Genomic DNA, 114315 nt, shown 5'->3' with positions numbered 1-114315 from the left:
CGCCGGATCGCGTCGGCGTCCTCGGCGGGCAGGTACACCGGCGCGGCCAGATAGTCGGCCAGGAACGCCTCGGGGGTCAGCGGCGGCCACAACTCGTCGACGGCGGCGTGGACTTCCTTGCTCGCCGCGATGGCCCGGCCGAGCAGCGCGATGTCGTCGGGCCCGAGGAAGTTGGGCCCGCCGTACGGGTCGGCGCCGATCCGCTCGGCGAGCTGCGCGGTCAGTGCGTCGATCACGCGGAAGACGAAGTGCGGGCGGCCGAGGTTGTGCGGCAGCAGGGTGTCGCGGGCCGCCTGCCGGGCCTCGTACGCGATCTCCCAGTCGAGGATGAGGTCGCCGTCGTCGTGCCGGATGATCAACGGGGCGCCGGGCTCGGGCAGTTGCTGCCGGTCGCGGACGGCCGTCGCCAGCGCCTCGGCCATCTCCTCGCCGCCCTTGACGGCGGCGGCGCGCGGCGTGTCGGTGCCGGTGGCGTGGACGCCGGGGAAGAGTTCGGCCTGGGTGGCGAGCAGGACGCCGGTCTCGCCGAGCGCGGGCAGCACCTCTTCGATGTAGCGCAGGAACGCCGGGTTGGGGCCGACGATCAACACCGCGCGCTTGGAGAGCAGTTCGCGCTGCTCGTACAGCAGGAACGCGGCCCGGTGCAGGGCGACGGCGGTCTTGCCGGTGCCGGGGCCGCCCTCCACGACCAGGACGCCCCGGTGCGGGGCGCGGATGATGGTGTCCTGCTCGGCCTGGATGGTCCGCACGATGTCGCCCATCCGGCCGGTGCGCGCGGAGTTGAGCGCCGCGAGCAGCACGCTGTCGCCGTTGGGGTCCTCGAAGCCGGTGCGTTCGCCGTCGGCCAGGTCCAGGATCTCGTCGTGCAGCTCGGTGACGGTGCGGCCCTCGCTGGCGATGTGGCGGCGGCGCCGCAGGCCCATCGGGGTGTGCCCGGTGGCGAGGTAGAAGGGGCGGGCGACGGGCGCGCGCCAGTCGATGAGCAGCGGCGTACGGTCGGCGTCGTCCTCGCGGATGCCGATCCGGCCGATGTGGTGCGTGGCACCGTCGGAGCGGTCGACGCGGCCGAAGCACAGCGAACCGTCGACCGCGTTCAGCGCCGCGAGCAGGCCGGAGCGCTCCGCGACCCGGATGTCGCGTTCGAGCCGCGCCTGGAGGCCGGTGCCGACCGGCGTCAGCGCGTCCTCGACGCCCTGCGCCGCGACACCGCGCAGCGCGTCGACCCGCGCGTGGACGCGGTCGATGAATTCCTGCTCTTCCCGCAATTCGACGCTTTCCCGATTTGACAAAACGGCTCCCCGTCGGATATGGTTGTTCTTGTTGGCCCCGTGATCGGGGCCTTTCTCATGTGCGCTGAATGCGCGCAGAAGAAACCAATATACGCGTGGCGATCCCCGGTCGGCAATTGCCCACCGGGGATTTCTCGTGCCCCGCGGCCCGTACCCGGTCGTCCTCTGCTCGCCCGGCGCGGGCGATCCGCGCTCGATGGGCACCACGCTCTACGACGACCTCGCCTCGCCCGGCTACGACCGCCCCTCGCACCGCTGCCCGGAGGCGCGCTTCTGCTCCGGGTGAGCCCGGCCCGCATCGGCAAGGCGCATTCACCAGGCCGCGACACCCCCTGGGCCGCGACGCCGATGGCCCGTCGGCAACGCCCGAATTTCCGGTGGGCGCCTTTCCGCGGATACGGCGGCGGCCGACGAATTGCGCGGCGCGGAAGCGAACGGATCTTCTTCTCCTCCGCATTGCCGCGGGCCTTTGCGGAGCCGACTGGGCGTCGGGAAAAGCACACCGGGAGCGGGCGTACCGTGGGAGAGAGCCCTCGATCGTGAGGGTGCCTCGATCTCCACGGGTTCGGACCCACGGGAAGGCGGCGCAGCCATGAGCAGCCGGTACGGCGAGTTTCCGGGCGCGCGCCCGCGACGTCTGCGGACGACCCCGGCGATGCGCCGCATGGTCGCCGAGACCCGGCTGTCCCCGGCGGAGCTGATCCTGCCGATGTTCGTCCGCGAGGGCATCAGCGCGCCGCAGGAGATCTCCTCCATGCCCGGCGTCGTCCAGCACACCCGCGACTCGCTGCGCAAGGCGGCGGCGGAAGCGGCGGCGGCCGGGGTCGGCGGCATCATGCTCTTCGGCGTGCCCGAGGTGAAGGACGCGGTCGGCAGCCAGGGCACCGAGCCCGACGGCATACTCCAACTCGGCATCCGCGACGTCGTGTCCGAGGTCGGCGACGCGCTCGTGGTGATGTCCGACCTGTGTCTGGACGAGTACACCGACCACGGTCACTGCGGCGTGCTCGACGCCGAGGGCCGCGTCGACAACGACGCCACGCTGGAGCGCTACGCCGAGATGGCCCAGGTCCAGGCCGACGCGGGCGTCCACGTGGTCGGCCCCTCCGGCATGATGGACGGTCAGGTCGGCGTCGTACGCGACGCGTTGGACGAGATCGGCAAGCAGGACGTGGCGATCCTCGCGTACACCGCGAAGTACGCCTCCGCCTTCTACGGCCCCTTCCGCGAGGCCGTCAACTCCTCGCTCAAGGGCGACCGCAAGACGTATCAGCAGGACCCGGCCAACCTCCGTGAGGCGATGCGCGAGCTGGCGCTGGACCTGGAGGAGGGCGCCGACATGGTCATGGTCAAGCCCGCCCTGCCCTACCTGGACGTGCTGCGCCGCGTCGCCGACGAGGTGAACGTGCCCGTCGCCGCGTACCAGATCTCCGGTGAGTACGCGATGGTCGAGGCCGCCGCCGCGAACGGCTGGATCGACCGCGACCGCGCGATCATGGAGACGCTGACGTCCATCCGCCGGGCGGGCGCGAACATGATCCTCACGTACTGGGCGACCGAGGCCGCCCAGCGGCTCTAGGGCCGGACAGGCCCTAGCCCGCCCCTGCCTCCGAGAAGTCCTCGAACTCGCAGTCGGACAGCGCCGCCAGGGCGTCGGCGTACCCCAACTCCTCGGCCCGCAGCAGCCGTTTGCGGTCGGTCTCCGTCCGGCTGGTCAGGACGTCCGGGTCGGACGGGGTGACGCGGTGGATCGGGACGGACCCGAACGAGCCCTGGACCATGATCTGTTCGGAGACCCGCGCCAGCGGGTTGTAGGCGAGCATCAGGCCGCGCACCGGGGCGGATATGCCGGGCGCGGTACGGATGACCAGCGCCTCCTTGCCGCTGAGGTGGTGGCCGAGCGAGCCCGCGCCGACCGTGGAGACGGCGATGACGGCGCTCGGATTGCGCGCCAGCGCGCGCAGCAGCGGCAGCGGGTCGGAGATGCCGCCGTCCACGTACGTCTGGGACCGCAGCCGGACCCGCCGGTGGTAGAGCACCGGGATGGCCATGGTGGCCCGCAGCACCTCGAAGAGTTCGGCGTCCGAGGTGCACCGGCCGAGGTCGAAGTACTCGGCGATGGACGTGACCGCGTTGGTGACGGCGACCTCGAAGGTCAGCGCGTGCTCGGTCAGGCTGGCCACCGAGAGCCCGGTCTGCTCGCGGATGACGGAGACGAGCAGGTCGACGTCGACCATCTTCGTCACGCGCCTGCTGTCGATGAAGTTCCGGCCGCTGAGGTCGTCCAGGAACGTCTTCACCAGCCCGGTGAGGTCCGGCGCGTCGTCGGCCCGCGCCTGCCCGGCGAGCACCGCCCCGGCCACGCACCCGGCGCTGGAGGAGTGCACGGAACCCACCTTGCTGTGGATGCCGAGGTCGACCATGCCGCGGACGACCCCCAGCGCGTAGATGGACCGCATCGCGCCACCTTGAACAGCGACCGAAAGCATCGGGGCTCCTTGACTACGGTGAGTACGGTGATCGCGGGGATGGCGACCACGGCCAGCGGCTACGGCTACGGCTACGGCTTGATGAGCTTGATGACCTGGACGGCGATGGCGACCGTCGGCGCGAGGACGGACAACGCGCCCGCGAACAGCAGGCCGTTTCGGATCGGCATGGACGGCAACTTCTGTACGTCGCGCAGGCGTTGCAGCGCCACCAGGTAGCGCACCCCGGCGGACGGATCGGTCGAGTCGGGGTCCGGCATGGCGGCGATGATCTGGTCGATCTGCTCCTTGCGGTCGACCCGCACCTGCCGCCTGATGTGCGTCATCGAGCCGATGAACACATAGAGCACCATGCCCACGAAAGCCGCCAGGCACAACAGCGTCGGATAGGTGCCGATGGCCGGCTGGAGGAAGAAGAACATGGCGAAGGACGTCGCGAAGGTGCAGGTGAGCCCGCCCTGGAGGTTGGACACCGCCTGCCGCAGCTTCGCCCAGCCGTAGAAGTTGTCGGGGTTGAGCGGGTTGGTGCCGAATTTGTACTCGTTCTTCAACTGCTTGAGGAATTTGACGTAGTGGATGCCGACGACGCCCTCCGCGTACGCCATGTACATCCCGACCGTGCCCATGAAGATCCACACCACACCGCCGAAGGTGACCGGCGCGGCCCGCCCCCACCACTGGTCGTACAGCGCGTCGGAGCCCAGGAAGTGGAAGAGGTGGCCCTGGAGGCGGAGGTTGATGCCGGTGACGACGGCGACGATGCCGAGCAGCACCAGCCAGGAGTATTTGCCGTGCTTGGCGTATTTGGCGTTGAGGTCGTCCACGGCCGACTTCAGGTGGGCGCGCGCCTGGTCGTCGCAGCGGATGCAGCCGGACTTGTCCAGGCTCTCGTGGAGGGTCTGGAGGCTGCGGAAGATGCCGTAGACCAGCGGGACGGACCAGGCGATCGAGAAGGTCAGGATGCAGGAGGGGTAGTCGCGCAGGAACGGTACGGCGTTCGCGTCCGGGTCCGCGCTCTCGCGCCGCGACAGGAACGACCACACGTCCGAGAGCACGCTGAGGTCCCAGTGCGGCCGGTAGAACGAGTTCATGATCAGCGCCGACCAGGACACGAGCAGGCAGGCGAGGAGCACCGCCCAGATCGCGACGACGTACGGCGACCGCTCGTCCTCGGGGCTGCCGGCGGGGCCCGGCGTCACGGACCGCTTCTTCAGCAGCCGCGAGACGAGGATCGGCTCGACGAGGAAGGGCTTGATGTTCAGCGCTTCGGAGGTGATCGGGACGGGCGTGGGAGGCGGGCCAGGGGGCGGGACCGGGGTCGGCCCCCCCGCGCCTCCGGCGCCCCCGGCGGTCGGCACGGGAATCGGTCCGGTGGTCGGTGCGGTCACAGTTTCCCCCCGTGTCCAGCGGTGTCCTGCGGTGCCGGGTTCTTTCCCGCGCAGTTCTGTCCCGCGCAGTTCTGTCCCGTGCAGTTCTGTCCCGTGCCGCTCTCCGGCACGGAAAGCGCCCGGATGAGCCGGCCGTGCGATTTCACGGCCGCCCACATCGACGGATGCGTCCGTACCGCCATTTCGGTTCCGGCGAGCAGGGCGACGAGCCGTTCCGTCGCCGCCGGGAGTTCGGGAAAGGTCAGCGTGGGCGCGAGGTGATGGACGCAGTGATACGTCGTGCCGCCGCTGAGCCAGTACCAGAATCCCCGGCCGCCGCCCACGTCGGTGGACCGGGAGAGCTGAGCGGAAAGCGATTCCGTTCCGTCGACGGAAGGACCGTATTCGGCCAGATCCGTATTGTGCTGGACCTGGGTGATCAGCGAGACGAAGGTCCCGGATATCAAGTGGAACAGCAGATACGTCAGCAGCGCCCGGCGCGTCGGCAGCACCAGGAAGACCGGAATCCAGACAACGGCGTGCGGCAGGTACTTGTCGGCCAGCAGAAACCACGGCCAGCCGCGCCCCCGGGGCCCGACCACCCGCCGGACGACCGCCTGCCGTGTCGTCCACAGCTCGCTCGGCTTGAGCATGTTCAGCGTGGAGAACGGCAGCAGCAGCCACATGTAGAGGTGCTGCGCGCGGTGCAGGGCGTGCCACGGCTGCTCGGCGGTCACCCGCCCGAACCAGCCGAACTGGATGTCCGGGTCGAACGCGGGATTTCCCACGTACCGGTGGTGCAACCGCACGTGCTTGTGAAACCACCAGCGCGGCCCGAGGCCGATCGCCGCCGACCCCGCACGCAGTACGGCTTCCGACCTCCACCGGCCGCCGCGCACATTTCCGTGCACCGCGTCGTGGAACCAGGACCCGACCATGGAAACGGACGCCAGTGCGAAAAGCGTGATTCCGCCGAACCACGCGATACCGCCGGGCGAGACGAACGGCGACCGTGCGAAGGCGAGTACCAGAACGTATCCGGCGGACATGAGCGCGACCCGTACCGCGAAGTCCACGGCATAACGCGAAGCGGGCGGTCTGGCCCTTCGGGATAACTCCGACTGCCGAAATCCGCGCAGAAGATGATCGGACGCAGGCGGGCCCGATTCGAGCGGGGGAGTGGAGGCTAATGGACCTGAGGAGATACGGCTCTGCATTGGTGCTCTCCGGTGCCTGTACGCCCCGAAAGCGGCGGACGATTGGCAGACCGTAGCACCGCCGGTAACCGGCGGTGCACGGTTTCGTCCAAGGCGATACGCGGAGATACGCCCGAGTCCGGTGGGTTTTCTGGTGCTACCCGGCGGGCGGTTTCGAGTCGGCCCCGGTTGTCGGCGCGGGGACCGGCTTGGCCGGCTTGGCCGGCTTCTTGGGCAGCAGCCAGTTCTTCAGCGCCTTGGCCAGGGGCGTCTCCACGTATGTGTGGACGAGCCAGGCCGCCAGCAGCATCACGGCGACCAGCGCCGGAACCAGGATGCGGGCCGGGAGCACCCCGTGCGTGTGCCGGATGATCTCCCACCCGATGTCTTCGTGCAGCAGATACAACGGATACGTCATGGCACCGGCGACCGTCAGCCAGCGCCAGTTGAAGAAGTTCAGCTTCCCGAGCGCGGCGCCCAGGACGAGACCGTAGAAGATGCTCACGACGGCCAGCGACCACCACCACGACAGATTGGTGTGCGTGGACGCCTCGGCGCTGGCCACCAGATCCGTGAGCTGGTTCTGTGCCATCAGCCAGGACGCCCCCAGCAGCAGCCACAGTATGGGCGTGGGCCCCACCCGGTGCATCAGGTAGATCACGATGCCGCTGACGAAGAAGGCCGCGTACTGGGGAACGATCATCAACTGCAGCAGATCGATCCCCGACTGCGGCGCGATTCCGGCCAGCAGCAGCCAGGCGATGCAGAAGGTGACCACTCGCCTGTAGGTCAGCCCCATCATCGCCACGACCATGAACAGCAGGTAGAACCGCAGCTCCACCCAGAGCGACCAGTACACGCCGTCCACGTCCTGCGCGCCCAGCAGCTCCTGGAACATCGTGACATTCGTCAGCACGTCGCTCGCGGCAAGGGTCGTTCCCCCCGGCCGCGTCACCAGCACCGTCGTGGTCACCGCGATGGCGAACCAGTACGCCGGATAGAGCCGGACGAACCGCGACACGGCGAACTGCTTCGGCGTCCGCCCCCAGCACGACATGCAGATGACGAACCCGCTGATCAGGAAGAACAGCTCGACGCCCAGCCATCCGTACCCGGCCACCTCGTGGACGCCGGGGAAGACCGCGCGCGAGGATTTCCCCCACGGGGACTCGAACCAGTCGTCGAAGCCCATGTAGTGGTAGGCGACCACCATGAGCGCGGCTATCAGCCGCAGACCGTCCAGCACGTACAGCCGCTTCTTCGGCTGCGGTGCCCCGCTCCCGGCCTTGCCTCCGGCGGCGGGCTCAGGGACCGGTGCGAGGTCGGGCAGCGGCGCGGAGCCGGTGGGGGCGGCATCTCCGCGAACAACGGTGCTCATAGGTGGGGTGTCCTAGAGGTGAACTGAGGCGAATTGGGGATTCCGCCCACCTTACCCCCGGGTAATTTTTAGGAATGTCCTAAAGAAGTGGCGTTTTATCGGTCATATCAGAACCCGGCGCCGCCGTGGCGGTGGCGGTCGCGGCGAAGGTGGCGAAGGCCGCCCATGCGGCCGGGGTGAACGTGAGGCTCGGACCCTGGGGGTCCTTGGAGTCCCGCACGTGCACGGCGGCCGGGTGAGCCGCGACCTCGATGCAGTTGCCGCCGTCGCTTCCGCTGTAACTGGACTTGCGCCAGTCGTAGGCGATCTCGACGCAGTCGCCGCCCTGGCTGCCGCTGTAGCTGGACTTGAACCACTTCAGGGGGTCGTTCATCACTCTCCTAGCAACCGGTCCAACAGACCCTTCGTGTCCTCGGGATCGAGGGCCTGAGCGCGCAGCATCGCATACTTGCGCGCAAGGATGCTCACCCCGTCGGGGTCGTGAATGAACAGGCTGCCGCGCTGAGTTTCAGCGTAGGCGAGGTGATCGTGTTCCGGTGTCTCCAAGAGAACGAAGGGGCCATCAAGGCCCGCGTGTGTGGTCCGGCCCAACTGGATGATCTGGATGCTGATGCCCGGCACATCGGCACACTCGCGGAGGTGTTGCACCTGGTTCAGCCACACGTCGTCACCGCCGATCCGGTCCATGAGCGCGGCCTCGGAGATGATGAAACTCGCGGCCGGCGGGATCTTCCCCTGCAAGATCTCCTGTCGCTTCAGGCGAGCCGTGACGCGGAACTCGATTTCCTCCTCGGTGAGAGCGGGGATGTCGTTACGGAACACCGCCCGCATGTACTCCTCCGTCTGGAGAAGGCCGGGCAGCACCTGGTTCTGGTACGAGTTGTACGTGAGTGCCTCGCGCTCAAGCTCGACGAACTCCGCCGCGAAGGTCGGGATGGCGTCGTCGACCTCCGGCAGGTGACGTACCGCCACCTCCAGTGCTCCCTTGGTGTCCAGCAAGCGGTCCAGCTCCTGTGCCAGGGAAAGAGTCAAGGGGCGACGTCCCTGTTCAATCGACTCCAACTTGGCCAGGCTCACGATAACGATTGGCGCTAACTGGGCCTGCGTGTACCCCGCCGCAGCACGGAACAGAGCCACTTGCGCGCCGAGCGAGTGGAAGGGAGACAGGTTCTTCTTTTCCTTGTTCGGCGGACGCCGTTTGCGAGGTGCCATACGACCGTAACTACCCCACTGCCACTCGACGTGTATCGGTCCTAACCCGTACACGCGGCGCGTACGAGTAACAGGTCTAGTACACCCCGAACACGCTGCGCGACGCTGAGCTTCATGAACGAAGACGTCCAGCACCTGGACCGCCGGGAGCGGTTCTACCGTCGGGAACGGCGCTCGGTCCCCGCCGCGCGGGAGTTCGCGCGGGAAGCCCTCACCGCGTGGGGGTTCGAGAGCCGGGAGGACGAAGTCCTCCTGTGTGTGAGCGAGTTGGCGACCAACGCGCTGCTGCACGGCGTGCCCCCGGGGCGCGGCTTCCTCTTACTGCTGCGCCGCGACCTCGGCACCACCTTGCGGGTCGAGGTGCACGACAGCGGCGGCGGCCGTCCGCACCTGGCCGACCGGCCGGGGCGTGAGCGCGATCAGGAGGAGTCCGGGCGCGGGCTCGTCCTGGTCGACGCGCTGGCCGACAAGTGGGACGTGGGGGAGCGGAACCCCGGCAAGATCGTGTGGTGCGAGTTCGCCGCCCGCTGACCGGGCGTCAGTCCCACCAGAAGGACCACGTGTGGACGTCGAGGACGGCCTTCTCCGCGTACTCGCGCAGCGTCTCGTAGGTGCCCTGGTCGATGTTGTCCGGGCAGAAGGCGTAGTGCTCGGCGGCGACGGCCTCGGCTTCCTCCCGGGTGCTCGGGGGCGCGGCGACGGAGACGGTGAGGCGGTCGAAGGCGAGGGCGATGACGCGTATGCCGAACCGGTCCTCCCACGAGCGGAGCACGGCGCACAGGCGGGCGGGGTCGCTCTCGTAGTTGAGCGGGCCGCTCCAGCCGATCGCTGCGGGTATGTCGGCGCTGCGGCGGGCGTGGACGAGGGCCGCGCGCGGATTCTCCAGCCAGCCGGAGCCGACCATGTCGGCGGTGACCTCGGCGGCCAGGTCGTCGGGGTCGTCCACGGCCTTCGCGGCGGGGGCCAGGCCCGGCCACGCCGCGCCGTACGGCGCGAGGACGTCGTCCTCCTCGACGTCCTCGGCGTCCTCCTCAATCAGGCCCGCCCAGAACTCGGCGAGCACTTCCTCGGCGTCGTGGTCCCCGGCGTACGACGCGTGGTCGGGCATCAACTGCCAGTCCACCGGGCCCTTCGAGTACGGCGCGCTCGCCTCTATCAGCAGCGGTTGCAGGCCCGCCGCCCGCGCGGGCAGCAGACTCGCCCACGCGCCGTCCGCCGCGGGGCCGTCCGCCATCCACAGCAGCGGCTCGTGCCAGCGGCCCTCGAACGTCGTGTCGACCAATGTGCCCGCGGGCAGCCGCAGGTCCAACTCCGCGAGTCGCGGCAGGGGGTTAGGAAGCATCGCCATGCGCCCGACTCTAGGGGCGACCACTGACAGCCGGACAGCCGTGCGTCCCGGACCGTGGGGACGGGATCCGGGACGTACGGTGCGGCCCTGCGGGCCGGGCTTTCCCGGCGGTCAGGCGCCGGGCCCCGGCCCGGCTCCGCGGGGCCTCGTCAGAGGACCGGGCCCGTGCTGTGGCGGTCGGGATACCAGTCCCAGCCGTCCGCGCAGTACCAGACGCCGTGGTGCCGGTAGCACTCGTCGGCCATCGCCGAGGGCCGCCCCTGTCGTGCGGGTCCGGCGGCCGAGGCCGGGCCTGACACAGAGGCGAGCAAAAGTATTGCCAGCGCCGTGATCGCAGCCGTCCGACCGAGCAACTTCCGCATGCTCAAACTCCTGTTGACCTGGGGGACAGGGACGCCTGATCCCTACCACCCCGGCCTCCTCCCCTACGCGCATATGCCACCTTTCCCCCAAGTAGCTCATCCCCTCCGGGGTGCGGCGCCGGTGCGGTTCTTCTGCCGGAACGCCGGCCACGTGCTTTTAGGGGGCGCGCCCCCAGACGGCTTTCTCACCAGTGCGGCTGGCCGATCCTTTTAGGGGCGCGGGGAACTGCGCGCTCAGCCCGCGCGGTGGTGCGCCTTTGAGAACCGGCCCCAGCGGGGCAGACGCTGTTGTTTTCGGGCTGACAGCCCGGTGGGGGCTGGTCGCGCAGTTCCCCGCGCCCCTGAAAAGATCGGCCAGCCGTCCTGGCGGAAAGAACTGCACAGAGGCGCGCGCCTCAAAAGATCGGCCGGCCGTCCGGGCAGGGGAACCGCGCGGGGGCGGGCCCCTGAAAAGATCGGCTAGCCGCCCCGGCAGGGGGACCGGTGAGGGGGTCAGCAGGAGAGGTTGCCGCCGCCGACGTCGGTGCCGAGGAGGCGGGTGAACTTCTTGTAGAGGTTGATGCGGTCGTTGCGCTCGTCCGGATTCTTGCCGTTGCATTCGAGGTCGCCGTTGATGCTGCGGATGGTCTCACCGAAGCCCTTGCCGTTGACCATCGCGTTGTGCGGGGTCATCCTTCCGGCGCCGCTCTGGGTGTTCCAGAACCACAGCCCGGTCTTCCAGGACACGGCGGCGTCGCGCTGCACCAGGGACGGGTTGTGCAGCAGGTCGATGCCGAGGGCGTCACCGGCGGCCTTGTAGTTGAAGTTCCAGCTCAACTGGAGAGGGCCGCGCCCGTAGTAGGCGGCGGTGCCGGCCGGGCAGCCGTAGGGCTGGCCGCGGTCGCAGTAGTGGGAGTAGTTGGCGGTGTTCTGCTCGACCACGTACCGCAGGCCGCCGGTCTCGTGGCTCACGTTGGCCAGGAAGGCCGCCGCCTCGCGCTTGCGCGCCGAGCCGTCGCCGGAGCGGGCGAAGCCGGGGTAGGCGTCCAGCGCGCGGACCAGGCCCTGGTAGGTGTAGAAGGAGTTCCGCGCCGGGAACATCTGGCCGAACTGGGCCTCGCTGACGACGAACGAACCGGCCGCCGCGGCGGGCGCCGCCGGAACGGCGACCGCGAGCCCGCTCGCGACGGCGGCGGCGCTGAGCACCGCCAGAAGGCGGGACCGGGTGCGGGACACGGCACGGGACAGGGACATCTGCGCTCCTTGGGTGAGGCGGGCACGCGTCGCTCGCCGCCCGGACGGGACGGTCCGGGCGGGGGGAGACGGAGAGCGACGCAACGGCCGCCAGAATTACAGCCGTTCGCCCGAAATGCGCATATGACGCGCCGATATGCCGTCAAGAGTGTGGATCACAAGGCCGCGGCCGGCCGGGGTCAGCGCTCGTACACCCCGGTCAGCCGGCCGCGGGCGAGGACGGGGGAGGCGACGGCGGGCAGGACGGTACGGGGGCGCGCGCGGGTCAGGTCCTTCGTGGTCGGGGCGCCGTCGGTCACGGGGGCGGCGAGGGCGAAGAGCTGGAAGACGTAGCGGTGCGGGCCGTGGCCCTTGATCGGCGCGGGACCGTGGTAGCCGCGGCCGATGGTCGACCGCAGCACCCGTACGCCCGGGGCGGGTTGACGCGCGGACAGGGCGCCGGTGTCCAGGCGGCCGGCCGTCGCCGGGTCGATCAGGGCGAGGCAGTGCACGGCGGGCTTGGACATGGGGACGTCGATGTCCTCGACGGACAGCAGGAGTTGGGCGGTGCCGTCCGGCAGCGGGGTCCACGCCAGGCGCGGGGAGAGGTCGGCGCCGCCGACGTTCTTCGCGCACTGCTCCAGCGGCAGGGGGCCGCCGTCCGTGAAGTCCTCGCTGGTGAGGGTCAGCAGGTCGGGGCCCTGGAGGTTGGGCAGGTGCCACGCCGCGTGGGCGTCGCCCGACTTGCGGTTGCTGAGGAGTCGGCCGAGCAGGGGCATGTGTCTCTCCTGGGGTGAGGGGCCGTCGGCGGCGTCAGGGAGCCGTGGACGGCTGGTGCTCGCGCTTCCGGCGCTCGCGGCCGGGAGCGGCGGGGTTGGCGCCGCGCAGCATCGAGGCGACGGCGGCGAGGAAGGCGAGGACGGCGCCGAAGGCGAACACGATGACCAGGCCGGAGTGGAAGGGCCCCGAGATCAGGTCGGGGAAGAACTCGTGTCCGGTCAGCGTCTGCCGCTGCGCCGCCGTCAGACGTGCCAGGGTGCCGGTGGGTTCGAGCAGGTGCTGCACCGGGTTGACGCCGAGCTGCGCGGCGAACAGGGACGAGACCGGGGGCAGGCCGCCGACCTGGGCCGCGACGTGCGCCGGTACGCCCTGCTGCCGCAGGCCGCTGGTGAGGGTGTGCGGGAGGCTGCTGGCCAGTCCGGCGATCATCAGGGAGAAGAAGACGCCGATGGACACGGCGGTGCCCGAATTCTGGAAGGTCGCCCGCATGCCGGACGCGACCCCGCGCAGCTCGTCCGGCACGCTGCCCATGATCGAGGAGGAGTTGGGGGAGGCGAACATGCCGCTCGCGATCCCGTTGAGCGCGATCAGCAGCGCGAAGATCCAGTAGCTGAAGTCGATCGGCAGGAGCATCAGGCCGAGGAAGCTGGCGCCGAACAGCAGCGCGCCGCCGGTGGCCAGGCCGCGGGAGCCGATCCGGTCCGACAGATAGCCGGAGACCGGGCCCGCGGCGAGGAAACCGGCGGTCAGCGGCAGCATGAAGATGCCCGCCCACAGGGGGGTGTCGCTGTAGTCGTAGCCGTGCAGCGGCAGCCAGATGCCCTGGAGCCAGATGATCAGCACGAACTGCATGCCGCCGCGGCCGATCGAGATGGCCAGGCCCGCCAGATTGCCGAAGGTGAAGGCCCGCAGCCGGAACAGCCCCAGTTGGATCATCGGTGAGGTGGCGCGTCTCTCGATGACGACGAACGCCGCCAGCAGGGCGAGGCCGCCGACGACCAGGGCGACGACCAGCGGATTCGTCCAGCCCATGGTGTGGCCGCCGTAGGGCTGGAGGCCGAAGGTGACCGCGATCAGTACCGCGCTCAGGCCCACCGCGAAGGTGATGTTGCCCCACCAGTCGACACGGCCGCCGCCGCGCTTTCCGGTGTCGCGCAGGGTGCGGTACGCCCACAGGGTGAAGAAGACGCCGACCGGCACGTTCACCCAGAACACCGCGCGCCAGTCCCACGCGGCGAGGAGGCCGCCCGCGACCAGGCCGATGAACATCCCGGCCAGGGCCGCGACCTGGTTGATCCCGAGCGCGAAGCCGCGCTGCTCCTTGGGGAAGGCGTCGACCAGGATCGCGGCGGAGTTGGCCGTCAGCATCGAGCCGCCCACGGCTTGCAGCACCCGCCAGCCGATCAGCCACATCGCGCCGTGGCCGCCGTCGTACGGGTCGAAGGAGAGCAGGATCGAGGCGAAGGTGAAGACGGCGAAACCGGAGTTGTAGATACGGACCCGGCCGTACATGTCGCCGAGGCGGCCGACGGTGACGACGAGGACGGCCTGGACCAGCCGGTACCCCATGATCATCCACAGCAGGTACGCGATGTTGCCCGGCGCGAGCGGGTCCAGGTGGATGCCGCGGAAGATGGCGGGGAGCGCGATCAGGACGATCGAGCCGTCGAGCGCGGACATGAAGACGGCGGCGGTGGTGTTGGTCAGCGCCGTCCACTTGTACCGGTCGCCCAGCGCCTGGGAGGGATGGGACATCGGCTCGCTTCCTGTCGCGTCCGGGGGCTTCCCGACGGGTCCTCGGGCGGGGTCCGTCGCGTCAGACGGCCTGGGCCAGCCGGTCGAGCAGGGGGGCCGCCGCCGCGAGCTGTGCCAGTTCGGCCGGGGTGAACGCGCCGCTGGTCAGGGCCCGGGTGATCTGCTCGGTGCGCGCGTTGCGCTTGTCCTCCAGCGCCCGCCGGCCCGCCTCGGTCACCGTCAGCACCACGCGCCTGCCGTCGTCCGGGTCCTGGCCGCGGTCGACCAGGCCGCGGTCCCGCAGCCCGGCGAGGGTGGTGCCCATGGCCTGGGCGGTGATCTGCACCTGCCGGGCCAGGGCGGAGGAGGTCGTGGGGCCCGAGCGGTTCAGGAGCGACAACGCCGTCCGCTCGGGCATGGTGAGGCCCCCGCCGGTGGGCACCTGCCGGGCGCGGCGCACCAGTGCGCCGACGCCGGTCAGGAGGGAGGCGGCGACGGCTGCGGGGTCCAGATCCTCGTTCATATGCTAAGGCTACCTTATCAACCTGCCTTATCTGTTTTTCGTCTCACGGAAGTGAGGGCGGGGGCGGGGTGGCGTGCGGGCGGGCGCGTCAACGGCGTCCGCGGCGCGTCAGTGGTGTTCGCCGCCGCGGCCCAGGGTCTGCTCGGCGGTCACGCCGGGACGCGTCCACTGCGGTACGGGCCGGCTGGTCGGGCCCCAGGTCGCGTTCCCGTCCACGTCCGCGCGCCAGTACCAGCACGGACCGTTCCCCTCGGGCCAGCCCTCCGGCGTGTCCTGCCACGCCTCGCGCCGCCCGTACGGCGTCATGTCCAGCAGCGCGAAGCTCCCGCTGGCCGCCTCGGTGCCGCGGCCCGTCGTGTCGTACGTGAGGAACGTACGGTCGCCGTCGCGCAGGTAGGAGGTGAGGTGGCCCATCGCCCCGCCGACCGGCGCGGCCACGTCGCGCACCGAGTACCAGGGCTCGGTGTAGCCCATGAACTCCACGAACGGCGGGACCTCCTCCCAGCGTCCCGTCGTCAGCACGGCCCACGAGATGCCGCGCGCGTTCAGATACGCGGCGTCCTTCATGTGCCACGCCGTGACCGTGCACCCCTCGCACTGGCCCTGGTGCGGCGCCCCGTCGTGCCACATGTGCTTGTAGACCAGCAGCTCGTTGCGCCCCTGGAACAGGTCCCTGAACGGCACCGGGCCCTGCGCGCCCGTCACCTCCACCGACCCGTCGAACTCCACCATCGGCAACCGGCGCCGCGCCGCCGCGATGGCGTCCCCCTCGCGCGTATGGGCCTTCTCCCTGACCAGCAGCTCGTCCCGCGCCGCCTGCCACGTCTCCATGTCCACCACCGGCGGCCGTCCGCCGCCCGCTTCGCCCTGGGTGCTCGTCACGATGTCCTCCGCGCTCTGTCGTGAGTGTTCTCGGCCGTGTCCGGCGCCGGATTTCCGGCGGCGGTCACTACAGGAGACTCGGGGCGGGCCCGGAACTCATCGCGGAGGTGAGGCGGGTCAGGAGGGCGGTGAGGTGGGCGAGGTCTTTCCGGGAGAGGGCGGAGAGGGCCGGCGGGGGGCGGTGGAGGATCGCGTCGGCGGTGGCGATGGCGTCGTGGCCCGCCGGGGTGAGGGTGACGAGCTTGCGGCGGCGGTCGGCGGGGTGGGGGAGGCGTTCGACCAGGCCGTGGGATTCGAGTTTGTCGACGATCAGGGTGGTGTAGGGGGCGTCGGCGCCGATGGACGCGGCGAGTTGGGTGAGGGTCAGGGGCGCGTCGCGCAGGAGGAAGAGGGCCTTGCCGCGTCCGGCGCCGAGCCGGAAGCCGAGGGCTTCGGCCAGCTCGCCGTGGCGGTTGTGGGCCTCGACGAAGCCGTGCATGAGGGCCCAGACCGTCTCGGCGGAGGCGGAGGGGGCGGGGGGTTCCGCGTGCGGGTCCGTGGCCGGCGTCGGGGCCGGGTCCGGGGGCGGGGTCACCATGCGACGGTGTTGCCGAGGTAGTCGACGTAGTGCAGGCCGGGGCTGTCCCGGAGGGAATCGAGCGTCCTGACGACGTTCGGAATGCTCTCCTCGACGGTCAGCCGCCCGCCGGGTCCGCCGACGCCGATGCGTACCCAGCCGGGCGCCATCAGCACCAGCGGCCGGGACTCGCCCTCGTGCCGCGCCGCGTAGCTGCGCATGAAGGTGTTCAGCGCGGCCTTGCTGCCCCGGTACACCTCGTGCCCGCCGCGCTCGTTGTTGGCCACGCTGCCCTGGCCCGAGGACATGACCCCGATGGTGCCGGTCCCGGTCACGAGGTCCGAGAGCGTTTCGACGACCCGCAGCGGGCTCAGCGCGTTGGTCACCATGACCCGCACGAATTCCTCGGTCGACGTCTCCGCCACCGTCCCCTCGGGCTCGTTCGTGACGCCCGCGTTCACGAAGAGGAGGTCGAAGACGCGCCCCTCCAGCCGCTCGCGCACCGCCGTGACCTGCTCGGGAACCGTGACGTCCACCCTCTCGATCTCGACGCTGTCCGGGTGCGCCTCGGCGAGGTCGTGCAGTTCCGTCCGCCGGGTGCCGCGCACGGTCGCGACGACGTGCCACCCCTCGCGCCGCCACTCCCGCGCGAGGGCGAGGCCGAGGCCGCGGGAGGCGCCGATGAGCAGGACGCGCTTGCCGGATGCCGAATTGATTGTAGTCATAACAATGATTGTGGGTCGTATAACTACCCGCGTCAAACGGAGCCGGGGCTCCCCGAGCCGGGGGTTTCGCGGGGCGCGCGGCCCCGACGACGTACACCGTCAACGTGGCGTGCGCCCGTAACCTCCGGAAAACGGGGTGATCGCGCACGCAGGGGATAAGGTCGGCGGGCGCACGGCGTCCGTCGTCCGTACAACACCCGGCTGAGGGGACGCCATGCGGGTGGCCGCTCGGACAGATCAGCCGCAGGACAAAGGGTGTTGGGCGCTGAGCCGTGATCAGTGACGCGATGGCGGAAGCACTGGTGTCGCTGCGCCGGGGCGAGTGGCCGCAGCGGGCGCGTCTCGCGGCCGTGGCGCTCGGGGTGGACGGCGTGTCGACGGCTCTGGCGGGGGACACCTCGCCGGGGAAGACCCCGGGGAGCCGGGAGGCGGCCGAAGTGCTCTGGTGCTCCGGCCCGTTGAGCCGTGCCTTCGAGGACTTGCAGTACACGGTCGGCGAGGGCCCGGCCGCCGACGCCGTACGTACCGGCCACGCCGTCCTGGCACCCGACCTGCGCCGCGTGCGCGCCGACCGCTGGCCCGCGCTGGTGCCGGAGGCCGAACGGCTGCCGGTCCGCGCGGTGTTCTGCTTCCCGATCGCGCTCGGCGCCATCCGGATCGGCGTGCTCACCGCCGTACGCGCCACGGCCGGGGCGCTCGGCACCGAACAGACCGGCGACGCCCTCGTCCTCGCCGACGCGCTGGCCGCCCGCTACCTGGGGGACGAGGGCGGCGCCGAACTGCCCGGCACGCTGTACAGCGCCGTCGTCCACCAGGCGGCGGGCATGGCGAGCGTGCAACTCGGCCTCCCGCTCGCGGACGCGCTCCTGCGCCTGCGGGCGCACGCCTTCCGGAGCGGGCGGCCCATCCGCGTCGTGGCGCATGATGTGGTGGCCAGACGGCTGCGCCTCGATGTCAACGGCGACGGCACCCTCCCCTCCACCGCAGCAGACAAGGACTGATCCCCATGACGCGTGTGCAACGCCTCACCGAAGTCTTCGTGGAGGTCGCCGACTCGCTCACCGACGACTTCGACATCATCGACTTCCTCCAGCGGCTCGCCCAGCGCTGCGCGGAACTGCTGGACATCGCGACGGTCGGCATCCTGCTCGTGGACGAGCACGGCACGCTGCACCCGCTGGCCGCGTCCGACGAGAGCACCCGGCTGCTGGAACTCTTCGCGTCCCAGCACGACCAGGGCCCGTGCGTGGAGTGCTTCCGCACCGGCGACGCCCGCATCGACGTGGACCTGACCGCGCCGATCACCCGGACCCGCTGGCCGCACTTCACCACGCGGGCCACCGAGGCCGGATTCGTCCGCACCCACGCCTTCCCGATGCGGCTGCGGCAGCGGGTGGTGGGCGCGCTCAGCCTCTTCCAGCGCGAGTCGACGCCGATCAGCGAGGAGGACCGGCTGCTGGCGCAGGCGCTCGCGGACATCGCCACGATCGCGATCCTCCAGCAGCGGACCCTGGAGCGCAGCCAGGTCGAGCGCGTGCAGCTCCAGACCGCGCTGACCAACCGGATCGTGATCGAGCAGGCCAAGGGCGTGCTCGCCGAGCGCTGGGGTCTGTCGGTGGACGACGCCTTCGGCGCCTTCCGCCGCTACGCCCGCGCGCACCACCTGCGGCTCGCGGCGCTCGCCTACGACGTCGTCCAGGGGGACTTCGACACAGCGGCGATCTTCCGCGAGCCGGAGGGGCCCGAGGGGTCCTAGCTCCTAGAGGCGCTCGGGGGTACGGATACCGAGCAGCGTCAGACCCTGCCGCAGGGTGCGAGCGGTGACGTCGCAGAGGAAGAGCCGGTTCTCCACCACGGCGGGGCTGTCCGCCTTGAGGACCGGGCACTGCTCGTAGAACGTCGCGAACGCCGAGGCCACCGAGAAGAGATACGCGGCGAGCTTGTGCGGCTCGTACGTCTCCGCCGTCGAGGCCAGCGCCTCGCCGAACTCGTCGAGCAGCAGCCCCAGCGCGCGCTCGGCGGGTGCCAGCGGCAGCTCGGGGTGGGCCGCGGGCCGCGCGTCGCCCGAGCGCCGGATGATCGACTGGATCCGGGCGTACGCGTACTGGATGTACACGCTCGTGTCGCCGTTGAGCGACACCATCCGGTCCAGGTCGAAGACGTAGTCCCGGCCCAGGGACGTGGACAGGTCCGCGTACTTCACCGCGCCGATGCCGACCTCGGCGCCGCGCTCGGCGACCTCCGCGTCCGACAGCTCGCCCTTGGTGTCCTTCTCCTTGACGACGGCCGTCGCCCGCTCCACCGCCTCGTCCAGCAGGTCCTCCAGCTTGACGCTCTCGCCCGCCCGGGTCTTGAACGGCTTGCCGTCCTTGCCGAGCACCGTGCCGAACGGGATGTGCTTGACGGTGACCTCGTCGGTCAGCCAGCCCGCCCGCCGGGCGGTCTCGAAGACCATCCGGAAGTGCAGCGCCTGCCGGGCGTCCACCACGTACAGCAAGGTGGTGGCGTGCAGATTCTGCGTCCGGTCCCGCACCGCCGACAGGTCGGTGGCCGGGTAGCCGAAGCCGCCGTCGGACTTGCGGACGATGAGCGGGACCGGCTCGCCGTCCTTGCCCTTGATGTCGTCGAAGAACACGCACAGCGCGCCGTCGGACCGGACCGCGACACCGGACTTCTCCAGCAGGTCGCTGGTCTCCACCAGCATGTCGTTGTACCCGGACTCGCCGACGATGTCCTCGTCCTGGATCGCGATGTCGAGCTTGTCGTAGACGGAGTGGAAGTAGATCAGCGACTCGTCGACCAGCCACTGCCAGATCTTCAGCGTCTCCGCGTCGCCCGACTGGAGCTCGACCAGCCGCTTGCGGGACCGGTCCTTGAACGCCTCGTCGGAGTCGAAGAGCGTCCGCGACGACTTGTAGAGCCGGTCGAGCCGGGACATCGACGCCTCACCGGCCACCGCGGAGTCCGCGGTGGTCTGCGTGCTCTCCAGCTCGTCCGGGTGCTCCATCAGGTACTGGACGAGCATGCCGAACTGGGTGCCCCAGTCGCCGATGTGGTGCCGCGGGATCACCGTCTCGCCGCTGAACCGCAGAATCCGCACGATCGCGTCGCCGATGACGGAGGACCGCAGGTGCCCGACGTGCATCTCCTTGGCGACATTCGGCTGCGCGTAGTCGATGACGGTGGTGCCGGGGTGCTCGGCCAGGGGTACGCCGAGCCGGTCGTCCGCTGCCCGCAGCGCGAGGTTGGCGGTGATCGCGGTGTCCGTGACCGAGATGTTGAGGAAGCCGGGTCCTGACACCTCGATCTCGCCGATCAGCCCGTCGGGGCCGTCCGCGGGCAGCCCGGCCAGCACGGCGGCGGCCAGCTCCCGGGGATTGGCCTTCGCCTTCTTGGCGAGGCCCAGCACGCCGTTGGCCTGGAAGTCGGCCCGGTCGCTTCGGCGCAGCAGCGGGTCGGCGCCGTCGGCCGACGGCACGGCGGCCGCGAGGGCGGCCGAGACACGCTGCTGGAGTGAAGCGGACAGGGAGGTGACCGAGGCCATGGGTGTGCCGTTCCGTGTGTCGTGGATAGCGGACTTCGCCTCGCGGTGAGGCGAGGTCCCAGTGTCCCACGCGAGCCCCGATGGGCCGAGCCGGTTATCCACAGGTGGGGACGGAGCCGGCGAGTTATCCACAGGCCGGGTTATCCGCTGGCGATCGGGGGCCGGATGTCTGGGAGAATCGGAGCCGTCGGAACACCCCCATCGAACCCTCAGGAAGAAGAGGACCGTGGCTGAGAGCAACGAGGCCGACTGGGTCTCCCGTTTCGCGGACGACGTCATCGCCGAGTCGGAGCGCCGCGCACCCGGGAAACCCGTTGTCGTCGCGTCCGGGCTCAGCCCCTCGGGCCCGATCCACCTCGGGAATCTGCGCGAGGTCATGACCCCGCACCTGGTCGCCGACGAGGTGCGCAGGCGCGGGCACGAGGTCAGGCACCTGATCTCCTGGGACGACTACGACCGGTACCGCAAGGTCCCGGTCGGCATCCCCGGGGTCGACGAGTCGTGGGCCGAGCACATCGGCAAGCCGCTGACCTCGGTGCCCGCGCCCGCCGGGTCCTCGTATCCGAACTGGGCGGAGCACTTCAAGGCGCAGATGGCCGCGTCGCTGGCCGAGCTGGGCGTGGAGTACGACGGCATCAGCCAGACCGCCCAGTATCAGGCGGGCGCCTACCGCGCGCAGATCCTGCACGCGGTGCGGCACCGCGCCGACATCGACGCGATCCTCGACCAGTACCGGACGAAGAAGGCCCCGGCCAAGCAGCAGTCGCAGAAGCCGGTGGACGCGGCCGAGCTGGAGGCCGCCGAGGGCTCGGGCGCGGCGGGCGAGGACGACGGCAGCGGCTCCGGCGTGGGCTACTTCCCGTACAAGCCGTACTGCGCGGTCTGCGGCAAGGACCTCACCACGGTCACCGCGTACGACGACGAGACGACCGAGCTGACGTACACCTGCGCCTGCGGGCACGGGGAGACGGTCCGGCTGGAGGAGTTCGACCGCGGCAAGCTGGTGTGGAAGGTCGACTGGCCGATGCGCTGGGCGTACGAGGGCGTGATCTTCGAGCCGTCGGGCGTCGACCACTCCTCGCCGGGCTCCTCGTTCCAGGTCGGCGGGCAGATCGTCGGCCCGATCTTCGGCGGGAAGCAGCCGATCGGCCCGATGTACGCCTTCGTCGGCATCTCCGGCATGGCCAAGATGTCGTCGTCCAAGGGCGGTGTGCCCGTCCCCGCCGACGCGCTGCGGATCATGGAGCCGCAGATCCTGCGCTGGCTCTACGCCCGCCGCCGCCCCAACCAGTCCTTCAAGATCGCCTTCGACCAGGAGATCCAGCGGCTCTACGACGAGTGGGACGCGCTGGAGCGGAAGGTCGCCGAGGGCACCGCGCTCCCGGCCGACGTCGCCGCGCACAGCAGGGCCGCCCGCACCGCCGCCGGTGAGCTGCCGCGTACCGCGCGGCCGTTGCCGTACCGCACGCTGGCGTCCGTCGCCGACATCACCGCGGGCGCCGAGGCCCAGACGCTGCGCATCCTGACCGAGCTGGACCCGGACCGGCCGATCGGCTCGCTGGACGAGGTGCGGCCCCGGCTCGACCGCGCCGAGTCCTGGATCACCACCCAGGTGCCGGCCGAGCAGCGCACCGTGGTGCGCGCCGAGCCCGACACCGCCCGCCTCGCCGCCCTCGGCGACAGCGAGCGCGCCGGGCTCAAGCTCCTGGTGGACGGCCTCGACTCGCACTGGTCGCTGGACGGTCTGACGACCCTCGTCTACGCCGTGCCCAAGGTGCTGGCCGGTCTTGAGCCGGACGCCAAGCCGACTCCTGAGCTGAAGGTCGCCCAGCGGTCGTTCTTCGCCCTGCTCTACGAGCTGCTGGTCGGCCGCGACACCGGTCCGCGCCTTCCGACGCTGCTTCTCGCGGTGGGCGCCGACCGCGTCCGCACGCTGCTGGGCGCGGGCGAGGGCGCGTAAGGGCTCGTACGGCATCGGGGGCGGGACCGCGACCGCGGTTCCGCCCCCGTCGTATGCGTGGCCCCCGGCCTGCGGCCTGTGGTTCACGGCCCCCGGTCTACGGGATGTGCTCGGTGTCCGACTCGGACTGGAAGCGGTAGCGCAGGTCGCGCAGGGACGGGACCAGCTCGCGCTCCTCCGGCGGCGTACCGGTGTACATGTCGGAGAGGTAGCGGGCGAACTGCCGGGCGTTGGGGAAGGTGCCGAATTCGCGGACGTAGCGGCGGTAGGCGCCGAAGAACGCCTCGTCCTGCGAGATGCCGTCGGGGAATTCGAGGCCCGAGACGAATTCCGGCGCCGGAGGCTGCTCCGGCTCGGGTGCGGGCACCGCTTCCGGCTCCGGAGCGGCGTACTGCGGCTCGGGGCCCTGCTGGAAGCGCTGCTGCGCGGCGGCGGCGCTGCCGTTCAGTCCGGAACCGCCCAGCGGGCGCGACCGGTTGGGGCCGGCCGGGACCATGATCTGCGGCTGCTCCGGCTCCGGCTGCTGCTGGATCTGTTGGCCCTGCTGCCCCTGCTGTTGGCCTTGCTGCCCCTGCTGCTGGGCCTGTTGCATCTGCTGCGCCATGAACGCCTGCTGCTCGCGCTGGGCCTGGAGCTGGGCGGCGGCGAACCACGGACTGTCGTGCGCGCCCGGCGTGTCCTGCTGGGGCCACTCCTGCGGGTACGGCTGCTGGTTGTACTGCTGATACTGCTGGAACTGTTCGAACTGCCGCTGCTCGTACGCCTGTTGGTGCTCGAACTCCGACTGCGGCTGGAACTGGCGCCCGTCCTGCTGCCCCGCCTGCTGTCCGCCCGGTTGTCCGCCCGCGAGTCCGTTCTGCTGGGCGCTTTGCTGCTGCCGGGCCGCCTCCGCGAGGGCCGCGGCCGCCTCGGCCGCGAGGTCGGGAACGCCGTTCGGGAGGGCGTGGCCGTTCACATGGCCGTTCACCGCCCCGTTCGCCGCTCCGTTGACCGTCCCGTTCGCGGCGGCCTTCGACGGCGCCGCCGTCACCGGCTCCGCGGCCTCCGCCGCGGTCGGCGCGGCCGACTCGGGCCCGGCCGTCAACTCCTTGGCGGGGCGCGTGATCTCGATGCCCGCCGCTTCGAGTCCGGCGTCGGCCGTCTCCGCCAGCGGCACCCCGTACTTCGCCAGCCGCAGCGGCATGATCGCCTCGACCGGGGCCTTGCGACGCCACGCGACGCCGTACCGCGCCCGCAGCCGCGCCCGGTAGACCAGGCGGTCCTGCTCGCGCCGGATCGTTTCCTCGTACGACCGCAGTTCCCACAGCTTCATCCGGCGCCACAGCCGGAAGGTGGGGAGGGGGGCGAGGATCCAGCGCGTGATGCGCACCGACTCCATGTGCTTGTCGGCGGTGATGTCGGCGATCCGCCCGATCGCGTGCCGGGCGGCCTCCACCGAGACCACGAACAGCACCGGGATGATCGCGTGCATGCCGACGCCGAGCGGGTCGGGCCAGGCGGCGGCGCCGTTGAAGGCGATCGTCGCGGCCGTCAGCAGCCACGCGGTCTGCCGCAGCAGCGGGAACGGGATGCGCAGCCAGGTCAGCAGCAGGTCGAGCGCGAGCAGGACGACGATGCCCGCGTCCACGCCGATCGGAAAGACGTTCGCGAACCAGCCGAAGCCCTTGTCCAGGGCGAGCGAGCGCACCGCGGCGTACGAACCGGCGAAGCCGATCCCCGCGATCACCACCGCTCCGGTGACGACCACGCCGATCAATATGCGGTGCGTCCGGGTCAAACGTATCGCGGCCACCCGCGACCCCTCCTACCCCTTGGCTCCAGCCTCACTGGCGGACCGGAGCCGTACCGGCTCCGGCGGGCCCCAGACTGCCATACGGGTGAGAAGGAGAGGCGCGGCGTTGACGAACGAACGCCGTACAAACGCGCGAATACCGGGGCGAGGGGAGCGGGAGTTGTTACGCGTTCGCCGCCGCGACCGCCGCGACGGCCTCCTTCGCCGCCCGTTGCGCACCGCTCTGTACGTCGCCGGCCGACGGGTTCTTCTTGCCTTCGAGGCCCGCGCCGTTGAACTCCACCAGGACCACGACATTGCCGCTGCGGACGACCACCGAGTCGTTCTGCGAGGTGACCTTCGCGACGGTGGCCTTGCTGACCACCGAGGCCGCCTGGTCGCCGAGGCCGGTGAGGGGGGCGGAGGCCGCGCCGGGGACCTGGTTCAACGTGCCGACCTGCTCGGTGTACCGCTTCTTCGCCTGGTCCTCGGCCGTGCCGAGCGCGGTGGAGGACGTGAAGCGCTGAAGGGTGACCGACAGCCAGCGGTACTGGTAGCCGTCCTTGCCGTTGCCCGTCCAGGAGCAGCCGGCGCGCGAGGTGATGTCGTCGGACTTCACCGGGGTGCCGCCGGGCGTCTTGGCCTTCGGCACCAGCGCGTTCACGGTGGCCTGCGTGATCGCCTTGCAGGACGCCGGGAGCGCGGCGAACTTCGCGGGCGCGAGGGTCGGGGTGGCCGAGCCGCCGGACGGGCCGGAACCCGTGGAGGAGGAGGCCGAGGACTTCGCGTCGGATGATCCCGAACCAGACGAGCATCCCGCGAGAGCCATCGCGGGGACGGCCGCACAGGCGAGCAGCAGAGCGAGGCGGGAGGCGGTGTGTCGACGTTCCATGGGGGTCACCCTAAAGGGCCGCGCTGTCGGCCCCCGGTCAGTCCTTGACTTTCCTCAGGAGCTGCTCCGCGACCTGCTGGGCGCCTTTTTGCAGGTCAGCGCTTTCCGGTGGCGTACTGCCACGGGGCGACGACTCCGCGTAAGTGACGGTCACCAGGACGTTGGCAGTGCGGAAAACCAGTGTCACGTCGCGGCGGGGAGGCTGTGCGTGGGGCTTGAGGACGTCATTGATAAATGCGGCGTTTCCCACATCGGTGAGGCGGCGGGGGAGGAGGTCGGTGCCGCCGCCACCGGCCGTGCCGGAATTCGTCGCGGACCCCGTGCTCGTACCGTTGCCGCCGTTCGTACCGCTGCCGGTGGTGGAATTGTTGCCGTTCGTCGTACCGCCGGTCGGCGTGGCGGTCGTCTGCTGGCCGCTCGGGGTGGCGGAGGACGACAGCGGCGGGATCGAGGCGTCGGCCGCCTCGTTGGAGAAGTCGAGGTCGGCCTGGACCTCGTCGCTGACGGCCGGGTCGTACGACACGACGCGTTCGAGGTCGATCTTCAGGGTGTTCGACGTGCCGTCGGCCCGGGTGCCGCGCCAGGAGCAGCCGACCCGGCGGTCCGTGTCGTACGTGAGCGACTCCGAGCCCGCGACGTCGGGGACGGCGGGGACCAGGGACTTGAGCAGCTCCTGGCCGACGGCCGTGCAGGGGGCGGGCAGCGTCTGGTACTTGCCGGGCGGCGCGGGCGAGACCGTGCTCGCGCTGCCGCCGCCCGCGAGCTGCGCCTTCTGGTCCGAGGCGGAACCCGCCGAGTCCCCGCCGCCGGTGCACGCGCCGAGCGTGGCCAGGGCCAGCGCCACCGCGGTCACGGCCGTGCCGACGGCGGCCGGGAGGCCGCGTCCCGCCGGAGCACGTCGCGTCGCCTGGGCACCTCGCGCCGCCGGGACACTTCGCGTGGACCGCACTGGGCGGGCCCCCTTCCCCTCAGGTTCTGCCGCTCCCGCGCGCTAAACCTTTGGCGTGAGCGGGTGCGCCGTGGACACAATGTCTACCGCAAGCTTCACCCAAACCACCTCTTGGGGCGGTTTTATCGCGTGAGGCATCCTTGATTTTGCCGTTTACGGGGGATTGTCATGTCTTATACCGAGGTGCCGGGTGTCCGGGTGCCGATCCGGATGTGGACGGACCCGACCACGGTCGAGGACGTCGCGATGCAGCAGCTCCGCAATGTCTCCTCGCTGCCGTGGATCAAGGGCCTGGCCGTCATGCCGGACGTCCACTACGGCAAGGGCGCCACGGTCGGTTCCGTCATCGCGATGCACGGCGCGGTCTGCCCCGCGGCGGTCGGCGTCGACATCGGGTGCGGTATGAGCGCGGTCAAGACCTCCCTGACGGCGAACGACCTGCCCGGCGACCTCTCCCGGCTGCGCTCCCAGGTGGAGCAGGCGATTCCGGTCGGACGCGGCATGCATGACGACCCGGTCGCGCCCGGCCGCTTCCACGGCATGGCGACCTCCGGCTGGGACTCCTTCTGGGACCGTTTCGACGGGCTCGCGGAGGCCGTGAGGTTCCGCGCCGACCGCGCGACCAAGCAGATGGGCACGCTCGGCGGCGGCAACCACTTCGTGGAGGTCTGCCTCGACGAGTCCGGCGCCGTATGGCTGATGCTGCACTCCGGCTCCCGCAACATCGGCAAGGAGCTGGCCGAGTTCCACATCGGCCAGGCGCAGAAGCTCCCGCACAACCAGGGCCTGGTCGACCGCGACCTCGCGGTCTTCGTCTCGGACACCCCGCAGATGGCCGCGTACCGCAACGACCTGTTCTGGGCGCAGGAGTACGCCAAGAAGAACCGCGCCATCATGATGGCGCTCCTCCAGGACGTCATCCGCAAGGAGTTCAAGAAGGCCCGGCCGACCTTCGACGAGGTCATCTCCTGCCACCACAACTACGTCTCGGAGGAGCGCTACGACGGCATGGACCTCCTGGTCACCCGCAAGGGCGCCATCCGCGCGGGCTCCGGCGACCACGGCATCATCCCCGGCTCCATGGGGACCGGTTCCTACATCGTCCGCGGCCTCGGCAACTCCGCCGCGTTCAACTCCGCCTCCCACGGCGCCGGCCGCCGCATGAGCCGGAACGCGGCCAAGCGCCGCTTCACCACCCGCGATCTGGAGGACCAGACCCGCGGCGTCGAGTGCCGCAAGGACTCCGGCGTCGTCGATGAGATCCCGGCCGCCTACAAGCCCATCGACCAGGTCATCGACCAGCAGCGCGACCTGGTCGAGGTGGTGGCCAAGCTGAAGCAGGTCGTCTGCGTCAAGGGCTGACGCGTCGGGCGCACGGCTCCTGGAGCCGTGCGCCCGTGGCGGGTTCCTTCCTACGGCTGCGGCTACGGGTACGGCTATGGCTTCGGCTACGGCTATGGCTTCGTGTGCGGGGGCGCGGCTCAGGCCCTGCGGACGTGCAGGACGGTGCCGTCCAGGGGGAGGGGCGAGCGGCCGACAAGGGTGAGGCCCGCGTCGGCGAACAGCCGGGCGTAGTGGTCGGCGCGGCGTTCGCGACCGCCGACGTTGCACATCATGTGCAGGTCCCAGGCGGTGGCCAGGGAGGCCGAGCCGTCGTCGGGCAAGACGCGTTCCACGACGAGCAGTTCGGCGGCCGGGGACATCGCGCGGGCGCAGTGCCGCAGGATCTCGCGGCAGCGGTCGTCGTCCCAGTCGTGCAGGACGCGGGACAGAATGTAGACGTCGCCGCCCGCGGGCACGTCGGCGAAGGAGCCCGGGAGGAAGGCGCACCGCCCGGTGTGACCGGCCGCGCCGAGCAGGCGGCGGGCGGTCTCGACGGTGTGCGGGCGCTCCAGCAGGACACCGCGCAGGCGGGGGTGTGCGGAAAGGATTCGGCCGAGCAGTTCGCCGTTGCCGCCCGCGATGTCGACCACGGTGGCTCCTTCGGCTCCCTCGGCCGCCGCTCCTTCGGCCGCCGCTTCGACCGCCCTTACGGCCGCCGCTTCGGCCGCCCGTCCGGCCGCCCCTCCGGCCGCCGCGACGAGGACCGGGTGGTCGGGCAGCGGGTCGAACATCCGGGCGCCGGCGGCCATCGACTGGTCGAACAGCCCGGCGAGTTCGGGATCGCGGGCGAAGTGCTCGAAGTGGTTCTCGCCGAAGTGCCGTTCGAAGGCGACCTGTCCGGTGCGCACGGTGTGGTCGAGCCCGGCGAAGGACGCGTAGAACGGCCCCCCGTACATCAGCGCCAGCGACCGCATCGACCCCTCGGCGTCCGCCCGCAGCAGCCCGCCGGTGTCCGTGAGCCGGAAGCCGTCGCGGTCCTCGCTCACCACGCCGAGCATGGTGAGGTACCGCAGCAAGGTGGCCAGGTTGGGTGCCAACGCGCCAACCGCGTGGGCCAGTTCGGGCAGGCCGACGCCCCGCTCCCCGTCCATCGCGTCCGCCGCCTCCAGCCGCGCGAACGCGGCCAGCGCCTGCGTCGTCCACGCCCCGGTCAGCAGCCGCAGCAAGATCTCGGCGGGCTGCCGCGCCCGGTGCGCCTCCATGTGCGCGTCGAGCAGGTCGCGGTGGTCGCCCGGCACGTACAACTCCACCCGCCCGTAACCGGCCTTGGCCTCGGCGGGCGCGGCGAAGTAGAACACCGTGCCGTTCTCGTGCGGGTTGTAGCCGCCGCCGTCGGGCGTCGCGCCGTACTGCCCGAAGGCCGCGCACAGACCGCGCAGCACCAGCGGGTCCGGTGCCTCGACCTCGAAGGCGACATGCGTCTCGTGCTGCCGCGCCCGCTCGTACGCCGCGACCTCGCCGAGGCCGGAGCCCGGTGGCACGGTCAGCGCGAACACCTCGACCGTCCGCCGTACCCCGTCCCGGCACTCCACCGCGGGCCGCAGAATCGCGACGTCCAGCTCCGCCGCGCGCCGCTTGTGCCGTACGGCCAGCCGCTCGCGTACGACGACGCTCGGCGTCGGCGGCGCGTCCGCGACCAGCCCGCAGTCGGCGAGCGTGGCCTCCAACTCCGCCCGGCCGGACGGGAAGACGAGCAGCGCCGCGTGCGAGAAGGCGCAGCGCTCCGCCAGCGCCCGCAACTCCGGGCCGTCGAGCCCGGGAAGCAGGAGCCGGAGCAGCGTGGCGGTGTCCTGCTCCTTGACGAAGTCGACCGTCGCGCGCAGGCGGGACGCGTCGGACGTCTTGCCCGACAGTGCCGTGATCATGTGCGGGGGGACCCTCATTCGTTCCGGGGTTCGGTCGTCCGCGTACGGGTGTACGCGAGACGGGTGCGGGGATGCGGCGGTACGGGATGCGGCGGTGCGGGATACGGCCGCACGTACGGGCATGCGTGAACGGCGGTGCGCGGGCGGGTGGTTGGGGCGGCGGGCCGGAACGGCTAGACGCCGACGTAATGCTCGGCGAACCAGTCCTGCTGGCTGCGCGACGTGCGCAGTGAGGCGAGGCGGGCGCGGCGCAGGGAGTTGTGGAACAGCGACTCGCCGTCCGCGCCGGTCGGGCCGTGCAGCAGCCCGATCATCCAGTGCGAGAACTCCTGCGCCCGCCAGATGTGCGTCAGGCAGCGCGCCGAGTAGGCGTCGAGGCCGCGCGGGTCCCCGGCCGTGAGAGCGGCGGCCAGGGCGTCGGCCAGGACCGCCGCTTCGAGTACGGCCAGATTGGCGCCCTTCGCGGCGGACGGGCTGATCAGACCGGCGGCGTCGCCGACGAGGAACAGCGCGCCGTGGCGCAGGGGTTCGAGTACGTCGGACTCCAGGTCGACGACGGACCGCTGGACGAACCGGCCGCGCCGCAGCGGCCCGAACTCCCGCGCCCGCATGCGCAGTTCCAGCTCGTCCCAGATCCGCTCCGCCGCCCACGCGTCGGCCGGGGCGCCGCGCTCGTACTGGAGGTAGTAGCGGGTGACCTCGCTGGTCCTGGCCATGTGCCCGGCGAACCCGCGCTCGTGCACCGCGTATCCGACCGCGTCCAGGCTGGGCGGCGCCTCGGCGAGCAGACCGAGCCAGGTCACGCCGTGATCGCGGTGGTGGCGGACGGCGCCGGGCGGCAGCGAACGCCGGGCGGCGCCGTGCCGCCCGTCGCAACCGGCCACGTACCGCGCCCGCCACAGGCCCGGCCGTCCGTCGGCCTCGCGCACGACGACCTCGGGCCGCTCGCCGTCGACGTCGCGTACGGCCACGGCCTCGGTGCCGAAACGAATCTGCCCGCCCCGTTCCTGGAACCGGGTCAACAGGTCGCTCACCAGGTCCTGTTGGGGGTAGACGGTGTGCGGTTCGCGCTGTCCGAGCGCGCCGTAGTCCAGCCGGAACCGGCCGTCCTCGGTACGGAACTCGCAGGTGCCGTGGGGCTGCCCGCGCCGCCGCAACCCCTCGGCGAGGCCGTGCCGTTCGAGAATCCGTACGGTGTTGGCCGCCAGGAATCCGGCGCGCGCACGGGTCCGCACCCGCGCGGCCCCGGCCCGTTCCAGGACGACGCAGTCGATCCCCCGGTCCACAAGGATGTTGCCGAGCACGAGCCCGGCGGGACCGGCCCCGAGGACGACCACGTCGGTCGCGCTGCCGCCCGTCCCGCTGGTGTGGTCGGCCGGTCGCCGCCGGCTCTTCCCGTCTGTCACGGAACCAGATACTAGGTGGCTGAAAATCGCCCTTCGTACCGGAATCACCTGAATGCGCGGCTCGATACGGCAAAGAGATCGTCGGGCCCGTTGTCAGTGGCGGGGGTTACGGTGGGCGGAGACCGGCACGGAGCGTGACGCCGGACGGGGCGCAGGACGTGACGCTGGACGTGACGCAGGACGTGACGCTCTGTGCGACGCAGGGCGTGAGCAGAACGGCGCGTGAGCAAGGGGGAAAGACCATGACCACTCTCAAGAACCGGCCGCACACCGCACTCCTCGTGGTGGACTCGCAGGTGGGCGTGCTCGACGGCTGCCATGAACGGGACGCGGTGGTCGCCAACATCGCCGCGCTGGTCGCGCGGGCGCGGGAGAGACAGGCCCCGGTGGTCTGGGTCCAGGACTCCGGCGAGGACCGGACGAAAGGCAGCGAGCCGTGGCGGATCGCGCCGGAACTGGGCGCGGACGACGCCGAGCCGCACATCGACAAGGTGTACGGCGACTCCTTCGAGGACACCGACCTGGAGGAGGTCCTGGCCGGTCTCGGCGTCGGGCGCCTGATCGTCGTCGGCGGCCAGACCGACGCGTGCGTCCGCTCCACGCTGCACGGCGCGTTCGTGCGGGGATACGACACGACGCTGGTCGGGGACGCCCACACGACGGAGGATCTGACCGAGTGGGGCGCGCCGCCCCCGGCCCAGGTGATCGCCCACACCAATCTCTACTGGAGCTTCCAGGCGGCCCCCGGCCGCACGGCGGGGACGGTCGCGACGAAGGACGTCGAATTCTGAGGCCGCCGCGGCCGAGACGTGCGTACGCGAAGGCCCCCTGCCCGGTGGGGGGTTGAGCGGGCGGGGGGCCTTCGGCCGGGTCGGGGCGGGCGTCAGTCGTTGGCGTTGAGCACCGGCAGGTAGCCGCTGGAGTGGCCGGTCGCGGTCGGGTGGTACGACTCCCAGCTCGGCGAGATGACCAGCGAGTGGAGGTAGGCGTCGCCCGAGCACAGCTCGTGGCCCTTGAACGTCGAGCGGACGTCGCCGAAGGAGAAGCCGTGCGCGGCGGCGCGGGCCGCGGTGGTGGTGTCGAGCACGTCGGCGGCCTCGTCGATCTTGGCGTGCTTGGTGGCGCTGAGGCCGACGCAGAAGGTGTTGAGGGTGTACATGTCGGGGTAGCCCAGGACGACGACGTGCGCCGAGGGGGCCTTGGCGTGGATCGCGTTGTAGACCGCGTCGAGGCGGGCGGGCAGCGTGTTCCTGACGAAGTTCTCCGCCGTGTTCACCCGGTTGACGCAGTCGCTGTCGGAGCCGGTCACGCAGGCGGTCATGACGTCGGAGAAGCCCGCGTCATTGCCGCCGATGGTGATGGTGACCAGGCCGGTGGAGGAGTTGAGCGGGCCGAGCTGGTTGTTCAGCACGTCCGAGGTCACCGCGCCGGAACAGGCGGTGTCGGCGAAGGAGGACGGAGCGTGCGCGTTCTTCCACAGGTACGGGTAGGCGCTGAAGCTGCGGTGACAGTCGCCGCTGGCGCTGTCGTAGTTTCCCGCGCCGTTTCCGGCCGAGTACGAGTCGCCCAGGGCGACATAGGCGGGGCCTGCGGCGTGGGCCGGGCTGACGCCCACGAGGGCCAGGGCGGCGCCCATGACCAACGTGGCCAGCATGGAGAGGGACTTGGTGCGGTTCACGGAACCTCCATCGGCGGGACGATCGCTTCAGCGATCACTTCAGCAACGAGTTGCGCCGGGGTGCGCTGAGGTGGACATGTCAAGATGGCTCTGAGCGGTAGACCGCGATGGCGGTGACGGTGGGGGGTGAGGGTGGGGGGTGTGGGGGTGAGTGGGGGGACGGGGTAACGCTCTGATCTCTGGCTGCACAGGGTGTGGCATCAAGCGGCTCCAGCGTCAACGGCCCTGCTGTCGTAAGGATCTACGCGCGAAGAACGCCGCGGGAATCATCCCCAATGAATTGGCTCCGCCAAACATGCTCACGTCAACCCACACCACATCAGCACCATCCCGCCATCCGGCGACGGTTCCGTGTCCACCCTGTGCAACCCGGCCCCGGCCGGGGGTGTTCGCCGAAGGCGGCGGGTTGCCGAGGGGCCGGCGGTGCTCGTCGGGCGCGGGGCCCGTGCCCGCCCTGTGCAACCCCGCCCCGGCCGGGGGTGCCCGCCGAAAGCGGGGGCTGCCGAGGTGCTGGCGGTGGCTCGTCGGGCGGGGGCCCGTGCCCGCGCTGTGCGATCCCGCCCCGGCCGGGGGTGCCCGCCGGAGGCGGGTGGGGGGTAGAAGGGGGGGTGTTGGGTTGGTGCGGGTGGATGAGGGAGTGGTGGGTGTGGCGGGTCGTGGGCTGGTGGTCTGGGGGCAGCGGTGGGTGGTGAATCCGGTGGCGCGGCGGACGGCGGCGTTCACGCCGGGGGCTGCGGTGGTGGAGACGACCGGGCGGGTGAGCGGGAAGCCGCGGCGGACGCCGGTGGGGGGTGCGCTGGAGGGGACCACCTTCTGGTGGGTCAGCGAATTCGGCCGGCAGTCGCAGTACGTGCGGAACATCGAGGCGGACCCGCGCGTACGCGTACAGATCAAGGGCAAGTGGCACGCCGGTACGGCCACCCTCGTGGACGACGACGACCCGCGTGAGCGGCTGAAGCGGCTGCCGAAGTTCAACAGCGCGGCGGTCCGGGCGTTCGGGACCAACCTGCTCACGATGCGCGTCGACCTCGACCCGGAGGACTGAGTCCGCCACGGACCGGCCGGGTCACTCGCCGCGCGGTTCGACCCGGGCCAGCCACTTCGTCAGCAGGACTTCGAGCTGGGCGGCCTCGTCGCCGGTCAGGGCGCCCAGCAGGCGGCGCTCATTGGCCATGTGGGCCGTGAAGGCGCGGTCGATGACCTCGCGGCCGTGCGCGGTGAGCGCGACCACCCGGCCGCGGCCGTCGAGTTCGCTGGGGCGCCGGGTCGCCAGACCCGCGCGCTCCAGGCGGTCGATCCGTTTGGTCATCGCGCCGGTCGTGACCATCGTGTGCTCGGCCAGCTCCGAGGGCGCCCGCTCGAAGGGGGCGCCCGCGCGGCGCAGCGCGGCCAGGACGTCGAAGTCGCCCTCGCCGAGGCCGTGTTCGCGGTAGACGACGCACAGCTCGTCGGTGAGGCGGCCCGCGAGCCGGTGCAGCCGGCCGATGACGCCCTGCGGCCGTACGTCCACGTCCGGCCGTTCGCGGGCCCACTCCCGCTGGATCCGGGCGACGTGATCGAGCGGTTCGGACGAGTCCAGCGATCTGCGTGCGCTCATGCCCTCCACAATACCTTCCGAGGAAGCTACATTAGCTTCCATGGAAGCTAATGTGCGGTGGTCCCTCGTCACCGCCGTCGCCCCGGTCGCCTGGGGCACGACGTACTACGTCACCCGCGAGGCGCTGCCCGCCGACTACCCGCTGTACGGCGCGGTGCTGCGCGCCCTGCCCGCCGGGCTGCTCCTGCTGGCGGTCCGCAGGCGGGCGCCGCGCGGCGCGTGGTGGTGGAAGTCGCTGGTGCTCGGCACGCTCAACATGGGCGCGTTCTTCGCGCTCGTGTACGTCGCCGCGCAGCTCCTGCCGACCAGCGTCGCGTCCACCGTCATGGCCACCTCGCCCGTCGTGATGACGCTGCTCGCCTGGCCGCTGCTGTCCGAGCGCCCGCGCGCGCTGCCGCTGCTCGGCGCCTGCGTCGGCATCGCGGGTGTGTGCCTGATGGTGCTCGACGGCTCGGACGGCATCGACCCGCTCGGCCTGCTCGCGTCCGTCGCCGCCATGACCATGTCCTCGATCGGCTACATCCTGGCCAAGCGCTGGGGCGGCGCCGTGGACGTCCTGTCCTCCACGGCCTGGCAGCTCGTCGCGGGCGCGCTCGTCCTGCTGCCGGTCGCCGCCGCGGTTGAGGGCGCGCCGCCCGCCCTGGACGGCCGCGCGCTGCTGGGCTTCGGCTACGTCACCACGGTCGGTACGGCCGTCGCCTTCGCCGCCTGGTTCACCGGGCTGCGGCACCTCACGGCGGCCGGGGTCGGGCTGATCGGCCTGCTCAACCCGGTCACCGGCGTCCTGCTCGGGACGCTGGTCGCGGCCGAGACGCTGGGCGGGCAGCAGTGGGGCGGCCTGGCGCTCGTCCTGGCCGGTGTCCTGATCGGGCAGCCGGTGACGGCGCGGGCGGTACGGCTCGCGCGCCGCGTACGCCGTGCCCGCAGGCAACGTCATGAGGGCGACACGCGGCCCGCGGCTACTTCCGGAGCACGCCCATGATGTTCCGCGCCGTCTCGATCAGCGCGGGCTGGTACTGGACGAGGTCGGGGGAGAGCGGATAGCCGCCCCCGTCGAGGCCGTTGATGGTGTCCTCGGAGACGTTGACGTCGCTGTAGGCGTTGAGGGTGAGCGAGATGACCGCGCCGCCGTGCAGGATCTTCAGCTCCTGGCCCTCGTCGCTGCGCGTGAGGAAGTACGCCTGGTCGCCGAGTCCCGGCACCGACGAGACCTCGCTCGCGGCCTGGAGGCTGCCGGTCATCATCCGCACCTGGTCCTCGAACTCGACGCGGGGATCGGTCTCTTTGTGCAGGTCGACGGCGACGGCGACGATGTAGGACATCGTGGCGCCCCGCGCGTACGGCGCCTGGGTGGAGAAGTCGCAGGCGACCTGGTCGAGGGCGGGGCCGAGGTGCTGCATCGCGGGCGACGACGTCTCGGGCGTCTCCACCGAGAGCTTCCCCGGGCTGTTGGCCCGGACGGCGGCGGTCAGCGGCTGGAGGGTCGGGCCCTCGCAGGGGCTGTCGGCGATGTGGTAACCGTGCAGGTCCGGCAGGTCGCTGTGGCCCCGGTCGTACACGAACAGGCCGCCCGCCCACAGCGCGGAGGTGACGACGGCCGCGCCGAGCACCCACACCCACGGCGGTCGTACGCGGGAGGCGGCGGCCGGAGGCGGGGGCGGGCCGCCCTCGAAGTCCACGACGAGGTCGGCCGTGCGGCCCGAGGCGCCGGGACCGTCGGCCGTATCGGCGGCGTCGGGCGTGCCGAGCACCCCGTAGTCCGGCTCGCCGCGCTCGTGGGGTCCGCCGCCCGTCAGCTCCGGCTCGGATATCACTGCGGCTCCTCGCGGTGCACCTTGTAGTTGCTGGCCTGCGCGCGCGGGCGCAGCACCAGGAGGTCGACGTTCACGTGCGCGGGCCGGGTCACCGCCCAGGAGACGGTGTCGGCCACGTCGTCGGCGGTCAGCGGCTCGGCGACGCCCGCGTAGACGGCGGCGGCGCGGTCGGCGTCACCGCGGAAGCGGGTCAGGGCGAACTCGTCGGTACGCACCATGCCGGGCGCGATCTCGATGACGCGCACCGGCTTGCCGTTCAGTTCCAGGCGCAGCGTCTCGGCGATCACGTGCGCGCCGTGCTTGGCGGCCACGTAACCGCCGCCGCCCTCGTACGTGGCCAGGCCCGCGGTCGAGGACAGCACGACGACGGTGCCGTCGCCGGAGGCGGTCAGCGCGGGCAGCAGCGCCTGCGTCACGTTGAGCACGCCCAGCACGTTGACCTCGAACATCGCCCGCCAGTCGGCCGGGTCCGCGGTGGCCACCGGCTCGGTGCCGACGGCGCCGCCCGCGTTGTTCACCAGGACGTGCACCGGCGGGTACTGGTCCAGACCCGCCGCGAACGCGTCCACGGCCGCCCGGTCGGTGACGTCCAGCCCGTACACGGACGCCGAACTCCCCTGCTCCGTCAGCTCCTTGGCCAGCGCTTCCAGCCGGTCCGCGCGGCGCGCGGTGAGCACGACATGGAAGCCCGCCTCGGCGAGCTTGCGCGCGGTGGCGGCTCCGATGCCGCTGCTCGCGCCGGTGACCACTGCGGTACGGGGGCTCATGTGGTGCTGCCTTCCACGGACGGTGCCTGCTCGGTTCTGCTCCGGGGCCCCGGGCTCTGCTGTGGCCAGAGCCCTGCTGGGTGTTTTCCCTGGGTAGCAGCAGCATAAGCGGCCGGTTGTCCGGTACCGGGCGGCGCGGGTCGGCGGCGGTACGCGCCGGGCAGAGTCGGATCGCGGCGGATCGGACCGTGCCGGGGCGGCGGGTCGGATCGGATCGGGCCGGGGCGGCGGGTCGGATGGGGGTGGGTTGGGGCCGCCGGGGGTGCGGGGGGTCGGCGGGTGGCGCTGTGCGGTCGGGCGGGTACGTCACGTGTTTTCGGCCAGCGCCGCCGCGTTGTGGCTCATCTCACGTGGAGCGCCGCCAACTGCGGAATTCATGCTGCGCGGCGGTCGCGTCAGGCTGCTTTGAGCCATGTCGTCCTGGCCGCCTTGAATGCGCGGTGAGCGACCTCCTAAAGTTCAACCATCGACCTCACCCAGCGTTTCCGGAAATAATCCGCGCTGGCCGGTTCTCTCAATGTCGAGTGTTTCCGGCAGTTTGCCTGAGGTACCTCCTTCGTTACCCCTGTGCTACATCGCTACGGTGTCGGCGTCACGCCTTCGCCGGTCAACTGTGCTGCTCAGAGGCTTGCTTGCTGACACGGATTCCCTTGGTGAACCGGACAGTGCGACGAAAGGACCCGGCACAGTCATGTCCAATGCGCCGCGATTACGCGAGGCTTCGGAAAATCCCGCCGCCGACGAGAACGTCCGCAATATCGCGCACCTGCTGCTGCGCGCCGCGGAAAAGCACCAGGACTCGGGCATCCGCTACTGTCACGGAATGGCCGGTGAATCCACCCGGCTCCAGACCTACCCGCAATTAGTGGACGACGCGCGCCGGTCGCTCACCGGACTGCGCGCACACGGACTGCGCGCGGGCGACAAGGTCGCGCTGCTGGTGGAGCGCCCGCACGAATTCCTCACCGTCTTCTGGGCCTGCCTGCTGGGCGGCCTCGTGCCCTGCCCGCTGGTGCCGCTGCGCGGCGACCCGGAGCGCTGGGCGGCCCAACTGGCGCACGTCGACCAGTTGCTCGACAAGCCGCTGCTGATCGCCGACGAGGCGCTGGCCGCCGAACTCCCGCGCGTGCCGGGCCTGTCGGCCGTACCGCTGGAAGGGCTGCGCGGGCACGAGCCCGCCGTAGAGCTGTACGACGCGGAGCCCGGTGAGCTGGCGCTGCTGGTGCTGACCTCGGGCTCGACCGGCAACTCCAAGGCCGTGATGCTCACCCACGCCAACCTGCTGGCGTCGATGGCGGGCAAGAACGGCTTCCACCGCCTCACCCCCGCCGACACCTCGCTGAACTGGGTGTCCTTCGACCATGTCGCGGCGCTGCTGGAGTGCCACCTGCTGCCGCTGTACGCGGGGGCGCTCCAACTCCACGTCGAGCCGCAGGTGGTGCTCAAGGAGCCGCTGGACTTCCTGCGGCTGCTCTCCCGCCACCGGGTCACCATGACCTTCACGCCCAACTTCCTGCTGGGCCTGGTCAACGCGGCCGTGAGCGGGGCGTCCTCGGTCACCGAGGGCGCGAGCGGCGGCGAACCGCTCGACCTGTCCCGCCTGCGCCACATCATCAGCGGCGGCGAGGCCATCGTGTGCGCCACCGGCCGTACCTTCCTCGACGAACTGGCCCCGTACGGCCTGTCGTCCTTCGCGCTGTGGCCCGCCTTCGGGATGACCGAGACGTGCGCGGGCAGCGTCTACTCCACCGGCTTCCCCGAGCTGGACGCCGGGCAGGAGTTCGCCAACCTCGGGCTGCCCGTGGAGGGCCTGGCCATCCGGGTGGCGGACGAGGAGACCCACCGGCCGCTGGCGGAGGGGCAGGTCGGTGAACTCCAGCTCCGCGGGCCGATGATCACCGGCGGCTACTACAACAACGGCCAGGCCACCGCCGACGCGTTCACCGCCGACGGCTGGTTCCGCAGCGGCGACCTCGGCCGGATCGACGGCGGACGGCTCACCCTGGTGGGCCGCAGCAAGGACAGCGTCATCGTCAACGGCGTCAACTACTACAGCCACGACATCGAGACCGCCCTGGAGCAACTGGAGGGCGTCGCCCGCTCGTTCGTCGCCGCCTTCCCCACCCGCGTGCCCGGCGCCGACACCGAACAGCTCGTCGTCGCCTTCCACCCCGAGATCCCCGCGGCCGACGAAGCCGGACTCTTCCGGCTGCTCGCCGCCGTCCGCTCCACCGTCGTCATGCACTGGGGCTTCCGCCCCGCGCTGCTGCTGCCGCTGCCCGAGAGCGCCTTCCCCAAGACCAGCCTCGGCAAGATCCAGCGCTCCCTGCTGCGCAAGCGCCTGGAGAACGGCGACTTCGCCGCCGCCACCGCGGCCGTACAGGAACTGACCTCGCGTCAACTCGGCGGCTACACCGCACCCGAAGGCGAGACCGAGTGGCAACTGGCCGCGATCTACGCCGAGATGTTCGACACCACCGCCGACCGGATCAGCGCCACCGCCAGCTTCTTCGACCTCGGCGGCACCTCACTCGACATCCTGCGGCTGCGGCTCAGTGTCGCCCGGCGCCTCGGCGTCGCCGACCTCCAGATCATCACCGTGCTGACCGCCCCCACCGTCCGCGACCTGGCCGCCAGGATCACCGCCGACCTCGCCGCCGGGGACACCACGACCGGCGAGCGGCCGTACGACCCGATCGTCCCCATGCAGCTCAGCGGCGGCAAGACCCCGCTGTTCTGCGTGCACCCCGGCGTCGGCGAAGTCCTCGTCTTCGTCAACCTCGCCAAGTACTTCGTGGCCGACCGGCCCTTCTACGCACTGCGCGCCCGCGGCTTCAACCGCGGCGAGAAGCCCTTCGCCACCTTCGCGGAGATGGTCGCCGCCTACGTGGACGCGATCCGCGCCAAGCAGCCGCACGGGCCGTACGCGGTCGCGGGCTACTCCTACGGCGGCGCGGTCGCCTTCGAGATCGCCAAGGTCCTTGAGGCACAGGGCGAACGCGTCGACTTCGTCGGCAGCTTCAACCTCCCGCCGCACATCAAGTACCGCATGGAGGAACTGGACTTCGTCGAGACCGCCGCCAACCTCGCCTTCTTCCTGGCCCTGATCAACAAGAAGCAGTCGCTGGAGATCCCCGGCACCCTGCGCGGGCTGCCCCGCGAACGGCAGCTCCAGCATTTCATCGACATCGCCCCCGCCGACCGGCTCGCCGAACTCGACCTGACGGCGGAGAAGTTCGCCGCCTGGGCCGAACTCGCCGACGGCCTCACGGACCTGGGCCGCGGTTACCAGCCGAGCGGCACCGTCCGCTCGATGAAGGTCTTCTACGCCGTCCCGCTGCGCGGCACCAAGCAGGACTGGCTGGAGAACGAACTGCGCCGCTGGGACGACTACACCACCGGGCCCAACGACTACATCGACGTACCGGGCGAGCACTACACGCTGATGGGCCCGCAGCACGTCGCCGCCTTCCAGGCCATCCTGCGCAGGGAGTTGGACCGCGCCATGGGGGACGGTGGCGCAGGCGCAGGCGCAGGCGCAGGCGCAGGCGCAGGCGCGGAAACCGACACCGACACCGACACCGGGGACGTGACAGCGTGAAGGGCAAGAAGATCCTGGTCACCGGCGGCACGGGGCAGGTCGCCAGGCCCGTCGCCGAGGCGCTCGCCGCCGACAACGACGTCTGGTGTCTCGGCCGCTTCGGGACCCCCGGCGTCGCCGCCGAACTCACCGCGAGCGGCATCACCACCTTCCGCTGGGACATGGACGACCTCGGCCCCGACACCCTCAAGGGCCTCCCCGACGACTTCACCCACGTCGTCCACTCCGCCGTCCGGCGCGGCGAGGACGGCGACTTCAACGCGGCCGTCGCCGTCAACTCCATCGCCGCCGGGCGGCTGATGACCCACTGCCGCAGCGCCGACGCCTTCCTGTACGTGTCCACCGGCGCGCTCTACGCCCGCCAGACCCTCGACCACCGCTACACCGAGACCGACCCCGTGGACGGCAAGGCCGACTGGCTGCCCGCGTACCCGGTGGGGAAGATCGCCGCCGAGGGCACCGTCCGCGCCTTCGGCCAGGTGCTCGGCCTGCCGACCACCATCGCGCGGCTCAACATCGCCTACGGGCCCGGCGGTTACGGCGGCGTCCCGATGCTCTACTTCAAGCGGATGCTGGCCGGCGAGCCGATCCCCGTGCCCGTCGAGGGCCAGAACTGGTGCTCGCTCCTCTACACCGACGACCTCGTACGCCAGGTCCCGCGCCTGTGGGAGGCCGCCGCCGTCCCCACCACGCTCGTCAACTGGGGCGGCGACGAAGCGGTCGGCATCACCGACTGCGTGCGGTACCTGGAGGAGCTGACCGGGGTCACGGCCACGCTCGTACCGTCCGAAGTCACCCGCGAGACCTACCAGTTCGACCCGGCGCTGCGCCGCGAGCTGACCGGCCCCTGCGAGGTCGGCTGGCGCGACGGCATCCGCCGCACCCTGGCCGCGATGTACCCCGGGCACCTGCGCGAGTCCAGCGCCGGGGAGGTGGGCGCCGGTGTCCGGGCGTAGCAACTCCGAGGCGGTCCGGGCCGCTTACCGCGCCTTCGCGGAACGCGACGTCGAAGGGCTGCTGGCGACCCTGCACCCGGACGTCGACTGGGTGCACCCGGACGGGATGGACACCTACGGGCTCGGCGGTACGAAGAAGGGGCACGCGGGCGTGAAGGAGTTCCTCGCCCACGTCCCCACCGTGCTGGGCGGAATGCGCCTGGAGCCGCTGGAGTTCATCGAGTCCGGCGACCGGATCGTGGTCTTCGGCATCCGGCAGGTCACCTCGCTGACCGGGCACACCGAGACCCTTCAGTTCGTCCATTCCTGGACGATGCGCGACGGCCGGGCCACCGCCATGGAGGACATCTTCGACACCGTCCTCTTCCACCGCCTCATCGAGAGCTGAGGGAGCGGCCCTCATGAGGTACGCCTATCTGGGGCCCGAGGGCACCTTCACGGAGGCGGCGCTGCGCTCCGCGCTCGGCACGCGGGTGCCGGGACCGGTGCCGGTGCCGGTGCCGGTGTGCGAGCCGTATCCGACCGTCGCCGACGCCCTGGAGGCCGTACGGCGCGGCCACTGCGCCGCCGCGATGGTGCCGGTGGAGAACTCCCTGAAGGGCGTGGTCCCCGCCACCCTCGACGGCTTCGCCGCCACCGACGACCTGCACATCGTCGGCGAGACCGAACTGCGCGTCAGCTTCGCGCTGTTGGGCCTGCCCGGCGCCACTCTCGACGGCGTCGAGCGGGTCCGCAGCCACCCGCACGCGCTCGCCCAGTGCGGGCGCTGGCTCGGCCTGAGGCTCCCGAACGCCGTGACGGAGGCCGCCGGTTCGACGGCGGGCGCCGCCCGCGACCTGGCCCGGTCCGGCGACCCGCGCGACGCGGCCGTCGCGGCGCCCGCCGTCGCCGAGCGGTACGGGCTGCGCGTGCTCGCCACCGACATCGGCGAGCGCGAGAACGCCGTGACCCGCTTCGTGATGGTCCGCCGCGCCGGGGTGCCGCCCGCCCGCACCGGCCGGGACCGTACGTCCCTGCTGGTGTCGGCAGGCGACGGCACACCGGCCGCGCTGCCCGGAATCCTGTCCGTCTTCACGGCGGGACGCGTCAGCCTCGCGTGGGTCCAGGCGTGGCCGACCGGGCTGCGCCTGGGCGACTACCGCTTCTTCGTGGACGTCGAGGGCCACATCGACGACCAGCGGGTCCGCCACGCCGTCGCCGCGCTGTCCGACGTCGGGGCGCGGGCCAGCTTCCTCGGGAGCTATCCGCGCGCGGGGGCTCGCGCCACCGCCGTTACGGCTGCCACGGCCCTCAGGCGCCGGGTGCCGCTGCCGTCACCGCCCTTCCCCGCCGTCGTGCTGTGACCCCTGTGACCCCTGTGACCCACCCGCCCGCGCCCGTACCCCACCCCAGGAAGGACACGCCGTGAGCACTGCGCCCCGCCCGCCCGTCGGCAACCCCCAGGACCGACTGGTCCAACTCGGCCTCGGATTCTGGCAGTCCAAGGTGCTGCTGACCGCCGTGGAGCTGGAGGTGTACTCGGACCTCGCCGCCCACGGCCCGGCCGACGCGTCCGCGCTCGCCGCCCGCCTCGGTCTGCACCCGCGCGGCGCCCGCGACTTCTTCGACAGCCAGGTCGCGCTCGGCCTGCTGGAGCGGACGGACGGGGTGTACGCGAACACGCCCGACACGGCGGCCTTCCTCGACCGCGCCCAGGACACGTACATCGGGGGCCTGTTGGAGATGGCGCAGGAGCAGTGGTACCAGTCCTGGGGGCACTTGACCGAGGCGCTGCGGACCGGTGAGCCGCAGAACAACGTCGGGGGAGCGGACGGCAATCCCTTCGATGTCCTGTACGCCGACCCGGAGTTGACCAGCCGCTTCCAGAAGGCGATGACCGGCGGTTCGCTCGCCGCCTCGCAGGCGCTGGCCGCCGCCTTCGCCTGGGCGGACGTCACGACCGTCGTCGACATCGGCTGCTCCGAGGGCATCCTGCTCAACACCGTACTGACCGCGCACCCGCACCTGCGCGGCACCGGTTTCGACCTTCCGGCCGTCGCGCCCACCTTCCACGAGACGGTACGGCGCGCCGGGCTCGGGGACCGGCTCCGGTTCGAGCCCGGCAGCTTCCTCACCGACGCCCTGCCCACCGCCGACGTCGTCGTCTTCGGCCGCGTCCTGCACGACTGGGACCTCGACACCAAGCGGATGCTCCTGAAGAAGGCGTACGAGGCCCTGCCGGACGGCGGCTCCGTCGTCGTCTACGAGTCGATGATCGACGACGACCGCCGCGTCAACGCCTTCGGCCTCCTCACCAGCCTCCACATGCTCCTCGAAAGCCCCGGCGGCTTCGACTACACCGGCGCCGACTGCGTCCGCTGGCTGGAGGAAACCGGCTTCACCTCCTGCTCCGCCCAACCCCTCGACGGCCCGGTCGCCCTGGTAACCGGCCACAAATAGCCCTCCGGGCGGGCGTGCGCCGTCCGGCCCGCAGCCCAATCGGCCCCCGCGCCGCGCGCGCCGCGCGACCGGCCTCAGCGGGCCCCTGCGGGCCGCGCCGCCCGCGCGGGCGCGCTGAGGCGCCGGCCTCGATGCCTGTCCTGGCCTGTCCGGACTCGGGGCGGACGGCTGACCGGGCCGGGCACGTGCGGCCTGCGGGGGGGGGGCGTCGAGGTGCCGGGCGCGGTCTCGTCGGCCGGTGCGGCGGTCAGTGGGGGGTGGGGGCGGCGGGGGTCGGGGGGCGGGTGTTGACCAGGGACCTCACGGCAGTGAGCACGGCGGAGATCGAGGGGCAGGCGATCGTGCCGGTGCGGGCCACGAGGGTGACGTGGCGGGTGAGGGTGAGGGCGGCGGGGGTGACGCGGACGACGGGGAAGCCGGGGCGGTCGGGGACCAGGTCGGGGACGAGGGCGACGCCCCAGCCGTGGGAGACCAGGCCGAGGACGGCCTGCATGTCGTCGGTCTCGGCCACGGCGTCCGGGGCGAACCCGGCGCCGTGGCAGGCGTGCAGGGTCAGCCGGCCGAGCGCCGAGCCCTCGTCGTAGATCCAGGGGTCACGGGCGAAGTCGGCCAGCGGCAGAGGCTTCCCGGCCCCGCCCTGTTCCGCGAGCGGGTGGCCCGGCGGCACCGCGAGCCGGATGCGGTCGCCCGCGACCGGCTCCTCGGTCAGCCCCGGCACGTCCGGCTCGGGGATCTGGTCGTAGCGGGAGGCGACGACCAGGTCGAGCTGATTGAGCCGCACGGCCTGCCGGGCCTCGCTCCTGCGGACGTCGTGCAAGGTGATCCGGAGGTTGGGATGGTCGCGCCGCAGCCCGGCCAGCACCGGCACGAGCAGCGCCGGGCCCTCGTGGAAGGGCATCCCGACCCGCAGGTCGCCGTAGACCTGTCCGCTGAATTCCAGCAACTCCGATTCAGCGGTCTCCAGTTGGGACAGGATGTCCTCGCCGTGCCTGACCAGCAACCGGCCGACGGCGGTCAGCGTCGCCTTGCCGTTCGTCCGGTCGAGCAGCGGCACCCCGGTCTCCGCTTCGAGCGCCGACAGGTGCTGGGAGACCGCCGACCGCGTGTAGTTGAGCGCCTGCGCGGCCCCGGCGATCGAGCCCCGGGCCTCCACCTCGCGCAGCAGCAGCAGTTTCCGTACGTCCAGCACGCCGCAGTCCCCCCGCCCCGTGGCACCGTCAGTTTTCCTGACGCCCAGCGTCAATTACCGTCACGCCAACGGTACAGCGGGGGCCCGCGGCCGACGGCTTTAATGACAACGACTTCACGCCGAACCCCCGGAGAGACCACTCATGTCCGAGCCCGTGACCGCACCCGCCCCGACGACCGCCGAGCGCGTCCATCCGCTGGAATTCGGCATCGCGCTGAACCCGGAGGCCGCCCGGATCGACGAGCTGATCCGGCTCGCCGAACTCGCCGACCGCCGCGGCTTCGAATTACTCGGCCTCATGGACCACCCCTACATGGGCGCCGCCCTGGAGGCGTGGACGCTGCTGTCCGTGCTCGCCGCCCGCACCGAGCGCATCCGGCTCTTCCCCGACGTGGCGAATCTCCCGCTGCGCCCGCCGGCCATGCTCGCCAAGGCCGCCGCCTCGCTCGACCTGATCAGCGGCGGCCGGGTGGAACTCGGCCTCGGCGCCGGAGCCGCGGCCGACCACGGCGGAGGCGGCATGGGCGGCCCGCGCCGCTCGCCCAAGGTCGCCATCGACGCCCTGGAGGAGGCCGTCGCGGTCATCCGCCGGGTGTGGGCGGCCGGGGACGCCCCCGCCGCGTACGAGGGCGAGCACTACCGGCTGGAGGGCGTCGTCCCCGGACCCGCGCCCGCGCACCCGATCGGCATCTGGCTCGGCGCGTACCGGCCCCGGATGCTGGAGGTCACCGCGCGCCTCGGCGACGGCTGGCTGCCGAGCTTCCCCTACCTCGACCCGGCCGCGGTCATCGCGCTCAACCACCGCATGGACGAGGCCGCTTCGGCCGCGGGCCGCGCCCCGTCCGACGTCCGGCGGCTCTACAACATCATCGGCCGGATCGACGGAAACGGCGGCGCGCCCTTCAACGAGGGCAGCGCCGCGTGGACGGAACGGCTCACCGAACTGGTCCTCGACGGCGGCGTCAGCGCCTTCGTCCTGACCCCGATGGCCGACCACGCCCGGCAGATCGAGACCTTCCACGCCGAGGTCGTCCCTGCGGTCCGCGAAGCGGTGAGCAAGGAAGGCGCGAACCGATGAGCACGCCCCAGACCCCGGGTACGGGCGGCGGCGGTACGGCCACCACGCCCGCGGGCCGCGCCATGGTCAGTACGCTGCTCGGCGCGCACGCCGCCCTGCGCCGCGACCTGGACTCGCTCGGCCAGGCCCTGCGGCTGCTCGCCGCGAAGGACCCGGCCGCGCTCGGCGAAGTCCACGCCCGCATGGACGACTTGACGCTGCGTCAGGCCGCCTGGCAGCTCAAGTCGTTCTGCGACATGTACTGCCAGACGGTGCACGCGCACCACTCCATCGAGGACTTCCGGATCTTCCCCGCCGTGCTGCGCATCGCCCCCGAGCTGCGCCCGGTGGTCGACAGGCTCACCGCGGACCACCTGGCGCTCGGCTCGCTGCTCGACGCGATGATCACGTCGGTCGGCGCGCTGCCCGACGCCGACTGGGCCACGGCGCAGGACGCCGTGCAGGCGCTCGCCGACCACCTCGCGGCCCACCTGGACCTCGAGGAAGCGCACATCATCCCCCAGCTCGGCCGGCTGTCGAGCTGGATCTGACGGCCGTACGCGTCCCCGTAAGCCTTCCCCTCACCCCGGAGCCCCGATGTTCGCCGTCACCGTCGTGCTGTCCCTCGTCCTGGCGCTGGTCTTCGCCGCGCTCGGCACCTTCAAGGTGATCAACCACCCGAAGGCCGCCGAGACCGCGGAGCACCTGGGCCTGTCCCTGTCCCTCTCCCGCGCCATCGGCCTGCTCGAAATCGCCGCCTGCGGTGGCCTGTTGATCGGTCTGGCCTGGGCCCCGCTCGGCGTCGCCGCCGCGGCCGGCGCCGTCCTGCTGCTGATCGGCGCCACCGGCACCCACCTCAAGGTCCACGACCCGGCACAGGTCGCCGCCTTCCCCGCCTTCCTCGCGGTGCTGTCGGTGATCACCCTGATCCTCCGCCTCAAGACGGCGTGACCGAACACGGCGTGACCCGAGACAGCGGGACCGAACACGGCGTGATCCAAGACAGCGTGACCGAACACGGCGTGATCAAGACGCTGAAGACGGCCTGATTACGGTGCCGCCGCCCCCGCGGGGTACGGTCGCCGCGACGGTACGGCGTCCGCCTCCGCGGGCGCAGCCGTAGTGGCGCAGGAGGTGTCATATGGGTCTACGTCCGCGTACCGCGCATGAACTGAGCCTTGAGCCCCATCCCGGAGGCGGCTGGTACGGCCGGGTCTACACCTCACCGGTCGAGGTGCCCGTGCCGGGTCTCGACGGTGTCCGGCCGACCGCCGTACTGATCCACTACCTGCTCAGCCCGGGGGAGCGGTCGTCCTGGCACCGGGTGAGCTCGGACGAGCTGTGGCTGTGGCGGCGCGGCGGCCAGCTCCGGCTGCGCCAGGGCGGCACCGGCGGGGCCCCGGTGGAGAACGGCTCGGCGGAGGCTTCAACGACCTTGCTGGGACCGGGACATGACTATCCCGTCACCCATCTCCAGATGCTCGTCCCCGCGGGCACCTGGCAGTGCGCCGAGCCCGCGCAGAAGCACGAGGTTCTCGTGAGCTGTCTGGTGACGCCCGGCTCGGGCCTGGCCGACATCGAGCTGTACGAGGAGTCGGCGGCGCGCGCGGGAAATTGAGCGCTTGAGGGTGCGATATCCCGTATTGCGGGGGGTATTTGGCGCATGCAAGCCGTTGCGGTGATCCGCCAGTGACCAGTTGGCCGGAAACGCGCAATCCGGGCGGCCCGGAGAAGGCGCGCGGTGGCGCGGAGTCGGGCGCGAGTGTGCGGCGTAGGTCCGCGAAGGCGGGGAAGAACGAGGAAGACGCGAGAGGAAGGGGCGGCCGGTCAGGGCCAGACGAGACAGTAGAGCTGGTGACCGGACTCCTCGCAGCGGCGGGCGAAATCCTGCCATTCATGGAGCATCTGGTAGATCACGAACGCGTCTCTCGGACCGCGTCGGTCCGGCACGGTGGACCATATGAAGGCGGCGGCGCCCAGCGATTCCTCGTTGGCGGTGCGCAGCGGCTCGACGACCGAGTGCGGCAGCCGTACCACCGCGTAGTCCGGGTGCAGCACCACCAGTTCGAGCGGCGGGACCTTGGCGGGGGGTATGCCCTCGATGCCGGTGAGGACCATCGCGGCCATCGTCTCCGGCTTGACCTTGGTGTACATGCCGTGGCCGAGTTCGTCGCCGCCGAGTTCCTCGGGGCGCATGGAGATCGGGACGCGTGCGGCGGTGGCGCCGTCGGGCGCACCGAAATACTTGTAGGTCACCCCCACTCGGCCACCCCTGCTCCTGCCCTCGCTCGCGGTTGAACGGTTTTCCGGTACACGGTCGGCGGGGTTCGCGGGACGGCGTCGCCTGCCGGTGGGACGGGCGCGTTCGGGCTCGTGCTCGCCCGGTCCTTCACCCGGTCCGCCACCGCGCTGCTGCATTCCACTACCCGACCATCCGCAGACCCAACCACGCAACCCGATCATCGTCTCAGATGCAGGGTTGAGACGTTGCCGCGCAACGCCAGGCATTTGAGAGCATGTGCGTGTGAGCTATCCGTACGAAGCACCAGTGTCCCAGGAACTCTTCGACCGCGCGGCGGCCGTGACACCAGGCGGTGTGAACTCCCCGGTGCGGGCGTTCCGCGCCGTGGGCGGCACGCCCCGGTTCATGGTGTCCGGCACGGGCCCCTATCTCACCGACGCCGACGGCCGCGAGTACGTCGACCTCGTCTGCTCGTGGGGACCGATGATTCTCGGCCACGCGCACCCCGAGGTGATCGCCGCCGTCCAGGCCGCGGTCACGCGCGGTACGTCCTTCGGCACACCCGGTGAGGGCGAGGTCGCGCTCGGCGAGGAGATGGTCGCGCGGGTCGAACCGCTGGAGCAGGTACGGCTGGTGTCGTCCGGCACCGAGGCCACGATGTCGGCGATCCGGCTCGCGCGCGGCTTCACCGGCCGGGCGAAGATCGTCAAATTCGCGGGCTGCTACCACGGCCATGTGGACGCGCTGCTGGCCGCCGCGGGATCGGGCGTGGCCACCTTCGGCCTGCCCGACACCCCCGGCGTGACCGGCGCGCAGGCCGGGGACACCATCGTGCTGCCGTACAACGACCTGGACGCCGTACGCGCCGCCTTCGCCGCGCACCCCGGCGAGATCGCCTGCGTGATCACCGAGGCGTCGCCCGGCAACATGGGCGTCGTCCCGCCGCTGCCCGGCTTCAACGCCGGACTCAAGCAGCTCTGCGCCGACGACGGCGCGCTCTACATCTCCGACGAGGTGATGACCGGCTTCCGCGTCAGCCGCTCCGGCTGGTACGGGCTCGACGGGGTGCGCCCCGACCTGATGACCTTCGGCAAGGTCATGGGCGGCGGTTTCCCCGCCGCGGCCTTCGGCGGCCGGGCCGACGTGATGAGCCGCCTCGCGCCCGCGGGCCCCGTCTACCAGGCGGGCACGCTCTCCGGGAACCCGGTCGCGACCGCCGCGGGCCTCGCGCAGCTCAGGCTGCTCGACGAGGCCGCGTACGCGCGCGTCGACGCGGTGTCGGTGGAGATCCGGGAGCTGGTCAGTGCCGCGCTGAGCAAGGAGGGGGTCGCGCACCGCGTGCAGACCGCGGGCAGCATGTTCTCCGTCTTCTTCACGGACGACGAGGTCCGTGACTTCGAGGACGCGAAGAAGCAGGAGGCATTCCGCTTCACCGGCTTCTTCCACTCGATGCTGGCGCAGGGCGTCTATCTGCCGCCCTCCGCCTTCGAGTCCTGGTTCGTGTCGACCACCCACGACGAGCGGGCCGTGGAGCGGATCGCCGCCGCGCTGCCCGCCGCCGCACGCGCCGCCGCGGAGGCCCACGCATGAGCGAGATGACCGTTGTCCACGTGATGCGGCACGGCGAGGTGCACAACCCCGACGGCATCCTGTACGGGCGCGCCCCCGGCTTCCACCTGTCCGAGCTGGGCCGCAAGATGGCCGACCGGGTCGCCGAGCACCTGGCCTCGCGCGACATCACCTACGTCGTGGCCTCCCCGCTGGAGCGCGCCCAGGAGACCGCCGCGCCCATCGCCGCCGCCCACGAGCTGGAGGTCGGCACCGACGAGCGGCTGATCGAGGCGGCGAACGTCTTCGCGGGGAAGACCTTCGGCGTCGGCGACGGGGCGCTGCGCAAGCCCGCGAACTGGAAGTACCTCACCAATCCCTTCCGGCCGAGCTGGGGCGAGCCGTACGTCGACCAGGTCGTCCGGATGACGGCCGCGCTGGCCGCCGCCCGCGACGCCGCCCGTGGGCACGAGGCCGTCTGCGTCTCCCACCAGCTCCCCATCTGGATCGCCCGCAGCTACGCCGAGCGCCGCCGCCTGTGGCACGACCCGCGCCGCCGTCAGTGCACGCTGGCGTCCCTGACCTCCTTCACCTACGACGGCGACCGCATCGTCTCCGTCGGCTACAGCGAGCCCGCGCGGGACCTGGTCCCCGCCCGGCTTCTCTAGGACTCGCCGCCCCCCGCCCCGGCCGGGGCGGACCCGTCCACTGGGCGAGTGAAGAACCGGAGCCACCCGAGGGAACCTCGGCAAGTTTTGCCGCATGCCGCGTAACCGCGAGGAACTTGTGAACGTCATGGTGGGTGACCACTTTTCTGCCCACTCGGCCGTCAGGCCGGAGAAGCCGAGAGACGGGACCGTTCCACGATGTGCGCCATGAGCCGCAGGACCCTGTTGACCACTAGCGCTGGGGCGGCGGCGGCCGGGCTCGGCGTCGCCGGCTGCGGCACGGGGAAGGGGGTGAGCGGCGGCGGAGCGACGCCGGTGGCGAGCAAGACCGGCGAGAAGTCGGGGGCGAGCGGCCGCCAGGCCCCGAAGAAGACCGTGACCCTCATCGGCGACGGATCGACGGCGTACACCGGGACGCAGCCCAACCAGCCCAGGCCCGAGCGGCTGGAGCCCGGCCAGGCGCCGCCGCAGTTCGTGATCTTCTCCTGGGACGGCGCGGGCGAGGTCGGCAACGGCCTCTTCCCCCGTTTCCGCAAGCTCGCCGAGAACCACGGCGCGTCCATGACCTTCTTCCTGTCCGGGCTCTACCTGCTGCCGGAGGGCAAGAAGCTCCAGTACGCGCCGCCGAACAACCGGCAGGGCGCCTCGGACATCGGCTACCTCACCGACCAGCACGTCCGGATGACGCTGGACAACATCCGGCAGGCGTGGCTGGACGGCCACGAGATCGGCACGCACTTCAACGGTCACTTCTGCGGCGGCAGCGGCACCGTCGGCCGCTGGACGTCGGCCGACTGGAAGAGCGAGATCGACCAGGCCAAGTCGTTCGTGAAGAGCTGGAAGACCAGCACGGGCTGGCACGACCAGGACCCGCTGCCCTTCGACTACGAGAAGGAGCTGGTCGGCGGCCGGACCCCGTGCCTGCTCGGCCAGGACAATCTGCTGCCGACCGCGAAGGCGCTCGGCTGGCGGTACGACGCCAGCTCGCCGGGCGGCAACCAGGTGTGGCCCTCCAAGCGCGGCGGCCTGTGGGACCTGCCGCTCCAGCTCATCCCCTTCCCCGGACACTCCTTCGAGGTGCTGTCCATGGACTACAACATGCTCGCCAACCAGTCGCACGCGGCCACCAAGTCCGACCCGGCCAACTACCCGGGCTGGCGCCGGCAGGCCACCGCCTCGTACATCGCGGGCTTCGAGCGGGCGTACTCGACCAACCGCGCGCCGTTCTACATCGGCAACCACTTCGAGCAGTGGAACGGCGGGATCTACATGGACGCCGTTGAAGAAGCGTTCAAGCACGTCGCCGCGGCCCGCGACAAGGCGAACAACGGCGACATCCGCATGGTGTCCTTCCGGCAGTACGTGGACTGGCTGGACGCGCAGGACCCGGCCGTCCTGGACAAGCTCAGGACGCTGGAGGTCGGGCAGTCGCCCGCCGGCGGCTGGCGGGAATTCCTCGCCGCCCCCGCCGTGAGCAGCGGCGGGACCAGCAGCTCGGGCAAGGCGCCGGTCGGTGCCGGAACTGCGACTACCTGATCCTTACTTGGGGCAATTGCCGTTTTTGGGGTTGGCGTCGGGGGCGTGGAAGATCGCGCGAAGGCCCATGCGAAACTTTTCACATGAGTCCTACGCGCGCCCTCCGACGCCGCTTTCCCCGCAGTGCCGCGGCACTCGTCGGGGCCGCCGCGCTCGCGATGACGACGGCCGCCTGCTCGTCGACCTCGACCTCGGGGACCGACAACACCAACTTCATGGGCGGCACCGGCGAGATCAACGTCCTCAAGGCCGCCGACCGCAAACCCGCCCCCGACATCTCGGGCAAGACGGTCACCGGCGGCACGGACAGCCTGGCCGCGTACAAGGGCAAGGTCGTCGTCGTCAACATCTGGGGCTCGTGGTGCGCGCCCTGCCGCGCGGAGGCGCCGAACCTCGCCGAGGTCGCCAACGCCGACAAGGACAAGGGCGTGCAGTTCCTCGGCATCAACACCCGGGACCTGGACGTCTCCAACGCCGAACGCTTCGACAAGCGCTTCGAGATCCCGTACCCCAGCCTGTACGACCCCTACGGCTCGCTGATCCTGCGCTTCCCCAAGGGCAGCCTCAACCCGCAGAGCCTGCCCGCCACCCTCGTCATCGACCGGCAGGGCAAGCTCGCCGTCCGCGCGCTGAAGCCGCTCAGCGTCGAGGACCTGCACCGGATCATCGACCCGCTCATCGCGGAGAAGTGACGTGCAGGCAAGCGCCGCCGCCGCGGTCGTCACCCTGAGCGCCGCGACCGACCCCAACCAGACGGTGCTCACCGGGGCGCTGCTGGCCGCCATCCCGATCGCCATGTTCGCCGGGCTGATCTCCTTCTTCTCGCCCTGCGTCCTGCCGCTGGTCCCCGGCTATCTGTCGTACGTGACCGGCGTCACCGGCACCGACCTCGCCGAGGCCAAGCGGGGCCGGATGCTGCTGGGCTCGTCGCTGTTCGTGCTCGGCTTCAGCGCCCTGTTCGTCTCCGGCGGCGCCCTGTTCGGCAACTTCGGCGCGCAACTGCTCGTGCACCGGCAGATCCTCTCCAAGATCTTCGGCGGCCTCACCATCGTCCTCGGCCTGGCCTTCATGGGCATCGTCGGCGGCCTGACCCAGCGCGAATTCCGCTTCCACTACCGGCCCGCGCTGGGCCTGGCCGGGGCGCCGGTGCTCGGTCTGCTCTTCGGCCTCGGCTGGGCGCCCTGCGTCGGCCCCACCCTCGGCGCCGTCAACGCGCTGGCCTTCAACGACGCCAGCGCGGGCCGCGGGGCGCTGCTGATGGCGTTCTACTGCGCGGGCCTCGGTGTGCCGTTCATCGTGGCCGCCATAGCTTTCCGTCGTACGCTCGGCGCGTTCGCGTGGGTCAAACGCCACTACGTGTGGGTGATGCGCGCCGGCGGCGCGATGCTCGTCGCGGTCGGCGTCCTCCTCGTCACCGGCGTCTGGGACCACATCACCTACCAGATGCAGATCTGGTCGAGCAGCTTCACCCCAGGGGTCTGACCCATGAGCGTCACGGAGAAAACCGAGCGCGAGCCGCGCGAGGGCAACGACAAGGGCACGGGCGGCGAAGCGCCTCAGGAGCGCGACGGGCTGGGCGCCGCGGGCGCGCAGCTCAGCACCCAGCCCGTCGACACCCTGCGCAGCGCGCCCGCGATCGGCACCCTCGCCCTGCTGCGCTGGATGTGGCGGCAGCTCACCTCGATGCGGATCGCCCTGGTCCTGCTCTTCCTGCTCTCGCTGGCCGCCATCCCCGGCTCGCTGATCCCGCAGCACTCCGACGCGCTCAAGGTCGAGGCGTTCAAGAAGACCCACCCCGGCATCAGCCCGCTGTACGACCGGCTCGGGATGTTCCACGTCTACAGCTCGCCGTGGTTCGCGGCGATCTACATCCTGCTGTTCGTCTCCCTCGCGGGCTGCATCGTCCCGCGCACCTGGCAGTTCGTCGGCCAGCTCCGGGCCAGGCCGCCGGCCGCGCCGCGCCACCTCACGCGGCTGCCCGCGTACTCGACCTGGCGCACCGACGCCGGGCCCGAGCAGGTGCTGCACGCCGCGCACAAGGCGCTGCGCGGACGCCGGTTCCGTACCGCGCTGAGCGACGGCACCGGCAAGGACGGCAAGGGCGGCGGCGGTTCGGTCGCCGCGGAGAAGGGCTACCTGCGCGAGACCGGCAATCTGCTCTTCCACATCGCGCTCTTCGGCCTGCTGATCTCCTTCGCCGTCACCTCGCTGAACAAGGCCGAGGGCGGCAAGCTGATCGTCGAGGGCGACGGCTTCACCAACAACCTCACGCAGTACGACGACTTCTCGCCGTCCACCCTCTACACCGCGGACGACCTCAAGCCGTTCGGCTTCAAGCTCGACAGCTTCGACTCCGCGTACGAGACCAGCGGCCCCGACATCGGCAGCCCGCGGGTCTTCAAGGCCAACATCCACTACTGGGACGGCGCCGACGGCAAGCCCGTCAAGGGCACGATCGACACCAACCACCCGCTGAGCATCGGCGGCGAGAAGGTCTATCTGATCGGCCACGGCTACGCGCCGATCGTCACCGTCAAGGACGCCAAGGGCAATGTGGCCTTCCGGGGCCCGGTGCCGTTCCTGCCGCAGGACAGCAACATCACGTCCACCGGCACGATCAAGGTGCCCGACGCGGTCGGCAAGGACGGCAAGCCGCAGCAGCTCGCCTTCACCGGCTACTTCACGCCGACCGGTGACGCGGGCCAGGGCCCGCGGTCGTTCTTCCCCGGCCTGGAGAGCCCGCTGCTGTTCCTCAACGCCTACCACGGCGACCTCGGCATCGACGGGGGCGTCTCCAAGAACGTCTACCAGCTCGACACGACGAAGATGAAGCAGTTCAAGCTGGAGACCTCGACTCCCGGCATCAACGCCGTCGCGCTCAAGCCCGGCGAGGCCATCACCCTGCCGGACGGCGCGGGCAGCCTCACCTTCACCGGGGTCAAGACCTGGGCCAGTTTCCAGGTCTCCCACCAGTCGGGCAACGAGACCGCGCTGATCAGCGGTGTCGCCGCGATCCTCGGCCTGATGGGCTCGCTCTTCATCCAGCGCCGCAGGATCTGGGTGCGCGCCGTGCCCGGCCCCGACGGCACCACCGTGGTCGAGATGGGCGGCCTCGGCCGCAGCGAGTCGGTGCGGATCGCCGAGGAGATCGGCGACATCGCGCTCCAGCTCCAGCCGGAGGCCCCGGCCCTCCCGGACGAGGACGAGGACGAGGACCCGGTCGGGAATTCCGCCGGGAACGCCGAGACGGCCGCGAACGCCGAGACGGCGGGGAAGGCCGAGAACGCCGATAACGCAGCGAACGCAGCGAACGCTGAGAACACGGTCGAGAGCCCCGGCGAGGGCACCGGCCAACCGGACAATCCGGTCCCCGTAGAGTCAACCCCCCGGACAGACGACGAAGGAGCCCGCGCGTGAATATCGCGTCCGCGGTCAACGAGAACTTCGCGAACTACAGCAACTACCTGATCCGCTCGGCGATGTTCGTGTACGCGCTGGCCTTCCTCGCGCACCTCGCGGAGTGGGTCTTCGGCAGCCGCAGCAAGGTCGCCGTGCAGTCCGCGGCCCTCGCCGCGGAGACGCGCGAGGCCGAGGCGGCCAAGGCGGCGGCCCCCGCGGTCACCGTCAAGGTCGCCCAGCGCGGCGGCGCCACCACCACCCTGGAGCGCCCGCGCCCGAACATCGTCCCCAAGGTCATCACCCGCGCCTCCGCCAGCGACCGCGGCATCGCCGACGGCCCCGGCGCCGCGGGCGAGGACGAGAAGGGCGACCTCTACGGGCGGATCGCGGTGGCCTTCACCGCCCTCGCCTGGCTGCTGCACTTCGGCGGCGTCCTCTTCCGCGCCATCTCCGTACAGCGCCCCCCGTGGGGCAACATGTACGAGTTCTCCACCACCTTCGGCATGGTCGCCGTCGGCGCGTACCTGCTGCTGCTCGTGCTGAAGAAGAACGTCCGCTGGATCGGTCTGTTCCTCACCACGACGGTCCTGCTCGACCTGGGCCTGGCCCTGTCGGTGCTCTACACCTCCAGCGACCAGCTCGTGCCCGCGCTGCACTCGTACTGGCTGTGGATCCACGTGTCGTGCGCGATCATCTCCGGCGCGATCTTCTACCTCGCCGCGGTCGGCACGCTGCTCTACCTGTTCCGCGACCGCTACGAGACGGCGCTGGCCGCCAACCGCACGCAGAACAGCCGCTGGGCCGACGTCATGTCCCGGCTGCCCGCGGCGGCGAGCCTCGACAAGTTCGCGTACCGCATGAACGCGCTGGTCTTCCCGCTGTGGACGTTCACCATCATCGCGGGCGCGATCTGGGCGCAGGCCGCCTGGGGCCGCTACTGGGGCTGGGACCCGAAGGAGACCTGGGCGTTCATCACCTGGGTCGCGTACGCCTGCTACCTGCACGCGCGCGCCACCGCCGGGTGGAAGGGCCGCAAGGCCGCGTATCTGGCGCTGATCGCCTTCGCGTGCTTCCTGTTCAACTACTACGGCGTGAACATCTTCGTCACCGGCAAGCACTCGTACGCCGGGGTCTGATCCCCCGGGGCCGGATTCCTCACCGGTCGCCCGCGGGGTCCTCCTGGTCGCCCTCGGACGGGGCCGCGCCGCCGTCCTTGCCTTCCCTGTTCTGCTTGTTCAGTTCGCTGAGCGAGCGCAGGAACTCCGGATTGTCGTCCGGGGCGACCCACACCTGGCGGGTACGCGGCCGCGGCTCGTCGACCTCGCGCGGGTCCTCGTGCCGCCCGCGGGTCCCTTCGTGGTCCCGGTGCCACTCCGAGGGCGTGGCGCCCTCGGAGGTGCGCACCCGGACCGGGCCGCGCCGTCGGCCGATCAGCAGCCAGGCCACCGGTCCGATCAGCACCTCGCCGAAGAACAGGATGATCAGCACCCACACCAGCTTCGGCAGCCCGCGCACCTCCCGCTCGGGAGTGCCGAGGCAGTCCACGAAGGCGTAGATCCACAGCGCGATCACCATCAGGTACGGCAGGTACTTCAGCACAGAGGCCCCCCACGGAACATTGCTCAGGACGCCCAGCCTAACGAGGCGGCGCGTCCGACGCCGGAGCGGGATGGAAGACTGGGGCCCATGGCTTACGACGATCTCCGCTCGTTCCTGCGGGCCCTGGAGAAGGACGGCGACCTCCGGCGGATCAAGGCCGAGGTCGACCCGTATCTGGAGGTCGGCGAGATCACCGACCGGGTCAACAAGGCGGGCGGCCCCGCGCTGCTCTTCGAGAACGTCCGCGGCTCGGTCGCCCCGCTGGCGATGAACGTGTACGGCACCGACCGGCGGCTGCTGAAGGCGCTCGGCCTGAGCGCGTACTCCGACATCAGCGACAAGATCGCCGGGCTGCTCAAGCCGGAACTGCCGCAGGGCTTCGTCGGGATGCGGGAGGCGTTCGGCAAGCTCGCCGGGATGACGCACGTGCCGCCGAAGAAGATCAAGGACGGGCCCGTACAGGAAGTCGTCCTCACCGGCGACGACGTCGACCTCGACGCGCTGCCCGCCCTGTTCACCTGGCCGCAGGACGGCGGCTCCTTCTTCAACCTCGGCCTGACGCACACCAAGGACCCCGAGTCCGGCGTCCGCAACCTCGGCCTCTACCGGCTCCAGCGGCACGACCGGCGCACCATCGGCATGCACTGGCAGATCCACAAGGACAGCCGCAACCACTACCAGGTCGCCCAGCGCCGCGGTGAACGCCTCCCGGTCGCCATCGCCTTCGGCTGCCCGCCCGCCGTCACGTACGCCTCCACCGCGCCGCTCCCCGGCGACATCGACGAGTACCTGTTCGCGGGCTTCGTGCAGAACAAGCGGGTGGAGATGGTCGACTGCAAGACGGTGCCGCTCCAGGTGCCCGCGCACGCCGAGGTCGTGCTGGAGGGCTGGCTGGAGCCGGGGAAGACGCTGCCGGAGGGGCCGTTCGGCGACCACACCGGCTTCTACACCCCGCAGGAACCGTTCCCCGCGCTGACCGTCGACTGCGTCACGATGCGCAAGCGCCCGCTGTTCCAGTCCATCGTCGTCGGCCGCCCGCCGACCGAGGACGGACCGCTGGGCCGCGCCACCGAGCGGTTCTTCCTGCCGCTGCTGAAGGTCATCATTCCGGACATCGTGGACTACCACCTGCCGGAGGCGGGCGGCTTCCACAACTGCGCGATCGTCTCGATCGACAAGAAGTACCCGAAGCACGCGCAGAAGACGATGCACGCCGTGTGGGGCGCGCACATGATGTCCCTCACCAAGCTCGTGATCGTCGTGGACGCCGACTGTGACGTCCACGACCTGCACGAAGTCGCCTGGCGGGCGCTCGGCAACACCGACTACGCCCGTGACCTCACCGTCGTCGAGGGCCCGGTCGACCACCTCGACCACTCCTCGTACCAGCAGTTCTGGGGCGGCAAGGCGGGCATCGACGCGACCCGTAAGCTGCCGGAGGAGGGCTACACCCGCGACGGCGGCTGGCCGGAAATGGTGCTCTCCGACCCGGAGACCGCGGAACGGGTGACCAAGCGTTGGAAGGAGTACGGGCTGTGAGCGGCGAGGCGATCCTGGACGGAGGCAGCGCGAAGGCCGGGCCTCCCCGCGCGAGCGGCGGCGAACCGGTGCGGGCGTTCCTGCGGCTGGTGATGATCGAGCACTCGGTCTTCGCGCTGCCCTTCGCCTACACCGCGGCGCTGACCGCGATGTTCCTCGACGACGGCTCGGTGCACTGGCTGGAGCTGCTGCTGGTCACCGTCGCGATGGTGGGCCTGCGGACCTTCGCCATGGCGTGCAACCGGATCATCGACCGCGAGATCGACGCGCGCAATCCGCGGACCGCCGGGCGCGAACTGGTCACCGGCGCGGTCTCCGTACGGTCCGCGTGGACCGGCGCGCTGATCGCCGTCGCGGTCTTCCTCGGCGCCGCCGCGCTGCTCAACCCGCTGTGCCTGGCGCTCGCGCCGATCGCGGTGGTGCCGATGGTGGTCTACCCGTACGGGAAACGGTTCACCAACTTCCCGCACGCCATCCTGGGCGTCGCGCAGGCGATGGGCCCGATCGGCGCCTGGCTCGCGGTGACCGGCGCCTGGTCGTGGGACGCGGTGATCCTGGGGCTCGCGGTGGGTGTCTGGATCGGCGGCTTCGACCTGATCTTCGGCTGCCAGGACGTGGCGGCCGACCGCGCCGAGGGCGTGAAGTCCGTCCCCGCCCGCTTCGGCATCCCGGCCGCGCTGTACGGCGCGCGCGTCTGCCACGCCGTGACCACGGGCCTGCTGGTCTGGTACGGACTCGCCACCCACGCGGGCGTCTTCTGGTGGATCGGCCTGGCGGTCGTCGGCGCGGCGTTCCTCTACGAGCACGCGATCGTCCGGCCGCACGACCTGAGCCGCCTCAACCGGGCGTTCTTCCAGGTGAACGGTTTCATCGGAATCGCGCTCTTCGTGTGCGCGCTGCTCGACCTGAGCGTGCGCGGCCTCGGTCTGTAGAACCGCCGTCCTGGTGACCGGGCCGCGCACGCGAGGCGATGCGCGGGGCCGTGGGTCGTACGGCCCCGCGCCGGTGCTCACGGCTCGGGGCCCGTGCCTACGGCCCCGCGCGGGTGCCTACGAATCCAGGCCGGAGTCGTCCGCCGAGCTGTCGTCGTCGTGGCCGAAGGCGAACATGAACAGGCCCATCAGGTCCTGCGGGTTGAGGACCTTGGCGCCGGAGGGGGCGCCGACCGGGTCGGCGCCGCTGTTGACGTCGACCACCAGGGGCAGCTTGCCCTTGGCCTTGGTGTCGAACTGGGCGACGTCCAGGCTGATCCCGGCGAGCTTGCCGCCCTTGACGGCGACGTCCACGGCCACCGTCTTGTTCGGCACCTTCTCCAGGTCCGACGGCTTGAAGTCGGGGATCTGCTTGGTCAGCGAACCGAGGCTGCCTTCCAGTTCCTTGGCGAGCTGCCGCGCGGGCACGGTGACCTCGACGTGGTCGGCGCCGTCGTGGTTGCCCAGCTCCTTGAACTTGGCGTTGTTCACCAGCGCCTTGCGCAGCGCGTCCACGACCTGCTGCTGCGTCTTGGCGTCCAGGCCCTTGCTGGTGTCGGGGAGCGCGCCGAGCGGCGAGTCGCCGTCCTTGGACATGGACTTGGCGAAGGACTCGAAGGACTTCAGGTCCAGGCTGATCCAGTCGCCCTTGAGGGCGGACTTCACCGAGGCGAGCGAGGCGGGCAGTTCGTCGGCCATGCCGAGGAATTCGTTGAGCTGCGCCGCGTCCTTGCTGGAGGAGCCGATCAGCGTCTCGAAGCCCTTGAGGTCCAGGCGCAGGTACACCTTGTCGTTCACGGCCCGGACGTCGACCAGGCTCTTCTTGCCGGAGCCGTCGGCGCCGAGCTGGAAGGCGAAGGAGCTCTTGTCGCCGTCCTTGAGGTCCTTGAACGCCTTGTCGGCGCTGAGGGCGACCGCGACCCGCAGGTCGGCCAGCGTCTTGGCCGTCTCCTTGGTGAAGTCCTCCTCACCCTGGAGCGCGGTGTAGATCTGGTCCGCCGAGGCGTCGAAGCGCACCCCGAGGGTCAGCGACTTCTCGCCGTTGAGCTTCTCGAAAGCGTTCTTGACCTTCGTGTCCGGGCTGGAGGCCGCGGCCGTCCCGCAGGCTGCGGAACCGGCGGCGATCATGGCCACGACTCCGGCGGCGGCAAGGCCCTTGCGCATGGTGATGATGACGGACTCCTTGGACGTGACGGAAGAAAGTATGACCAGAAGGATAACTGTGCGGAGGCTGTGACTCGCGGGAGTTTCCGCCCGGCACGGGGCTGTTGGCGGGGGATCGGCGCACTTCAGCGCGTGATCACGGTCACGGGGTCGCGGGTGTCGCGGTGACCCGGTGTAGCGGTGACCCGGTGACGCGGACTGACGGCGTGACACCGTCCCGTCCCGACGCGGCCGTCGTGCCGTGGCCGTCACGCCGTGACGGCCACCGTCCGTTCGCGGAACAGGAACGCGGCCACCACGCCGCCGATCAGCCCGAACAGGTGCCCCTGCCAGGAGACTCCGCTCGCGGTCGGCAGCACCCCCCACAGGATGGAGCCGTAGACCGCGCCGACGACGACGCCGACCACGATGTCCAGCGCCCTGCGGTCCACGAAGCCGCGCACCAGCAGATAGCTGAACAGCCCGAAGACCAGCCCGGAGGCGCCCGCGGTGTTGGTGTGGGCCGGGGCTATCAGCCACACGCCGAGGCCGCCGATCACGATGACGGTGAAGGCGACGGCCAGATAGCGGCCGATGCCGCGCAGCGCGGCGATGAAGCCCAGGACGAGCAGCGGCAGGCTGTTGGAGGCCACGTGCCCGAAGCCGAAGTGGATGAAGGCGGACGGGACGACGTCGATCAGCTCGGCCGGCTTGCGGGGCACGATGCCGAGCGAGTCGAGACGGTGCCCGGCGATCACGTCGACCGCCTCGATCACCCACAGCAGCCCGACCCAGCCCAGCATGAGGACGCCGGCGGCCGTCACCCGGCCGCCCGCGCGCAGCGGTGCGAGCAGCGAGTCGGCGCGCCCTCCCGTACCGGCTGATCGTCCCGCGGTCTGTCCGTACGTCACCGAAGCCCCCCTCAGGTCCAGTGCTCTCCCGTGTGCACAACGTCCGCGCACGCCTCCCGGGTTCCCGCTCGCGCGGGTCGATCGCGGGGTCGTTAGGGTCGACCGTATGGACGACACCGAGCGCAGGCCGTGGGTGGTGGGCGTGTCCGGGGCCTCCGGGACGCCGTACGCCGCGGCCGTGCTGCGCGCGCTGCTGTCGGCGGGCGAGGCGGTGGACCTGGTGGTCAGCCGGGCCGCCCGGCTGACGCTGCTGGACGAGACCGGCGAGCCGTTCAGGGACGCGCACTGGCGCGAGGACCTGGCCCGCTGGCTGGCCCGCGGCGCCGACGGCACCACCGACATCACCCGCGACACCGGCCTCGCGGACCTGTCGGCCGTACGGTACTGGCCCGCGGGCGACCTGGCGGCCGGTCCCTCCTCCGGCTCGTACCCGGCCAAGGGGATGCTGATCGTGCCCGCGAGCACCGCGTGCGTGGCCGGGGTGGCGCTCGGTCTGTCCAAGGACCTGCTCCAGCGCGCGGCGAGCGTCACGCTCAAGGAGCGCCGCCCGCTGGTGGTCGCCGTCCGCGAGACGCCGCTCGGCGGCCAGACGCTCCGCCACCTGGTGGCGCTGGACGACGCGGGCGCCGTGGTACTCCCGGCCTCGCCCGCCTTCTACGCGGGCGCCACGCACATCCAGGACCTGGTGGACTTCGTGGCGGGGCGGGCGCTGGACGCGGCGGGGGTGCCGCACAAGCTGTACCGCCGCTGGCGCGGCGAGCTGGGCGGGGGCCTGAGCGAGGGATCGGGCGGCTGAGCCGCGCGGCGCGCGATTCCTGCGGGCCGGATGGTCCGGACCTGGGTGATTCGGGCATCGGAAGAGCAGATGCGCAGGGCGCACACCCGTTGATGCCTTAGATTCTTGTCCGGACAGCGCAGTCGCGGCACGAACGGGAGGGTCCATTCTGATGGACGCGGTGGACAGGCAGCTCATCCAGGCGTTGCGCGAGAACGGCCGGGCGTCGTACGCGGAGCTGGGCCGACTCGTGGGTCTCTCCGGTCCGAGCGTCACCGACCGCATCAACCGCCTCGAACAGGCCGGGGTGATCACCGGCTACCGCGCCACCGTCGCGCCCACCGCGCTCGGCCTCGGCGTGACCGCGCTCGTCGGCCTCCAGTTGAGTGACGCCGCCGACCACGAAGAGGTCGCCACCCGGCTGCGCGACCTGGACGAGATCGAGGACTGCTGGTTCATCGCGGGCGACGACTCGTACATGCTCAAGGTCAGGGTCGGCGACGTCGACGGCCTGGAGCGCACCATCCGGCGGCTGTCCGGCACCAAGGGCGTGGCCAGGACGCGTACCACGATCGTGCTGTCCACCAAGTGGGAGAACCGCGTCGGGGCGCTTCCCGAAGAGGCGTGAACGGGGGTGCCTCCCGGCCGATGGCCGGGGGAGTAGCCTCGGTGAGGTCGACTTGGTAGGAGGAGCAGATGGACGCTGGGCTCAAGCGCGAGCTGGAGGAGAAGGTCTACGCCGGTGAGCGGCTGACCCGCGAGGACGGCATCGCGCTCTACGCGTCCGACGACCTCGCGTGGCTGGGCGGCCTCGCCCACCACGTGCGCACGCGGAAGAACGGTGACGTCGTCCACTTCAACGTCAACCGGCACCTCAACATGACGAACGTGTGCACCGCGTCGTGCGCGTACTGCTCCTTCCAGCGCAAGCCGGGGGAGAAGGACGCGTACACGATGCGGATCGAGGAGGCGGTCAAGCTCGCCAAGGCGATGGAGGGCGACAACCTCACCGAGCTGCACATCGTCAACGGCCTGCACCCGTCGCTGCCGTGGCGCTACTACCCGCGCTCGCTGAAGGCGCTCAAGGAAGCCCTGCCGCAGGTGTCGCTCAAGGCGTTCACCGCCACGGAGATCCACCACTTCGAGACGATCTCCGGCATGTCGGCCTCCGACATCCTGGACGAGCTCATCGAGGCGGGCCTGGAGTCGCTGACCGGCGGCGGCGCCGAGATCTTCGACTGGGAGATCCGGCAGCACATCGTGGACCACCGCACCCACTGGGAGGACTGGTCCCGGATCCACCGCCTCGCGCACTCCAAGGGCCTCAAGACCCCCTCGACGATGCTCTACGGCCACATCGAGGAGCCGAAGCACCGCGTCGACCACGTCCTGCGGCTGCGTGAACTCCAGGACGAGACCGGCGGCTTCCAGGTCTTCATCCCGCTGCGCTACCAGCACGACTTCGTGGACATGAAGGACGGCAAGGTCCGCAACACCCTCCAGGCCCGTACGACGATGGCCTCCGGCGCGGAAGCGCTCAAGACCTTCGCGGTCTCCCGGCTGCTCTTCGACAACGTGCCGCACGTCAAGGTCTTCTGGGTCATGCACGGCCTGTCCACCGCGCAGCTCGCCCTCAACCACGGCGCGGACGACATGGACGGCTCGGTCGTCGAGTACAAGATCACGCACGACGCCGACGACTACGGCACGCCCAACAAGCTCACGCGGGACGACATCCTGGACCTCATCCGCGACGCGGGTTTCCGGCCGGTCGAGCGGAACACCCGCTACGAGATCATCCGGGAGTACCCGGGCCCCGACGAGTCGCGCCGGGAGTCGCCGCAGCCGATGCGGGTGTGACGCCGGTGACAGCGCTCCGCATTAGTAATGGGTAAGCTGCCCTTATGGGTCTTACCTGTGAGCTTGATCCGCTCATTGACGACGAACTGACCGACGGCATCCTCGCCCTGTGGACCGATGTGTCCAACGCGGGGGGTGCCGTCGGTTTCGTGCCTCCCGTCACCCCGGACGACGTCCGTCCCGACATGGACCGGTCGCTGGCCGCCGTCCGCTCCGGCGAACGCCGCCTGCTCGTCGGCCGCGACGAGGACGGGCGCGTGGCCGCCACCGCCTTCCTCGCGTACAACAGCCACCGGCTCATGACGCACTGGATCTGGCTCTACACGCTCATGGTCCACCCCTCCCACCAGGGCCGCGGCCACGGCCGTACGCTCATGGCCGCCGTCGAGGAAGCGGCCCGCGGCTTCCACGGCATCGAGGCCGTCCGCCTCACCTGCCGCGGCGGCACCGGCGTCGACCTCTTCTACGCCGCCTGCGGCTACAAGGAGGTCGGCCGCATTCCGGCCGCCATCCGGGTCGCCCCCGGTGACGACCGCGACGACATCGTGATGCTCCTGACGCTGTGACGTCGGCGCGACGCTCCGAGGGGCGGGCGGTGCTCCGGGTCGCACACCCTCTTCCTCCGGCGCGGAGGCGGCGTGCTTCACTGAAGGCATGTTCCGTTACACCGCACTGCGCTTCGGCCTCATGGTCGCCTCCTTCGGCGTCATCTGGGGGCTGGTCCGGCTGCATGTCCTGCCAGCGGGGCTGGGGGACTCGAACTACCTGTGGGTGGTCCTGCTCGCGCTGATCGTGTCGGCGCCCCTGAGCTGGGTGCTCCTGCGCGGAGCCCGCGAGCAGGCGGCCCGTCAGGTGTCCGACCGGGTGGAGCGCACGCGGCTGAACCTCGCCGCGAACATCACCATGGAGGACGAGGCGGACGACGCCGCGCGTGACTCCGCCCGCGAGACCGCGCGCGACGCCGAGCCGCACACCGCCTGACGCCTGCCCCTTAGGCTTGCCCCGGGGTGGCCCTCGGGGTGTCCCCCCGGGGGGAGTCGCAAGGGGAGAGGTGGGGCCGGTGGCTGTGCGGGGCAAGAGGGTGCCGCGAGCCGTACGCGAGCAGCAGATGCTGGACGCGGCGGTGGCGACCTTCGCGCGGCGCGGGTACCGCGCCGCGTCCATGGACGAGATCGCCGAGGCGGCCGGGGTCAGCAAGCCGCTCGTGTACCTCTACCTCAACTCCAAGGACGACCTCTTCACGGCCTGCATCCGCCGCGAGGCCGAGGCGCTGAAGGCGGCCGTGCGCGCCGCCGTGGAGCCCGGCGCCGCGGCCGACCGGCAGCTCTGGAGCGGGCTGCTCGGCTTCTTCGAGCACACCGAGGCCCATCCGGACGGCTGGACCGTGCTCTACAGCCAGGCCCGTACGGTCGGGGAGCCCTTCGCGGCCGAAGTGGCCGTGATGCGGGCGGAGATCGTCGCCTTCGTCACCGAGCTGATCGCTGCCGCGGCGCGGGACGGTGGGGCGTCCTGTGACGAGGCTCTTGCCGACCGGGAGGTCGCGGGTCTGGCGCACGCGCTGGTCGGCGCGGCCGAGTCGTTGGCGGGGTGGGGGGCGGCGCATCGGGGGGGCGCCTCGGGCAAGGAGTCCGCCGCCACGCTGATGAATTTCGCGTGGGCCGGGCTGTCCAACCTCATGGCTGGGCGGCGTTGGGTTCCCGGCCCGTAGGGCTCTGTCTTGCCCGCCCCGCCCGGCCCGTAGGGCAAGACAAAGACAACGAACCTACGGGCCGGAGACGACCCCGGTGAGATGGAGACGCCCGGGCGAGCGGACCTCGAAGGCCCCGGCGGCAGCCCCGTACGTGACAGTCCCAGGCAAAAGCACCGGCGCGTGAAAGACGGCCTCAAGCCCCCCCGCCTCCGGAACCTCGGCAGCACACCGCGCAACCGTCCACATGCCGTGCGCGATAGCCCGCGGAAACCCCAGCATCCGCGCCGTCACCGGATAAAGGTGAATCGGGTTGTAGTCCCGCGACACCCTGGCATGCCGCCGCCCGAGATCGGCGGCCAACCGCCACTCGCCCACCACGGGCAACGGCGCCCGGTCGCCGCCCCCGCCCCCGGCAACCCCCCCGGAAGCCGAACCGCCCCCCGCCCCGCCCCCATGCCGGGCCAGGTACGTGCTGCGGTCCTCCCACACCACCTCCCCGTCCACCCGCGCCTCCGTCACCAGCTCCACCTCCGTACCCCGCCGGTGCCCGCGCAGCCCGGCCGCGTAGGCCGTGATGTCGGGCCGGTCGGCGGCGGTCAGCGGCGCGCGGGAGACCAGCGAGATCGAGGTGTGGACGAGGCCCAGCATCGGCAGCGGAAAGGCGCGGGAGGCCATGATCCGCGCGGCCAGCGGAAAGCCGAGGACGTGCGGGTACGTGAGCGGGAGCGGGCCCGCGCCGGAGGCGGGGAAGCCGCAGACCGAGGCGTAGGCGGCGAGCCGCGCCGGGTCGACGCGTACGGCAGGCGCGGTGAGCCGCACCGGCGGCACGGGGGCGGTCGCGGAGGGCCGTTTGCCGATGCCGGTCACCACGCCCCGGCCGAGGGTCAGCATGAGGGCCATGGTCAGGCCCCCAGCAGGGACTGCCCGCAGACGCGGACGACCTGCCCGGTGATCCCCCCGGAGGCCGCGGCCGAGAGCCAGGCGACGGTCTCGGCGACGTCGACGGGAAGGCCGCCCTGGCCGAGGGAGTTCATCCGGCGGCCCGCCTCGCGGATGACGAGGGGAACGGCGGCGGTCATCCGCGTCTCGATGAAGCCGGGGGCGACGGCGTTGACGGTGATGCCGCGCTCGCGCACCTCGGGGACGGCGGCCAGGGCGCGGACGAAGCCGATGACGCCCGCCTTGGACGCGGCGTAGTTGGTCTGGCCCGCGTTGCCCGCGATGCCGCTGATGGAGGCGGTGGCCACGATCCGGCCGTGGGCGTTGAGGGCGCCGGACTTCAGCAGATGGTCGGTGGTGCGCAGCACGCTGCCGAGGTTGACGTCCAGGACCGGGTCCCAGCGGTCGGCGGCCATGTTGGCGAGCTTGCGGTCACGGGTGATGCCCGCGTTGTGGACGAGTACGTCGAGGCCGTCGGGGGCCGCGGCGGCGATCCGTTCGCCCGCGTCCGGCGCCGTGATGTCCAGCGGCAGCGCGCTGCCGCCGAGCCGGGCGGCGACGGCGGCCAGCGCGTCCGCGGCCTGCGGCACGTCGAGGCAGACGACGTGCGCGCCGTCCCTGGCCAGCGTCGCGGCGACCTGTTCCCCGATGCCGCGGGCCGCGCCGGTGACGAGCGCGACGCGCGCGCCCGCGCGCGCGGCGGCCTGCGTCCCGGACACCGCCGGGCCGACCTCGATGACCTGCCCGCTGACGTACGCCGACTTCGGCGACAGCAGGAACCCCAGCGCGGCCTCGGCGTCGGCCCCGGGCGCCAGTCGTACGAGCTGTACGGTCCTGCCCCGGCCGACCTCCTTGCCGAGGGAGCGGGTGAAGCCCTCGAGCGCCTGCTGGGCGGCGGCCTGGTGCGGGTCGGCGGGGTCGATACGCGCGCCGAGTACGACGATCCGACCGCAGGCGGCGAGCGACCGTACGAGCGGGTGCAGGGCGGCGTGCACGGCGCCGAGCCCGGCCGGTTCGGCGATCCCGGTGGCGTCGAGGACGACGGCGGCGTACGGAGCGGCGGACGCGGGAGCCGGAGCGGGTACGGCCTCGCCCGCCGTCAACCGCAGCACGGGACCGTCGAGTCGGGGGTGCTCGGCGGACCAGCGCAGCAGCGGGGTCGGCTGGGGCAGGCCGAGGCGGCGGGTGAGGAAGCGGCCGGGGGCCGTGCCGGTCAGACGAAGGTAGCGATCGGCCATTGGCCTTCTCCTTACTCTGGAGTAAGTTTACCGGCGGTAAGGCTACTGGTGAGTCACCGTTCCAGCAAAGAGTTCTGAGGTCCAGCACAGAGTTCTGAGGTCCAGCACAGAGCCCTGGGTTCCGGCAAGGAGCCCGGGGCTTCGGCAAAGAGCCCCGAGCCGCCCTCGGGGAGCCCTGGGAGATCGCATGCAGACCCTCCGCCGTGTCGCCGTCGTCGCGGGCAACCGCGTCCCCTTCGCGCGCTCAGACGGCCCGTACGCCACCGCCTCCAACCAGGACATGCTCACGGCCGCACTCGACGGCCTCGCCGACCGCACCGGCCTGCGCGGCGAACGCGTCGGCGAGTTCGCCGCGGGCGCCGTCCTCAAGCACAGCCGCGACTTCAACCTCGCGCGCGAGACCGTGCTCGGCAGCGTCCTCGACCCGACGACCCCCGCGTACGACATCCAGCAGGCGTGCGGCACCGGCCTCCAGGCCGTCTTCGCGGTCGCGGCCAAGATCGCCCTCGGCGTCGTCGACTCCGGCATCGCGGGCGGCGCCGACACCACCAGCGACGCGCCGCTCGGCGTCAACGACGACCTGCGCCGCATCCTGCTCGCCGCCCGCCGCGCCAAGTCCGCCGGCGCCAGGGCCCGCGCGCTGACCGCCGTACGGCCCCGGCACCTCGCGCCCGACGTCCCGCGCAACGCCGAACCCCGCACCGGCCTGTCCATGGGCGAGCACGCCGCGCTCACCGCCGAGCGCTGGGGCATCACCCGCCAGGCGCAGGACGAACTGGCCGCCGCCAGCCACCGCAACCTCGCCGCCGCGTACGACCGCGGCTTCCTCGACCCGTACGTCACCCCGTACCGCGGCCTGGACCGCGACCAGAACCTCAGGCCCGACTCCACCGTCGAGAAACTGGCCGGGCTCCGCCCGGTGTACGGCGGCCCGGACGGCACCATGACCGCGGGCAACTCCACGCCCCTCACCGACGGCGCGGCCGTCGTCCTGCTCGCCACCGAGGAGTGGGCGCGCGAGCGCGGCCTCGAACCGCTCGCCTACCTCACCGCGTACGAGACCGCGGCCGTCGATTACGTCGGCGGCGAGGAGGGGCTGCTGATGGCCCCCGCCTACGCCGTGCCCCGCATGCTCGCCCGCGCCGGGCTCGGCCTCGCCGACTTCGACTTCTACGAGATCCACGAGGCGTTCGCCTCCCAGGTCCTCGCCACGCTCGCCGCCTGGGAGGACAAGGACTACTGCGCGGAGCGGCTCGGACTCGACGGCCCCCTCGGCGCCGTCGACCGCGCCCGCCTCAACGTCGCCGGGTCCTCCCTCGCCACCGGGCACCCCTTCGCCGCCACCGGCGCCCGGATCGTCGCCACCCTCGCCGGGCTCCTCGCGGAGCGCGGGGGGACGGGCCGCGGCCTCATCTCCGTCTGCGCCGCCGGCGGCCAGGGCGTGACGGCCGTCCTGGAGCGCCCCTGACCCGCGGTCCGCTGACGAAAGACGGTTCCGCCGGCACAGCGCCTTGCTCACCCCCCCGGCAGGGGGAAACCCTCACCACGTCTGGAGCCGCAGCATGCCGACACGTACCAGCGGGGAACCCGAAACCCTCAAGGACGGCGACCGAGTCGTCCAGGCCGGGGTCCCGCCCCTCGTACCGCCGCCGCAGAAGGGAAGCCTGGCCGACATCCCGTTCACGAACGCGGCGGAGGCCCCGAACGACCCCGTGCTGAGCAGGAAGGACGTCCGGGCCCAGTGGCACGACGTCACGGCACGGGAGTTCAGGGACCAGGTGGTGGCCGTCGCGAAGGGCCTGATCGCGGCGGGGCTGAAGCCGGGCGACCGGCTGGCGATCATGGCGCGGACGACGTACGAGTGGACGCTGACGGACTTCGCGGCCTGGGCGGCGGGCCTGATCACGGTGCCGATCTACCCGACGTCGTCCGCGTCCCAGACGGCGTGGATCCTGGCGGACTCGGGCGCGGCGGCGTGCGTCGTGGAGAACGTGGAGCAGAGCCGCCTGGTGAGCGGGGAGCGGCGCGGGCTGCCGGACCTGCTGCATCTGTGGCAGCTCGACGCGGGCGGCCTGGCGCAGCTCACGGCGGAGGGCCGGACACTGCCGGACGCGTTGGTGGAGGGGCGGCGGGCGACCCTGACGCCCGGGTCGGTGGCGACGCTGATCTACACCTCGGGCACCACCGGCCGCCCGAAGGGCTGCGTCCTGACGCACGGCAACTTCTTCGCCGAGGTCGACAACGCGATCGAACTGCTGCACCCGGTGTTCACCTCGGTGAGCGAGGAGCCCGCCTCGACGCTGCTGTTCCTGCCGCTCTCGCACGTCTTCGGGCGGATGGTCGCGATCGGCTGCCTGCGCGCCCGGGTACGCCTCGGGCACGCGCCGAGCATCGCGACCGAGGACCTGCTCGCCGACCTGGCCGGGTTCCGTCCGACGTTCCTGCTGGCGATCCCGTACGTCCTGGAGAAGGTCTACAACACCGGCCGCGCCACCGCGGAGAAGATCGGCCGGGCGGCGTCCTTCGACCGGGCCGCCGGGATCGCGCAGCGGTACGGGGAGGCCGTCGTCGCCCGGCAGGCCGGTGCGGGCGGCGGACCCTCGCTCGGACTGCGGCTGGCGCACGCGCTGTACGACCCGCTGGTCTACCGGCGGATACGCGCCGCGCTCGGCGGCAAGGTGCGGTACGCGATCTGCGGCGGATCACCGCTGGGCAAGCGGCTCGCCGCCTTCTACGCGGGCGCGGGCGTGATGGTCTTCGAGGGGTACGGCCTGACGGAGACGACCGCGGCGGCCACCGTGACCCCGCCGTTGCGCCCCCGGCTCGGCACGGTCGGCTGGCCGCTGCCCGGCACGGCGGTACGGATCGCGCCGGACGGCGAGGTGCTGCTGCGCGGCGGCCAGATCTTCGCCGGGTACTGGAACGCGCCCGGCGGCGTACCGGGGGCGGCCGTGGCACCTCCCGGACAGGACTCCGGGGGCGGCTGGTTCCCGACCGGGGACATCGGGGCGCTGGACGAGGCCGGTTATCTGACGATCACCGGCCGGAAGAAGGAGATCCTCATCACGGCGGGCGGCAAGAACGTCGCCCCGGCACCGCTGGAGGACCGCCTGCGGGCGCATCCGCTGGTCGGCCAGTGCATGGTCGTCGGCGACAACCGGTCCTTCGTGGCGGCGCTGCTGACCCTGGAGGCGGACGGCCTCGGGCACTGGCAGCGGATGCACCACAAGGAGGGGCTGCGGCCCGCCCAGCTCGTCGACGATCCGGAGCTGCTGGCGGAACTCCAGAAGGCGGTGGACGACGCGAACTCCTCGGTGTCACAAGCCGAGTCGATCCGGAAATTCCGGGTGCTTCCGGTGGAATTCACCGAAGAGGGCGGACATCTCACGCCGTCGATGAAGTTGAAGCGTTCAAAGGTGGCGCGGGACTTCGCGGAGGAGATCGAGGAGCTGTACCGGAAGCGGCCTCGCTGACCCGTAAAAGGCAGGGGCCCCGCACGGAAGTGCGGGGCCCCTTGGTACTGCAGGTTCGGGCGATGTGATCTCTACCCTTGAGCTAGTCCAAGGACTAGCTGGGGGTGACGTTCTCCGCCTGAGGACCCTTCGGGCCCTGCGTGACGTCGAAAGTCACCGGCTGGTTCTCCTCGAGGGAGCGGAAGCCGGAGGCGTTGATCGCGGAGTAGTGAACGAAGACATCCGGGCCGCCGCCGTCCTGGGCGATGAAGCCGAAGCCCTTTTCAGCGTTGAACCACTTCACGGTTCCGGTAGCCATAAAGCCCTCCTTGGGCCCAAAGGGTTGCCCTGCTCCAGAACCTGCAACTGCGAAGTCTGAAAACTACAAAAGCCTGCGGGTTACATGCTCCGCAGGCTCTGTACTGCAAGGGAAACCAAACTGCAACTTGCGATGAGCGTAGCACGCAGGGTCGAGGCCGGGGAAGGGTCTCAAGATCGGTCTTTTCGAGCCCGTGGAAGGGGTCGCGGAGGGGGTGCCGGGGGAGGGCCGAGGGCGGCCCGTACGGCGGTCCCACGGCGGTTCGCCGACCGTCTCGCGGCGGTCGGCGCGGGACGGTTCGCCGACCGTCTCGCGGCGCTCGGCGCGGGCGTCCCGCGACCGTCACCGCGAGGACACCCCGAAGCCCCCCGGCGCGGTACGGCCCCGACCCAGGAGTAGCGTCCGACAGGTGGACACTTCTGAGCGTGACGCCGAAAGCGGCCGGACCCGCCCCCGGGTCGGCCACATCCAGTTCCTCAACTGCGTCCCCCTCTACTGGGGCCTGGCCAGAACGGGCGCGCTGCTCGACCTGGAGCTGACCAAGGACACCCCGGAGAAGCTGAGCGCCCAGCTCGTCGAGGGCGACCTCGACATCGGCCCGGTCACCCTCATGGAGTACCTGAAGCACGCCGACCAGCTCGTCGCCCTCCCGGACATCGCGGTCGGCTGCGACGGCCCCGTCATGTCCTGCGTGATCGTCAGCCAGCTCCCGCTCGACCGCCTCGACGGCCAGCGCGTCGCCCTCGGCTCCACCAGCCGCACCTCGGTCCGCCTCGCCGAACTCCTGCTCACCGAGCGGTACGGCGTCACGCCCGACTACTACCGCTGCCCGCCCGACCTCTCGCTGATGATGCAGGAGGCCCAGGCCGCCGTCCTCATCGGCGACGCCGCCCTGCGCGCCTCCCTCCACGACGCGCCCCGCCTCGGCCTTGAGGTCCACGACCTCGGCCAGATGTGGAAGGACTGGACGGGACTGCCCTTCGTCTTCGCCATCTGGGCCGCCCGCCGCGACTACTTCACCGCCCGCCCCGACACCGTCCGCGACGTCCACCGCGCCTTCCTCGCCTCCCGCGACCTCTCCCTCGAAGAGGTCGAGAAGGTCGCGGAACAGGCCGCCCGCTGGGAGTCCTTCGACCAGGACCTGCTCCGCCGCTACTTCACCACCCTCGACTTCTCCCTCGGCCGCGACCAGCTCACCGGCATCGCCGAATTCGCCCGCCGCGTCGGCTTCCCGCCCAGCGCCAAGGTCGACCTCATCTGACCCCGCTCCCCGGGCCCCCGGGAACCGGCCCCCTTGCGCGCACCGTCCCAGTGGGCATGATGCGTTGAGTCGAGGTTGTCGTACGGGGGCGGGGGTGTCTGGCGATGGCTCGTCCGACGGATTGGGATGTGCTGGATCTGGACCGGGATCCGGTGCCGGGTGATCCGTTCGAGGTGAAGGAACTCGCGCGGAAGCTGGGGGATTTCGCTGATGATGTCGCCTCGGCGCTGCGGTCGGTGCGGGGTCTGAGCGGTGACACCGTGGTGCAGGAGTGGGCGGGGCTGTCGGGGGACGCGTACCGGCAGCAGTTCGGGGATCTGCCGGGTGAGCTGGACAAGCTGGAGCGGTCCTACCGTCTGGCGTCGGGTGCTCTGGATGATTACTGGCCGAAGCTGGAGACGGCGCAGGGTGACGCGGACCGGGCGCTGGCGCAGGGGCGCACCGCCCGCCAGGAGCTGGACACCGCCAAGTCCCAGCTCACGAACGCTGATGCGTGGGTGAAGCGGGCGCAGGACAAGTCGAAGTCCTACCAGGAGGACCCGAAGCCGGACGTGCCGCCGCCGTCGGCGGAGGAGGTGCGTGCGGCGGCCCGTAATGCCACGGACGCTCAGAGCGCCCACACCACCGCCTCCACCGCCGTCCACAGCGCGCAGGCGAAGCTGGACGCGGCCAAGCAGCTGGCCGCCGACGCGGCCCAGCTCAGGGACGACGCGGCGTCGACGGCGCAGCACGCGCTGCATGAGGCGTCGGATGCGGGGATCAGGAACAAGCACTGGTGGGAGAAGGCGGTCGACTGGGTCGCGGACCACTGGGACGACATCATCGCGGTCTGCAAGGTGATCGTCGCGGTGCTGGGCATCGTCGTGCTGATCATCGGCGGCCCGCTGGCGTGGCTGGTCCTGGCCGCCGCCGTCCTGGTCCTGGCCGACACCGTCATGAAGTACCTACAAGGCCAGGCCAGTTTGTGGGACGTGCTGTTCGCGGCGCTGGACTGCATCCCGATGTTCAAGGGCCTCACCACCGCCGGCGGCCTGTTGAAGATGGCCCGCGAACTCCCGGCGCTGCTGAAGTCGGGGCGGGCGCTGGAGAACATCGCGAACAGCGTCCGCAAGGGCGCGGCGAGTCTCGGTGAGACCAGCCGGATGCTGAAGAAGCTGTTCACGTGCGGTGACCCCATCGACATGGCGACCGGTGAGATGGTGATGTCCGCCACCGACGCCGAACTGCCCGGTGTCCTCCCGCTGGTCATCGAGCGCACCCACCGCACGAACTTCCGCGGCGGGCGGTGGTTCGGGCCGACCTGGGCCTCCACGCTGGACCAGCGGCTGGTCCTGGACGACCAGGGCGTGCGGTTCACCACCGCCGACGGCATGACCCTGGACTACCCCATACCCGGGCCGGGCCTTCCGGTCATGCCCGTCACCGGCCCGCGCTGGCCCCTGACCTGGGACGGCACCCCCGGCGGCACCATGACCGTCGCCCAGCCCGAGACCGGCCAGGCCCTGCACTTCCGCCCGCTGCCCGGCCGCAGCCCCGCCGACCTGCCCCTGCACACCCTCACCGACCGCAACGACAACCGCGTCACCGTCACCTACGACCCGGCCGGCGCCCCCGCCCGGATGACCCACGACGCCGGATACCAGATCGGCGTCACCACCGCCGACGGCCGCGTCACCGCCCTGCACCTGATATCCGCCGACCACCGGCCCGCCCTGACCCGGTACGCCTACACCGGCGGCCACCTCACCGCCGTCACCAACTCCTCCGGCCTCCCCCTGACCTTCACCTACGACCCCGAAGGCCGCATCACCGGCTGGCAGGACCGCAACACCACCTGGTACGGCTACACCTACGACGGCCAGGGCCGCTGCGTCCGCACCACCGGCACCGACGACATCCTCGCCTACACCTACCGCTACGACCCCCACACCCACACCACCCACGCCGTCAACTCCCTCGGCCACACCACCACCTACGAATTCAACGACCGCTACCAGCTCCTTCGCGAAACCGACCCCCTCCACCACACCACCCACCGCACCTGGGACCCCCACGACAACCTCCTCACCCACACCGACCCCCTCGGCCACACCACCACCTACACCTACGACACCCACGGAAACCCCACCCACATCACCCACCCCAACGGCACAGTCGCCACGGTCGAGTACGAGGGCGTCAGGCTGCCCGTCGCCGTGACACAGCCGGACGGCGGACGGTGGCGGTACACGTACGACGAGCGGGGCAACCAGCGGACCGTCACCGATCCGACCGGTGCCACGACGGTGTTCGAACGGGACGGCCGTGGCGCCCTGGCGTCGGTCACGGACGCGCTCGGCGTCGAGCAGCAGCGCATCGAGAACGACGCGGCGGGCATCCCGGTGGCCCTCATCGACGCGGTGGGGGCCGTGGTGCGGCTGGACCGCGACCCCTTCGGGCGAATCCGGGCCGTGACCTCCCCCGCGGGGGAGGTCACCGAACTGGCCTGGACGGTGGAGGGGCTGCTCAGCCGACGGGTGCTGCCCGACGGCTCCACCGACCAGTGGGCGTACGACGGCGAGGGGAACACGGTCGAGCACCGCGGCCCCGACGGGCGGGTCACGCGCTACGAGATCTCCGGGATGGACTCCGCCACCGGGCGCACGGGCACGGACGGCGCCGGATACACGTATGCCTACGACACCGAGCGGCAGCTGACCTCGGTGACCAATCCGCTCGGGCTGACCTGGACCTACGAGCGCGACCCGGTGGGCCGGGTGATCCGGGAGACGGACTTCGACGGGCGGACCATCGGATACGTCCACGACGCGGCCGGTCGGCTGGTCGAGCGGGTCAACGGCGCGGGTGAGCGCACCCGTTACGAGCGGGACGCCATGGGCCAGGCGACCGAGGTGCGCGCCGGGACGTCCGTGTCCACGTACGCGTTCGACGCCGTGGGCCGTACGGTGCGGGCCGTCAACGAGGACAGCGATCTGGTCCTGGCGCGGGACGCGACCGGACGGGTGGTGGCCGAGACGGGGAACGGCCGTACGGTCGCCGTCGAGTACGACGCGCTCGGCCGCCGGGTGGGGCGCGTCACGCCGTCCGGGGCGCGGTCCCGCTGGGAGTACGACCGGTCGAACAGCCCCGTCGTGCTGCACGGCGCGGCCGGAACCGTGTCGTTCGGCTACGACCGGGCCGGGCGGGAGACCGAACGCCGCACCGGGGACCGCCCGTTCCTGACGCAGGAGTGGGACGGCGCGGGACGCCTGGTCGCACAGACCGTGCTCGGCCCCGAGGACCCTTCCGGCGCCCTCGCGCACCGCCGTGCCTACGGATTCGGCGCCGACGGCTACCTCGCGACGATCGGCGAGGCGTCGGCGGAACGCAGGCTGACCACCGACGCTGCGGGTCGCGTCGTCGCGGTGGACGGCGACGGCTGGTCGCAGCGGTACACCTACGACGGCGCGGGCAACCTCACGTCCGGCGGGCCGTCGGAATCCGGCGGACAGGCGGGCGGGGAGCGGACGGAGGACGCCGGCGAGTACACGGGCATGCTGCCGCGCCGCCTCGGCCGTACCCGGTACACCTACGACGCTCAGGGCCGGTTGGCCGGCCGCACCCGCGCCCTGCTGTCCGGCGGCAGCAAGCGGTGGACGTACACCTGGGACGCCGAGGACCGCCTCACCGGGGTCACGACGCCGGACGGTTCGGTCTGGCGCTACCGGTACGACGCGCTCGGCCGCCGGATCGCCAAGGAACGGCTGGGCCCGGACGGGCGGGTGCGGGAGCGCACCGACTTCACCTGGTACGAGACGGAGTTGGTCGAGGAGCGCACGACGGCGGGCGACACGGTCACCACCACGACGTGGGACTGGACGCCGGACGGCGACGCCCCGGTCGCGCAGACCGAACGCAGCGCGCTGCGGGACGCTCCCGACGAGGAGATCGACCGGCGGTTCTACGCGATCGTCACCGATCTGATCGGCACCCCCACCGAACTGATCGGCGACGACGGGCGGGTGCACCGGCAGGGCCGGGCGACGGTCTGGGGAGCGCCGCTGGCCCCGCCGGACGAGGGCGCGTACTGCCCGTTACGTTTCCCCGGTCAGTACGCCGACCCGGAGACCGGGCTCCACTACAACCACTACCGCTACTACGACCCCGAGTCCGCGCGGTACCTCAGCCCCGACCCGCTGGGCCTGGCCCCGGCGCCCAACAACTACGCCTACGTCCACAACCCGACGCTCTGGTCCGACCCGCTGGGCCTGGGCCCGTGCATCTCCGAGATCGCCTACGCCTCCACCGATCTCGCGAAGGCGGCCTTCGAGGCACGGTTCAAGAACGGCGTGCAGTTCTTCCCCGCGGGACGCAATGTGGCCGCGGCCCGTGTGGAGGGTCTTGACGAGATCGTCATCGGATTCAGCAAGGGCAAGAAGCTGCACGCCGAGATCGACATCATCAACCAGCTCAAGGCCAAGGGCATCAGCATGGACAAGATCACGCACCTGTACACCGAGCGGTACCCGTGCTCGAAGATCTGCCTGCCCGCGCTCAAGGGCGGCCTCAGCGACCTCGCGAAGATCACGTACACGGTTCCTTATGCTGAGGACCACGCTTTGGCCGGGGCCGCCCGCGACATGCTCCGGGGGCTGATCAACACCGAGGCCCGCAACCACGGCTGGACCTCCCTGCCGTTCTGACCAGGAGAGCGAGGACATCGCGATGACCGGTCCCAGTGACCAGACGATGGCGGCCATGCGGCGGCTCGCCGCGCAGGTGCGGGACGAGTTGGAGCTGGCCGGGCTGCCGGTCGCGGCCGGGGGGCACCGGCTGGTGGCGCGGGGGGCGCAGGTGGAGATCGACGCGCTGGACGACGACGACCCCGGCGTCGTCGTGTCCTGGCGCCCGCACCCCAGCCTCGCCGTGGCCGCGGACCGGGCGGTCGCGGCGCGGGACGAGGCCGCGGGCACGATGCAGCGCTTCGGAGAGATCGAGCAGGCCATGAGCCCGGCGCTCGCGGCCGTGCTGACGTCGGCGGGCTTCGTCCTCGACCCCGAGGACGACCTGCTGCGGGTCACGGCCGCGCCGCCCGGCGGCGGAACAGTGGGATTGTTGGAGCGGACGACCTGACGTGGGGAGGGGGATCGGATGGGTGGGGCTCCGGATCGGCTCGCGGTCGATCTGACCGGACTTGAGGACTTCGCGCGGACGTTGGACTCCGTGCGGACGACCATGAACGGGACGCGGAAACTCTTCAACTCGTACGAGGCCAAGCTGGGCTCGGACAAGGTGTCGGGGGCGCTCGACAGCTTCGAGCACAATTGGAAGGACGGCCGCAAGGAGATCGACAGCCAGTTGGAGGGGCTGTCGAAGATGGCCGACACCGCGGTGCGCGAGATCAAGAAGGCGGACAAGGACCTCGCGGACCAACTCGCCAAGTCCGCCAAGGGAGACGGCAAGTGACGACCCCCGGCGCGGACGCCGACGACAGCGGACAGCCGCGGCCCGTACGGGTGATGCCCGTCGAGCGGGAGGGCTTCTCCCTCACGGTGCCCATGACGTGGTGGGAGTTCGACCTGCACCCGGCGACCCGCGACGAGAGCGTGCGCCGCACCATCGCGCAGCGCGTCAAGGAGAATCCGGCGCTGGCCGAACACCGCGACGTGCTGGCGCGGTTCCTGCGCAAGGCGGCGCGGGACGCGTACGAGAGCGGCGCGGTGTACGTCGGCTGCATGGCGCAGAACTTCGGCGCGCTGCCGCTCACCGCGTCGGTGACGGTCTCGCTGATCGGCGCGCGGACGCCGGAGGGTGAACTGCTGGCGGCGGACCCGGCGTCGATCGTGGCCGGGCTGCGCGCGCGGGAGGCGGCCAAGGACGGCGACCCGTGGCGCAAGGTGACCACCGTCGACATCCCGGAGACGGGCCTGGCGGCGCGGACGTACGGCATCGAGGACGTCACCGTGCCGGGCGACTCGCGGACGGTGCGGACCGTGCTGATGCAGACGTTCATCCCGCTGCCGGGGCACTCCGACAAGGTCGCGCTCGTGGCGGGCAGCAGCGCCGTACTCGACCTGGCGGACTCGTTCTTCGACATCTTCGACGCCGTCACGTCGACGTTTCGGTACCGGGAACCAGGGGCTGCACCCCTCACGTCCTCCCCTGTAAGTTGAGGCATCAGCAGACCATCAGACAAATCTGCGATCAGGAGCCACGGGGGTCGGCCCTGCGGCACGTTCGACGAGAGGTAAGCCGCTATGGCTAATGTCAACGTTACGTACCAGGACATGCGGGATGCGGCCACCAAGCTGCGCACCGGTCAGCACGAGATCACCGAGAAGCTGAACACGCTGCACAAGTTCGTTCAGGATCTCGTCAACGGCGGCTACGTCACGGACCGTTCCTCGAAGCAGTTCGACCAGTCCTACAGCGAGTTCAACACCGGTGCCACCAAGACCATCGAGGGTCTGGACGGCATGGGCAAGTTCCTGGAGAGCGCGGCCGACGCGTTCCAGCAGGCGGACGAGCAGCTCGCCAAGGGTCTGAACGGCTGACGGTCCCCCCGACCGTCCGGCACGACCCGCGAGACCCGGCGTGTGCGCCGCGGCGACATGATCCGCCGCGGCGCACACGCGCGTCCGGCACCCCCGCGCGTTCGGCACACCCGCCGTACGTCCGGCACACCCGCCGCGCGTCCGGCACACCCGTCCGTGGGGGCCGTGGGTCGTCCGGGACGCTGGCGTACGCTGGGCTGGTCCGTCCGCACTCCACGTCCGCACTCCACGTCCGCACTCCTCCGAAAGGACCTCCCGGTGAGCGATACCGCAGCCGTCCTCGACCGTGCCGCCGCCGGTGGCCGGATCACGCCGGAGGAGGCGCTGGACCTCTACCGCTCGGCGCCCCTGCACGCGCTGGGCTCGGCCGCCGACGCCGTACGCCGCCGCCGGTACGCGGGCACCGAGCACATCGCGACGTACATCATCGAGCGGAACATCAACTACACGAACGTCTGCGTGACGGCGTGCAAGTTCTGCGCCTTCTACGCGGCCCCCAAGGACACCGACAAGGGCTGGTCGCGCGGGCTCGACGACATCCTGCGGCGCTGCGCGGAGACCGTGGAGCTGGGCGGCACCCAGATCATGTTCCAGGGCGGCCACCACCCGGACTACGGGGTCGAGTACTACGAGGAGCACTTCTCCGCGATCAAGGCCGCGTACCCGCAGCTCGTCATCCACTCCCTCGGCGCGTCCGAGGTCGAGCACATGGCGAGGATCTCCGGGGTCAGCGCCGAGGAGGCGATCCGCCGCATCCACGCGGCGGGCCTGGACTCCTTCGCGGGCGCCGGGGCCGAGCTGCTGCCCGCCCGGCCGCGCAAGGCCATCGCGCCGCTGAAGGAGTCCGGCGAGCGCTGGCTGGAGATCATGGAGACCGCCCACAACCTGGGCGTCGAGTCCACCTCCACCATGCTGATGGGCACCGGTGAGACCAACGCCGAGCGGATCGAGCACCTGCGGATGATCCGCGACGTGCAGGACCGTACCGGCGGCTTCCGGGCCTTCATCCCGTACACCTACCAGCCGGAGAACAACCACCTGAAGGGGCAGACGCAGGCGACCCTCTTCGAGTACCTGCGGATGATCGCCATCGCGCGGCTCTTCCTCGACAACGTGGCGCACATCCAGGGGTCCTGGCTCACCACCGGCAAGGAGGTCGGCCAGCTCTCGCTGCACTACGGCGCCGACGACCTCGGCTCGGTGATGCTGGAGGAGAACGTGGTGTCGTCGGCCGGCGCCAAGCACCGCTCCAACCGGATGGAGCTGATCCACCTCATCCGGTCCGCGGGCCGCGTCCCGGCGCAGCGCGCCACCACGTACGAGCACCTGGTCATCCACGACGACCCGGCGAACGACCCGGTCAACGACCACGTCGTCTCGCACCTGTCGTCCACGGCGATCGAGGGCGGTACGGCGCACCCGGAGCTGAAGCTGCTGGACGCCTCGCGCTGAGGCGACCGGGGGCGGCCTGCCCCCGGAGGCCCGGCGTGCTGGATCATGGACCCATGCTGACCCTTCACGTCGCCCCGCTGCTCCGGCTCACCGCGGGCGGCGAGGCCGTCCCGGACGGCGCCGTCCTCGTCGACGGCGGCCGGGTCGTCGCCGTCGGGCCGATGGACGAGGTCGCCGCCGCGCACCCGGACGCCCGGGTACGGCGCTGGCGCGGCACCATCGGCCCCGGACTCGTCGCCGACGGCGTGCGCGTCTTCCTCGAAGAGACCTACCACGAGGACCCGCAGGACCCCGACCGGCCGCACGACCGTGCCGAGTCGGTGCGGCGCGGCATCCACGAGCTCCTCTCCCGGGGCGTGACCGGGGTGGTGGACGACCTCACCGACGCCGCCGTCCGCTCCGCCGTCGACCACACCGGCCTGCTCCGGCTCTGGCCCGGCACCACCTCGCCCGGCCTCGCCCCCGGCGGCCGGGCCGACCTCGCCGTCCTCGCCACCGACGGCTCCTGCGTCGCCACCGTCCTGGCCGGCCGCCTCGTCCACCGCCGCGCGTAGGTCCCCCGACGGGGCAGCGGCCTTGGCGGCGCGCGAGGCGAATAGGGTGGGGGCGTGACGCGAGCATCGCTGGACAAGCAACCGCACGAAGTCGCCGCCATGTTCGATGACGTGGCGGCCAAGTACGACGTGACGAACGACGTGCTGTCGCTCGGCCAGACGCGGCTGTGGCGGAAGGCCGTCGCGCAGGCCCTGGAGGTGGGGCCGGGCGAGCGGGTGCTGGACCTGGGGGCGGGGACGGGCACGTCCTCGCTGCGCTTCGCCGCCGCGGGGGCCGACGTCGTGCCGTGCGACTTCTCCATCGGGATGCTGCGCGAGGGCAAGAAGCGGCACCCGGAGCTGGCGCTGACGGCGGGGGACGCGACCCGGCTGCCGTTCGCGGACGGCGTCTTCGACGCGGTCACCATCTCCTTCGCGCTGCGCAACGTCCACGACACCGCCGCCGCGCTGCGCGAGATGCGGCGGGTGGCCAAGCCCGGGGGACGGCTGGTCATCTGTGAGTTCAGCCACCCCACGTACCGGCCGTTCAGGACCGTCTACACCGAGTACCTGATGCGGGCGCTGCCGCCGGTCGCGACGGCCGTCAGCAGCAATCCCGACGCGTACGTCTACCTCGCCGAGTCCATCCGCGCCTGGCCCGACCAGAAGGGGCTCGCCACCCGGCTCCAGGAAGCCGGTTGGAACGCGGTGGCCTGGCGCAATCTCACCGGGGGCATCGTCGCCCTGCACCGGGCGACGGCTCCGTCCACGGCTCCCTCCGCGTAGGACCGCGCGCTCGCGTCAACGCGCCGCGCCGCCGCGAACCGCGGTTCAGGCGGGCCCCGCTGTGTCCCGTCGCCGGGCCTCATAGACTCGGTACCGGCCGGGCAGCTCTCGGCCGAGCAGCGCCCGGCCGATAACGACCGTCGCCGACACCGACACTCGCCGAAACGGGAGAGCCCACCGTGACCGACACCGCCCTGTCCGAGCGCAGCGCCGATGTGATCGTCGTCGGCGCCGGGCCCGCCGGTTCGACGACCGCGTACTACCTGGCCAAGTCGGGACTGAACGTCCTGCTGCTGGAGAAGACCGCGTTCCCGCGCGAGAAGGTGTGCGGCGACGGCCTGACCCCGCGCGCCACCAAGCAGCTCGTGTCGATGGGAATCGACATCTCGCAGGAGGCGGGCTGGCTGCGCAACAAGGGCCTGCGCATCATCAGCGGCGGCGTGCGCCTCCAGATGGACTGGCCCGAGCTGGCCGCGTACCCGAACTACGGACTGGTCCGCAAGCGCGACGACTTCGACGACATCCTCGCCCAGCAGGCGGTGAAGGCGGGCGCGACGCTGTACGAGCGGTGCAACGTCGGCGCTCCGATCACCGACGCGCGCACCGGGCGGATCACCGGCGTCGAGGCCAAACTCGGCGAGGAGAAGCGGCCGGTGACCTTCCACGCGCCGCTGGTGGTCGCCGCGGACGGCAACTCCACCCGGCTGTCCCTGGCGATGGGCCTGCACCGCCGCGAGGACCGGCCGATGGGCGTCGCGGTCCGCACGTACTTCACCTCGCCGCGGCACGAGGACGACTACCTGGAGTCGTGGCTCGAACTGTGGGACCGGCGCGGGCCGCAGGACCGGCAACTGCCCGGTTACGGCTGGGTGTTCGGCCTCGGTGACGGCACGTCGAACGTCGGTCTCGGCATCCTCAACTCCTCCTCCGCGTACCGCGAGCTGGACTGGCGCGAGGTGCTCAAGGCGTGGTGCGCCTCGATGCCGGAGGAGTGGGGCTACACCCCGGACAACATGACGCAGCCGATCCGCGGCGCCGCGCTCCCGATGGCCTTCAACCGCAAGCCGCACTACACCAAGGGCCTGGTCCTGGTGGGCGACGCGGGCGGCCTGGTCAACCCGTTCAACGGCGAGGGCATCGCCTACGCGATGGAGTCCGGCCAGATCGCCGCCGACGTCATCACCCAGGCGCACGCCCGCGCCACCTCCGCCCAGCGCGAGCTGGCCCTCCAGAACTACCCGCGCATCCTCCAGGACACCTACGGCGGTTACTACACGCTGGGCCGCGCCTTCGTGAAGCTCATCGGCAACCCGAAGGTGCTCCAGATCGCCACGCAGCGCGGTCTCACCCACCCGATGCTGATGCGCTTCTGCCTCAAGCTGCTCGCCAACCTCACCGACCCGACCGGCGGTGACGCGATGGACCGCGTGATCAACGGCCTGACCAAGATCACGCCGAGCGCGTGACGCTCTCCGCGTCCTGACCCGCCCGCCGGTACGTCCGACCGTCCGGCGTGCGGGTGTCTGCGTCCGTCATACCCCCGCCCCTTCCCCGCCCGCGCATCGGCGCACAACGGGCAGCGGACCGCCGTGACGTCCCGGTGAGGGGGTCACGGCGGTCTTATGGTGCCAAGCGTACGAAAAGGGGGAAACGGGTCAGAGGACCCGAACCGCCCAGTCCGGCATGTAGTCGGCCATCTGGTGAATGGCCACGGGGGTCGAGGGGTTGGCCGCGTCCAGGTACTGGCCGTCGCCGATGTAGACGCCGACGTGGTAGGCGCTGCCCTGGCCGCCCCAGAAGATGATGTCGCCGGCCTGCACATTGCTGACCGAGACGGGGGTGCCGACGTTGGACTGCTCCTGGGAGGTGCGCGGCAGGTCGACGCCGACGGTGGCGTAGGCGACCTGGGTGAGGCCGGAGCAGTCGTACGAGTCGGGACCGGCGGCGCCGTACACGTACGGCTTGCCGATCTGCGACTTCAGGAAGCTGATCAGCTTCGCGACGCTGCCGGTCGCCGTGGTGGCGGACGGGCTGGCCGTCGAGGTGGTCGTACCGGAGTCGGACGAACCGGACGAACCAGAAGAACCAGAAGAACCGGACGAGTTGGCCGACGCGGTCGGTGTGGCCAGCGCGGTGCGCTCGGCCGAGCGGGAGGCGGCCTGGGTGGCGGCGCGCTCCTTGGCGGCCTCGGCGGCCTTCGCCTCGGCCTCGGCCTTCGCCTTCGCGGCGGCCTTGGCGTCGGCGCTCTTCTTCGTGGCGGCGGCCTCCTTGGCGGCCTCGGCCACGGAGGCGTCCTTGGCGGCCTGGAGCTGCATCGCGATGGCGGCCTGGTCGATCGCCTGCGCGGCCTGCGCCGCGGTCACCTCGGTGGTCAGCGTGGACGCCTGGGCGGCCGCCTCGGCGGCGTTCGCGAGATCGGACGGCGTGAGGGCCGGAGTGCCGTGCGCGGGGGTGGAGTCGGTGTTGTCGGCCAGAGCCGGGGCGGCGGAGCCGCCGAGAGCGATCGCGCTGACGACGCCGCCGACGAGTCCTGCCCTGCGTACCCAGTTGGGGCGGCCGGGGGCGGCGTGCCGTCGGCGGCCGGTATGCGATTCGGTCGGATGCGAGCCGGACGCGGAGGTCCGGTCGGACGCGGAGGTCCGTATCTGGTTCGGGGACATGCGGTCCTGGCTATCAGGAATGCTTGGTTCCGTTCAACAAAGGTGGGATGCGACACAGTTGACGTGCTCACGGCTCAAATGCCCCGTTTGTGATCTTGGCGCGCGAGCACTTTCGCCCGGTTTCGGATAAGCGGTCACCTATGCGCTCGTGCGCGCTTTCACGCGGGTGAATCACGTGTGAATGCCGGGCTCCGGGGCCGTCGCCGCTCGACCGCCGCGCGCTATCACGTGGAGTCGTCCAGCGCCAATTTGCCTCTGCCGAGCGCGCCTTGATAATGCGCGCACCGCTCTGACCAGCGACAACGCTTCCGCTTGTGACGTGAAGTGATCCTTTGCGGCCGTTCCGCACCATGATCACCGCTCATCCGACTTCATGATCGTTCGTCAGGTGGTGGAGATCACAAAGGTCTTGGCGTACCCCGTGTCGCAGATCACAGACCGGCAGGCATAGGATGCAGGCGGCTCAGGCTTGTGAACTGCCTCACATAGAAGCGATCTTCGTCGTTTCGGTGACGCGGACCACGGGCAAGGGCCGGCTCCTCCGCCCACCTCGGCGGGGGGACACCCACGCAGTCACTGGCGACTGAAAAGGAAGGAGCGGGGGACGGTGAATGCCTACGCGCCCATCCTCGTGCTGGGAGGCCTTGCGGCCGGCTTCGCGATCTTCTCCGTTTTCATGGCCTCGATCATCGGGCCAAAACGGTACAACAGGGCCAAACTGGAAGCGTATGAGTGCGGCATCGAGCCCACCCCGCAGCCGGTCGGCGGGGGACGCTTCCCGATCAAGTACTACCTGACGGCGATGCTCTTCATCGTCTTCGACATCGAGATCGTCTTCCTCTATCCCTGGGCCGTCACCTTCGACCGGCTGGGGATGTTCGGCCTGGTGGAGATGCTCCTCTTCGTGCTCACCGTCTTCGTCGCCTACGCGTACGTGTGGCGGCGCGGCGGCCTGGAGTGGGACTAGGGAACGCCGAGAGGACCAGGGGACCAGGGGACAGAAGGGGACCAGGAGCCAACGCATGGGTATCGAAGAGAAACTGCCGAGCGGATTCCTGCTCACGACCGTGGAGACCGCCGCGGGCTGGGTACGTAAGGCGTCGGTCTTCCCGGCCACCTTCGGCCTGGCCTGCTGCGCCATCGAGATGATGACCGCGGGCGCCGGGCGCTACGACATGGCCAGGTTCGGCATGGAGGTCTTCCGCGGCTCGCCGCGCCAGGCCGACCTGATGATCGTGGCCGGCCGGGTGAGCCAGAAGATGGCCCCGGTGCTGCGCCAGGTCTACGACCAGATGCCGAACCCCAAGTGGGTCATCTCGATGGGTGTCTGCGCCTCCAGCGGCGGGATGTTCAACAACTACGCGATCGTGCAGGGCGTCGACCACGTCGTGCCGGTCGACATCTACCTGCCCGGCTGCCCGCCGCGCCCCGAGATGCTGCTGGACGCGATCCTCAAGCTGCACGAGAAGATCCAGCACTCCAAGCTCGGCGTGAACCGCGAAGAGGCGGCCCGCGAGGCGGAGGAAGCGGCCCGCAAGGCGCTCCCGACGATCGAGATGAAGGGCCTGCTGCGGTGACCAGCAACACTCCCGAGACCCCGGAGAACCTGCCGGGACAGCGCGCCGACGCCGGTGAGGTCATCGGCGTCCGCAAGGGCATGTTCGGTGCCAACAACGGCGGCGACACCAGCGGTTACGGCGGCCTGGTCCGTACCGTCCGGCTGCCCGGCGCGAGCAACAGGCCCTACGGCGGACCCGACGGCGTCTTCGACGAGATCGCCGACGAGCTGGAAGGCGCGTTGGAGGAGCAGGGCCTGCCCCCGGCCGAGGCGATCGAGAAGACCGTCGTGGACCGCGGCGAGCTGACCTTCCACATCGCCCGCGAACACCTGGTCACCGTCGCCAGGACGCTCCGCGACGACCCGGCGCTCCGCTTCGAGCTGTGCCTCGGCGTCAGCGGCGTGCACTACCTCGGCGACGAGGGCCGCGAGCTGCACGCCGTCTACCACCTGCGCTCGATCACCCACGCGCGGCTGATCCGCCTGGAGGTCAGCGCCCCCGACGCCGACCCGCACATCCCGTCGCTGGTCTCGGTCTACCCGACCAACGACTGGCACGAGCGCGAGACGTACGACTTCTTCGGCATCGTCTTCGACGGCCACCCGGCGCTCACCCGGATCATGATGCCGGACGACTGGCCCGGCCACCCGCAGCGCAAGGACTACCCGCTCGGCGGCATCCCCGTCGAGTACAAGGGTGCCCAGATCCCGGCTCCCGACCAGCGGAGGTCGTACAGCTAATGAGTACTCACCACGCCCCGCAGCAGGCCGACGAGCGGGAGACCACCGAAGGCCGGGTCTTCACCGTCACCGGCGGTGACTGGGACGAGCTGGCCGAGACCGTCAGCAAGGCCGACGACGAGCGCATCATCGTCAACATGGGCCCGCAGCACCCGTCCACCCACGGTGTGCTCCGGCTGATGCTGGAGATCGACGGCGAGACGGTCACCGAGGCCAGGTCGGGCATCGGCTACCTGCACACCGGCATCGAGAAGAACATGGAGTTCCGGACGTGGACCCAGGGGTCCACCTTCGTGACGCGCATGGACTACCTGACGCCGCTGTTCAACGAGACGGCGTACTGCCTGGCCGTCGAGAAGCTGCTCGGCATCACCGAGCAGGTGCCGCAGCGCGCCACCGACATCCGCGTGCTCATGATGGAGCTCAACCGGATCGCGTCCCACCTGGTCTGCATCGCCACCGGCGGCATGGAGCTGGGCGCGACCACGATCATGATCTACGGGTTCCGCGACCGCGAGTACATCCTCGACATCTTCGAGCTGATCACCGGCCTGCGGATGAACCACGCGTACGTCCGCGTCGGCGGCCTCGCGCAGGACCTGCCGCCCGGCGCGATCGACCTCGTCCGCGAGTTCGTGAAGACATTCCGCAAGAATCTGCCCGAGTACGACAAGCTCGCCACCGGCAACCCGATCTTCAAGGGCCGCATGGTGGACGTCGGTTACCTGGACCTCGCCGGGTGCATGGCGCTCGGCGCCACAGGACCGATCCTGCGCGCCGCCGGACTCCCGCACGACCTGCGCAAGTCCGACCCGTACTGCGGTTACGAGAACTACGACTTCGAGGTGCCGACCGCCGACACCTGCGACTCCTACGGCCGCTTCCGGGTCCGCCTGGAGGAGATGCACCAGAGCCTGCGGATCGTCGAGCAGGTGCTCGACCGGCTCGCGCCGGGCCCGGTGATGGTCGAGGACAAGAAGATCGCCTGGCCCGCGCAGCTCGCGCTCGGCCCCGACGGCCTCGGCAACTCGCTCGACCACATCAAGAAGATCATGGGCACCTCGATGGAGGCCCTGATCCACCACTTCAAGCTGGTGACCGAGGGCTTCCGGGTCCCGGCAGGACAGTCCTACGCGGCGATCGAGTCGGCCAAGGGCGAGCTGGGGGTGCACGCGGTCAGCGACGGCGGCACCCGCCCGTTCCGGGTGCACTTCCGCGACCCGTCCTTCACCAATCTCCAGTCCATGGCGGCGATGTGCGAGGGCGGCCAGGTCGCCGACGTCATCGTCGCGGTGGCGTCCATCGACCCCGTGATGGGAGGCGTCGACCGATGACAGACGTGGCCATGGGTGCCACCGGGGGAGTGTCCCTGGGCATCCCGCAGATGCCCGCCCCGGACTTCCCGGCCGATGTGCGCGCCCGGCTGGAGGCCGACGCCAAGGAAGTGATCGCCCGCTACCCCGGATCGCGCAGCGCCCTGCTGCCGCTGCTGCACCTCGTGCAGTCCGAGGAGGGGTACGTCACCAGGACCGGCATCCGGTTCTGCGCCGAGGTGCTCGACCTGACCACCGCCGAGGTCACCGCGGTGGCGACCTTCTACACGATGTACCGGCGCAAGCCGTCCGGCGACTACCAGGTCGGCGTGTGCACCAACACGCTGTGCGCGGTCATGGGCGGCGACGCGATCTTCGACGAGCTGAAGCAGCACCTCGGCGTCGGCAACGACGAGACGACCGAGGACGGCAAGGTCACGCTGGAGCACATCGAGTGCAACGCGGCCTGCGACTTCGCGCCCGTCGTGATGATCAACTGGGAGTTCTTCGACAACCAGACGCCCGAGTCGGCCAAGCAGCTCGTGGACGACCTGATCGCCGGCCGCGAGGTCCGGCCGACCCGCGGCGCGCCCCTGTGCACGTACAAGGAGACCGCCCGCATCCTGGCCGGTTTCCCCGACGAGCGCCCCGGCGCGGTCGAGGCCAGCGGCGGCGCGGGCCCCGCGTCCCTCACCGGTCTGCGGCTACACAAGGGCGAGACCCCCTCGCGGGTCGTCACCCAGCGCGCCGACTCGCCGCGTGACACACCGGCCGGGCCGCGGGACACCCCGTCGCCCGCCCAGCACGCCAGCTCGCACGACGCGCCCAACAAGACCGCCGAGTCCGACCCGGCCAACGCCGCGGACCCGGTGGCCGACAACGCCAGGCAGGAGGAGGGCGAGTGATGACCGTGGACTCGGCGGAGAAGCTGCTCGCCCCCGTGCTGTCGGCCTTCTGGGACGAGCCGGAGTCCTGGACCCTGGCCACCTACCGCAGGCACGACGGCTACCAGGGCCTGGACAAGGCGCTCGCGATGGCGCCGGACGACGTGATCGCGTACGTGAAGGACTCGGGGCTGCGCGGCCGTGGCGGCGCGGGCTTCCCGACCGGCATGAAGTGGCAGTTCATCCCGCAGGGCGACGGCAAGCCGCACTACCTCGTGGTCAACGCGGACGAGTCGGAGCCGGGCACCTGCAAGGACATCCCGCTGCTCTTCGCGAACCCGCACTCCCTCATCGAGGGCATGATCATCGCGTGTTACGCGATCCGCTCCAGCCACGCCTTCATCTACCTGCGCGGCGAGACGGTCCCCGTCCTGCGCAGGCTGCACGAGGCGGTGCGCGAGGCGTACGCGGCCGGTTACCTCGGCCGTGACATCCAAGGCAGCGGATTCGACCTGGAGTTGACCGTCCACGCCGGCGCGGGCGCGTACATCTGCGGTGAGGAGACGGCGCTGCTGGACTCCCTGGAGGGCCGTCGCGGCCAGCCCAGGCTCCGCCCGCCCTTCCCCGCCGTGGAGGGCCTGTACGCCTGTCCCACCGTGGTGAACAACGTGGAGTCGATCGCCTCGGTTCCCGCGATCATGCAGCGCGGCAAGGACTGGTTCAAGGCGATGGGCAGCGAGAAGTCCCCCGGCTTCACGCTGTACTCGCTCTCCGGGCACGTCGCCAAACCCGGGCAGTACGAGGCGCCGCTCGGCATCACGCTGCGGCAGCTCCTCGACCTCGGCGGCGGCATGCGGCCGGGACACCGGCTCAAGTTCTGGACGCCCGGCGGCTCCTCGACCCCGATGTTCACCGACGAGCACCTGGACGTCGCGCTGGACTACGAGGGCGTCGGCGCCGCCGGATCGATGCTCGGCACCAAGGCGCTCCAGTGCTTCGACGAGACGACCTGCGTGGTGCGGGCCGTCACCCGCTGGACCGAGTTCTACGCCCACGAGTCCTGCGGAAAGTGCACGCCGTGCCGCGAAGGCACGTACTGGCTCGTCCAGTTGCTGCGTGACATCGAGGCGGGCAAGGGCCGGCCCGAGGACCTGGACAAGCTCAACGACATCGCCGACAACATCAACGGCAAGTCCTTCTGCGCGCTCGGCGACGGCGCCGCCGCCCCGATCTTCTCCTCTCTGAAGCACTTCCGCGCGGAGTACGAGGAGCACATCGAGCGCAAGGGCTGCCCCTTCGACCCGGCCCGCTCCACCGCCTGGGCCGACAAGTCCCGTACGGAGGCCCACGCGTGACCGTCACTACCAACGCACCCTCCGGAGGGGGTCAGGCGGCGGTGCCGCCGGAAGATCTCATCTCCGTGCAGATCGACGGCATCGCGGTGTCCGTCCCCAAGGGGACGCTGGTCATCCGGGCCGCGGAACTGCTCGGCATCGAGATCCCCCGGTTCTGCGACCACCCGCTGCTCGACCCGGCCGGGGCCTGCCGCCAGTGCATCGTCGAGGTCGAGGGCCAGCGCAAGCCGGTCGCGTCCTGCACGATCACCTGTACCGACGGGATGGTCGTCAAGACGCAGCTCTCGTCGCCGGTCGCCGAGAAGGCGCAGCGCGGCGTGATGGAGCTGCTGCTGATCAACCACCCGCTGGACTGCCCGGTCTGCGACAAGGGCGGCGAATGCCCCTTGCAGAACCAGGCGATGCAGGTCGGCGACACCGACTCGCGCTTCGAGGGCAAGAAGCGGACGTACGAGAAGCCGGTGCCGATCTCCACCCAGGTGCTGCTGGACCGCGAGCGGTGCGTGCTGTGCGCGCGCTGCACCCGGTTCAGCAACCAGGTGGCGGGCGACCCGATGATCGAGATGCTGGAACGCGGCGCGCTCCAGCAGATCGGCACCGGGGTCGGCGACCCCTTCGAGTCGTACTTCTCCGGCAACACCATCCAGATCTGCCCGGTCGGCGCGCTCACCTCGGCCGCGTACCGCTTCCGCTCCCGGCCGTTCGACCTCGTGTCGTCGCCGTCGGTGTGCGAGCACTGCGCGGGCGGCTGCGCGACCCGTACCGACCACCGCCGCGGCAAGGTCATGCGGCGGCTGGCGGCCGACGACCCGCAGGTCAACGAGGAGTGGATCTGCGACAAGGGCCGCTTCGGCTTCCGCTACGCGCAGCGCCCCGACCGGCTGAGCCACCCCCTGGTCCGCAACGCCGAGGGCGAACTCGTCCCCGCGTCCTGGCCCGAGGCGCTGGCCGCCGCCGCGGCCGGGCTCAGCGCGGCGCACGGCCGCGCCGCGGTGCTGCCCGGCGGACGCGTCACCGTCGAGGACGCGTACGCGTACGCCAAGTTCGCCCGCGTCGTGCTCGGCACCAACGACGTGGACTTCAGGGCCCGCGCGCACTCCGCCGAGGAGGCCGACTTCCTGGCCGCCACGGTCGCCGGGCGCGGCCTCGACCTGTCGGGCACCGGCATCACGTACACGGCGCTGGAGAAGGCACCGGCCGTACTGCTGGCGGGACTCGAGGCCGAGGAGGAGGCCCCCGGGGTCTTCCTGCGGCTCCGCAAGGCGCACCGCAAGCGCAAGCAGCAGACGTACGCCCTGGCCACGCACGCCACCCGCGGCCTGGAGAAGGCGGGCGGCGTCCTGCTGCCCGCCGCCCCCGGCACGGAACCCGAGTGGCTGGACGCGCTCGCGGGCGGTGTCGGCCTCGACGAGACCGGGCAGGCCGCGGCCGAGGCGCTGCGCGCCGCGGGCGCCGTCATCCTGGTCGGCGAGCGGCTGGCCGCCGTGCCCGGCGGGCTGACCGCCGTGGTCCGGCTGGCCACGGCCACCGGCGCCGCGCTGGCGTGGATTCCGCGCAGGGCCGGTGAGCGCGGCGCCGTCGAGGCGGGCGCGCTGCCCGGGCTGCTGCCCGGCGGCCGTCCGGTCACCGACCCGCGGGCCCGCGCCGAGGTCGCCTCGGTCTGGGGTCTGCCGGAGCTGCCGCACCGCTTCGGCCGCGACACCGGCCAGATCGTCGAGGCCGCCGCCGCGGGCGAGCTGGCGGCCCTGGTCGTCGGCGGCGTCGAGGTCGCGGACCTGCCGGACCCGGCCCGCGCCCGCGAGGCGCTGGACGCGGTCGGCTTCCTGGTCAGCCTGGAGCAGCGGCCCAGCGAGGTCACCGACCGCGCCGACGTCGTCCTCCCGGTCGCCGCGGTCGCCGAGAAGACCGGCACCTTCCTCAACTGGGAGGGCAGGGCCCGGATGTTCGACGCGGCCATCAAGCCCGACCAGGCCACCAACCGGCACCAGCTCCCGGACGCCCGCGTCCTGACGATGCTGGCCGACGCGCTCGACGTCCGGCTCGGCCTGGCCGACGTGCGGGGCGCGCGCTCCGAACTCGACCGGCTCGCCGGGTGGGACGGCCCCTGGGGCAGCTCGCCGCTGGAGTCCGCCGGATCGCTGCCCCGCCCCGAGGCGGGCCAGGCGCTGCTGGCCGGACACCGGCTGCTGCTCGACCAGGGCCGCCTCCAGGACGGGGACGACGCGCTGGCCGGCACCCGGCACGCGGCCGTCGCCCGGCTGTCGGCCGCCACCGCCGCCGAGGCCGGTGTCACCGACGGCGACCCGCTGACGGTGACCGGGCCCGCGGGAGCGGTCACGCTGCCGCTGGTCGTCACCGCGATGCCCGACCGGGTGGTGTGGCTGCCGCTGAACTCCGCGGGGAACGGCGTCGCCTCCGACACCGGTGCCCGTACGGGCCAGGTCGTCTCCGTCGGCAGCGCCGCCGCGGTCACGCAAGAGGAGGGCACCCGATGAGCGCGCCACTGACCCAGCTCGCCGCCACCACGGAGAATCTCTCCTGGTTCGGCAACGACATCTGGTGGCTGATCATCCTCAAGGCGGTCTTCTGCTTCGCCTTCGCGATGCTGACCGTGCTCGTCGCCATCGTGTGGGAGCGCAAGGTCGTCGCGTGGATGCAGTTGCGCATCGGCCCGAACCGGCACGGCCCCTGGGGCATGCTCCAGTCCCTCGCCGACGGCATCAAGCTGATGCTGAAGGAGGACATCGTCGTCAAGCGGGCCGACAAGGTGGTGTTCATCCTCGCGCCCGTCGTGGCGGCCATCCCGGCCTTCATGGCGTTCGCGGTGATCCCCTTCGGCCCGGCCGACAACGAGGTGTCGATCTTCGGCCAGCGCACCGCGCTCCAGCTCACCGACCTCCCGATCGGCCTGCTGTTCATCCTGGCCACCGCGTCGGTCGGCATCTACGGCATCGTCCTGGCGGGCTGGTCGTCCGGCTCGACGTACCCGCTGCTCGGCGGCCTGCGCGCGTCCGCGCAGATGATCTCGTACGAGATCGCGATGGGCCTGTCCTTCGCGGCGGTCTTCCTCTACTCCGGCTCCATGTCGACGTCGACGATCGTCGAGGCGCAGCACGACCGCTGGTACGCGATCCTGCTGCCCGTCTCGCTGATCATCTACATCATCGCGATGGTCGGCGAGACCAACCGCGCGCCGTTCGACATGCCCGAGTCCGAGGGCGACCTGGTCGGCGGCTTCAACACCGAGTACAGCTCGATCAAGTTCGCGCTGTTCATGCTCGCCGAGTACGTGAACATGGTGACGGTCTCCGCGGTCGCGACGACGCTCTTCCTCGGCGGCTGGCGCGCCCCCTGGCCGATCAGCACGGTCTGGATCGGCGCGAACCACGGCTGGTGGCCGATGCTCTGGTTCATCGTCAAGGTCCAGTTGCTGCTGTTCTTCTTCATCTGGCTGCGCGGCACCCTGCCCCGGGTCCGCTACGACCAGTTCATGAAGCTGGGCTGGAAGGTCCTCATCCCGGTCTCCATGGTCTGGCTGATGCTGGTCGCCGCGGTCCGCGCGATGCGCAACGAGGACTACGACTTCACGAAGATCGTCCTGTACATCGGCGGTGTGGTGATCGCGCTGCTGCTGATCTCGCTCATCGCGGACGTCTTCAGGGACCGCGAGGAGAAGAAGGCCGCCGTCCGCGGCGGCGGCGCGCTCGCGCCACCGGACCGCTTCGACCCGATGGCGGGCGGCTATCCCGTACCGCCGCTGCCGGGTCAGGAGGCGGAGCGGGTGCCGCGGCGCCCCAGCCGGGCGGCACAGCCCCAACTCGTGGGTGCCGCCAGCGCGTCCGGCGTGTCCGGCGCGGCGGAACCGGACGTCCAGGATGCCCCCGAGCAGGAGAAGAAGGAGGACGGCGATGCCTGAGTTCCTCGGCCCGGTCGCAGGCTTCGGCGTGACCTTCAAGGCCATGTTCAAGAAGCGGCTGACCGAGCAGTACCCCGAGTACAAGAAGCCCACCGCCCCGCGTTTCCACGGCCGCCACCAGCTCAACCGGCACCCGGACGGCCTGGAGAAGTGCGTCGGCTGCGAGCTGTGCGCGTGGGCCTGCCCGGCGGACGCCATCTACGTGGAGGGCGCGGACAACACCGAGGAGGAGCGCTACTCACCCGGTGAGCGCTACGGCCGCGTCTACCAGATCAACTACGCCCGCTGCATCCTGTGCGGCCTGTGCATCGAGGCGTGCCCGACGCGCGCGCTGACGATGACCAACGAGTACGAACTGGCCGACCGGACCCGCGAGTCGCTGATCTTCACCAAGGAACAGCTCCTGTCCGGTCTCGAGGAGGGCATGGTCGACTCGCCGCACTCGATCTTCCCCGGCATGGACGAGGGCGACTACTACCGCGGCGCGGTCACCGAGGCCGCGCCCGGCACCGTACGGCAGGTCGCGGTCTCCAAGGGCGAGAAGCCGGACGAGACGGTGCGGACCGACGGCGCCACCGCGGCGGACGCGCCCGACGCCCCCGAGACGGGCTTCACCAGGACCGACGCCGAGGGCGCCGCGGTCGCGCCCGCCCCCGGCGGCGGCACGCCCGCGGGAACGGGGGACGAGGCATGATCGCCGCGACCTCGCAGCTCGCCACCTCCCAGCTCGCCGCCGCCGCGTCGCAGACCTCCACCGGCGAGGCCGTCCAGTTCTGGATTCTGGGCACGGTCGCCGTGCTCGGCGCGCTCGGCACCGTCTTGATGAAGAAGTCCGTGCACAGCGCGCTGTCGCTGGCCGGGACGATGATCGTGCTCGCGATCTTCTACCTGGCGCAGGGCGCGTACTTCCTGGGCGTCGTGCAGATCGTCGTCTACACCGGCGCGATCATGATGCTCTTCCTCTTCGTCGTCATGCTGGTCGGCATCACCGCCGCCGACTCGCTGAAGGAGACGCTCAAGGGCCAGCGCTGGATGGCCGCGGCCTGCGGTCTCGGCTTCGGCATCCTGCTGATCGCCGGGATCGGCAACGCCTCGCTCGACACCTTCGCCGGTGTCGGCCAGGCCAACTCCGCGGGCAACGTGCCCGGTCTGGCCCGGCTGATCTTCACCAAGTACGTGTGGTCCTTCGAGATCACCGGCGCGCTGCTGATCACCGCGGCCATCGGCGCGATGGTGCTCACGCACCGCGAGCGCACCGAGGAGCGGCGCACCCAGCGCGAGCTGTCCGAGGCGCGCGTGCGCGGCGGCGTACAGGTCACCCCGCTGCCCGCGCCCGGCACCTACGCCCGGCACAACGCGGTGGACATCCCCGCGCTGCTGCCCGACGGTTCCATCTCGGAGCTGTCGGTCAGCGCCACGCTGCGGGCCCGCGGCCAGATCCGTGACGTGTCCGCCGACGCCCTGCACCGGCTCGCCGAGCTGGACCAGCGCACCGAGGAGTACCTGGAGCGCGAGCCGGAGCGTACGGCGGTGGAGCGCAAGGCCGAACGGGCCGAGCGCGAGACCGTACGCGAGGCTGACCGGGAAGCCGCACGAGAGGCCGACCGGGCTTCCGACCGGGCCGAGGAGGGTGCCAAGTGAATCCGGCCAACTACCTGTACCTGTCGGCGCTGCTGTTCACCATCGGCGCGGCGGGCGTACTGATCCGGCGCAACGCGATCGTGGTCTTCATGTGCATCGAGCTGATGCTGAACGCCTGCAACCTGGCGTTCGTCACCTTCTCGCGGCTGCACGGCAACCTCGACGGCCAGGTGATCGCGTTCTTCACGATGGTGGTCGCCGCCGCGGAAGTCGTGGTCGGCCTGGCGATCATCGTGTCGATCTTCCGCTCCCGCCACTCGGCTTCGGTCGACGACGCCAATCTCATGAAGCTGTAGAGGGGCTGCGACAGTGGAGAACCTGATCGGACTGCTCGTCGCGGCGCCGCTGCTGGGCGCGGGCATCCTGCTGACCGGAGGCCGGCGGCTCGACCGCTTCGGCCACCTGCTCGGCACGCTGCTCGCCCTGGCGTCGTTCGCGCTCGGCGTGGTGCTGTTCGCCAACATGCTGGGCAAGGACGCCGACGCGCGTGGCCTGCACTCGCACCTGTTCACCTGGGTGCCGGTCGGCGGTTTCCGCGCCGATGTCGGCTTCCAGCTCGACCAGTTGTCGATGACGTTCGTGCTGCTGATCACCGGTGTGGGCACGCTGATCCACATCTACTCGATCGGCTACATGGAGCACGACGAGCGCCGCCGCCGCTTCTTCGGCTACCTCAACCTGTTCCTCGCGGCGATGCTGCTGCTGGTGCTGGCCGACAACTACTTCCTGCTGTACGCCGGTTGGGAGGGCGTCGGCCTCGCCTCGTACCTGCTGATCGGTTTCTGGCAGCACAAGCCGAGCGCGGCGACCGCGGCGAAGAAGGCGTTCCTGGTCAACCGGGTCGGCGACATCGGCCTGTCGGTGGCCATCATGCTGATGTTCACCACCTTCGGCTCGTTCGCCTTCGCGGACATCCTGCCGCGGGCCGCCGACGCCTCGACCACGCAGCACGCCACGATCACCGGCATCGGCTTCATGCTGCTGCTGGCCGCGTGCGGCAAGTCGGCCCAGGTGCCGCTCCAGTCCTGGCTCGGCGACGCGATGGAGGGCCCGACCCCGGTCTCGGCCCTGATCCACGCCGCGACCATGGTGACCGCAGGCGTCTACCTGATCACCCGCTCCGGCGCGATCTTCAACGCGGCGCCCGACGCGCAGACCGCCGTCGTCACCGTCGGCGCGGTCACGCTGCTGTTCGGTGCGATCGTCGGTTGCGCGAAGGACGACATCAAGAAGGCGCTCGCCGGATCGACGATGTCGCAGATCGGCTACATGATCATGGCGGCCGGGCTCGGCCCGATCGGCTACGTCTTCGCGATCATGCACCTGGTCACGCACGGCTTCTTCAAGGCCGGGCTGTTCCTGGGCGCCGGTTCGGTCATGCACGGCATGAACGACGAGGTCGACATGCGGCGTTACGGCGGCCTGCGCACGTACATGCCGGTCACCTTCGTCACCTTCGGTCTCGGCTACCTGGCGATCATCGGCTTCCCCGGCCTGTCCGGCTTCTTCTCCAAGGACAAGATCATCGAGGCGGCCTTCGCCAAGGGCGGCGCCGAGGGCTGGATTCTCGGCTGCTGCGCCCTGCTGGGCGCCGCGATCACGGCCTTCTACATGACGCGCGTGATGCTGATGACCTTCTTCGGCGAGAAGCGCTGGGTGCCGGACGCCGAGGGCCACGAGCCGCACCCGCACGAGTCGCCCAAGTCGATGACCATCCCGATGATCATCCTGGCCTTCGGCTCGGTCCTGGCCGGTGGGCTGTTCAGCATCAACTCCTCCTTCGTGAAGTGGCTGGAGCCGGTCACCGGGCACGCCGAGGGCGACTCGCCGATCAGCGCGGGCACCGTCACCGGCGGCACGATGGTGGCGCTGGTCATCGGCGTCGGCATCGCCTGGATGCTGTACGGCCGCAGGTCCGTCCCCGCCGTCGCGCCGCGCGGCTCGCTGCTGACCCGGGCGGCCCGCCGCGACCTGCTCCAGGACGACTTCAACCACGTCGTCCTCGTCCGCGGCGGCGAGCACCTCACCCGCTCGCTGGTCTACCTCGACCACTCCCTGGTCGACGGCGTCGTCAACGGCACGGCCGCCTCGGTCGGCGGCCTCTCCGGCCGCCTCCGCAAGCTCCAGAACGGCTACGTACGGTCGTACGCCGTCTCGATGCTCGGCGGCTCCGCGGTGCTGGTCGCCGCGACTCTTCTCATGAGGGCGGTCTGATAGCTCATGTCCTTTCCCCTCCTCACGGTCACCGCCGCGCTGCCCGCGGTAGGCGCTGTCGTCACCGCGGCCGTGCCCGCGGCGAAGAGGACCGCCGCCAAGTACACGGCGCTGGTCTTCTCGCTGGGCACGCTCGGTCTGGCCATCGCCGCGCTGGTCCGCTTCGATCCGGGCGGCGACCGCTATCAGCTCACCGAGTCGCACGCCTGGATCAAGAACTTCGGGCTCCGCTACGACCTGGGCGTGGACGGCATCGCCGTCGCCCTGATCGCCCTGACCGCGCTGCTGATCCCCTTCGTGATGCTGGCCGGCTGGCACGACGCCGAGCCTCTGGAGACCGCGGCTCCCAGCGGCTCCGCCGCGGGCAACCCCCACCTCAAGTGGCGTCCCACGCAGGGCTTCTTCGCGCTGATCCTGCTGGTCGAGGCCATGGTGGTGCTCTCCTTCGAGGCCACCGACGTCTTCCTCTTCTACATCTTCTTCGAAGCCATGCTCATCCCGATGTACTTCCTCATCGGCGGCTTCGGCGACCGGGCGCACGCGGCCGGTGAGGAAGAGGCGGCACGGCAGCGGTCGTACGCGGCGGTCAAGTTCCTGCTGTACAACCTGGCGGGCGGCCTGATCATGCTCGCCGCGGTGATCGGCCTGTACGCGGTCACCGCCAAGCAGCTCGGCACCGGCACCTTCTCGCTCCAGGAGATCCTGGCCGCGCGCGGTTCCGGGAAGCTGCACATCGAGACGTCCACCGAGCGCTGGCTGTTCCTCGGCTTCTTCTTCGCCTTCGCGGTGAAGGCGCCGCTGTGGCCGCTGCACACCTGGCTGCCGAACGCGATGGGCGAGTCCACCGCGCCGGTCGCCGTACTGATCACCGCGGTCGTCGACAAGGTCGGCACCTTCGCGATGCTGCGCTACTGCCTCCAGCTCTTCCCCGAGGCGTCCAAGTGGGCGACCCCGGTGATCCTGGTCCTGGCCGTGATCGGCATCATCTACGGCGCGCTGCTCGCCGTCGGCCAGCGGGACATCAAGCGGCTGATCGCGTACGCCTCGATCTCGCACTTCGGCTTCATCATCCTGGGCATCTTCGCGATGACCACCCAGGGGCAGAGCGGCGCCGCGCTGTACATGGTCAACCACGGCATCTCGACGGCCGCGCTGATGCTGGTCGCGGGCTTCCTGATCACCCGGCGCGGCTCGCGGCTCATCGCCGACTTCGGCGGTGTGCAGAAGGTGGCGCCGGTACTGGCGGGCACCTTCCTGATCGGCGGCCTCGCCACCTTGTCGCTGCCGGGCCTGGCGCCCTTCGTCAGCGAATTCCTCGTACTGGTCGGCACGTTCAGCCGCTACCCGGTGCTCGGCATCATCGCCACGCTGGGCATCGTGCTCGCCGCGCTGTACGTGCTGGTGCTCTACCAGCGCACGATGACCGGCCCGGTCAAGGCCGGGATCGAGGGCATGTCCGACCTGAAGGTACGTGAACTGGTCGTCGTGGCACCGCTGATCGCGCTGCTGCTCTTCCTGGGCGTGTACCCGAAGCCGGTGACCGACATCCTCAACCCGTCGGTCAAGCACACGCTCTCCGACGTGCACAAGACCGATCCCAAGCCCGCGCTGGAGGCGAAGAAGTGAGCGCAGCAGACAAGGGAGCCGTAGGTGTGGGCGCCGTCCACAGCTTGTGGACGACGGCCGCTCCGGTCGCCGACAAGATCCCGAAGCCGGACATCGAGTACGCCCAGCTCTCGCCGGTGCTGATCGTCTTCGGCGTGGCGATGGTGGGCATCCTCCTTGAGGCGTTCCTGCCGCGCCGCTCCCGTTACACCGCGCAGCTCGTCCTCGCCGTGGTCGGTCTCGCGGCGGCCTTCGCCGCCGTGGTCGCGCTCGCCGAGAAGGGGTACGGCACCACGAAGGCGCATGTCGCCGCGATGGGCGCGGTCGCCGTGGACGGTCCCGCGCTCTTCCTCCAGGGCACGATCCTGCTGGTGGCGATCGTGGCCGTCTTCACCTTCGCCGAACGGCGCCTGGACCCGAAGGCGCACGGCAACAACGTCGACTCCTTCGCGGCCCAGGGCTCCGCCGTCCCCGGCGGCGAGCAGGAGAAGGCCGCGGTCAAGGCCGGTTTCACCACCACCGAGGTCTTCCCGCTGCTGCTCTTCGCGGTCGGCGGCATGCTGGTCTTCCCGGCGGCGAACGACCTGCTGACGCTCTTCGTCGCCCTCGAGGTCTTCTCGCTGCCGCTGTACATCCTGTGCGCGCTGGCCCGCCGCAACCGCCTGCTGTCGCAGGAAGCCGCCGTCAAGTACTTCCTGCTCGGCGCCTTCTCCTCGGCCTTCCTGCTCTTCGGGATCGCCCTGCTCTACGGCTACTCGGGCACGGTCACCTACGGCGGCATCGCCTCGGTCATCGACGGCACCGCCCCGATGACCCCGGCGCTCGCCAACAGCACCGGCAACGACGCGCTGCTCCTGATCGGCTTCGCGATGGTCGCGGTCGGCCTGCTCTTCAAGGTCGGCGCCGTCCCGTTCCACATGTGGACCCCGGACGTCTACCAGGGCGCGCCGACCCCGGTCACCGGCTTCATGGCCGCCGCCACCAAGGTCGCCGCCTTCGGCGCGCTGCTGCGGCTGCTGTACGTCGTCCTGCCCGGACTGCGCTGGGACTGGCGGCCCGTCATGTGGGGCGTCGCCATCCTCACGATGCTGGCGGGCGCGATCATCGCCGTCACCCAGACCGATGTGAAGCGGCTGCTGGCCTACTCCTCGGTCGCCCACGCCGGGTTCATCCTGGCGGGCGTGATCGCCACCGACAAGGAGGGCGTCTCCTCCGTCCTGTTCTACCTCGCCGCGTACTCCTTCGTGACCCTCGGCGCCTTCGCCGTCGTCACGCTGGTGCGCGACGCGGGCGGCGAGGCCACGCACCTGTCGCGGTGGGCCGGTCTCGGGCGGCGCTCGCCGCTGGTCGCGGCCGTCTTCGCCGTGTTCCTGCTGGCCTTCGCGGGCATCCCGCTGACGTCCGGTTTCGCGGGGAAGTTCGCGGTGTTCAAGGCCGCGGCGCAGGGCGGTGCGATGCCGCTGGTCATCGTCGGTGTCATCTCGTCGGCCATCGCGGCCTTCTTCTACATCCGCGTGATCGTGCTGATGTTCTTCAGCGAGCCGAAGGCGGACGGTCCGTCCGTCGCGGTGCCGAGCCCGCTGACGTCCACCGCCATCGCCATAGGGGTTGCCGTCACGATCGTGCTGGGTCTGGCCCCCCAGTACTTCCTGGATCTCGCCGACAAGGCGGGCGTGTTCGTCCGCTGACCGTCTCCTCGCCGCCGCCGCGCCCCCGGGTGCCCCCTCAAGGGGCCCCGGGGGCGCGGCGCGTGGGGGGCGTGCGGGCGCGGTGCGTGCGCGGCGGGCGGCCGTGACGGGGCACGTCGGCGACGGCGAGCACGGCGGTGTGGGGGAGGGCCAGGAGCCCCTCGGGGGTCGTGAACTCCGCGGCCAGGCGGTCGAATTCGGCGCGGACGGCCGCGACGACGGACGGCGGCTGGGCGGTGAGGAGCTGGCCGACCGAGGCGATGCCCGCGGCGGGCCCCGACCACCAGGTGTCGGGGTCGACGCGGTGGTCCCAGGCGAGGGTGCGGGCCGTCGCGCCCGGGAGGCGGGCGTCGGCGAAGAGCCCGGTCAGGCCCGCTTCGGTGCGGGGGAAGTCCTCGTCGGGCGCGAGCGTGGGGAAGTCGGGCGGCCGGGGGACCCCGGCGGCGGCCACCGCGCGGCCGAGCAGGGACTGGCCGGGCGCGGGCGGGTAGCCCCAGACGGTGACCGCGATACGGCCGCCGGGGCGGGTGACGCGGCGCAGTTCGGCCAGGGCGGCGCGTGGCCGCCCCACGTGGTTGAGGACGAAGTTGCCGATGACCGCGTCGAATTCCCCGTCGGGGAAGGGGAGTTGCGGCAGCGTGGCGAGCCGTACGTCCGCTCCCGGCAGCGCCCGCGCGGCGGCGGCCACCATGGAGGGCTCGGCGTCCACCGCCGTGACCTCGGCCCCGCGAGCCAGGGCCGCCGCCGCGACCGTCCCCGTACCGGCGCCCACGTCGAGCACCCGGCCCCCGGCCGTTGCCCCGGTGGCGTCCAGGGCGATGTCCAGGGCGGCGTCCAGCAACTCCGGCACCGGGTGGGCGCACAGCAGGCCGAAGCTGCGCGCGTAGGCGTCGGCCTTCCCGCCCCAGGCCCGGCGCTCGGAGGCGTCGAAGGAGCCGGAGGGGGCGGGGGTGTCGGAGGAGGCTGGGGTGCCGGACGGGCCGGGCGAGCCCTGAGCCTGCGTCACGTCCACTCCTCCCGGTCCACCAGCGCGGTGGCCAACTGCCGTACGCCCGCCGCGACCCGCTCCCCTTCGCCCGACTCCAGCAGCCGCAGGACGGGGACGCCGCTGAAGCAGGAGAGCAGGAGGTGGGCCAGGAGACCGGGATCGAAGGCGGGGGGAGCGTCGGGGCGGGCCTCGCGCAGGAGCGCGCTGAGGTGGGCGTGCCAGAAGCCGTAGACGGGGTGCGCGTCGCCCACTTCCGCCTCCGACTCGCACTGCCCGCCGCGCGGGGCGACGGCCGCCGCGTGGCCGAGGGCGGCCATGAGGCCCTTGTTGCGGGCGATGACGGCGGAGACGGCGTCCAGGAAGGCCAGCAGGCGCTCGCGGGGCGGCGCGCCGGGGCCGAGCGGCGGCGGCCCCGAGGTCACGTCCTCGTGCAGCGCGAGCGCGCGGTCCTCCATCAGGGCCCGCATGAGCCCGGCGCGGTTGCCGAAGCGGTGGAAGACGGTGCCCTTGCCGACGCCGGCCGCCTCCGCGACCCGCTCCATGGAGATCTCCTCCGGCCGGTGCGCGGCCAGCAGTTCCTCGGTGGCCCGCAGGATCGCGCGCCGGTTGCGGGCCGCGTCGGCCCGTTCGGGACGCGGCGCGGGCGGCTGGCCCTCTGTCATGGCACGGCTCCGTCCGGCATAGGCAAGGCGTAGGGCAGGGGCAAGACAGGCATGGACAACTGGACCGACGGTCCAGTACGGTCGAATCAACTTGACCGGCGGTCCACTTTAGTCGGGTGCCGAGTCGATCCCTGAGGAGATCCATCATGCGACGTGTCCGGTATCACGAGTACGGCGGCCCCGACGTTCTCACGCTGGAGGAGGCCGAGACCCCGGTGCCCGGCCCCGGCGAGGTGCTGATCAGGGCCGAGGCGATCGGCGCGAATTTCATCGACACCCGATTCCGGCGCGGCGCCCCCGAGGGCTCGATCTTCCACCGCCCGCTGCCCGGCGTCCTCACCGGCGACGTCGTCGGCACGGTCGAGGCCGTGGGCCCCGGCGCCGACCCCGGCCTGCTCGGCCGCCGCGTCGCCGCCCTGGCCGAGGACGCCTTCGCCGAGTACGTGACCGCCGACGCCGCCTGGCTCGTGCCCGTCCCCGACGGCCTCGCCCCCGGCCCCGCCAGCATGCTCCCGCTGGCCGTCCCGGTCGCCCTCGGCGCGCTGCGTGCGGGCCGCCTCGCGGCGGGCGAGACCGTCCTCGTCCACGCCGCCGCGGGCGGCATCGGGCACATCGCCGTACAACTCGCCAGGCTCCTCGGCGCGGGCACCGTCATCGGCACGGCGGGCGGCCCCGCCAAACTGGACTTCGTCCGCGACCACGGCGCCGACGCCGCCGTCGACTACACCGCCCCCGACTGGCCGGACCGGGTCAGGAAAGCGGCCCCCAACGGCGCCGTCGACGTCGTCCTGGACTCCGTCGGCGGCGACACCCTGCGCCGCGGCATCGACCTCCTGGCCCCCTACGGCCGGGCCGTCGTCTACGGCGCGGCCGGCGGCGAGCTGAACGCCGTCCCGGTCACCGACCTGTTCGCCCTCAAGTCCGTCACCGGCTTCTCACTCCTCGCCTGGCGCGCCGCCGACCCCGCCGCCGCCGAGGCCGACCTCCGCGAGGCCGCCGCCCTCGCCGCCTCCGGCCGCCTCCGCACCGCCGTCCACGCCACCTTCCCCCTCTCCGAGGCCCCCGCCGCCCACCACACCCTCGACACCCGCACCAACCTCGGCCGCGTCCTCCTCCTGCCGTAGCGGAAGGCGCGCGTCCCGTGCAGACCGGCCGCCTTGAGCAGCCCGCCCCCGGGGCCCGCGGTGGTCCGGGGGACCCGGGGGACGGGGCGGGGTCAGTTGGGGACGGCGAGGAGGAGGGCGAAGCGGGACTGGGGGTCGGTCCACCAGTGGCGGACGGTGAAGCCGCCTTCGTGGAGTTCGGCCGTGAGGGAGTCGCGGCGGAATTTGCAGGAGATCTCGGTGCGCAGGTGCTCGCCGGGGGTGAAGCCGGTGGTGAGGTCGAGGTCGGGGATCTTGACGGTCTGGGCGGTACGGGAGCGCAGGTGCATCTCGATCCGCTCGTGGTCGGTGTTCCACAGGGCGACGTGGTCGAAGGCGTCGGGGTCGAAGTCGGCGCCGAGCTCGCGGTTGAGCACGTGCAGGACGTTCTTGTTGAACTCGGCGGTGATGCCCTGCGAGTCGTCGTAGGCGCGGATCAGGACGTCCGGGTCCTTGACCAGGTCGGCGCCGAGGAGCAGGACGTCGTCGCTGGTGAGGGAGAGGGACAGCGTCCGGTAGAAGGCGCGGCGCTGGGCCGCGTCGAAGTTGCCGATGGTGCTGCCGAGGAAGGCCAGCAGGCGCGGGCCCGGCTCGTCGGACAGCGCGAGACCGCTCTCGAAGTCGGCGACGGTCGCGGCGACGCGCAGCCCCGGGTAGTCGCGGACGATCGCCTCACCGGCCTCTTCGAGCGCGGACGCGCTGACGTCCAGCGGCGCGTAGCGCGACAGCGTGCCGCCCGAGGTCAGCGCGTCGAGCAGCAGCCGCGTCTTGCGGGAGGAGCCCGAGCCCAGCTCGATCAGGGTCGCGGCCCGGGTGAGCTGCGCGATCTCGGGGGCCCTGCGGGTCAGGATCTCCTGCTCGGCGCGGGTCGGGTAGTACTCCGGCAGCCGCGTGATCTGCTCGAAGAGGTCGCTGCCGCGCTTGTCGTAGAACCACTTGGGCGGCAGGGTGCGCGGCGCGGTGGTGAGCCCGCCGAGCACGTCGGCGCGCAGTGAGGTCGTGAAGTAGTCGGCGGGCAGCCGGTCGTCGAGGGTGAAGCGGCTGCCACCCGTGCGGCTCTCGTCCATGCTGCTCTCCTCCATAAGGTGCGGGTGCGGGTCCTCGCGTGTGCGGTCCTTGCCCCGGGCGTCCTCGCGGTCGGTACGGACAGGGGTCGGCGGGCGCAGCGGGATGATCCGTACGCCCTCGGTGGTCGCCAACAGCAGCGACCGGTCCGGGACTTCGTGCCAGTCGCCCGGAGCGTCGTCCGGCTCCGAGGCGACGAGCACGGACCCCCCGGAGGCCACGGCCTCCGCGGACCCCGGCACATCGCGGCCGGTACGGAACCACAGCGTGTCCCCGTACGCCGTGGCCGCGATCGTCCGGCCGTCCGTGAGCAGCAGATTGAGCCGCGCGGTCGGCCGGGCGGCGGCGACCTCACGTACGACGGAGGCGAGCGCCCCGCCCGGCGGCTGGCCCTGCCGCAGCCGCCGGGTGAGCAGCGCCCACAACAGCGCCGAGTCGCTGTGGGACGCGAGGCCCAGCAGTTCGGCGGAGGTCAGATCGGTGGGCAGCCGCTCCCAGTCGGCGACGGCGCCGTTGTGGCTGAACAGCCAGCGGCCGTCGCGGAAGGGCGCGGCGGCCGACTCGTCCTGCGTGGTGCCCGCGGTCGCGGACCGTACCGCCGCCAGGACGGCGCCGGCCCGGATCGTCCGGGCCAGCTCGGTGAAGTTGGCGTCCGACCAGACGGGTACGGCCCGCCGGTAACGGGCGGGGAGCGGGAAGCCCTCGTCACCCTCCTCGGGCGAGGGCTCCAGCGGGTACCAACCCACGCCGAAACCATCCGCGTTCACCGTGCCGTGCCGTTGGAGCCGCGGCTGCCACGACTGCTCGTACAGCCCGCGCGACGGCTCGGTGAGCAGCCGGGCCAGCGTCAACGGCGGCCCGACGTACGCGAGATGACGGCACATCAGCCGCGCCCGGCTTCCGGGGACGCGGACGCGGACGGAGACGTGGACGCCGACCCGGACGGAGACGTGGACGCCGACCCGGACGCCGACCCGGACCCTGCCCCGGCCCCCGGCCCCGACGCGTCCCGCGCCGTCCTGAACCCGGCGAAGATCTGCCGCCGGATCGGATAGTCCCAGTTGCGGAAGGTCCCGCGCGCCGCCACCTGGTCCGCGCCGAACGACCCGCCGCGCAGCACCTTGTAGTCGGGACCGAAGAAGACGTCGGAATACTCCTTGTACGGGAACGCCTCGAAGCCCGGGTACGGCGCGAAGTCCGAGGACGTCCACTCCCATACGTCGCCCAGGAGTTGACGCGCGCCGCAGGGCGCCGCACCGGCCGGGTAACTGCCCGCGGGCGCGGGCCGCAGGTGCGTCTGGCCGAGATTGGCGTGCTCGGGACCGGGATCGGCGTCACCCCACGGGTAGCGCAGCGAGCGCCCGGTCGCCGGGTCATGCCGCGCCGCCTTCTCCCACTCCTCCTCGGTCGGCAGCCGCCGCCCCGCCCAGCGGGCGTACGCGTCGGCCTCGTACCAACACACGTGCACGACCGGCTCGTTGACCCGTACGGGCTCGGTCCGGCCGAAGACGCGCCGGGTCCAGACGGAGGCGCCGTCGTCGTACGACCAGAAGAGCGGCGCTTCGAGGCCCGCGTCCTGGACGTGCCGCCAGCCCTCCTCGGTCCACCAGCGGGCGTCCTGGTAGCCGCCCGCCGCGATGAAGGCGAGGTAGTCGCCGTTGGTGACCGGCACGGTGTCCAGCCAGAAGGCGGCGACGTCCACGGTGTGCTGGGGGCGCTCGTTGTCCAGCGCCCACGGCTCGGTGCTGGTGCCCATCGTGAACGGGCCGCCGGGGACCAGGACTTCGGCGGGCAGCACGGCCGCGTCCGCGGGCGCCTGCGGAGGCTCGGGGGCCTCCAGGACGGCCGGGCCGCTGCGGAGCTGATGGGTGGCGAGCATCGTCTCGTCGTGCTGCTGCTCGTGCTGGGCGAGCATCCCGAAGACGAAGCCGTCCGCGAGCAGCCGTTCCGCCCGCTCCCGCTTCAGGGAGGGCGAGTCGTTGGGCGAGGTGTCGACGGCGTCCAGTACGCCGACGGTCTCGGCGCGTACCTCCGCCACGTACGCCCTGGCCTCGTCGGGGCCGAGCAGCGGCAGCGCGGGACGGTCGGCGCGCGGGTGCTGGAAGGCGTCGTAGAGCTGGTCGAGGTCGGGCCGCAGGCCCGGCCTGCCGCCGGCCTCACGGACCAGCCACAGCTCTTCCTGGTTGCCGATGTGCGCCAGGTCCCAGACCAGCGGGGACATCAGCGGCGAGTGCTGCGCGGCCAGATCCGCGTCGTCCACGCAGTCGGTGAGGGCCATGGTCCTGCGCCGGGCGGTCTCCAGCGCGGCGAGCGCCCGCGCCTTGACATCAAAGCCGCCGGAGCCGCCGGAGCCGCCGGAGCCACCGGAAGTCCCGGAGCCGCCGGAAGCCCCGGAGCCACCGGACCCGTCAGCACCGCCCGAAGCACGCGAAGCGCCCGAAGCGCCCGAAGCCGAGCCAGGCGTGGCGGAAGCGGCCGAAGTGCTGGATGCGCCAGAAGTGAGGGAAGTGCCGGGTGAGGCACTGTTTTCGGCCGTGTTCCGGCCGTCGGTACGAGGGTTTGTCACGACATGCCTTCCGGAGGGTCAGACGCGGCGCAGCGCGTCCAACTGGTCATGGGCGGGACATCGTCCGCGTTCTGGATAGCGCTCGGCGAAGTCGGCGACGGCCAGCCGCAGGGCGGCCGGGGCGTCGGTACGCGCCAGCGCACCGGCCGCGGCGTCGAAACAGGCCCGTACGGCCTCGCCGATGACGGGGTCGGCGGGGCCGACCCGGGCGGCGCGCCGCCACATCTCCTCGGACGGCATCGGATCGCCGTCCTCGCAGAGCGGCTCGGTGGCCGCGTGGGCGGCCTCGGCGGCGACGGGGTCGTCCAGCAGTGTCGCCGTCAGCACGGTCGGGACGATCCAGTCGTCGCCGTCCTGCGCGTCGGTCATCCGCAGCTCCAGCCAGCCGCGCGGGCGGACCGGCGGGAAGAGCGTGCTGAGGTGGTAGTCGAGGTCGTCCACGGTCGGCGCCCGCACGCCCGGCGCGCCCCGCAGCCATGCGCGGAAGGTCAGGTCGCCCGGCACCGACCAGTCGGGCTGGGCGGCGTCCCAGACGCCGCTGCTGTCGGTGGGCCCCTCGCGTACGCACAGCAGGCGCGCGTCGAGGGCGTACCGCGTCCACGCGGTACGGGGGTCCTCGTCGTGCCCCGGCTGCCGGGTGCGGCTGGGGTCCATCCGGCTCCAGACCGCCTGCCGGGTGGAGACCCAGCCGGTCGGCGTGCCGCCCTGGACCGGCGAATTCGCGAAGGCCGCGACCAGGACCGGGCCTATCCGGTGCGCCAGCTCCCAGCGGAAGCGGTAGCCGGAGGTGCCCGCGGAGTCGTCGCCCGCGTCGAGGTTCACCTGAAGGGCGGCGGTGCGCCGCATCATCGTGCGGCCCCACGGGCCGTCGCGGTCGAAGAAGCTCTCCATGGCCCGGTAGCGGGGATGGTCGAGCACGCGGGGAGGGTCGCGGAACGGGTCGAGCCCGCGTCCCACGAGGACGAGTCCCGCCTCGTCGGTCGCCTGTCGCAGTGCCGCGAGATCGGCGGCCATGGAGTCGACGCAGGCGGCGAGGGTGTCGGCGGGCCGGGAGCTGAGCTCCACCTGGCCGCCCGGCTCACGGGTGAGCCTGCTGCCGCTGGGCAGCCCGCCCGGCTGTTCGACGGGCGCGAGGGCCGCGTCCAGCCGGTCGACGGATATCAGGGACAGCGGATCGGAGCGGTCGTGGACCAGCCACTCCAATTCCACACCGGTGCGTGCGGGCGGACCCGTTTTGAAGCAGACCCCGCGCACGTGGGCCTCCGCCTCGTCTTCCCGCAGGTCGGCTGCCATCGATCCACCTCCTCTCTTTCCTTGGGGGGTTTCCCCGGGGATTACCCGTGGGGTCTACCCCGAAGCGAGGACATGTCACCTGTTGCTGCCGCGAGCGTAGTTGACCATGTTGCGGGACCGTCTTACGTAATGGTGAACGTTCTTCGGTCAACCGCCCGAATCGGCCATCATCCCTTCCGGGCGGTCTTTACGTCGCTAAAACCGGCATTACGGATCATAACCGGCCCGGTCGGAGACGGCCTGGTGTAGTGCCGGAGCGGGGGTAGCCGAGGAGCAGGGACGGGGAAAGCCGAGGGGCAAGGGCGGGGGAAGCCGCGCCGCCGGAGCGAGGAATCGGTGCGGCCGGAGCGGGGAACCCGTGAGGAAGCCGCGGCGAATACGGGGCGAATCCGGGGGGAATTCCGGAACCTCGCTTCCGGTACGCCGCGACCCCGCTTCCAGGGCGATGCCCCGGCGGTGATCCACAGCCGACCGGCTACGCTGCCCGTGTAGACAGTGCCGCCCCTCAGACCCCGCCAGAAGCCAGATCAGCGACAGGAGTACCCCTCGTGACCGTCGTCGGGCCCTTCGGGCTGAGCGTGTGGGACGAGGCCCTCGAGGCCGACGTCCAGGCCGGTCTCTCGGCCGTCGAAGAGGGCCTGCTGGAGGCCACCAAGAGCGATGTCCCGTTCATCACCGACGCCGCGCGCCACCTCCTCAAGGCGGGAGGCAAGCGCTTCCGGCCACTCCTGGTGATGCTCGGGGCCCAGTTCGGCGACCCGCACGCGCCCCGGGTGGTCCCCGCTGCCGTCGTGGTCGAGCTGACCCACCTGGCCACGCTCTACCACGACGACATCATGGACGAGGCCGAGGTGCGCCGCGGCGTGCCCAGCGCCAACGCCCGCTGGGGCAACTCCGTCGCCATCCTGACCGGCGACTTCCTCTTCTCCCGCGCCTCGCACATCCTGGCCGACCTCGGCCCCGAGGCCGTACGCGTCCAGGCGGAGTCCTTCGAGCGGCTGGTCACCGGCCAGATCCTGGAGACGGTCGGACCGCGCGACGGCCGCGACCCGATCGACCACTACCTGGACGTCCTCGCGGGCAAGACCAGTTCGCTGATGGCCGTGTCCGGGCGGTTCGGCGCGATGATGTCCGGCGCGGACGAGACGGTCGTGCACACCCTCACCCAGTACGGCGAGCGCATCGGCCTGGCCTTCCAGCTCGCCGACGACCTCCTCGACATCACCAGCGACAGCCACGAGTCCGGCAAGACCCCGGGCACCGACCTGCGCGAGGGCATCGCCACGCTGCCGATCCTGCACGTACGCCGTCTGTACCAGCAGGCCGCGGGCGGCGTCTCGGCCACCGACCGCCGCCTCAACCAGCTCCTCGACGGCGACCTCACCGACGACGCCCTGCACGGCGAGGCCCTGAGCCTCCTGCGCGGCCACCCCGCGCTCGAACAGGCCCGCCGCGACACCCTCCGGTACGCCGACGAGGCGCGCGCCGCCCTCGCGCCGCTGCCGGAGTGCACGGCGAAGCTGGCGCTGGCGGCGCTGTGCGACATCGTGGTGCACCGGGCGGGCTAGCCCCCGCGTCGGACCCGGCGTCGGGCTGCATCGGCGACGTGCACCGGCCGGTGAGGTCGGATCGCCGACGCCCCCTAGGTGGCGCCCTGCGCCGACCCGAGTACGGCGTCGGGGTCTGTCATCCCGGGGACGTACACAGGGTTGCATCCGTCGGCTGATGTGGCCGGTTGGCCGTTTTGGTGTGATGGAGACGTCCACTTCACGGCGGACCGGGCGACAATGGCCCGGGGAGCGGACGAGTGCGAGGCAGTGAACCGCCGCGACGACGGAGGTAGAGACGCGATGGCACGGATCCAACCGGCACAGTTTCCGGAGCACCCGGAATCGGACGAGCCCGGCAGGGGGCGGGGACGCAAGGCCATGCGGTACGCGGTGCCCGTCGCGGTGGCGGGGGTGGCGGCGGCGACCATCAGCCTCGTACCCGCGCTCGCGGACACCGGCAGCCCGTCGCTGCCCACGCTGACGGCGGAGCAGTTGCTCACGAAGATCGCGGCGTCCGACACCCAGACGGTGTCGGGCTCGGTGAAGGTCAGTACGGACCTCGGGCTGCCCGACGTCCTGTCCGGCGGCGCGGCGAGCAGCCTGTTCGGCGGCGCCGCGAGCGCCGCGGGCCCGTCCGGCAAGGACGGCAAGGGCTCGGCCGCGGCCCCGCAGGCCCAGCTCACCCAGCTCCTGGCCGGTTCGCACACCCTGCACGTGGCGGCGGACGGCCCCGACCGGCAGAAGGTCTCGATCATCGAGCCCACCGCCGAGTACAGCCTGATCCACAACGGCACCGAGGTCTGGGGCTACGACAGCGGGTCCAACGAGGCGTATCACGCGACCGCCCCGGCCGACCCCAAGGGCGGCGCCGACAGCAGGGCCCGGTCCCAGGACTTCCCGGCCACCCCGCAGGCCGCCGCCCAGCAGGTGCTCAAGGCCGCCGACGGTACGGCCTCGGTCACCGTGGACGGCACCGCGCGCGTCGCGGGCCACAGCGCGTACCAACTCCTGGTCACCCCGCAGCACGCGGACAAGACCACGGTCGGCGCGATCCGTATCGCCGTCGACTCCAAGACCGGCGTCCCGCTGAAGTTCACGCTCTCGCCCAAGGGCGGCGGCAAGGCCATCGTGGACATCGGCTTCACGAAGGTGAGCTTCGGCAAGCCGTCCGCGTCGACCTTCACCTTCACCCCGCCCAAGGGCACGAAGGTCACCGAGGCCGGCAAGGAGTCCGACGCCGTCGCCAAGGGCCAGAAGGGGTTTGACGGTGTCACCGGCCTGCCCGGCTTCGACGGTGTCAACGGCACCGGTCACACCTCCGGTGCCGAGCCCACCGTCATCGGCAAGGGCTGGGACTCCATCGCCGTCATCACGTCGCCCGGCGGCCTGCCCTCCGGCGCCGACAAGAACGCGCACGGCAAGGGCGGCGGCGACGCCCAGTCCCTGCTCAACAGCTTCGGGCGGCACGTCACCGGCGACTTCGGCTCCGGCACCGTCTTCCACACCCGCCTGGTCAACGCCCTCCTGACCGACAAGGGCACCCTGTACGTCGGCGCGGTGACGCAGTCCGCGCTGACGGACGCGGCGAACGCGGCGAAGTAGCGTCGCTCGCACGCCAGTCGGTGGGTGCCCGTCCCCGTCCGGGGGGGCACCCACCGGGCGCGGGCGGAAGCGGGTCCGGGCTCAGGCCCGGAGCCGGGAGTTCCGGCCGGGCGCGGCGTGCGCCGTACACTTCCCAGTCCCCGTCGCAGAGGAGCGCGATGCAGCAGCCGCAGGCCACCGGGCCGAACGGGCCGAGCGCGTACGACGCGGTGACCGTGCCCGCGGCGGACGCCGCCGACGTGGTGATCGAGACGCGCGGCCTCGCGAAGCGGTACCGCGGCACGCTCGCCGTGGACGGCCTGGACCTGCGGGTGCCGCGCGGCAGCGTCTTCGGTTTCCTGGGCCCCAACGGCTCGGGGAAGACGACGACGATCCGGATGCTGATGGGCCTGATCGCGCCGACGGCGGGCACGGCGCGGGTGCTGGGCCGCCCGATGCCGGGCGCACAGCGCACGGTGCTGCCCAAGGTGGGCGCGCTGATCGAGGGCCCGGCCCTCTACGGCTTCCTGTCCGGCCGGGACAATCTGCTGCGGTACGACGCGGCCGACCCGACGGCCGACCCGCGTACGCGCCGGGCCAGGGTGGGCTCCGCGCTGGACCGGGTCGGGCTCACGGCGGCGGGCCCGAAGAAGGCGAAGGCGTACTCGCTGGGCATGAAGCAGCGGCTCGGACTGGCCGCCGCCCTGCTCCAGCCGCGCGAGCTGCTGGTCCTCGACGAGCCCACGAACGGGCTCGATCCGCAGGGCATGCGCGAAATCCGCTCCCTGGTAAGGGAGTTGGCCGCCGACGGCACCACCGTCTTCCTCTCCTCGCACCTGCTGGACGAGATCGAGCAGGTCTGTACGCACGCGGCCGTCATGGCGCGCGGCCGGCTCCTCACGCAGGGGCCGGTGGCCGACCTCGCGGCCGGTACGCGCGGGCGGCTCGTCGTCACCACACCGGACCCGGCGGAGGCGGCCCGCGTGCTCACCGAACACGGCGTCGGCGCCCTCCTCACCGACGGTCAACGCGTCAGCGGCGAACTGCCCCCCGACCCGCCGGACCTCGCCGACCTCAACGCCGCGCTGGTCGCCGCGGGCGTCCGCGTCCGCGGCTTCGGCCTCGAACGCGCCTCCCTGGAGGACGCGTTCGTCGCCCTGACAGGAGAGGGCTTCGATGTCGCGGGCTGAAACGGAGCCGGCCGCTTCGAGCGCCGACCAGAACCGGCCTGCGACCGGCCCGCGACCTGAGCCGACCCGCGCCCCGGGCCCGGCCGGCCCGGAGCCCGCATCGCCCCCGGAGCCCGCCGCCCGGCCCTCCGGGCCCGCCACCGATCCCCCCGGGACCGAAGCCGGAGCCGCCGCGGGCACCGTGGCCACCGAGCCGCCGTCCGGGCCGCGCACGCCCCGGCTGCTCTGGAGCTTCGGGCTGTTCCGGTCGGAGCTGGTCACCGTGTTCCGGCGGTGGCGGACGCTGGCGCTGTTCGCGGTGCTGGCGGGGGTGCCGCTGCTGGTCGGCGTGGCGGTGCGGATCGAGACGCGTAACGGGGGGTCGCTCGGCGGGGGCGGGGGGCCGGAC

At 71.4% G+C, this 114315-nt stretch carries 104 protein-coding genes and 1 pseudogene (2 of these 105 cut by a window edge); 65 read left to right on the top strand and 40 right to left on the bottom strand.

Annotated elements, in window-relative coordinates; all coding sequences use genetic code 11:
- Window positions 1–1265 carry the 5' portion of an AAA family ATPase gene (locus ACFY9V_RS28555; protein WP_391163558.1) on the bottom strand. Its footprint begins 964 nt before the window's first position, so only the first 1265 of its 2229 coding nucleotides appear in the window; the start codon lies at window positions 1263–1265; its stop codon lies off the left edge, out of view.
- A 160-nt stretch (window positions 1266–1425) separates the two neighbouring features.
- Between ACFY9V_RS28555 and ACFY9V_RS28550 the strand changes: the two genes are divergently transcribed.
- Both ACFY9V_RS28550 and hemB read left to right on the top strand, forming a co-directional pair.
- A complete protein-coding gene (locus ACFY9V_RS28550) occupies window positions 1426–1575 on the top strand; it encodes a hypothetical protein (RefSeq protein WP_391163545.1) in 150 nt (49 codons plus the stop codon).
- A gap of 306 nt (window positions 1576–1881) precedes the next feature.
- A complete protein-coding gene (hemB, locus tag ACFY9V_RS28545) occupies window positions 1882–2868 on the top strand; it encodes a porphobilinogen synthase (protein ID WP_355340664.1) in 987 nt (328 codons plus the stop codon).
- Between the two features lie 13 nt (window positions 2869–2881).
- Here the strand turns inward: hemB and ACFY9V_RS28540 are convergent, their stop codons facing one another.
- From ACFY9V_RS28540 to ACFY9V_RS28515, 6 genes are all read right to left on the bottom strand, one after another.
- Entirely contained in the window at window positions 2882–3778 is an 897-nt protein-coding gene (locus ACFY9V_RS28540; RefSeq protein ID WP_391163544.1) for a patatin-like phospholipase family protein, read from the bottom strand.
- A gap of 71 nt (window positions 3779–3849) precedes the next feature.
- Window positions 3850–5166, bottom strand: a complete 1317-nt coding sequence (locus tag ACFY9V_RS28535; RefSeq protein ID WP_391163543.1) for a hypothetical protein — start codon at window positions 5164–5166, stop codon at window positions 3850–3852.
- A complete protein-coding gene (locus tag ACFY9V_RS28530; protein ID WP_391163542.1) occupies window positions 5163–6221 on the bottom strand; it encodes a fatty acid desaturase in 1059 nt (352 codons plus the stop codon). Before ACFY9V_RS28530 ends, ACFY9V_RS28535 begins: the two co-directional genes overlap by 4 nt.
- A 277-nt stretch (window positions 6222–6498) precedes the next feature.
- Complete coding sequence (locus ACFY9V_RS28525) at window positions 6499–7719, bottom strand: acyltransferase family protein (protein WP_391163541.1); 1221 nt, start codon at window positions 7717–7719, stop codon at window positions 6499–6501.
- Window positions 7720–7798: 79 nt separating this feature from the next.
- Window positions 7799–8092, bottom strand: coding sequence for a DUF397 domain-containing protein (locus ACFY9V_RS28520; protein ID WP_391052033.1), 294 nt, complete (start codon window positions 8090–8092; stop codon window positions 7799–7801).
- Window positions 8092–8931 carry a Scr1 family TA system antitoxin-like transcriptional regulator gene (locus ACFY9V_RS28515; RefSeq protein WP_391052030.1) on the bottom strand — a complete coding sequence of 280 codons (840 nt, stop codon included), beginning with the start codon at window positions 8929–8931 and terminating at the stop codon, window positions 8092–8094. The genes ACFY9V_RS28520 and ACFY9V_RS28515 overlap by 1 nt, the downstream gene beginning before the upstream one ends.
- A gap of 114 nt (window positions 8932–9045) precedes the next feature.
- Between ACFY9V_RS28515 and ACFY9V_RS28510 the strand changes: the two genes are divergently transcribed.
- Window positions 9046–9462 carry an ATP-binding protein gene (locus ACFY9V_RS28510; RefSeq protein WP_355340645.1) on the top strand — a complete coding sequence of 139 codons (417 nt, stop codon included), beginning with the start codon at window positions 9046–9048 and terminating at the stop codon, window positions 9460–9462.
- Between the two features lie 7 nt (window positions 9463–9469).
- Here the strand turns inward: ACFY9V_RS28510 and ACFY9V_RS28505 are convergent, their stop codons facing one another.
- The 8 genes from ACFY9V_RS28505 to ACFY9V_RS28470 form a co-directional block, all read right to left on the bottom strand.
- A complete protein-coding gene (locus ACFY9V_RS28505; protein WP_391163540.1) occupies window positions 9470–10279 on the bottom strand; it encodes a DUF4253 domain-containing protein in 810 nt (269 codons plus the stop codon).
- An 854-nt stretch (window positions 10280–11133) separates the two neighbouring features.
- The gene (locus ACFY9V_RS28500) at window positions 11134–11874 is read right to left on the bottom strand and encodes a glycoside hydrolase family 19 protein (RefSeq protein ID WP_391163539.1); all 741 of its coding nucleotides are present in this window, start codon (window positions 11872–11874) and stop codon (window positions 11134–11136) included.
- A 179-nt stretch (window positions 11875–12053) separates the two neighbouring features.
- Window positions 12054–12632: a YbhB/YbcL family Raf kinase inhibitor-like protein gene (locus tag ACFY9V_RS28495; protein ID WP_355340636.1), complete on the bottom strand. Its 579-nt coding sequence runs from the start codon at window positions 12630–12632 to the stop codon at window positions 12054–12056.
- A 34-nt stretch (window positions 12633–12666) separates the two neighbouring features.
- Window positions 12667–14388 carry an MFS transporter gene (locus ACFY9V_RS28490; RefSeq protein ID WP_355340633.1) on the bottom strand — a complete coding sequence of 574 codons (1722 nt, stop codon included), beginning with the start codon at window positions 14386–14388 and terminating at the stop codon, window positions 12667–12669.
- 61 nt (window positions 14389–14449) lie between these two features.
- On the bottom strand, window positions 14450–14890 hold the full coding sequence (locus ACFY9V_RS28485; RefSeq protein ID WP_391163538.1) for a MarR family transcriptional regulator: 441 nt from the start codon (window positions 14888–14890) through the stop codon (window positions 14450–14452).
- Between the two features lie 108 nt (window positions 14891–14998).
- Window positions 14999–15772 (bottom strand): DUF899 family protein, encoded by a 774-nt coding sequence (locus ACFY9V_RS28480; protein ID WP_391163537.1) that lies wholly within the window; start codon window positions 15770–15772, stop codon window positions 14999–15001.
- A 67-nt stretch (window positions 15773–15839) separates the two neighbouring features.
- Window positions 15840–16349 (bottom strand): MarR family transcriptional regulator, encoded by a 510-nt coding sequence (locus ACFY9V_RS28475; RefSeq protein ID WP_391163536.1) that lies wholly within the window; start codon window positions 16347–16349, stop codon window positions 15840–15842.
- Window positions 16343–17053, bottom strand: a complete 711-nt coding sequence (locus ACFY9V_RS28470; protein WP_391163535.1) for an SDR family oxidoreductase — start codon at window positions 17051–17053, stop codon at window positions 16343–16345. The genes ACFY9V_RS28475 and ACFY9V_RS28470 overlap by 7 nt, the downstream gene beginning before the upstream one ends.
- Before the next feature lie 287 nt (window positions 17054–17340).
- Between ACFY9V_RS28470 and ACFY9V_RS28465 the strand changes: the two genes are divergently transcribed.
- Entirely contained in the window at window positions 17341–18054 is a 714-nt protein-coding gene (locus ACFY9V_RS28465; RefSeq protein ID WP_355340618.1) for a GAF and ANTAR domain-containing protein, read from the top strand.
- 5 nt (window positions 18055–18059) lie between these two features.
- Window positions 18060–18809: a GAF and ANTAR domain-containing protein gene (locus ACFY9V_RS28460; protein WP_355340616.1), complete on the top strand. Its 750-nt coding sequence runs from the start codon at window positions 18060–18062 to the stop codon at window positions 18807–18809.
- Window positions 18810–18812: 3 nt separating this feature from the next.
- Here the strand turns inward: ACFY9V_RS28460 and argS are convergent, their stop codons facing one another.
- Window positions 18813–20597: an arginine--tRNA ligase gene (gene argS, locus ACFY9V_RS28455; protein WP_391163534.1), complete on the bottom strand. Its 1785-nt coding sequence runs from the start codon at window positions 20595–20597 to the stop codon at window positions 18813–18815.
- Window positions 20598–20823: 226 nt separating this feature from the next.
- On the opposite strand from argS, the gene lysS reads away from it, so the two are divergent.
- Window positions 20824–22557 (top strand): lysine--tRNA ligase, encoded by a 1734-nt coding sequence (gene lysS / locus ACFY9V_RS28450; protein WP_391163533.1) that lies wholly within the window; start codon window positions 20824–20826, stop codon window positions 22555–22557.
- Window positions 22558–22654: 97 nt separating this feature from the next.
- Here lysS and ACFY9V_RS28445 read toward each other — a convergent pair whose 3' ends face one another.
- From ACFY9V_RS28445 to ACFY9V_RS28435, 3 genes are all read right to left on the bottom strand, one after another.
- Window positions 22655–24349 (bottom strand): DUF2637 domain-containing protein, encoded by a 1695-nt coding sequence (locus ACFY9V_RS28445; protein WP_391163532.1) that lies wholly within the window; start codon window positions 24347–24349, stop codon window positions 22655–22657.
- Between the two features lie 163 nt (window positions 24350–24512).
- Entirely contained in the window at window positions 24513–25220 is a 708-nt protein-coding gene (locus tag ACFY9V_RS28440; protein ID WP_391163531.1) for a DUF3558 domain-containing protein, read from the bottom strand.
- Between the two features lie 37 nt (window positions 25221–25257).
- Window positions 25258–26169 carry a hypothetical protein gene (locus tag ACFY9V_RS28435; RefSeq protein WP_391163530.1) on the bottom strand — a complete coding sequence of 304 codons (912 nt, stop codon included), beginning with the start codon at window positions 26167–26169 and terminating at the stop codon, window positions 25258–25260.
- A 168-nt stretch (window positions 26170–26337) separates the two neighbouring features.
- On the opposite strand from ACFY9V_RS28435, the gene ACFY9V_RS28430 reads away from it, so the two are divergent.
- Window positions 26338–27531 carry an RtcB family protein gene (locus ACFY9V_RS28430; RefSeq protein WP_355340599.1) on the top strand — a complete coding sequence of 398 codons (1194 nt, stop codon included), beginning with the start codon at window positions 26338–26340 and terminating at the stop codon, window positions 27529–27531.
- A gap of 119 nt (window positions 27532–27650) precedes the next feature.
- Here the strand turns inward: ACFY9V_RS28430 and ACFY9V_RS28425 are convergent, their stop codons facing one another.
- Together ACFY9V_RS28425 and ACFY9V_RS28420 are read right to left on the bottom strand one after the other, a co-directional pair.
- Complete coding sequence (locus ACFY9V_RS28425) at window positions 27651–29417, bottom strand: methyltransferase (protein ID WP_391163529.1); 1767 nt, start codon at window positions 29415–29417, stop codon at window positions 27651–27653.
- Window positions 29418–29590: 173 nt separating this feature from the next.
- Window positions 29591–30754: a 4-hydroxybenzoate 3-monooxygenase gene (locus ACFY9V_RS28420; protein ID WP_391163556.1), complete on the bottom strand. Its 1164-nt coding sequence runs from the start codon at window positions 30752–30754 to the stop codon at window positions 29591–29593.
- A gap of 311 nt (window positions 30755–31065) precedes the next feature.
- Between ACFY9V_RS28420 and ACFY9V_RS28415 the strand changes: the two genes are divergently transcribed.
- Window positions 31066–31614, top strand: a complete 549-nt coding sequence (locus ACFY9V_RS28415; protein ID WP_391051992.1) for an isochorismatase family protein — start codon at window positions 31066–31068, stop codon at window positions 31612–31614.
- A 92-nt stretch (window positions 31615–31706) separates the two neighbouring features.
- On the opposite strand, the gene ACFY9V_RS28410 is transcribed toward ACFY9V_RS28415, so the two are convergent.
- Entirely contained in the window at window positions 31707–32477 is a 771-nt protein-coding gene (locus ACFY9V_RS28410) for a GDSL-type esterase/lipase family protein (protein ID WP_391123983.1), read from the bottom strand.
- A gap of 661 nt (window positions 32478–33138) precedes the next feature.
- On the opposite strand from ACFY9V_RS28410, the gene ACFY9V_RS28405 reads away from it, so the two are divergent.
- Window positions 33139–33546 (top strand): nitroreductase/quinone reductase family protein, encoded by a 408-nt coding sequence (locus ACFY9V_RS28405; protein ID WP_391052078.1) that lies wholly within the window; start codon window positions 33139–33141, stop codon window positions 33544–33546.
- Between the two features lie 21 nt (window positions 33547–33567).
- Here the strand turns inward: ACFY9V_RS28405 and ACFY9V_RS28400 are convergent, their stop codons facing one another.
- On the bottom strand, window positions 33568–34098 hold the full coding sequence (locus tag ACFY9V_RS28400; protein ID WP_391163528.1) for a MarR family transcriptional regulator: 531 nt from the start codon (window positions 34096–34098) through the stop codon (window positions 33568–33570).
- A gap of 40 nt (window positions 34099–34138) precedes the next feature.
- Here ACFY9V_RS28400 and ACFY9V_RS28395 point away from each other — a divergent pair, with 40 nt between their 5' ends.
- Window positions 34139–35080, top strand: coding sequence for an EamA family transporter (locus tag ACFY9V_RS28395; protein ID WP_391163527.1), 942 nt, complete (start codon window positions 34139–34141; stop codon window positions 35078–35080).
- Here ACFY9V_RS28395 and ACFY9V_RS28390 read toward each other — a convergent pair.
- Both ACFY9V_RS28390 and ACFY9V_RS28385 read right to left on the bottom strand, forming a co-directional pair.
- Window positions 35058–35912, bottom strand: a complete 855-nt coding sequence (locus ACFY9V_RS28390) for a hypothetical protein (protein WP_391163526.1) — start codon at window positions 35910–35912, stop codon at window positions 35058–35060. The two genes, ACFY9V_RS28395 and ACFY9V_RS28390, sit on opposite strands and share 23 nt — an antisense overlap.
- On the bottom strand, window positions 35909–36679 hold the full coding sequence (locus tag ACFY9V_RS28385) for an SDR family oxidoreductase (RefSeq protein WP_355340578.1): 771 nt from the start codon (window positions 36677–36679) through the stop codon (window positions 35909–35911). The genes ACFY9V_RS28390 and ACFY9V_RS28385 overlap by 4 nt, the downstream gene beginning before the upstream one ends.
- 691 nt (window positions 36680–37370) lie before the next feature.
- Between ACFY9V_RS28385 and ACFY9V_RS28380 the strand changes: the two genes are divergently transcribed.
- The 5 genes from ACFY9V_RS28380 (at window position 37371) to ACFY9V_RS28360 (ending at window position 43675) form a co-directional block, all read left to right on the top strand.
- Complete coding sequence (locus ACFY9V_RS28380; protein ID WP_391163524.1) at window positions 37371–40280, top strand: alpha/beta fold hydrolase; 2910 nt, start codon at window positions 37371–37373, stop codon at window positions 40278–40280.
- Window positions 40277–41236 carry an NAD-dependent epimerase/dehydratase family protein gene (locus ACFY9V_RS28375; RefSeq protein WP_391163523.1) on the top strand — a complete coding sequence of 320 codons (960 nt, stop codon included), beginning with the start codon at window positions 40277–40279 and terminating at the stop codon, window positions 41234–41236. Before ACFY9V_RS28380 ends, ACFY9V_RS28375 begins: the two co-directional genes overlap by 4 nt.
- A complete protein-coding gene (locus ACFY9V_RS28370; RefSeq protein WP_391163522.1) occupies window positions 41223–41624 on the top strand; it encodes a nuclear transport factor 2 family protein in 402 nt (133 codons plus the stop codon). Before ACFY9V_RS28375 ends, ACFY9V_RS28370 begins: the two co-directional genes overlap by 14 nt.
- A gap of 13 nt (window positions 41625–41637) precedes the next feature.
- Window positions 41638–42579, top strand: a complete 942-nt coding sequence (pheA, locus tag ACFY9V_RS28365; RefSeq protein WP_391163521.1) for a prephenate dehydratase — start codon at window positions 41638–41640, stop codon at window positions 42577–42579.
- Between the two features lie 61 nt (window positions 42580–42640).
- Complete coding sequence (locus ACFY9V_RS28360; protein WP_391163520.1) at window positions 42641–43675, top strand: methyltransferase; 1035 nt, start codon at window positions 42641–42643, stop codon at window positions 43673–43675.
- 247 nt (window positions 43676–43922) lie between these two features.
- Here the strand turns inward: ACFY9V_RS28360 and ACFY9V_RS28355 are convergent, their stop codons facing one another.
- Window positions 43923–44864 carry a LysR family transcriptional regulator gene (locus tag ACFY9V_RS28355; protein WP_355340561.1) on the bottom strand — a complete coding sequence of 314 codons (942 nt, stop codon included), beginning with the start codon at window positions 44862–44864 and terminating at the stop codon, window positions 43923–43925.
- 142 nt (window positions 44865–45006) lie between these two features.
- On the opposite strand from ACFY9V_RS28355, the gene ACFY9V_RS28350 reads away from it, so the two are divergent.
- The 4 genes from ACFY9V_RS28350 to ACFY9V_RS28335 all read left to right on the top strand — a co-directional run bounded on the left by ACFY9V_RS28350 (window position 45007) and on the right by ACFY9V_RS28335 (window position 47539).
- Window positions 45007–45942 (top strand): LLM class flavin-dependent oxidoreductase, encoded by a 936-nt coding sequence (locus ACFY9V_RS28350; RefSeq protein WP_355340558.1) that lies wholly within the window; start codon window positions 45007–45009, stop codon window positions 45940–45942.
- Window positions 45939–46472, top strand: a complete 534-nt coding sequence (locus ACFY9V_RS28345) for a hemerythrin domain-containing protein (protein WP_355340555.1) — start codon at window positions 45939–45941, stop codon at window positions 46470–46472. Before ACFY9V_RS28350 ends, ACFY9V_RS28345 begins: the two co-directional genes overlap by 4 nt.
- Window positions 46473–46518: 46 nt before the next feature.
- Window positions 46519–46872: a DoxX family protein gene (locus ACFY9V_RS28340; RefSeq protein WP_355340552.1), complete on the top strand. Its 354-nt coding sequence runs from the start codon at window positions 46519–46521 to the stop codon at window positions 46870–46872.
- Between the two features lie 190 nt (window positions 46873–47062).
- On the top strand, window positions 47063–47539 hold the full coding sequence (locus ACFY9V_RS28335) for a cupin domain-containing protein (RefSeq protein ID WP_355340549.1): 477 nt from the start codon (window positions 47063–47065) through the stop codon (window positions 47537–47539).
- A 209-nt stretch (window positions 47540–47748) separates the two neighbouring features.
- Here the strand turns inward: ACFY9V_RS28335 and ACFY9V_RS28330 are convergent, their stop codons facing one another.
- Window positions 47749–48339 carry a hypothetical protein gene (locus ACFY9V_RS28330; RefSeq protein ID WP_223186742.1) on the bottom strand — a complete coding sequence of 197 codons (591 nt, stop codon included), beginning with the start codon at window positions 48337–48339 and terminating at the stop codon, window positions 47749–47751.
- A gap of 106 nt (window positions 48340–48445) precedes the next feature.
- On the opposite strand from ACFY9V_RS28330, the gene hemL reads away from it, so the two are divergent.
- From hemL to ccsB, 7 genes are all read left to right on the top strand, one after another.
- Window positions 48446–49753 carry a glutamate-1-semialdehyde 2,1-aminomutase gene (gene hemL / locus ACFY9V_RS28325; protein ID WP_355340546.1) on the top strand — a complete coding sequence of 436 codons (1308 nt, stop codon included), beginning with the start codon at window positions 48446–48448 and terminating at the stop codon, window positions 49751–49753.
- Window positions 49750–50379 (top strand): histidine phosphatase family protein, encoded by a 630-nt coding sequence (locus tag ACFY9V_RS28320; protein ID WP_355340543.1) that lies wholly within the window; start codon window positions 49750–49752, stop codon window positions 50377–50379. The genes hemL and ACFY9V_RS28320 overlap by 4 nt, the downstream gene beginning before the upstream one ends.
- 198 nt (window positions 50380–50577) lie before the next feature.
- On the top strand, window positions 50578–51915 hold the full coding sequence (locus tag ACFY9V_RS28315; RefSeq protein ID WP_391163518.1) for a hypothetical protein: 1338 nt from the start codon (window positions 50578–50580) through the stop codon (window positions 51913–51915).
- A gap of 83 nt (window positions 51916–51998) precedes the next feature.
- On the top strand, window positions 51999–52607 hold the full coding sequence (locus ACFY9V_RS28310) for a redoxin domain-containing protein (RefSeq protein WP_391051954.1): 609 nt from the start codon (window positions 51999–52001) through the stop codon (window positions 52605–52607).
- Between the two features lies 1 nt (window position 52608).
- Window positions 52609–53397, top strand: a complete 789-nt coding sequence (locus ACFY9V_RS28305; RefSeq protein ID WP_355340534.1) for a cytochrome c biogenesis protein CcdA — start codon at window positions 52609–52611, stop codon at window positions 53395–53397.
- A gap of 3 nt (window positions 53398–53400) precedes the next feature.
- Window positions 53401–55332 carry a cytochrome c biogenesis protein ResB gene (locus ACFY9V_RS28300; protein ID WP_391163516.1) on the top strand — a complete coding sequence of 644 codons (1932 nt, stop codon included), beginning with the start codon at window positions 53401–53403 and terminating at the stop codon, window positions 55330–55332.
- Window positions 55329–56450: a c-type cytochrome biogenesis protein CcsB gene (gene ccsB / locus ACFY9V_RS28295; RefSeq protein ID WP_391163514.1), complete on the top strand. Its 1122-nt coding sequence runs from the start codon at window positions 55329–55331 to the stop codon at window positions 56448–56450. Before ACFY9V_RS28300 ends, ccsB begins: the two co-directional genes overlap by 4 nt.
- A 19-nt stretch (window positions 56451–56469) precedes the next feature.
- Here ccsB and ACFY9V_RS28290 read toward each other — a convergent pair whose 3' ends face one another.
- A complete protein-coding gene (locus ACFY9V_RS28290; RefSeq protein WP_355340526.1) occupies window positions 56470–56913 on the bottom strand; it encodes a PLD nuclease N-terminal domain-containing protein in 444 nt (147 codons plus the stop codon).
- A gap of 87 nt (window positions 56914–57000) precedes the next feature.
- On the opposite strand from ACFY9V_RS28290, the gene ACFY9V_RS28285 reads away from it, so the two are divergent.
- Window positions 57001–58452, top strand: coding sequence for a menaquinone biosynthesis decarboxylase (locus ACFY9V_RS28285; protein ID WP_355340524.1), 1452 nt, complete (start codon window positions 57001–57003; stop codon window positions 58450–58452).
- A gap of 14 nt (window positions 58453–58466) precedes the next feature.
- Complete coding sequence (gene mqnP / locus ACFY9V_RS28280) at window positions 58467–59384, top strand: menaquinone biosynthesis prenyltransferase MqnP (RefSeq protein ID WP_391163555.1); 918 nt, start codon at window positions 58467–58469, stop codon at window positions 59382–59384.
- Between the two features lie 117 nt (window positions 59385–59501).
- Here the strand turns inward: mqnP and ACFY9V_RS28275 are convergent, their stop codons facing one another.
- Together ACFY9V_RS28275 and ACFY9V_RS28270 are read right to left on the bottom strand one after the other, a co-directional pair.
- A complete protein-coding gene (locus tag ACFY9V_RS28275; RefSeq protein WP_391163512.1) occupies window positions 59502–60587 on the bottom strand; it encodes a hypothetical protein in 1086 nt (361 codons plus the stop codon).
- Between the two features lie 248 nt (window positions 60588–60835).
- Window positions 60836–61369: a rhomboid family intramembrane serine protease gene (locus tag ACFY9V_RS28270; RefSeq protein WP_355340731.1), complete on the bottom strand. Its 534-nt coding sequence runs from the start codon at window positions 61367–61369 to the stop codon at window positions 60836–60838.
- 214 nt (window positions 61370–61583) lie between these two features.
- On the opposite strand from ACFY9V_RS28270, the gene ACFY9V_RS28265 reads away from it, so the two are divergent.
- The 6 genes from ACFY9V_RS28265 to ACFY9V_RS28240 all read left to right on the top strand — a co-directional run bounded on the left by ACFY9V_RS28265 (window position 61584) and on the right by ACFY9V_RS28240 (window position 65820).
- A complete protein-coding gene (locus ACFY9V_RS28265) occupies window positions 61584–62273 on the top strand; it encodes a UbiX family flavin prenyltransferase (RefSeq protein ID WP_391163510.1) in 690 nt (229 codons plus the stop codon).
- Window positions 62274–62424: 151 nt separating this feature from the next.
- Window positions 62425–62880 (top strand): Lrp/AsnC family transcriptional regulator, encoded by a 456-nt coding sequence (locus ACFY9V_RS28260; RefSeq protein WP_188281655.1) that lies wholly within the window; start codon window positions 62425–62427, stop codon window positions 62878–62880.
- Window positions 62881–62948: 68 nt separating this feature from the next.
- Window positions 62949–64112 carry an aminofutalosine synthase MqnE gene (gene mqnE / locus ACFY9V_RS28255; protein WP_355340515.1) on the top strand — a complete coding sequence of 388 codons (1164 nt, stop codon included), beginning with the start codon at window positions 62949–62951 and terminating at the stop codon, window positions 64110–64112.
- A 44-nt stretch (window positions 64113–64156) separates the two neighbouring features.
- Entirely contained in the window at window positions 64157–64678 is a 522-nt protein-coding gene (locus ACFY9V_RS28250; RefSeq protein ID WP_355340512.1) for a GNAT family N-acetyltransferase, read from the top strand.
- A gap of 88 nt (window positions 64679–64766) precedes the next feature.
- Window positions 64767–65093, top strand: a complete 327-nt coding sequence (locus ACFY9V_RS28245) for a DUF4229 domain-containing protein (RefSeq protein ID WP_355340509.1) — start codon at window positions 64767–64769, stop codon at window positions 65091–65093.
- A gap of 127 nt (window positions 65094–65220) precedes the next feature.
- Entirely contained in the window at window positions 65221–65820 is a 600-nt protein-coding gene (locus ACFY9V_RS28240) for a TetR/AcrR family transcriptional regulator (RefSeq protein WP_355340728.1), read from the top strand.
- A gap of 54 nt (window positions 65821–65874) precedes the next feature.
- Here the strand turns inward: ACFY9V_RS28240 and ACFY9V_RS28235 are convergent, their stop codons facing one another.
- Window positions 65875–66693, bottom strand: a complete 819-nt coding sequence (locus ACFY9V_RS28235) for a MaoC/PaaZ C-terminal domain-containing protein (RefSeq protein WP_391163508.1) — start codon at window positions 66691–66693, stop codon at window positions 65875–65877.
- An 11-nt stretch (window positions 66694–66704) separates the two neighbouring features.
- The gene (locus ACFY9V_RS28230; RefSeq protein WP_391163506.1) at window positions 66705–67979 is read right to left on the bottom strand and encodes a 3-oxoacyl-ACP reductase; all 1275 of its coding nucleotides are present in this window, start codon (window positions 67977–67979) and stop codon (window positions 66705–66707) included.
- Window positions 67980–68166: 187 nt separating this feature from the next.
- Here ACFY9V_RS28230 and ACFY9V_RS28225 point away from each other — a divergent pair, with 187 nt between their 5' ends.
- Both ACFY9V_RS28225 and ACFY9V_RS28220 read left to right on the top strand, forming a co-directional pair.
- Window positions 68167–69447 carry an acetyl-CoA C-acetyltransferase gene (locus ACFY9V_RS28225; RefSeq protein WP_391163505.1) on the top strand — a complete coding sequence of 427 codons (1281 nt, stop codon included), beginning with the start codon at window positions 68167–68169 and terminating at the stop codon, window positions 69445–69447.
- Between the two features lie 94 nt (window positions 69448–69541).
- Window positions 69542–71452: an AMP-binding protein gene (locus ACFY9V_RS28220; RefSeq protein WP_391163503.1), complete on the top strand. Its 1911-nt coding sequence runs from the start codon at window positions 69542–69544 to the stop codon at window positions 71450–71452.
- A 94-nt stretch (window positions 71453–71546) separates the two neighbouring features.
- On the opposite strand, the gene ACFY9V_RS28215 is transcribed toward ACFY9V_RS28220, so the two are convergent.
- Complete coding sequence (locus tag ACFY9V_RS28215; protein WP_330793863.1) at window positions 71547–71750, bottom strand: cold-shock protein; 204 nt, start codon at window positions 71748–71750, stop codon at window positions 71547–71549.
- Window positions 71751–72159: 409 nt separating this feature from the next.
- Between ACFY9V_RS28215 and ACFY9V_RS28210 the strand changes: the two genes are divergently transcribed.
- The 10 genes from ACFY9V_RS28210 to ACFY9V_RS28165 all read left to right on the top strand — a co-directional run bounded on the left by ACFY9V_RS28210 (window position 72160) and on the right by ACFY9V_RS28165 (window position 83781).
- Complete coding sequence (locus ACFY9V_RS28210; protein WP_355340492.1) at window positions 72160–73011, top strand: menaquinone biosynthesis protein; 852 nt, start codon at window positions 72160–72162, stop codon at window positions 73009–73011.
- A 104-nt stretch (window positions 73012–73115) separates the two neighbouring features.
- A complete protein-coding gene (locus ACFY9V_RS28205; protein WP_391163502.1) occupies window positions 73116–77693 on the top strand; it encodes an RHS repeat-associated core domain-containing protein in 4578 nt (1525 codons plus the stop codon).
- A gap of 22 nt (window positions 77694–77715) precedes the next feature.
- On the top strand, window positions 77716–78123 hold the full coding sequence (locus ACFY9V_RS28200; protein WP_391050385.1) for a hypothetical protein: 408 nt from the start codon (window positions 77716–77718) through the stop codon (window positions 78121–78123).
- An 18-nt stretch (window positions 78124–78141) separates the two neighbouring features.
- On the top strand, window positions 78142–78456 hold the full coding sequence (locus ACFY9V_RS28195) for a hypothetical protein (protein WP_355340480.1): 315 nt from the start codon (window positions 78142–78144) through the stop codon (window positions 78454–78456).
- A 53-nt stretch (window positions 78457–78509) separates the two neighbouring features.
- Window positions 78510–79163 (top strand): hypothetical protein, encoded by a 654-nt coding sequence (locus tag ACFY9V_RS28190; RefSeq protein WP_391050442.1) that lies wholly within the window; start codon window positions 78510–78512, stop codon window positions 79161–79163.
- A gap of 84 nt (window positions 79164–79247) precedes the next feature.
- Window positions 79248–79544 carry a WXG100 family type VII secretion target gene (locus ACFY9V_RS28185; protein ID WP_188281644.1) on the top strand — a complete coding sequence of 99 codons (297 nt, stop codon included), beginning with the start codon at window positions 79248–79250 and terminating at the stop codon, window positions 79542–79544.
- Window positions 79545–79802: 258 nt separating this feature from the next.
- The gene (gene mqnC, locus ACFY9V_RS28180) at window positions 79803–80996 is read left to right on the top strand and encodes a cyclic dehypoxanthinyl futalosine synthase (RefSeq protein WP_355340477.1); all 1194 of its coding nucleotides are present in this window, start codon (window positions 79803–79805) and stop codon (window positions 80994–80996) included.
- A gap of 53 nt (window positions 80997–81049) precedes the next feature.
- Window positions 81050–81550 carry a hypothetical protein gene (locus ACFY9V_RS28175; RefSeq protein WP_391050386.1) on the top strand — a complete coding sequence of 167 codons (501 nt, stop codon included), beginning with the start codon at window positions 81050–81052 and terminating at the stop codon, window positions 81548–81550.
- A 54-nt stretch (window positions 81551–81604) separates the two neighbouring features.
- The gene (locus tag ACFY9V_RS28170) at window positions 81605–82315 is read left to right on the top strand and encodes a demethylmenaquinone methyltransferase (protein ID WP_355340471.1); all 711 of its coding nucleotides are present in this window, start codon (window positions 81605–81607) and stop codon (window positions 82313–82315) included.
- Window positions 82316–82494: 179 nt separating this feature from the next.
- The gene (locus tag ACFY9V_RS28165; protein ID WP_355340468.1) at window positions 82495–83781 is read left to right on the top strand and encodes a geranylgeranyl reductase family protein; all 1287 of its coding nucleotides are present in this window, start codon (window positions 82495–82497) and stop codon (window positions 83779–83781) included.
- A gap of 189 nt (window positions 83782–83970) precedes the next feature.
- On the opposite strand, the gene ACFY9V_RS28160 is transcribed toward ACFY9V_RS28165, so the two are convergent.
- On the bottom strand, window positions 83971–84975 hold the full coding sequence (locus ACFY9V_RS28160) for an NlpC/P60 family protein (protein ID WP_391163501.1): 1005 nt from the start codon (window positions 84973–84975) through the stop codon (window positions 83971–83973).
- 607 nt (window positions 84976–85582) lie between these two features.
- On the opposite strand from ACFY9V_RS28160, the gene ACFY9V_RS28155 reads away from it, so the two are divergent.
- From ACFY9V_RS28155 to nuoN, 14 genes are read left to right on the top strand one after another with little or no spacing between them, the layout of a single operon-like run.
- Window positions 85583–85942 (top strand): NADH-quinone oxidoreductase subunit A, encoded by a 360-nt coding sequence (locus tag ACFY9V_RS28155; protein ID WP_355340462.1) that lies wholly within the window; start codon window positions 85583–85585, stop codon window positions 85940–85942.
- Between the two features lie 55 nt (window positions 85943–85997).
- Entirely contained in the window at window positions 85998–86552 is a 555-nt protein-coding gene (locus ACFY9V_RS28150) for an NADH-quinone oxidoreductase subunit B family protein (RefSeq protein ID WP_355340459.1), read from the top strand.
- Window positions 86549–87274, top strand: a complete 726-nt coding sequence (locus ACFY9V_RS28145) for an NADH-quinone oxidoreductase subunit C (protein WP_355340456.1) — start codon at window positions 86549–86551, stop codon at window positions 87272–87274. Before ACFY9V_RS28150 ends, ACFY9V_RS28145 begins: the two co-directional genes overlap by 4 nt.
- Entirely contained in the window at window positions 87274–88608 is a 1335-nt protein-coding gene (locus ACFY9V_RS28140; protein WP_355340453.1) for an NADH-quinone oxidoreductase subunit D, read from the top strand. The genes ACFY9V_RS28145 and ACFY9V_RS28140 overlap by 1 nt, the downstream gene beginning before the upstream one ends.
- On the top strand, window positions 88605–89492 hold the full coding sequence (gene nuoE / locus ACFY9V_RS28135) for an NADH-quinone oxidoreductase subunit NuoE (protein WP_355340450.1): 888 nt from the start codon (window positions 88605–88607) through the stop codon (window positions 89490–89492). The genes ACFY9V_RS28140 and nuoE overlap by 4 nt, the downstream gene beginning before the upstream one ends.
- Window positions 89492–90826 (top strand): NADH-quinone oxidoreductase subunit NuoF, encoded by a 1335-nt coding sequence (gene nuoF, locus ACFY9V_RS28130; protein WP_355340447.1) that lies wholly within the window; start codon window positions 89492–89494, stop codon window positions 90824–90826. Before nuoE ends, nuoF begins: the two co-directional genes overlap by 1 nt.
- Window positions 90823–93321: an NADH-quinone oxidoreductase subunit G gene (locus tag ACFY9V_RS28125; RefSeq protein ID WP_355340444.1), complete on the top strand. Its 2499-nt coding sequence runs from the start codon at window positions 90823–90825 to the stop codon at window positions 93319–93321. Before nuoF ends, ACFY9V_RS28125 begins: the two co-directional genes overlap by 4 nt.
- Complete coding sequence (nuoH, locus tag ACFY9V_RS28120) at window positions 93318–94742, top strand: NADH-quinone oxidoreductase subunit NuoH (RefSeq protein WP_355340441.1); 1425 nt, start codon at window positions 93318–93320, stop codon at window positions 94740–94742. Before ACFY9V_RS28125 ends, nuoH begins: the two co-directional genes overlap by 4 nt.
- Entirely contained in the window at window positions 94735–95436 is a 702-nt protein-coding gene (gene nuoI, locus ACFY9V_RS28115; RefSeq protein WP_355340438.1) for an NADH-quinone oxidoreductase subunit NuoI, read from the top strand. Before nuoH ends, nuoI begins: the two co-directional genes overlap by 8 nt.
- Window positions 95433–96383 (top strand): NADH-quinone oxidoreductase subunit J, encoded by a 951-nt coding sequence (locus ACFY9V_RS28110; RefSeq protein ID WP_391050388.1) that lies wholly within the window; start codon window positions 95433–95435, stop codon window positions 96381–96383. Before nuoI ends, ACFY9V_RS28110 begins: the two co-directional genes overlap by 4 nt.
- Window positions 96380–96679, top strand: a complete 300-nt coding sequence (gene nuoK / locus ACFY9V_RS28105) for an NADH-quinone oxidoreductase subunit NuoK (protein WP_355340432.1) — start codon at window positions 96380–96382, stop codon at window positions 96677–96679. Before ACFY9V_RS28110 ends, nuoK begins: the two co-directional genes overlap by 4 nt.
- Window positions 96680–96692: 13 nt before the next feature.
- Window positions 96693–98597, top strand: a complete 1905-nt coding sequence (gene nuoL, locus ACFY9V_RS28100; protein ID WP_355340429.1) for an NADH-quinone oxidoreductase subunit L — start codon at window positions 96693–96695, stop codon at window positions 98595–98597.
- A gap of 6 nt (window positions 98598–98603) precedes the next feature.
- Window positions 98604–100223, top strand: a complete 1620-nt coding sequence (locus ACFY9V_RS28095; protein ID WP_355340426.1) for an NADH-quinone oxidoreductase subunit M — start codon at window positions 98604–98606, stop codon at window positions 100221–100223.
- The gene (nuoN, locus tag ACFY9V_RS28090; RefSeq protein ID WP_355340423.1) at window positions 100220–101890 is read left to right on the top strand and encodes an NADH-quinone oxidoreductase subunit NuoN; all 1671 of its coding nucleotides are present in this window, start codon (window positions 100220–100222) and stop codon (window positions 101888–101890) included. Before ACFY9V_RS28095 ends, nuoN begins: the two co-directional genes overlap by 4 nt.
- Before the next feature lie 37 nt (window positions 101891–101927).
- On the opposite strand, the gene ACFY9V_RS28085 is transcribed toward nuoN, so the two are convergent.
- A complete protein-coding gene (locus tag ACFY9V_RS28085) occupies window positions 101928–102896 on the bottom strand; it encodes a methyltransferase domain-containing protein (protein WP_391163499.1) in 969 nt (322 codons plus the stop codon).
- Window positions 102893–103540: a TetR family transcriptional regulator gene (locus ACFY9V_RS28080; protein ID WP_391163496.1), complete on the bottom strand. Its 648-nt coding sequence runs from the start codon at window positions 103538–103540 to the stop codon at window positions 102893–102895. Before ACFY9V_RS28080 ends, ACFY9V_RS28085 begins: the two co-directional genes overlap by 4 nt.
- Before the next feature lie 146 nt (window positions 103541–103686).
- Here ACFY9V_RS28080 and ACFY9V_RS28075 point away from each other — a divergent pair, with 146 nt between their 5' ends.
- The gene (locus ACFY9V_RS28075) at window positions 103687–104664 is read left to right on the top strand and encodes a zinc-binding dehydrogenase (protein ID WP_391163495.1); all 978 of its coding nucleotides are present in this window, start codon (window positions 103687–103689) and stop codon (window positions 104662–104664) included.
- Window positions 104665–104756: 92 nt separating this feature from the next.
- On the opposite strand, the gene egtD is transcribed toward ACFY9V_RS28075, so the two are convergent.
- The 4 genes and pseudogenes from egtD to egtA form a co-directional block, all read right to left on the bottom strand.
- Window positions 104757–105749: an L-histidine N(alpha)-methyltransferase gene (gene egtD / locus ACFY9V_RS28070; RefSeq protein ID WP_355340722.1), complete on the bottom strand. Its 993-nt coding sequence runs from the start codon at window positions 105747–105749 to the stop codon at window positions 104757–104759.
- A gap of 108 nt (window positions 105750–105857) precedes the next feature.
- A pseudogene (gene egtC / locus ACFY9V_RS28065) lies at window positions 105858–106631 on the bottom strand (ergothioneine biosynthesis protein EgtC); the annotation flags it as partial.
- Window positions 106631–108025, bottom strand: a complete 1395-nt coding sequence (gene egtB / locus ACFY9V_RS28060; RefSeq protein ID WP_391163494.1) for an ergothioneine biosynthesis protein EgtB — start codon at window positions 108023–108025, stop codon at window positions 106631–106633. The pseudogene egtC and the gene egtB, both read right to left, overlap by 1 nt.
- A gap of 306 nt (window positions 108026–108331) precedes the next feature.
- Complete coding sequence (gene egtA / locus ACFY9V_RS28055; RefSeq protein WP_355340420.1) at window positions 108332–109606, bottom strand: ergothioneine biosynthesis glutamate--cysteine ligase EgtA; 1275 nt, start codon at window positions 109604–109606, stop codon at window positions 108332–108334.
- A gap of 548 nt (window positions 109607–110154) precedes the next feature.
- Between egtA and ACFY9V_RS28050 the strand changes: the two genes are divergently transcribed.
- The 4 genes from ACFY9V_RS28050 to ACFY9V_RS28035 form a co-directional block, all read left to right on the top strand.
- The gene (locus tag ACFY9V_RS28050) at window positions 110155–111174 is read left to right on the top strand and encodes a polyprenyl synthetase family protein (RefSeq protein WP_355340417.1); all 1020 of its coding nucleotides are present in this window, start codon (window positions 110155–110157) and stop codon (window positions 111172–111174) included.
- A gap of 282 nt (window positions 111175–111456) precedes the next feature.
- Complete coding sequence (locus ACFY9V_RS28045) at window positions 111457–112758, top strand: outer membrane lipoprotein carrier protein LolA (protein WP_391163493.1); 1302 nt, start codon at window positions 111457–111459, stop codon at window positions 112756–112758.
- Window positions 112759–112916: 158 nt separating this feature from the next.
- Window positions 112917–113927, top strand: a complete 1011-nt coding sequence (locus tag ACFY9V_RS28040; protein ID WP_391163491.1) for an ATP-binding cassette domain-containing protein — start codon at window positions 112917–112919, stop codon at window positions 113925–113927.
- Between the two features lie 181 nt (window positions 113928–114108).
- On the top strand, window positions 114109–114315 hold the 5' end (the start) of the coding sequence (locus ACFY9V_RS28035) for an ABC transporter permease subunit (RefSeq protein WP_355340408.1). 684 nt of this gene lie beyond the right edge of the window; 207 of the gene's 891 nt are visible here — the first part of the coding sequence; the start codon lies at window positions 114109–114111; the stop codon falls past the right edge of the window.

Origin of the sequence: Streptomyces sp. NPDC008317 (assembly GCF_042955955.1) — a bacterium.
Classification (GTDB): domain Bacteria; phylum Actinomycetota; class Actinomycetes; order Streptomycetales; family Streptomycetaceae; genus Actinacidiphila.
Note: the sequence above shows the minus strand (reverse complement) of the source record. Positions and strands in the feature narration are given on the sequence as shown.

Bases quoted from the DNA above. Each gene is read 5' to 3' on its own strand.
- hemB (WP_355340664.1), top strand. From the start codon at position 1,882: ATGAGCAGCCGGTACGGCGAGTTTCCGGGCGCGCGCCCGCGACGTCTG.
- ACFY9V_RS28540 (WP_391163544.1), bottom strand. From the start codon at position 3,778: ATGCTTTCGGTCGCTGTTCAAGGTGGCGCGATGCGGTCCATCTACGCG.
- ACFY9V_RS28525 (WP_391163541.1), bottom strand. From the start codon at position 7,719: ATGAGCACCGTTGTTCGCGGAGATGCCGCCCCCACCGGCTCCGCGCCG.
- ACFY9V_RS28520 (WP_391052033.1), bottom strand. From the start codon at position 8,092: ATGAACGACCCCCTGAAGTGGTTCAAGTCCAGCTACAGCGGCAGCCAG.
- ACFY9V_RS28515 (WP_391052030.1), bottom strand. From the start codon at position 8,931: ATGGCACCTCGCAAACGGCGTCCGCCGAACAAGGAAAAGAAGAACCTG.
- ACFY9V_RS28510 (WP_355340645.1), top strand. From the start codon at position 9,046: ATGAACGAAGACGTCCAGCACCTGGACCGCCGGGAGCGGTTCTACCGT.
- ACFY9V_RS28505 (WP_391163540.1), bottom strand. From the start codon at position 10,279: ATGGCGATGCTTCCTAACCCCCTGCCGCGACTCGCGGAGTTGGACCTG.
- ACFY9V_RS28500 (WP_391163539.1), bottom strand. From the start codon at position 11,874: ATGTCCCTGTCCCGTGCCGTGTCCCGCACCCGGTCCCGCCTTCTGGCG.
- ACFY9V_RS28495 (WP_355340636.1), bottom strand. From the start codon at position 12,632: ATGCCCCTGCTCGGCCGACTCCTCAGCAACCGCAAGTCGGGCGACGCC.
- ACFY9V_RS28490 (WP_355340633.1), bottom strand. From the start codon at position 14,388: ATGTCCCATCCCTCCCAGGCGCTGGGCGACCGGTACAAGTGGACGGCG.
- ACFY9V_RS28485 (WP_391163538.1), bottom strand. From the start codon at position 14,890: ATGAACGAGGATCTGGACCCCGCAGCCGTCGCCGCCTCCCTCCTGACC.
- ACFY9V_RS28475 (WP_391163536.1), bottom strand. From the start codon at position 16,349: ATGGTGACCCCGCCCCCGGACCCGGCCCCGACGCCGGCCACGGACCCG.
- ACFY9V_RS28470 (WP_391163535.1), bottom strand. From the start codon at position 17,053: ATGACTACAATCAATTCGGCATCCGGCAAGCGCGTCCTGCTCATCGGC.
- ACFY9V_RS28465 (WP_355340618.1), top strand. From the start codon at position 17,341: ATGGCGGAAGCACTGGTGTCGCTGCGCCGGGGCGAGTGGCCGCAGCGG.
- ACFY9V_RS28460 (WP_355340616.1), top strand. From the start codon at position 18,060: ATGACGCGTGTGCAACGCCTCACCGAAGTCTTCGTGGAGGTCGCCGAC.
- argS (WP_391163534.1), bottom strand. From the start codon at position 20,597: ATGGCCTCGGTCACCTCCCTGTCCGCTTCACTCCAGCAGCGTGTCTCG.
- ACFY9V_RS28440 (WP_391163531.1), bottom strand. From the start codon at position 25,220: ATGGAACGTCGACACACCGCCTCCCGCCTCGCTCTGCTGCTCGCCTGT.
- ACFY9V_RS28430 (WP_355340599.1), top strand. From the start codon at position 26,338: ATGTCTTATACCGAGGTGCCGGGTGTCCGGGTGCCGATCCGGATGTGG.
- ACFY9V_RS28425 (WP_391163529.1), bottom strand. From the start codon at position 29,417: ATGATCACGGCACTGTCGGGCAAGACGTCCGACGCGTCCCGCCTGCGC.
- ACFY9V_RS28415 (WP_391051992.1), top strand. From the start codon at position 31,066: ATGACCACTCTCAAGAACCGGCCGCACACCGCACTCCTCGTGGTGGAC.
- ACFY9V_RS28410 (WP_391123983.1), bottom strand. From the start codon at position 32,477: ATGCTGGCCACGTTGGTCATGGGCGCCGCCCTGGCCCTCGTGGGCGTC.
- ACFY9V_RS28400 (WP_391163528.1), bottom strand. From the start codon at position 34,098: ATGAGCGCACGCAGATCGCTGGACTCGTCCGAACCGCTCGATCACGTC.
- ACFY9V_RS28395 (WP_391163527.1), top strand. From the start codon at position 34,139: ATGGAAGCTAATGTGCGGTGGTCCCTCGTCACCGCCGTCGCCCCGGTC.
- ACFY9V_RS28385 (WP_355340578.1), bottom strand. From the start codon at position 36,679: ATGAGCCCCCGTACCGCAGTGGTCACCGGCGCGAGCAGCGGCATCGGA.
- ACFY9V_RS28380 (WP_391163524.1), top strand. From the start codon at position 37,371: ATGTCCAATGCGCCGCGATTACGCGAGGCTTCGGAAAATCCCGCCGCC.
- pheA (WP_391163521.1), top strand. From the start codon at position 41,638: ATGAGGTACGCCTATCTGGGGCCCGAGGGCACCTTCACGGAGGCGGCG.
- ACFY9V_RS28350 (WP_355340558.1), top strand. From the start codon at position 45,007: ATGTCCGAGCCCGTGACCGCACCCGCCCCGACGACCGCCGAGCGCGTC.
- ACFY9V_RS28345 (WP_355340555.1), top strand. From the start codon at position 45,939: ATGAGCACGCCCCAGACCCCGGGTACGGGCGGCGGCGGTACGGCCACC.
- ACFY9V_RS28340 (WP_355340552.1), top strand. From the start codon at position 46,519: ATGTTCGCCGTCACCGTCGTGCTGTCCCTCGTCCTGGCGCTGGTCTTC.
- ACFY9V_RS28335 (WP_355340549.1), top strand. From the start codon at position 47,063: ATGGGTCTACGTCCGCGTACCGCGCATGAACTGAGCCTTGAGCCCCAT.
- ACFY9V_RS28330 (WP_223186742.1), bottom strand. From the start codon at position 48,339: ATGCAGCAGCGCGGTGGCGGACCGGGTGAAGGACCGGGCGAGCACGAG.
- ACFY9V_RS28320 (WP_355340543.1), top strand. From the start codon at position 49,750: ATGAGCGAGATGACCGTTGTCCACGTGATGCGGCACGGCGAGGTGCAC.
- ACFY9V_RS28315 (WP_391163518.1), top strand. From the start codon at position 50,578: ATGTGCGCCATGAGCCGCAGGACCCTGTTGACCACTAGCGCTGGGGCG.
- ACFY9V_RS28310 (WP_391051954.1), top strand. From the start codon at position 51,999: ATGAGTCCTACGCGCGCCCTCCGACGCCGCTTTCCCCGCAGTGCCGCG.
- ACFY9V_RS28300 (WP_391163516.1), top strand. From the start codon at position 53,401: ATGAGCGTCACGGAGAAAACCGAGCGCGAGCCGCGCGAGGGCAACGAC.
- ACFY9V_RS28285 (WP_355340524.1), top strand. From the start codon at position 57,001: ATGGCTTACGACGATCTCCGCTCGTTCCTGCGGGCCCTGGAGAAGGAC.
- ACFY9V_RS28275 (WP_391163512.1), bottom strand. From the start codon at position 60,587: ATGCGCAAGGGCCTTGCCGCCGCCGGAGTCGTGGCCATGATCGCCGCC.
- ACFY9V_RS28270 (WP_355340731.1), bottom strand. From the start codon at position 61,369: ATGCTGGGCTGGGTCGGGCTGCTGTGGGTGATCGAGGCGGTCGACGTG.
- ACFY9V_RS28265 (WP_391163510.1), top strand. From the start codon at position 61,584: ATGGACGACACCGAGCGCAGGCCGTGGGTGGTGGGCGTGTCCGGGGCC.
- ACFY9V_RS28260 (WP_188281655.1), top strand. From the start codon at position 62,425: ATGGACGCGGTGGACAGGCAGCTCATCCAGGCGTTGCGCGAGAACGGC.
- mqnE (WP_355340515.1), top strand. From the start codon at position 62,949: ATGGACGCTGGGCTCAAGCGCGAGCTGGAGGAGAAGGTCTACGCCGGT.
- ACFY9V_RS28250 (WP_355340512.1), top strand. From the start codon at position 64,157: ATGGGTCTTACCTGTGAGCTTGATCCGCTCATTGACGACGAACTGACC.
- ACFY9V_RS28245 (WP_355340509.1), top strand. From the start codon at position 64,767: ATGTTCCGTTACACCGCACTGCGCTTCGGCCTCATGGTCGCCTCCTTC.
- ACFY9V_RS28240 (WP_355340728.1), top strand. From the start codon at position 65,221: ATGCTGGACGCGGCGGTGGCGACCTTCGCGCGGCGCGGGTACCGCGCC.
- ACFY9V_RS28235 (WP_391163508.1), bottom strand. From the start codon at position 66,693: ATGCTGACCCTCGGCCGGGGCGTGGTGACCGGCATCGGCAAACGGCCC.
- ACFY9V_RS28230 (WP_391163506.1), bottom strand. From the start codon at position 67,979: ATGGCCGATCGCTACCTTCGTCTGACCGGCACGGCCCCCGGCCGCTTC.
- ACFY9V_RS28225 (WP_391163505.1), top strand. From the start codon at position 68,167: ATGCAGACCCTCCGCCGTGTCGCCGTCGTCGCGGGCAACCGCGTCCCC.
- ACFY9V_RS28220 (WP_391163503.1), top strand. From the start codon at position 69,542: ATGCCGACACGTACCAGCGGGGAACCCGAAACCCTCAAGGACGGCGAC.
- ACFY9V_RS28215 (WP_330793863.1), bottom strand. From the start codon at position 71,750: ATGGCTACCGGAACCGTGAAGTGGTTCAACGCTGAAAAGGGCTTCGGC.
- ACFY9V_RS28205 (WP_391163502.1), top strand. From the start codon at position 73,116: ATGGCTCGTCCGACGGATTGGGATGTGCTGGATCTGGACCGGGATCCG.
- ACFY9V_RS28200 (WP_391050385.1), top strand. From the start codon at position 77,716: ATGACCGGTCCCAGTGACCAGACGATGGCGGCCATGCGGCGGCTCGCC.
- ACFY9V_RS28195 (WP_355340480.1), top strand. From the start codon at position 78,142: ATGGGTGGGGCTCCGGATCGGCTCGCGGTCGATCTGACCGGACTTGAG.
- ACFY9V_RS28190 (WP_391050442.1), top strand. From the start codon at position 78,510: ATGCCCGTCGAGCGGGAGGGCTTCTCCCTCACGGTGCCCATGACGTGG.
- ACFY9V_RS28185 (WP_188281644.1), top strand. From the start codon at position 79,248: ATGGCTAATGTCAACGTTACGTACCAGGACATGCGGGATGCGGCCACC.
- ACFY9V_RS28175 (WP_391050386.1), top strand. From the start codon at position 81,050: ATGCTGACCCTTCACGTCGCCCCGCTGCTCCGGCTCACCGCGGGCGGC.
- ACFY9V_RS28160 (WP_391163501.1), bottom strand. From the start codon at position 84,975: ATGTCCCCGAACCAGATACGGACCTCCGCGTCCGACCGGACCTCCGCG.
- ACFY9V_RS28150 (WP_355340459.1), top strand. From the start codon at position 85,998: ATGGGTATCGAAGAGAAACTGCCGAGCGGATTCCTGCTCACGACCGTG.
- ACFY9V_RS28140 (WP_355340453.1), top strand. From the start codon at position 87,274: ATGAGTACTCACCACGCCCCGCAGCAGGCCGACGAGCGGGAGACCACC.
- nuoE (WP_355340450.1), top strand. From the start codon at position 88,605: ATGACAGACGTGGCCATGGGTGCCACCGGGGGAGTGTCCCTGGGCATC.
- nuoF (WP_355340447.1), top strand. From the start codon at position 89,492: ATGACCGTGGACTCGGCGGAGAAGCTGCTCGCCCCCGTGCTGTCGGCC.
- nuoH (WP_355340441.1), top strand. From the start codon at position 93,318: ATGAGCGCGCCACTGACCCAGCTCGCCGCCACCACGGAGAATCTCTCC.
- nuoI (WP_355340438.1), top strand. From the start codon at position 94,735: ATGCCTGAGTTCCTCGGCCCGGTCGCAGGCTTCGGCGTGACCTTCAAG.
- ACFY9V_RS28110 (WP_391050388.1), top strand. From the start codon at position 95,433: ATGATCGCCGCGACCTCGCAGCTCGCCACCTCCCAGCTCGCCGCCGCC.
- ACFY9V_RS28095 (WP_355340426.1), top strand. From the start codon at position 98,604: ATGTCCTTTCCCCTCCTCACGGTCACCGCCGCGCTGCCCGCGGTAGGC.
- ACFY9V_RS28080 (WP_391163496.1), bottom strand. From the start codon at position 103,540: ATGACAGAGGGCCAGCCGCCCGCGCCGCGTCCCGAACGGGCCGACGCG.
- ACFY9V_RS28075 (WP_391163495.1), top strand. From the start codon at position 103,687: ATGCGACGTGTCCGGTATCACGAGTACGGCGGCCCCGACGTTCTCACG.
- egtD (WP_355340722.1), bottom strand. From the start codon at position 105,749: ATGGACGAGAGCCGCACGGGTGGCAGCCGCTTCACCCTCGACGACCGG.
- egtB (WP_391163494.1), bottom strand. From the start codon at position 108,025: ATGGCCCTCACCGACTGCGTGGACGACGCGGATCTGGCCGCGCAGCAC.
- egtA (WP_355340420.1), bottom strand. From the start codon at position 109,606: ATGGCAGCCGACCTGCGGGAAGACGAGGCGGAGGCCCACGTGCGCGGG.
- ACFY9V_RS28045 (WP_391163493.1), top strand. From the start codon at position 111,457: ATGGCACGGATCCAACCGGCACAGTTTCCGGAGCACCCGGAATCGGAC.
- ACFY9V_RS28040 (WP_391163491.1), top strand. From the start codon at position 112,917: ATGCAGCAGCCGCAGGCCACCGGGCCGAACGGGCCGAGCGCGTACGAC.